The sequence below is a fragment of the Candidatus Tisiphia endosymbiont of Parasteatoda lunata genome, from assembly GCF_964030955.1.
Taxonomy (GTDB): Bacteria; Pseudomonadota; Alphaproteobacteria; order Rickettsiales; family Rickettsiaceae; genus Tisiphia.
In genome coordinates, this window is the sequence record NZ_OZ035003.1 from 57,672 (window position 1) to 173,014 (window position 115,343).

Here is a 115,343-nt window from a genome sequence, read left to right on the forward strand (position 1 = left end):
CGTAAAATTTAGTTCTATAGGAGTTGCTTTACCAAAAATAGATATAGACACACGCAATCTATTTTTGTCATAATCAATTTCTTCTATAACCCCTGTAAAAGTCTCAAACGGACCGTCAGTAACAATTACTGCCTCACCAATTTCATATAATTTCGAAACCCTAGCATCTTTGGTTTCAGCTTCCAGTTTACTAAAAATATTTTGTATTTCTTTTTCGCTAAGGGCTTGTGGTGTACTTTTACCACCTAAAAAACCTGTAACCTTAGTTACACTTTTTACCAAATGCCAAGAATCATCTGTCATATTCATTTTAATCAGAATATAACCAGGCATAAATTTCTTTTCTGTCTTAACGTTCTTACCACGTTTAACTTCAGGTACTTCAATAACCGGAACAACGATATCCTCAAAAAACTCCGACATACCCTGTTTAGCAATTTGATCGAGAATCATTTGCTTTACACGCTTTTCTGAGCCTGATAATGTATGAATAACGTACCACTGCACCACAATTTTTCCCTAAACCTATTCTTTACTTCCCAATATTAAGTAAAACTTGCATTATGCTATGTATACCGTAGTCTAACACCAAACAAATTATACTAAAAATAAATACAGCCACCACTACTATAAGAGTTGAAGTTATCAACTCTTTCTTACCAAGCCAAACAATTTTATAAACTTCTTGCTTTACTTGCTCGTAAAATTTGTAGACTCTATTTTCCTTTAACATATTATACGAACTCATTATAGTTGGCAGGAGCGACAGGAATCGAACCCGCAACCTTCGGTTTTGGAGACCGACGCTCTACCAATTGAGCTACACTCCTATCATATTTTTATCAAAAAGTCAAGTGTTTTAATTTCAGTTAACCACTCTGCACTGCAAGTGCGGGGTTTTTCTCCCAAAGTGGGACAATAAAATTCTTACTTATTCGAATGATGCCATTAGCCAAGGCAATTTAAAAGTCACTTCTCATTTTTGATGTCATATATAATATCATATTATACATGATACACTAAGCTATCTTAATAATTTTCTTTATTTCTTAGCTTTAATAGTTTCGGCCACCTGTAATGGTACTTGCTCATAATGAGAAAAAACCATACTATATTGAGATCTACCTTGTGACAAAGATCTCAAAGTACTAACATACCCAAACATCTCGGCCAATGGCACATTTGCAGTTATAACTTGTGCATTACCTCTTGGATCCATACTTTGCATTTGCCCTCTACGACTGTTTAGATCACCAATAATATCCCCCATATACTCATTAGGAGTAATTACTTCAACTTTCATAATTGGTTCAAGTAATTTTGGATTACCTTTTGGCATACCTTCTCTAAAAGCAGCTTTTGCAGCAATCTCAAATGCAAGTACACTTGAATCTACATCGTGGAACGCTCCATCTATCAAGGTTGCTTTAAAATCAATCATTGGATAGCCAGCAACTACACCTGTATCTTTTATATTATTTAGACCCTTTTCAACACCAGGAATAAATTCTTTGGGTATAGATCCTCCAACAATTTTGCTTTCAAAAGCAAATCCTGTTTCAGCTTCTTGAGGTTCAAATATTATTTTAACCCGTGCAAATTGCCCAGCTCCACCAGATTGCTTTTTATGAGTATAATCAATTTCACAAGGCTTGGTAATTGTTTCTCGATAAGCTACTTGTGGTGCTCCAATGTTAGCCTCAACTTTAAACTCACGTTTCATACGATCAACCATAATCTCTAGATGCAGTTCACCCATACCTTTAATAACAGTTTGACCGCTTTCCTGATCAGTTGATACTCTAAAAGATGGATCTTCAGCAGCTAACCTAGACAATGCCATTCCCATTTTTTCTTGATCGGCAGTTGATTTTGGCTCTACAGCTAATTCAATAACCGGTTCAGGAAATTCCATTCTCTCCAAAATAACCTGCTTATCCAGATCACACAAAGTATCACCAGTAGTGGTATTTTTAAGACCAGCTAGAGCAACAATATCTCCTGCAAAAGCTTCTTTAATATCTTCTCTTTCATTAGCATGCATAAGAAGCATCCTACCTACTCGTTCTTTTTGGTCTTTTACCGTATTAATGACAGTAGCACCTGAACTAATCTTACCAGAGTAAATCCTGATAAATGTAAGAGATCCCACAAATGGATCGGTCATTACCTTAAAAGCTAAAGCAGAGAAAGGTTCAGATGCTGATATTTTAAAATCTTTTTCTTCTCCAAAATTAATATCTATTCCCTTGACTATTCCAATATCGATTGGTGAAGGTAAATAGTCAACAACCGCATCTAGCAAAGGTTGCACACCTTTATTTTTAAAGGCACTACCACATAACACAGGAAAAAAGACTCGGTCAATCGTTCCTTTCCTTATTACTACTTGAATTTCTTCCTCAGTAAATTCTTCACCTGATAAATATTTCTCCATCAAATGATCATCAGCCTCAGCAACCATTTCAATTAGCAAAGCACGATATTCTTCAGCCTTTTCTAACATATCAGCAGGGATTTCTTGGTACGAATATTCAGCTCCAAGAGATTCATCCTTCCAAATTATTGCCTGCATCTTGATTAAATCAATAACTCCTTTGAAATTCTCTTCAATACCAACTGGCAACTGAATTACTAGAGGTTTTGCACCAAGACGATCTTTAATCATTTCTACACATTTGTAGAAATTAGCACCCATTCTGTCCATTTTATTGACAAAGCACATTCTAGGTACTTTATATTTATCAGCTTGTCTCCAAACTATTTCTGACTGAGGTTCAACACCGGCCACACCATCAAATACCGCCACCGCTCCATCTAAAACACGTAAAGACCTTTCTACTTCTATAGTAAAATCTACGTGACCTGGAGTATCAATAATGTTAATCCTTATATTTTTCCAGTAACAGGTAGTAGCAGCAGAAGTAATGGTGATACCACGTTCCTGCTCTTGTGCCATCCAATCCATAGTGGCACCACCTTCATGAACTTCACCAATTTTATGTGATTTTCCTGTATAAAAGAGAATACGCTCGGTTGTAGTAGTTTTACCAGCGTCAATATGAGCACAAATACCTATATTACGAGTATTAGCAAGAGAAAATTCTGTAATCGCCATATGATTTAATTACCTTGGTTGCGATTTTTTGGGACTAAAATGAGCGAAAGCTTTCTTAGCTTCAGCCATTTTATGAGTGTCCTCTCTTTTTTTAATAGCAACCCCTCTATTATTTGATGCTTCAAATAATTCCTCCGCCAACTTATCAATCATCATTTTTTCAGAACGCTTATTTGCTGCATTGATAATCCAACGTGACGCAAGTGCATACCCTCTTCTTTCATCAACAGGGGAAGGGACCTGATAATTTGCACCTCCCACACGCACTGAGGTAACCTCAAGATATGGCTTTACATTATTCATAGCATTATTGAAAGTTTCATAAGGATCTACCCTATGTTTTTTTTCTATTTTACTAAAAGCAGAATATACTATCTTTTCGGCTAGAGCTTTTTTCCCTTCCTTCATGATATTATTAATAAACCTAGCAAGCAGAGGACTATTATATTTCATATCAGGCAAGATAACCCTTTTCTCTGCGGCATGACGACGTGACATCTTATCTCTCTATTTCAAATTATTTTTTTACAGCTTGCTTCGCTGATGTACCATAACGTGAGCGACCTTGCTTACGATTTTTTACACCCTGAGTATCATAAGCACCACGTACTATATGGTACTTAACACCTGGAAGATCAGGAACCCTTCCGCCTCTTACCAACACCGTAGAGTGTTCTTGTAAATTATGCCCTTCACCAGGTATGTAAGCATTCACGTACTGCCCATTACTTAAGCGAACACGTGCCATTTTACGAAGAGCAGAATTAGGTTTCTTAGGAGTAACAGTTTTCACTATTACACAAACACCTTTCAAAAATGGATTAGATTCCAAAGCTGGGGATTTTGTCCTACGAATCTTCGACTGTCTTCCAAAACGTACTAACTGATTGTTTGTTGGCATTCAATACTCCAAATTTTTCCTTTTGATATTTATCTATCAACCCTTAAAGCTATAGGGAAAACTATATACTATACCACTTTCACTATTAAGCGGTAACAAGTGGAACTATAGCTATTTTTTTTATAAAAGCAACGAGTTTTTAACAACATTGACTAGATTAGTTATTTTTATGAACTTAAGGTTGTAATTATCCCCCTTAAAGTTTGTAGTTCTGTACTAGATAATTTATCTATACGAGTAAAAATATTCATAATATTTTGAGTCATGTGTAATTTTTTCTCAGGCACTTTAAAGAAATTCTTTTTGTTTAATTCAGTAAACAAATGTTCAAAGAAATATCCTAATTCTCCTTTTGATGCTACGTCCTGTTCATTATTAACATTTATTCTCAGCTGTTTATTACGAAATAGCTCATAACATATAATAATTACTGACTGTGCAATGTTAAGAGAACTAAAACCCCCTGTATTAATGTTAATAATTTTATGGGCATAAGTAATTTCTCTATTTCGCAAACCACAATTTTCACGACCAAACAGTGATAGCGACTTTAAGACCTGTAGGATAATCCTGACTTAAATTCTCTGATAGAACATAGTTTTTATTGATATTACGTGTTGCTGAACTTGTTGCATATAAATAATCAATATCCTCTATACTTGCTTCCAAACTATCATAAATCTTAGCATTATCTATGATATTTACTGCTGATACCGCCATACTACGTGCCTGTTCATTCGCCCAACCATCTCTAGGTGAAACGATTCTCAACTCTGAAACATCAAAATTTTTCATTGCTCTAGCAGTAGCACCAATATTCTCACCCATTTGAGGTGCTACTAAAATAATAATTGGCATAAACATCTTTGATTAATATATAATTATTTTCTTTTAAATAGCTACTTAATTCCTATTAACTACTCGTATCCAATCACTATACTCTTTTATCTCTGTCAACTATTAGTTTCATAACGAACCAATGATTTTTTCATTTCACCTAATCTTCTTTGATCAAAGAACGTATCAATGCATTAACTGCTTGCTGATGTTCTGAGTTACGAATTTTCATAAAATTCCTTGATACTTCTATACACATACGCTGATGTTGAGTAAGCACAGGCTCGACATTGTCAGCATCTTCTAAACCTTGATAGAAATAATCGATATTTTTATCTAATGCTTTAGCAATAAGAACCAACCTACCTATTGATATTCTATTAATACCCTTCTCATATTTTTGTAACTGCTGATGTGTTACCTCTATTACCTCTGCAAGTTGTTGACGTGACAACCCTTTGGCAAGCCTTAAAGAATAGATTTTCCCACCTATAAATTGATCAACTTTTTGTATGTAGTCATTTCTTCGTACCATAATTAACTCCTTTATGCATGAACTATTAAATTTTAAGAATATAATAGATTATTAACAAATAAAAAGATTACTGTCATATATTATATAACCTAGAAAGCCAACAATTCACATAGGAATACTCACATGTAAACTGTCTACTATCAGTAAATATTGATTATATTTTTTGTTTATGTACAAGTAGTACTTAATATTTTTTAACTATTATATAATTATACTGATCTTATAGATACTTAGCAACCTTGTAAATTATAATTTCATTTTTATCGTATTTTTTTAACCTTTTTTTACTATTCTAGATAGAATAAGACTAAAAAATTAAAATCATAGAATTAACTATGATTTTTAAAGAATTATTGCAGAATGTTAAAACTTCAGTTTTGTATTAAAATTAAAAATTTTAATACAAAACTGGCTAGAATAATTTAGGTTCTATTGAGGTTTAAAAAATATACTTAATATAAATAAGTGATAATGTTGAATTTTATATATATACTTGAATGATTATATAAAACAAAAGAAAGTTACTTGATGCAAAGAATTATAAAATGCCTATATCAGGCAGCCTTTAGAACAATTGAACACGATGGTGTTGAACATTCAGGGTATATGTCATTTATGGTACTCCTAACGATCTTTCCTTTTTTAGTTTTTTTGTTAGCACTAACAAGTTTTGTTGGAGCATCAGAACTTGGAAAGAATTTTATCACTATTCTTCTTGAAAGTATGCCAGAACTGGCTACTGACTCAATAAAAACTAGGATAAATGAACTTGGGAAAACTCCTCCTCAGAGCCTAATGACCTTAGCAATAATGGGAAGTATTTGGACTGCTTCATCTTTTGTTGAATGTTTAAGAACAATTTTAAATAGGGTATATGAGATAAAATCTCCTCCCACTTACATAAGGCGAAGATTACTTAGCATAGCACAGTTTTTAGTAATCAGTATATTCATTACCTTTGCCATGCTTATTCTTATTATAGTACCAATAATATTAACAAAACTACCAATAATTTTACAAATGATAGAAGAACATAAGCACACTTTAACCCTTTTTCGATATGTTATCATTTTCTGCTCATTATTTATTACCTCCTCATCACTATATTATATAATCCCTAATGCAAAATTAAATTTTACAGACGTAGTTCCTGGAGCTTTATTAACGGTAATTTTATGGGTGATAAGTGGATATTTATTATCTACCTATATAATATATTATAACCAACTAAGTATAATATATGGTTCACTTGGTAGTATAATAGTGACTTTAATATTTTTTTATATTATTAACATGATTTTTATATATGGTGCAGAATTTAATTACCTACTAAGAGAATATCCTTGAAAGCAGAAGAGTATACTCTTCCGCTTTCAAGAAAAGCTATCGCAAAACTTTGAGGTGTGCATGCACGAACAATAATTTACTACTATAACCTGAATTCGATGTAACAAGTTACATCGAATTCAGTGTTATATAGTCTGTCCGGCAAAACTCTATAAGTCTTATAGATAATAGGGTTTAATGGCAGAAAATAATAAAGAAATCCATAAGAAAATGTTAAAATATGCTACTCAATAACAACCAGCTGAAGCTGGTGGGTTGATATCTAGACTGGAAGTCGCTATTACTCTAAAGAGATATTACTAATGCCTGTGCTGTCTCTCTGATCCTAATTCTTATAAGTTACCCTGCAATACTTTTGTAGCGATATTTAGTGATCCAAACAACATGAAAGCGATGGTAAAATACAGTGTGGCTAGTCTTGTTATAATCTGTCATATATGATATTTTAATATACATAAGAGCTTGCTCTTATGTATATTAAAATATCATATATTCAAGTTATAGTGAATTGAAATATTAGAACAAGGACTGAAGTCTTTCCCAGCTGAAGCTGGGGGTTTTAACCAAAAAGGTGACTATAAATATCTCCACAAAGGTAGCTGAAATGGATAGGGTGACCAATCTACCGGAAATTTAAGACTTTTAGAAGCAGAGCTAGTAACCTCTTTGCCGGCTTTAGCTTTACTAATAGGTTTCATCACTTTGGTCTTACTGTCCTTTGGCAAGTGCATATTCGAGTCTGTCCTATAGTTTGTGTAAGTTGCAAAGAAAGCAGTAAGAGATTACTGTAAAAAAAGTAACTTAAGCAAGCAAGGAGGAATTATGGCTAAAAAATTAGATACAGATAAAGATACATTAGACATCAGTAATCAGCTAGTAGAAGAATTATTATCAAAAGCAGATCCATCGGAGTTATTTGGTCGAGATGGTTTATTTCAACAGCTAAAGAAGCAAATAGTTGAGAAAATATTAGCAAGTGAGTTGGATCATGAATTAGGATATTCAAAACATAGCAAGATGCCAAAAGTAGATAATAATCGTCGTAATGGTAGCTATGAGAAGACAGTAATTGATGGGGATGGTCGTAAGCTGACAGTAGAAGTACCAAGAGATCGGGAAGGAGAGTATAATCCTCAATTAATACCAAAAGGGCTGAGGAGATTTAATGGATTTGATGAGAAAGTGATATCCCTTTATGGTCGCGGTATGACAGTCAGCGAGATCCGAGGGCATTTAGAAGAAATATATCAAACTGATGTATCTGGTGACTTGATATCCACCATAACAGATGGGGTGATAGAAGAAGTAACTAGGTGGCAAAATCGTTGTTTAGATAGGGTGTATCCAATATTATACTTGGACTGTATCTATGTAAAATCTAGAGACAATCACATAGTAATAAATAAAGCAGTATATTTAGCACTTGCTGTAAATATAGAAGGGAAAAAGGAGTTACTTGGCATTTGGATAGGCAAAAATGAAGGTGCTAAATTTTGGATGCAAGTAGTTACTGAGTTAAAGAATCGAGGAATTGAACAAATTTATGTTGCTTGTGTGGATGGTTTAAAGGGCTTTCCAGAAGCTATAAGCAGTGTATTCCCGAGTACTATAGTACAATTATGTATTGTACATATGGTTCGCAATTCAGTAAAGTATGTGTCATATAAAGATTTAAAAGAGGTCACATCAGATCTAAAACAAATTTATACAGCTAATAATGACGAAATGGCACGTTTAAAACTTCAGCAATTTGGTGTAAAATGGGATAAAAAATATCCGGTAATTTCTGATATTTGGCAACGTAATTGGTCTGGGATAATACCGTTTTTTGCCTTTCCTGAAGAGATCAGAAAGGTAATTTATACTACTAACACTATAGAATCTGTAAATCGTCAAATTAGAAAAATTATCAAAAATAAGGGGGTGTTTCCAGATGATAAGTCAATTCAAAAAATAATATTTTTATCCCTACAAAATGCAGCCAAAAAATGGACCATGCCTATTAAAGATTGGTCTTTAGCTTTAAATCAATTTGAAATACTTTGTGGAGATTTTAAATATGATTTATTGGAAAATAAAAAATGCACTTACACAAATTAAATGATTGACTCGCCATTGTTAATTAAAATTCTCCTGATTCGTCAGAGCCTAAACTATCAAGTTGCTCTTGATTCTTAATGTAGTGTTTGATCTGATTCTCTTCAAATCCTACAGTTGAGACCGCATAACCTCTAGCCCACAACTTTTCTCCATTAAAATTACGTTTTCATCCACCAAACTGCCTAGCAACGGCTATAGCACTTTTCCCCTTGATATAGCCTATTACTTCAGCTACAGAATATTTAGGAGGAATCTTGATGAGCATATGCACATGATCTTGTACCATATGCCCCTCTATGATCTTGCTCCCACGTTGAAAAGCTAACTCATGGAATACGTTCCCAAGATATTTTCTAACCTTCCCGTACAATTCTTTTTTACGACACTTTGGAATAAACACAATATGATATTTGCAATCCCATTTAGAATGATTTAAACTTTCGTATGTTGTCATATATTTTCTCCTTTGACCGTCAAACCAAAGAAGTTATATATGATAACTTTTTATTTTATACTAAATCTAAAGGCCAAGCCTTGATGGTCTCACTAGTCAAACTAGTGGCTTACCTATCATTGAGTTATAATAGATTTGTTGAATTAATGGCACGATTATTCATACCGCTAAATATGTTGATTCATTTGTTGTTTGGTGAGGAAACAGGTATTTATTTTATTGACTCTACAACGATTAAAGCTTGTCACAATAAAAGGCGTTATAGCAATAAAGTTTTTAAAGGATTAGCCAAACATAGTAAATCCTATGGGGTATTTTTATGGTTTTAAATTACATGTAATAATCAATAATAAAGGGGAGTTTATGGCATTAAAAGTGACCAAAGGCAATGTAGATGATAGGGTTCCAGTACCGGAGTTAACAAAAAGATTAACTGGAATTATAGCAGCTGATAAAGGTTATATTAAGCAAAATTTGTTCTTAAATTTATATGAAAGAGGCTTAAAAATGATTCATGGAATTAAGAAGAATATGGAAAATAAATTAATGGATTTGAAAGAAAAAATCTTACTTCAAAAGCGTAACTTAATTGAAACAGTTTTTGATTATCTAAAAAATAAAATGAACCTTGAACATACTAGACATAGATCACCAATAAATGCCTTTGTCCATATATTATCTACTCTTGTTGCTTACTCATTAAAGAAAAATAAACCTTCAACAAAATTTGATTTTAATCTACATGTTCACAATATCCTTATCCCGAATTCACGTAATTCAGGAGGATTGGGTAGCAGGAGCGGTGGAGTGAGTATCACAACTGTTGGAAGTTAAAAAATCGTCTATTAGCGAAGTGCTGTTGTAAGGCTTAAACCGTCATTGCGAGGAGTCGCTGCAAGCGGCGACGTGGCAATCTTGTGAAGAAGGTCTTGACTATCATGAAGATTGCCACAGTGCCTAACGGCGTTTAGACGATTTTTTAACTTCCAACAGTTGTGCCTTCGTGGAACATCGAGAATAGACCTCTTTCGAAACTCGCTTGTGCGCAAGGGTGTGAAGGAGACGCTTCACCTCGAACCGCAGCGTACTCTAATTTCGTTACGGATTCGAGTACCGCATCATTGTCCAAATCACCAGCAGAAGTAGAGTTTCGAAAGAAGTCTAATGTTAAATCCATGTCTCATATCGATACTTAGGTTACTTTAGCATTTTTTGGATATATATTTAGTCTGAAAGTAGGAGTTTATTCTCTTAACTTACCTTGGAATTTCTCATGAACAATTGTAACAATTTCTTGACTTAACAAATTTAGGTCTGCTTCATTTAACGTCCGATCATCTGCTTGAAATTGCACCTTAATTGCCACTGATTTTTTACCGGAAGGTAGTTTATCTCCCGAATAAATATCAAATAGATCAACAGACTTTATCATTTTTTTATTAGAATTCTTGATATAAGCAATTATCTTGCTAACCGGCTGCTCTAGATCAACTACAAAAGCATAGTCTCTAAAGGTTGGCTGGAAGTCAGAAACAATAAACTCGTCTCTTTTAGCAAATTTTGCTTTAGCAAATGGTATATTGGCAATATCTATTTCAAAGGCAAATATCTGACAGTCAATATCAAAATGTTTTAATATAGAGGGATGAATTTGCCCAAAATAGGCTATAATATTTTTACCAAGTTTTATAAGGGCTGATTTTGTCGGATGGTAATAAGGTAACTCAGTTGGACAAAATTGACACTTATCAATCGGTAGACCTACATAATTTAAAACATTTTCTAAGTCAGATTTAATATCAAAAACATCTACTAAGCGAGCTGCAGAATGATAATCTTTTTCATTATATAGCCCACATCTTACTGCAGAAGCAAAAACTAACTCACCATCAGATTTACAAGAGTTAAAGATTGGCCCTATTTCCATCAAGGCAATTTCTCTAATTGATCTTGCTAAGTTTTTTTGAACTAATTTAAGTAAATTTGCAATGATGCTAGGTCGCATATAATTATTATCAACATTAATAGGATTTAGTAGAAATAATTCCTCTTTTATTGGAGCAAATAATTTTGCTATTTCACTATCCATGAATGAGTTTGTTACAACTTCATCATACCCGCAAGTGGCTAAAATTCTTTTAATATCAGAAATTCTTCGTTGCTCTTTAGGTATAATCCTTGTTAGTTGCATTTCTGGTAATTTAATCGGCTCTAATTTGTCATAGCCGTAAATACGAACAATTTCTTCAACAATATCTTCTTTAATTGTGATGTCATGTCGCCAAGATGGTATGGTAAGTTTGAGAGTATCGCCTATATCTACTATAGTTAACCACTCTGCACTGCAAGTGCAGAGCTTAATATTACGGCATGAATGCCTCATGTATGTACTAACTTAAAAGTTAGAAACTATTTGTGTATGGCTCATTTAGAAAGTGTCACAACACAAAAAAATATATCTGTGAAGTGTAAGATTTTGTTAAAAAATATCCTATCTTTTCTTGATAAGATATTTAAAATTTATGTTGAAACGACGCACTGCAAGTGCGGGGTTTTTCTCCCAAAGTGGGACAATAAAGCCAAGATTTTTTAAAATGTTACAAATCTCTGTTTTGCTTAAGTTTAGACCGGTTATTTTAGCTAGGCAATTTATAGGGAAGTCCAAGGATTTTTGCACAAAAGCAAACCCTTCATTATACACTATATCAGAAATTTCACCTCCACAAATAGCTAAAATCATTTTACTTGCAATATTTAAGGCTTTTAAGGTAAATGCCTGATCAATATTGCGTTCAAAACGATAACGCGAATCAGTATCAATCTGTAGAGATCTCCCCGTTTTAGTAATATATTTAGCAGAAAAACACGCCGCTTCTAGCAAAATATTTTGCGTTCCAAGTTCACTTTTACTACTATCACCTCCTATAATACCAGCAAGAGTAAGTACTTGCCTATCATCTTGAATTACCAAAGATTCTTCATCTAAATCATATTCTTTGCCATTTAAAGCTAGAAATTTAGTTTTCTCTTTAAGTAGTGTAATTTGCAGCTTATCTGATAATTTACTTCTATCATAGGCATGCATTGGTTGCCCGAAACTATACGATATATAGTTAGTGACGTCCACTAGGGCTGAAACCGGTTTTAGCCCAATATTTTGCAATAATTGCTTTAACCAATCAGGGCTTGTCTTGTTTTGTAAATTTCTTATTTCCCGAAAGCAGAATAATGGGCATGCTTCTTTATTCTCTACCTGCAAGGTTAATGTAGATTCAAATTCTCCAGCAATTGATGGCACTTCTAATTCTTTAAGCGTACCAATACCCTTGCTAGCTAGGTCTCTAGCTATACCATAGACACCAAGAGCGTCACCACGATTAGGGGTAACATTAATATCAAAGATTGGATCACCATACCCATAATATTGTATAAGTGACTCTCCTATCTTAGCATCGGGCATCAGTTCTATTATACCATCAGAATTAGTGCCCACTAATAGTTCTTCTTCAGAACATAACATTCCGCAACTTTTTTCTCCGCGAATTACTGATTCTTTAATTTTAAATTTACCATTAGCGATTTCACAACCTATTTTTGCCAGTACTACTTTAATATTTTCCCTAGCATTACTTGCTCCACAAACTATTTGTAAAATTTCCTCATTAGTTTGGACTTGACATATCTTAAGTTTATCCGCCGATGGATGGGGTGTAGTAGATAATATGTGAGCTACTTCAAAATCTTTTAGCTCCGTCCTTCTATCTACTATTTCTTCCACTTCTAGACCAAGCATGGTCAAACAGTCAGCAATTTCCTCAACAGAACTCTCGGTATCTAGGAATTTTTTTAACCAAGATAAAGTAAATTTCATCTTGTTAATCCTCCAGCTAGAGTTGGCAAGTCAAAAGCAGAGAAGTTATAGTGTTTTAACCATCTTATATCTCCTTCAAAAAATTGCCTGAGATCCTTGATACCATATTTTAACATAGCAAAACGCTCAACACCTAGACCAAAGGCAAACCCTTGATAGAGATCACTATCTATATTAACATTTTTAAGAACATTTGGATGAACCATACCACAACCAAGCACCTCAAGCCATTTATTGCTACCCTGCATCTTAATATCCACTTCTGCCGATGGCTCGGTAAACGGAAAAAAACTTGGTCTAAAACGTATGTCAATATTTGTTTGTTCAAAAAAATCCTTGATAAATTCAGTGATAACATATTTTAAATGCCCCATATTGATATTTTCATCGATCACTAAACCCTCAATCTGATGGAACATTGGTGTATGTGTCATATCGGAATCAGACCTATAAGTTCTACCAGGAGCAATAAATCTAAAAGGCGGTTTACCATTTTGCATCGTCCTGATTTGTATGGGTGAAGTATGAGTACGTAACAATAGGGGGTATTCTGCCTCTTTTGCCTTTAGATAGAAAGTATCGTGCATCTGCCTTGCTGGGTGATCTTCATAAAAATTTAGGGCAGTGAAATTATACCAATCGTTCTCAATAGTTGGACCATCCTTAATGGTTAGCCCAAATTTTGTAAATACTTGAATTAATTCTTCAGTAGCTTGGGTAATGGGGTGTATGCTCCCCTTCTTATACTGCCGAGCTGGAATTGTTAAATCTGTCTTTTCTTCAGCAAATCGTTTATTTAATTCAATTTCCTCCAAGGCTGCTTGTTTTGCTTCTAGCAAATTACTAATCTGTTCTTTAAGCAGATTAACTGCCTCGCCTAACTTTTTACGATCATTTTGCTCAAGACTACCAAGCTTTCTCATTTCTTGGTTAAGTAAGCTTTGTTTCCCAAGAAACTCCACCCTAATTTGTTGCAACTCTGATAGAGCTTGAGTTAATTCTATTCTGCTTTGTGCAGATTTTAATATTTGGTTTAGATGATTCATAACAAGTTAATAATAATATCGAGCCATAAATATTAGACTATATTTTATTATATCTCTAGATTAATTAGAAGCAAATGTCAATAACATGTTATTGACAATGACTTAGAAAAAAACTTGATTATCGAGTATTATTACTGATATAGTTATTATATTAGTAATAGTGTTTTATAATAGTTTTTATTTCACTTTTGGTTGTAAAATCATCCACTACGGTCACCAATTTTTATTTTAAAATGATTAATTTTAAAACTCTTTCAATTTACCTACTCAGGCTATATTGTAGCTATTTTATCGGTATATTGCTTCTGCTTATCGGGGTTTTAATTCTTTCAAATATCTTTGACCTTTTGCAAAAATTTAAATCTGTATATATCCCAACACATTTTTTTTGGAAACTTGTATTATATAAAATACCTTATTTAGTTAATGAAGTAGCTTCTCTTCTTAGCTTCATTGCGATGTTATTTTTTCTAAAAAGACTAACTAAACATAACGAACTAATAACTATTTTATGCAATGGTATCCATATTTGGAGGGTTATTGCTGTTCCAGTTTTTGCAACGGTGATTTTTGGTATAATACTAATAACTATATGCAACCCTATTGGTACATTTGGTTTACAAAAATATGAATCTTTAGAAGCAAAATTGAGTAAAAAGACATCTAATAATTTGATAATATCAAAATTTGGTTTACTATTTTTTGAGAATTATCAAGGCGATAAAAGAATTATTCAGGCTGGGTCTATTGATGTAGTGAACAATAAGTTAAATAAGATTATTATATTATTTTTAGATGACAAAAATAATTTCTTAAAAAGAATTGATGGGGAATATGCTATTTTAGTTGATAATAATTTAAAACTAACTTCTGTAAAAATTTCGGATAACTATAATGTCAAACAATATGAGCATTTTACCGTTCCAACAAATTTATCAATAAGTAACTTACTAAATAGTTTTATAAATCCTGAGATGATTGCTATTTGGGATTTACCAGATACAATTAAACATTTAATAGAATTTGGTTTGCCAATAACTAACTATCAAATTTATTTCTATAAACAATTATTTAAGCCTATAATTATGGCTACCACAGTGATTTTAGCAGCCTGCTTTTTTAGTCTCAAGCAACGTGATAATTCTCAAGAAAAAATCTTAGTAATTGGCTTATTTCTAGGTTTTATTATTTATTTCCTATTAGAGATTTTGTTTAAAATACTCGCATATAATGCAACCCCCCCTTTCTTAGCTATTTTATTGCCAAATATATGTATATTATTTTTCAGTAATTTTGTTATTATGCATTCTCAAGAAACCTGATGCGTTAAAATGATTTGATTTTGGAGAAATAAAAATGCTAACAAACTTTTTCAGGAAATTTGTATGTGATATGGCCATAGATCTTGGTACGGCTAATACTTTAGTGTATGTCAAAGGCAAAGGAATCGTACTTAACGAACCTTCTGTAGTTGCGTTGATTAAAGTGGACGGAGCATTTAAGCCATACGCATTTGGTCAGGAAGCAAAAAATATGTTAGGACGTACCCCAACAGACATTGAAGCAAAAAGACCACTAAAAGATGGTGTTATAGCCGACTTTAAGGGAGCTGAAGAAATGCTCAATAACAACCAGCTGAAGCTGGTGGGTTGATATCTAGACTGGAAGTCGCTATTACTCTAAAGAGATATTACTAACGCCTGTGCATTATCTCTCTGATCCTAACTCTTAGGTTACCCTGCAGTATTTTATAGCGATATTTAGTGATTCAAACAACATTAAAGCGATGGTAAAATACAGTGTGGCTAGTCTTGTTAAAATATCATATGTTCAAGTTATAGTGAATTGAAATATTAGAACAAGGACTAAAGTCTTTCCCAGCTGAAGCTGGGGGTTTTAACCAAAAAGGTGACTATAAAATATTTCATCAGAACAGTACATAATCGTAGATCATTTACTGGTCCAATGATTATAATTTGTGTACCCTCAGGTTCTACACCAGTTGAGCGTAGGGCTATTCAAGAAGCAGCAGAGAGTGCAGGAGGTAGAGATGTATACCTTATAGAAGAACCTATGGCAGCAGCAATTGGTGCCGGCTTACCAGTAACAGAAGCAACTGGTTCAATGATTGTTGATGTAGGTGGAGGGACAACAGAAGTAGCCGTCCTATCATTAGGTGGTATTGTGTATGCTAGATCAGTACGGGTAGGTGGCGATAAAATGGATGAGTCTATTATTTCTTATATTAGAAGGCATTATAATTTACTAATCGGCGAAGCTACAGCAGAAAAAATCAAAAAGCAGATTGGAGCTGCTTACGTAGATGATAGTTTAGAACCAAGAGTAATGGAAATTAAAGGACGAGATTTAATCCATGGTATCCCTAAAGAAATGCTACTAAACGAAAGACAAATTGCTGACAGTCTAATTGAACCAATTAGTCAAATTGTAGAAGCAGTAAAAGTGCCGTTCGAATGCACTCCTCCAGAGCTTTCATCCGATATTGTAGATACAGGAATTGTTATGACTGGTGGTGGGGCATTACTCCGAAACTTAGATCATGTCCTAAAAGAAGCAACTAAACTGCCGGTAATTATTGCTGATCAAGCACTATCATGCGTAGCTCTTGGTACGGGAAAAGTACTAGAAGATTTTCAAAAATTTAAGCATGTGTTATTTAAACAAGATTAACCAATGGCATTACTTGCAAACAGAATAAAGCGTTCTAGTAAAATGGTAGAGTTTGCTAGATTTATACTTGTTACTTTGAGACGTGTTTTCGTTTTATTTTTTGTTATCGCCTCACTTTACTTATTTCTTGCTGCTCCAAAAAGATTTTCTTCCATTTCTCTTGAAGTCGTTGGACATGTTATTTTTGGTGGATTGCTAATTCATGAAAACATATTTAAGCAAATTAATTTAATAACCCAAAATTTTATTTATTTACGAGACTTAGCAAGAGAAAATATCGAACTACAATTAGAAGTGGCAAGACTAAGAAAGTTACAGAGTAATATATATTTGATCCAATCTGAGAATAAAGAACTAAAAAAACTACTATCAGTTGTAGAAGAAGAACAATATAACTATGTCAGTGCTAAATTACTAAGTGTTTCATTAAACCCCTTCAGTAAAACTGCTTTAGTGTCAGCTGGAGTAAGACATGGTGTGGAAGTTGATCAGATAGTTACCAACAGTGAAGGATTAGTTGGGCGAGTAATACAAGTAAGCAACAATTACTCTAAAATAATTTTAGTTAATGACGTAAACTCTCGAATCCCGATCACTACCGTGTCTTCAAAAGAGAAAGGTATCATGAGTGGTTATGGTAATGGTAGCAAAATACTCTATTTACCAAAAACTCATCTTGTCCAAAAAGGTGAAAAAGTTATAACATCTGGTTATGGTAATATTTACCCTTACGGCATAACGGTAGGTTACGTAAAAAAAGCAAATGCAGAAAAGGTTCTTGTAAAGCCTGTAGTTGACTTATCAAAAACTGAGTTTGTCAGTATATTGCTTCCTCAATGAATCTAATAATTGGCTTTTATACTGCTATGATTTCAAGAGTTGATAGACGAAGAGGTCAATTTCAAGAAGAGCTATGCAGTAGCAAAGTCGAGCAGCTAGGCGTACATGAGTAACTAGGCAGCTGAAATCTTTAGACACAACGACCTTAATTCTTGAAGTTCTACCTGAGTATATTATGTTTGGACAAAATCCTAAAAGACCAGCAATATTTAATGATGGAACTAATCTAGAAATCAAAAGTATTTTTAAGACTATTCAGGGAGAAGGGCCTTTTGTAGGTATGCCTGCTATTTTTATTAGGCTTGGCGGATGCAATCTTGCTTGTAATTTCTGCGATACCGACTTTGAAGATTTTAATATATTAACTATTAACAATATTATCGAAGAAGTTGAAAAACTGGCAATTAATAGACCTCTTGCAGAATTCGCTTCTGCTAGGGAATTTGCAGGAGTCATGGAATCTCAATCCCCAGCGTATTTAGATCTACGTGAGGGGCAGAGTACCGGTAGCACGCACAAATTACCAGCAAAAGTAGAATTATGCAAGATATCTAATATCAAATTAGTGGTTATAACTGGTGGTGAGCCTTTTCGTCAACCTATAGAATTATTGTGCTACAAATTATTAGATTTGGATTATATAGTGCAAATTGAAACTAATGGCACATTATATCGTGATCTTCCAGATAAAGTCCATATAGTTTGCTCACCAAAAGCTGGGAAAAATGGTTATGCACTATTGAGAGATGACTTACTATCTCATATTAATGCCCTAAAATTTTTGGTGGCTAAAAATATACCCAAATACTCTAACATACCAGAAGTAGGACAAAGCAAGTATAATATACCAGTATTTATTCAGCCTATGGATCAAAATAATCTGTTGCTAAATAAAGAAAATGAACGGTTAGCTATTGATTTGACCATTAAGTATGGTCATCGCCTTTCCTTACAAACTCATAAGATTTTGGGTATTGAGTGATTATATATTACGTCAGTTCGGGATAAGATATAGATGAAATAGTAATAGATAAAAGGATTGTCAAAAAGGAGTGCCTGCAGTATTTATATTTTTAAACAAAAAAACAAACTACAGGCATGAAAAAAGATATCACAGAATTATATAGTTTTATAGATGATTTTTGTAAAATTTATTTGGAGTATGAACAGAGAAAGTTATTACCATCAAATAAGCAAAGAAATCGCTGTTGTAGTATGAGTCTAAGTGAAATGTTAACAATAATAATTATGTTTCATACATCCTATGCTAAGAATTTTAAATTTTTCTATAAAAGTTATATAGAGTGCATGCATAAGGATGATTTTCCCAAAGCCTTGAGTTATAATAGATTTGTTGAATTAATGGCACGATTATTCATACCGCTAAATATGTTGATTCATTTGTTGTTTGGTGAGGAAACAGGTATTTATTTTATTGACTCTACAACGATTAAAGCTTGTCACAATAAAAGGCGTTATAGCAATAAAGTTTTTAAAGGATTAGCCAAACATAGTAAATCCTCTATGGGGTATTTTTATGGTTTTAAATTACATGTAATAATCAATAATAAAGGGGAGTTTATGGCATTAAAAGTGACCAAAGGCAATGTAGATGATAGGGTTCCAGTACCGGAGTTAACAAAAAGATTAACTGGAATTATAGCAGCTGATAAAGGTTATATTAAGCAAAATTTGTTCTTAAATTTATATGAAAGAGGCTTAAAAATGATTCATGGAATTAAGAAGAATATGGAAAATAAATTAATGGATTTGAAAGAAAAAATCTTACTTCGAAAGCGTAACTTAATTGAAACAGTTTTTGATTATCTAAAAAATAAAATGAACCTTGAACATACTAGACATAGATCACCAATAAATTCCTTTGTCCATATATTATCTACTCTTGTTGCTTACTCATTAAAGAAAAATAAACCTTCAACAAAATTTGATTTTAATCTACATGTTCACAATATCCTTATCCCGAATTGACGTAATATACCATAGTCATCTCAGAGTTTGCTACTTTTGCTACTCGGTTTTTGGCTTGAGTTATCAGAAGTTTTATATCCTCTATCAAAGAATTATGGTCATTCGTTATTATTTGGTTCATTTGTTTTTCCTATCATTGCATATGGTTATTTTAATTATGATTTCTTATGCTCAGCTATTCTTGCTTGAATCAACTCGTAAACTTCATGGGGATTTTAAGTTGAAAAAATCAATCCCTGCACCTTCTATACTGGCATTAGTAGTCATTGAAATTATTCCAAGTTCAAACCACCTTTGAATAAAATTTTGCTTTAAAGTGATTTCTTTAATATCTTCGTATTTAATGTTCTTTTGTTTATAATTTATAAAACTATTGGTATAAGATATTTTATCTTTGTCAATTATAAATTCATCAAATAAATAAGAAAAACGAAGAGAGCAAATAAAACAAAACACTAGTACACTATAACAGGAGTTTCGCACTTAGCAAAAAATATGTTAATCTAGCAAGAAAGAGTTTTAGTTAAGCATGGCAAGATCAAAATGTAGCAAAGACTTATATAAATCATTTTTACAAGCAAGTAGCGTAAGATATAGTGGTAAAGCATTATCTGAAGTAAGTCCAATAAACCTATCTCATGATAGTGCAAGTCGATGGTTAAATAGTAAGGATTTCCGCCCTAGCGGGATCTACAGAGAAGTGTCAAAATATATTGATAGGGAAGCTTCTTGTTTATTAGTGGGAGATGACACGTTATTGTCAAAGCAATACAGTAAGAAAATTGAGCTTGTACATTATCAATATTCTGGAGCTGTACATGATGTTATACCTGGTATAGGGATGGTCAACTTACTGCATTACAATGCTAAAACTGATCAATCTACCCCTGTAGATTATAGAATATATGATAAAGAAACTGATGGAAAAACAAAGAATGAGCATTTTTGTGATATGCTTACTTTAGCTAAGGAAAGAGGGATCAATCCTGATGCAGTAGTAATGGATGCGTGGTATAGCGGTTTGGAGAATTTGAAACATATACGTAATTTAGGTTGGACATGGGTTAGTAACCTAAGAAAAAATAGAAAAGTTAATCATAATGTTAGCTTAGAAAGTTTAGAGATTCCTGATGAGGGACTAAAAATTCACCTACGTGGATACGGTTGGGTTACGGTATTTAAGTTTGTGGCAAAAAATGGTCGCATTGATTACATAACAACTAACTTAGAAAATCCAACACGTGAACAAATAGAGAAAATTGTTAAGGCACGGTGGTCTATAGAAGTTTATCATCGAGAATTAAAACAAACTTGTGGTATTGAACGCTGTCAGGCACGCACGGGTCGAGCTCAGAGAAATCATATTTGCCTTGCCGTATTTGCTTGGCTCGATATGAACAAAAGGAGGATAAATGAAAAAATTACTTTATATCAACAAACTTGGGAAGTTATAAAAACATCAATTCAGAACAACATTAGATGCCTTTTAGCTGATTCGCAATTTTGCTAACTGCGAAACTCCTGTATAAAAAACAAAAAATAGACTTCTTTTGAAACTAGGCAATGATGTAGAATGGTGTTATAAATATCTGATTTGAAGTAATAATGAAATTCGAACATATTAAAGAGTTAGAGGATGGAAAATTTCGTCGATTAACAGGAGTAAGGAAGGGAACATTCTCAAAGATGGTGGATATTTTGAGGCAAGCTGATGGTCTTAGAATACCTTAGAGAATACCGTACTTATTTCCATATAGGTCAGAACTATGGGATTAGTGAAAGTTCAGCATATAAAGCTGTTAAATGGGTAGAAGAGACCCTAGTTAAACACCCAAACTTTGCTCTTCCAGGTCGTAAAGCTCTAATGAAGAGTAATATGAATTATGAAGTAGTCTTGATTGATGCTACTGAGAGTCCTATAGAAAGACCTAAAAAAACAAAAATTATACCGCTACAACGCTAATAACTCTAGCTTCTGAAGCCTATGAAACCTTCAAAGGTTCTGAAAGCCCTCAAAAACGCAAAATGATAAATTTCGTATTTCAGAACCTTAAACGTCAGGAGCAAAAAACTTGAGACCTCTCTACGTTTCCCTTTCGATATTTTTAAAAAACGATGACTTGTACCACAGTGGCGGATAGGGTGGGATTCGAACCCACGGTACGGTTGCCCGCACGCTAGTTTTCAAGACTAGATCCTTAAACCACTCGGACACCTATCCAAGGTAATACATATCAGATAGATTAAAAAAATTCAAGTATAAATGTTTATAAGAGGGGTCAGGGTAATTTAAATTTTTTAGTAGATCATTAAAAATTAGTGTTACAAACTTCCATGATCTAAAATAATTAATTATAATTAATTATTTTAGTTATTTACTTTTTGATGGTTATACCTTATTATCTAGAAATATTAATTTTATATATAGAATCTTATCTATGGCAAATTTACAAACCAAACTTAGCTCATTAATGGTGCAAAAAAATATAAATGCTGTAGAGATAGAGAAAAAAACTGGATTAAGTAGAAATACTGTTTATAGCATTTTGTATGGTAGTTCAAAAAACCCTAGTGCTAATAATTTACAATTAATTGCAAAAGCCTTAGATATTAGCCTAGAAGCTCTTGTTGTTGATAACGAAATAAGCCATGAAGTGCTAACTATTGATCAAATGAAAATTTTTAGTAAAGCCATTAGTGCAACAATTAATATATTAATTGAAAGAAACTTAAACTTTTCATTTACAAATTTTACAGTTCTAATAAAAGAAGTATATGAATATGCACTGAAAAAACAGTCTGTTGATAATACATTTATAGATTGGATGATTGATAAATATCACAAACCTTAATCTTGCTTTACCCATAAATCCATGTCATATTGTTTACAATATTCAAACATGGCAATAGTATTAGGGTGATTTATTCCAAATTCCTTAATTTGTGGTTTACCAAAGAATTTATAATTATATAGTCTCCCCGTCAAAAGTGCTAAAAATTAAGAAAAATTCAAAATTTAATACCTTAGCCAAAAATTCTTGTATAAAATTTGAGAGTTTAATTTTTTTGATTTAAATTTTTGGTACAAAAAGATGATTTTTAGTCGCTCCGCCAAAACTCTACAAGCCTTATAGACAAAGGGGTTTTAAGGCAAAAAGTAATAGTAAAATCCATAAGAAAATGAAGGGTTTTATATCAAAAGCTTATGGAAATACAAAAAAATGGTAACGAGCAAATTGAGTATGTTTTGGGAAATAGGGTGTTTTTGATACAAAAACTTGAAATTAGCTCTCGAAATCATAATAATTTAGTCTAAAATCATACAATTTTTGGAAATTAGTGCCACAAGTAGTATTTTTTTGAGTTTTGGCGGACGGACTTTTTAGAGAATTTTTGCATGATGATTTATTAACGATTTTGTAATTATTTGATTATTTTTTTACTGACTAATTTCTATGTAGAAAAATTTGTTTTGAGTAAATGATTCGCAATACACCGTAAGTTCAATCCTACAGCGGAAATTAACGGATTAATGACATCTCCTATTACCCCTTTCAGGTAGTCCGTCCGCCAAAAATATTTAAAGCCCCCCATAATCTATGATTGAGTTAACCACTCTGCACTGCAAGTGCAGAGCTTAATATTACGGCATGAATGCCTCATGTATGTACTAACTTAAAAGTTAGAAACTATTTGTATATGGCTCATTTAGAAAGTGTCACAACACAAAAAGAATATATCTGTGAAGTGTAAGATTTTGTTAAAAAATATCTGAGTCAATCATTTAATTTGTGTAAGTTCATTTTTTATTTTCCAATAAATCATATTTAAAATCTCCACAAAGTATTTCAAATTGATTTAAAGCTAAAGACCAATCTTTAATAGGCATGGTCCATTTTTTGGCTGCATTTTGTAGGGATAAAAATATTATTTTTTGAATTGACTTATCATCTGGAAACACCCCCTTATTTTTGATAATTTTTCTAATTTGACGATTTACAGATTCTATAGTGTTAGTAGTATAAATTACCTTTCTGATCTCTTCAGGAAAGGCAAAAAACGGTATTATCCCAGACCAATTACGTTGCCAAATATCAGAAATTACCGGATATTTTTTATCCCATTTTACACCAAATTGCTGAAGTTTTAAACGTGCCATTTCGTCATTATTAGCTGTATAAATTTGTTTTAGATCTGATGTGACCTCTTTTAAATCTTTATATGACACATACTTTACTGAATTGCGAACCATATGTACAATACATAATTGTACTATAGTACTCGGGAATACACTGCTTATAGCTTCTGGAAAGCCCTTTAAACCATCCACACAAGCAACATAAATTTGTTCAATTCCTCGATTCTTTAACTCAGTAACTACTTGCATCCAAAATTTAGCACCTTCATTTTTGCCTATCCAAATGCCAAGTAACTCCTTTTTCCCTTCTATATTTACAGCAAGTGCTAAATATACTGCTTTATTTATTACTATGTGATTGTCTCTAGATTTTACATAGATACAGTCCAAGTATAATATTGGATACACCCTATCTAAACAACGATTTTGCCACCTAGTTACTTCTTCTATCACCCCATCTGTTATGGTGGATATCAAGTCACCAGATACATCAGTTTGATATATTTCTTCTAAATGCCCTCGGATCTCGCTGACTGTCATACCGCGACCATAAAGGGATATCACTTTCTCATCAAATCCATTAAATCTCCTCAGCCCTTTTGGTATTAATTGAGGATTATACTCTCCTTCCCGATCTCTTGGTACTTCTACTGTCAGCTTACGACCATCCCCATCAATTACTGTCTTCTCATAGCTACCATTACGACGATTATTATCTACTTTTGGCATCTTGCTATGTTTTGAATATCCTAATTCATGATCCAACTCACTTGCTAATATTTTCTCAACTATTTGCTTCTTTAGCTGTTGAAATAAACCATCTCGACCAAATAACTCCGATGGATCTGCTTTTGATAATAATTCTTCTACTAGCTGATTACTGATGTCTAATGTATCTTTATCTGTATCTAATTTTTTAGCCATAATTCCTCCTTGCTTGCTTAAGTTACTTTTTTTACAGTAATCTCTTACTGCTTTCTTTGCAACTTACACAAACTATAGGACAGACTCTTTTCAATTGATCATTAATGGTTTCAATAATGTGCCTTTTATTTAAAAACTGCTTTTTAATAGGATCTATTATTCTTTCTTTCATATTACTTTTAATTTTTGTTATTAGTTCTAAACCTTGATTAGCAAGGGATTGAGTGAGTTTTTACTGATATACCCACGATCACCAAAAAGCCAGCCTTGTAATTTATCTACTAAATTTTCCACCACTGCTCTATCATCGACATTTCCAGGAGTTAAAGAAAAACTCATAATCTCTCCGCAACTGTTAATGACAATATGTAGCTTACAGCCAAAGAACCACCCAGTGGAAGTCTTACCTCTTTTTGCTATGTCTTTGAATACTTTATGTCTATTAATTCTTAAATTATGGCAAGCAGGAAGTTTAGTAGAGTCGATATAATATTGACCAGTTTGTTTTCCTGTTAGGCTTTTTAGCAGTAACACCATGGGCATGAAGCTCATTGGCATTAACTGAACAAAACGACTATAGCTCACAAGTTTTGGAAATTCCTTTCTATAACTTTGGCATAGGCAGCATAAATAAAAATCTTTAAAGGTACGGTAGTGACTCAAGTGAAACATTACTATAATAGTAATAATCTCTGAGAGTCCTATACTGCAGCCCACTTTACGCTTACGGTTAGGATTTGATAATATATATTTATTTCGCTCCGTATCAAAATGCTTGCAAAAATCATCAATTAAGCAGAAAATCTCCGTAAGAGGGATCATAATATATTCTCCAATTTTGTCATTATTATTAGAGAACTTTATAATCCCTCCCTTCTTAATTTTCAAATGTTCTTTCTTACGTCAAACTCAGGTTAATTTATAACCAAAAAGTTTTCCTTGTTTTTGTGATTTGATAATATTTTCTATTGGCATATTGACTGAAATCCATAAGGTTTATTAGCATATGTATGGACCTACCCAACAATGCAAGAAAAAAATAATATATAACAGCAAAAAAATCGAATGCAGTCATGTATCCGGCTTATAGACAATAAATCAAGCAATTTATCCTATAGCCCTGATGGAATTCGCTGGCTTACAAACTTATACTTATTATTTTATCGACTTATAAATAGCCCTTAGCTAAATCAGTTTTTTTGTAAGCTAAGGTTCGTCTTATTTACCATCAATATTATCATTCTTCGCATATTCCGGATTGGAATTTGTTAAACTTCTATTACCTATAATGTCATTTCATCAATTATTTGGAGTAGTTTTTTAACTACAAACTTTACTCTCGGTATAATCATCACCTGAACTAAGTAATGCAAATACCACCCTTGCTAGCTTATTAGCTACCGCGACAACTGTTTTATTATGACCGTTTCTCTCAGATAAATTAAACATCCACTCAGTAAACTTGCTATAATCTTTTTTAGATTTTTGTTCTTCCGTGGTAAATCTTATCTTGCTATTCAGAATGGATCTTGCCCCTTGAATTAACAAAGTACGTAAATAGATATCACCTCTTTTACTAATACCAAGCAACTTATTTTTGCCACCACTAGAGTGTTGCCTTGGCACTAATCCCAGCCATGCTGATAATTGCCTACCATTTTCAAAACAACTAGCATTACCTATTGAGGCTATTAAGGCTGTGGCAGTTATTAAACCTATACCTGGTATCATCATTAGTTGTTGGTGATTACTATACTGGCTAGCTATGATTTTTAATCGTTGTTCTAGCTCTTTTATTTTTTTATCATTTTCTACAAATTCTTCTTTTAACTCACTAAATGTTTGGTAGCTTAGCTGACTTAAATCCCCTTCGTCTAAAATCTCAGTTAATTTTGTTATAATCTTATTGATTCCTTGCGGAATAGTAAAACCAAATTCATATAATAGCCCTCTAATCTCATTAGCAAGTGCAGTACGATTTTTTACCAATCTCTGTCTTACCCTATGAATAAATAAAATATCTTGTTGCTCTACAGTTTTAATGGGTACAAACCTCATACTAGGTCTTGCTACTGCCTCACATATTCCTTCTGCATCAGCTTGATCATTTTTATTGGTTTTGACATAAGGCTTAACAAACTGTGGTGCCATTAGTTTTACATTATGACCTAATTTTATTAATTCTCTTGCCCAATAGCTAGCTCCACCGCAAGCTTCCATGCCTACTAGACATTTTGGTACGTTAGCCATAAAAGTTAAAACCTGTTCTCTCATTAATTTCTTCTTTAATATTGTCTTGCCATTTTTATCTACACCGTGAATTTGAAAAATTCTTTTTGCAATATCTATACCAATTGTGGTAACTTCCATATGGACCTCCTTATTGTTGTTTAGGATTCATTTCCTATCCTAGAAGATTAGCATACGCTTCTCATTCTGTATATAGGGTAGGTCCATACCATTATTTTAACATTTTCTTATGGATTTCTTTATTATTTTCTGCCATTAAACCCTATTATCTATAAGACTTATAGAGTTTTGCCGGACAGACTACGTAGCTTATGATGTAGTTCACCATATCCTACATCTACTGCAAAAATCTTTTCAGCATTCCTACGGAGCAACACCTCAGTAAAACCACCAGTACTAGAGCCTATATCTAGACAGACTAGCCCTTGTGGGTCAATATTGAAATGGGTCTAGAGCAGCAATCAACTTTAACGCCCCTCGTGATACATAATCATGTATCGGGCGTTTTATAATAATATCACGAGTATCAGTTGATATGCCAGTACCTGGTTTAGTATTTTGCTGCTGATTAACATATACTTTGCCTTGTATTATTAAGCTTCGTGCAATGTTAATATCATCAACTAATTTGGATTCTACTAGATATTGGTCAAGTCTTATTTTTTTCATAAATCTTCATAGCAACTTAAACCTGAGTTCGATGTAATAGGTTTGATGTCATCCCCGTACAGGCTTTACCCGTGTGGATCACTAGTATACTCGGTGAACTGTAAGAATTGGCGTTCTCGCGACCAAATATCTCCGCTCCTCATGTACTAGTTGTCCAGTAGTGTGACTAGTTGTACGCTCCAGTACTTGACACTCGTACTCCGAGTAGCAATTTAGTCTTGGGAAACTGTTTAGATTATACCCCTACCACCTGTACAATTTCCGTTTAAAAAAATACCAAGAATAATAAAGTACAAAAGTTCCAACAACGCTAAATGTAGAAAATAAAAAACCTTGTTCATCAGAAAGACCATAAGATATATATGAAGATAAAGCTCCAGAATACGCACCAATAGCACACATAGTTAAATATATTACAAGTGCGGTTCTAAAATCTTGTGTCTCGAATTTATTGGATAATATTAATATGTTACAAATAAAAATAGCACATAAACATACGCCAATTGTAGAAAGGAGATAGATATTACCTATTAAAGTTACCCCATAATTCGGTAAAAGAATAAAGCTGACTAAAAGGATAATTATCAATATTAAGTTAGCAAGATATTTATTGATTATTTTTAATAATAGAATAACAGGTGATATCAAGAAAAATATGCTTATAAGTGTAGAATGTGTAATAGATTCTATCTTTGATACAGGAAGATGTTTTTCCAATGCAAATTCTTCATAATACCACAATATATCGAAAGTAATGTAAGATACCATAAAGCCTGTTAGTATCTGTAATTCTATATTTTCTATTAAGAATGAAAACCTAGAAACTAAAGTTGTATTTTTATTAACACTCTCTCTTTGTAAGCAAGTTATAATAATGAAACTATAAAGTAATATGCATAATAATAAACCGTTTATGGCTGATACGAGAAAGTCGGTTAGTGAATTAACTGCAAAATACCCAGCTATCCATAACAAAGAAAAAATGATAAGAGAGAAATATTTGTAATTATTGGTAGATTCTATAATTTTTATGATAGTTATGGTTATATAAGTGTAGTATGCAGAGGCCATTACAATAAAATTGATTCTAAGGAGTGTGTAGTCCTGCATCATAATTATGTTTAATATACCTATTATAAGTATAACTAAACTAATAATGGTAGTTTTGTTATCACTGATTTTGTTAATTAATGGAGTTAAGAATAAACCAGCTATTATATAACCTAACATTTCGATTGATTCGATATGGTTTAGTTCCTCCCCAGATAAGCCTTTACTTAGCAGAAAACTTGGCATTATAATTGCATTGATGTAAGTGATACATGCAAAAAGAAATACGCTAAGAAACAATAGCAGAACTGTTTTTAAATGATTATTTTGGGTCATAAATAATTGTTTGCTAAACTAGATTACATCGTATATAAATTTTGTTAGTTGAGAGGCGTTTCAGAGGTTTTTATATAACCAAAAGTACATTATATCACTCATTATGATTTGTCTAATTAATTTGTTATTTTGACCATTAATAAAATATTATATAACCAAGTAGGTATAATAGTTCTCGATGTCATCCCCGCTTCACTGTAGAATCCAAACAGCCTGAATAACTGTTAGGTATCATGGATTTCCGCTTTTAGCTAGGAATGATCAATGGCATAGTAATGTTATATCGAATTTAGGTTAAGTAGAGTTTTTTAGTTATTTGTTAGGTTAATGTACTTGTTAAATGTTTTCTCATTAAAACTTAATATTAAGTTTTAAATTTGTTATAATATTCTCTAATGTTGCTAAATTTACAGAGCTTAGAGATATATACTCAAATGATTTGAAGAATTGGATTCGAAAATGAATGGTGAGTATGCTAGGAGTTACGCATGCAAATCCATGATATTTTCAAAAAACAATTCGTAGGAGCAGAAGAGTATACCTAGAAATTTACGAGTAAAAAATTAATGAGTAAAAAAATTATAGTTGATGCTAACTTCCCTAATGAAACAAGGGTGGTTTTACTGAATCATAGTAACAATATCGAGGATATTGAATATGAAACAGCCATAAAACAACAAATCAAAGGTAATATATATCTTGCAAAAGTTATAAGAGTTGAAGCAGCGTTGCAGGCTGCCTTTATAGATTATGGTCCGGACAAAAGCGGATTCTTGCCTTTCAATGAAATTCATCCATATTATTATAATGTACCAGTATCTGATCTTAAATCTTTGACTTCTATAAATAAATTACAAGAAATTTCTCTTTTAGATATTACCCAAGATGATTTTGTAGAATCTGAAACAAAGAGGGATTATAATCCAATAATAGATAGTGAAGAAATTGATTTAAATGCTATAGAAAGATTAGTGGACGAAAAAATTCAGGTAGAATTTAATTTGGATGTCTTAGATAATGATATTGAAACAATAAGTGTAGACAAAAGTGATAGAGAGGAAGACAATAAACAAAAGCAATACAAAATTCAAGAAGTAATAAAAAAAGGACAAGTTATGCTTGTTCAAGTTACAAAAGAGGAAAGAGCTAATAAAGGTGCATCATTTACAACCTTTATATCTCTTGCGGGAAAGTATTGCGTTCTGATGGCTAATACTCCATTGCAGAATGGTGTATCGCGGAAGATATCCAATGCTGATGAGCGAAAAAGGCTTAAGAATATAGTCAGTAAAATAACTGCAAATAATAACAGTAGTGGGTCAAGTATCATAATTCGTACAGCTGGTGCTGGCTGTACTACTTTAGACATAAAAAGAGATTATGATTATTTAGCAAGATTATGGAATAAAATTAGGGAGAATACTCTTAAATCTGTAGCTCCCTGTTTTATACATGAAGAAGATGGTCTAATTCAAAAAGTCATAAGAGATATGTGTGATCCTACTGTTAAAGAGTTGATAATACAAGGTAGTGGGGCTTATCAAAATGCTGTGAAATTCATGAAGGATATATTACCTATTGATTTGGTTAAGCTCAAAGAATACAAAAATAAGGTACCAATTTTTACAAAATTTGCTGTTGAGGAACAACTAGCAAAACTATACCAACCGGTTTTTGCTTTACCTTCTGGTGGTTATATAGTGATAAATCCAACAGAAGCACTTATTTCAATTGATGTTAATTCAGGAAAAGCAACTTCTGAAAAAAATATTGAAGAAACGGCATTAAAGAGTAACTTAGAAGCTGCTAGAGAAATTGCTAGGCAAATTAAATTAAGAGATTTATCAGGCTTAGTGGTTATTGATTTTATCGATATGTATGAGGCTAGAAATCGTAGGATTGTCGAGAGGTCTTTTAAGGAATTTTTAAGTAGAGATCGTGCAAGAATTCAAACTGCTCATATTAGTCAATTTGGTTTGCTTGAGATGTCTCGTCAAAGATTAAGCCCCTCATTTTTGGAATCAAATTCATCGATTTGTTCATATTGTAACGGTAAGGGTCTTGTTAGGGCAGATGAGTCAAATGCTATGTTGATTCTACGTACGGTAGAAAATGAAATTTTTAATGAAAATATTGATTTAGTAAATATTTTTGCTAATATTCATTCAGTTATCTATTTACTGAATAATAAACGTTCAGAAATATCTCTAATTGAAGACAAATATAATTTAAAGTTAAAATTCCACGTTGATCCTTCTGCCACTTCTGATAATTATTCAATTGAAAAAATAAAATTGCCGAAGAAATCTAGCCATACAGAAACTGGTAATAAGCCATTAATTCAGAATCAGTCCTCTAATTATCAAGAAGAAAAGAGTATTAAAGAGACTCCTGTTCCTAACAAGAAGAAGCAAAAATGGAAAATACCTAATAAATTAGAAACTAGTAGTGAATCAAATAAGGATATAGAAAAAATTGATAAAGAGGTAATTGATGCTATTAAAGAAACTAATAAGCCAGTAGTGGTAAATGAATCGGATAACGGAGATAATGACCTTGACACCAATAAGTCAAGCCGTAAATATATTGAGAAAAAATCAAATTATTCTCGCCCCTCTAGAGTACGTAACTATAATAAACGTAAGGTAAATAACAATGATAGTGGACAATCTCAGGAGGTAGCTAATAGTTAAAAATGGTAAATATAATATGGTACGTTTAAATTTATTATTAGCTCTTGCTTACTTATTTTTATTTACCTCTTGTAGTTTAAAACCTGTATATAGTAATAAATATAGCACGCAGGAATTAAGCCAATTAAGTAGCATTGCAATTGAACCAATAGCATCTATTGAAGGTGCAGAATTTTGTTACTATTTATCGAGTATTTTACCAAGGTCTACAACAGCCACAACAAAGTATTTATTAAAGGTAAAATTTACCAACAAACGTTTATCACTGATTCTTCAAAAGAATTCTGATGTGTTAAGAGAAGCAATCAGTCAAACTGTTCAATATAGGTTAGTTGATATTGTTACTAATAGAGAAGTGACAACAGGAACATTTAGTCATATAACCTCTTATAGTACAGCTGCTTTACCATATCATAGCTATATAGATGAAGAAGTAGCATTGAAAGACCTTACAAAACAAGGAGCAGATGATATCCTAGCAAGATTAATTTTATATTTTAAGAGAGTGCCTACGAACTGAATAATTTTTGAGGAATTTTTAGGAGAAATGTAGCTGAGTACCGCAACGTACTTAATGTACGTGAGGAACGGAAGCAAATTTTGACGACAAAATTACCAAAAAGAATCAGTTTGTTTTAACAAAATAGAATTAAAGATGAAGCTTTACCTATCACAAATCATTCAGCTACTTGATAAGGTAGAAAATGGACAAATTAAGGCTCTGTTGCTTTATGGTCCAGATAAAGGGTACATTGATAAAGTTTGTAAGACTTTAGTGAAGAAATTTGACTTACTAAAAACCTCTATAGAATATTCTGAAATTAAAAATCGATCTCTCGAGACTTTAGTTAATACCCAAAATTTCTTTATGCAAAAACAATTGATTATAGTAAGGTCAGTTGGTGAGTCTATAGATAAATCTTTAAAACTAGCTCTCAGTAAAGAGTCATTGCATTTCTTAGTTTTTATTGCTGATGAATTATCAGCTGCTTCTAGTATACGTAAGTTTTTTGAAACTGAAACTTATTTAGCTTCTCTAGCTTGCTATCACGATGATGAACACAAAATTACTAAGATAATTTTACAAAAATGTAACAGTGTTGGTAAGGTTATAAGTGAAGATACTGTTAACTATTTAACAGATCGTTTAAAAGGTGACCATCAAACACTAATTAATGAAATCAATAAGTTAATATATTTTACATTTGATAAAGATCAAATCACCTTGGATGACGCACTAGCTGTAGTTAGTGATGATTTTACAGGGAATGGGGATAATTTATGCGTTTATTTTTCCTCAGGAAATCTTGATAATTTTTTACAAGAATTCACCAAACTAAAACAACAAAATATTAATGAAGTGCTAATTATCAGAGCATTAATCAGGTATTATCTAAATCTATACACTGTATTGAATAAATTAGCAATGGGTGTTAATATAGATATGGCTATAAAATCAGTATCTCCACCAATTTTCTATAAATATGTGCCAAATTTTAAGCAAGCTCTAAATAAGGTTAACTTAGAAGATTGCATTAAAACATTAAAATATTTAGAGCAAGCAGAAATTGATTACAAGCTAAATCCAGCTGGCTTTGATATATATCAACAAGTTTATGTTAAAACATATTGATTGGAGATAATTATGCATAAAGCAAATTTTTAAGGAATCTTCTAGTTAAATTGCCAACAAAATAAGTAAAATTATATAATATATTCTCAAAATATAACGATAAATCTATATGAAAACTACCTTACCTAGCCGTTCTATGATAATTCAAGAAAAGCTTGATGAGATTGTAAAAGAAATTTTAGCAGTTGGAAAAGATAAGATAGCGATGATTATTTTATTTGGCTCTTATGCTAGGGGAGATTGGGTACAAGATGAGTATAAAAAAGGTCATATTACCTATAGCTATCAAAGTGATCTCGATATTATGTTAGTCATGAAAAAAGGCAAACATGCCGGTCTTGCCGGGTTAGTAATAGAAGACAAAATAGAAAAAAGGTTGGAAAAAAATCATTAAGAAGTCCTTTTGAGTTATGGGTAACTTTGGTGCTAGAATCAATTAAGACGGTAAATAGTCAGTTAGAGAAGGGGCATTATTTCTTTTCCGATATAAAAAAAGAAGGAATTCTTTTATATGATAGCGGTGAATTTCAGCTGGCAGAAGCTAAAAATTTACCATGGGAAGAAAGAAGACAAATAGCTAAAGAGGATTATGAATACTGGTTTGCAAGAGGCAAAGGTTTTTTTATTGATTGTAAATATCCATTAGAAAGAAAAGATTATGCTTTATCAGCTTTTTACCTTCATCAAACTACCGAAAGTTTTTATAATGCTATCCTGTTAGTTTTTTCCGGTTATAAACCGAAACTGCACGATATACGAAAATTAGGTAGCATAGCTGGAAATTACAATGAAGAACTATGGCAAATATTTCCTCATTCCAGCATTGAACAAAGGCAATGTTTTAGATTACTTGAACAGGCTTATATTGAAGCTCGTTATAACAAAGATTATAAAATAATGGTATGGACCTACCCTATATACAGAATGAGAAGCGTATGCTAATCTTCTAGGATAGGAAATGAATCCTAAACAACAATAAGGAGGTCCATATGGAAGTTACCACAATTGGTATAGATATTGCAAAAAGAATTTTTCAAATTCACGGTGTAGATAAAAATGGCAAGACAATATTAAAGAAGAAATTAATGAGAGAACAGGTTTTAACTTTTATGGCTAACGTACCAAAATGTCTAGTAGGCATGGAAGCTTGCGGTGGAGCTAGCTATTGGGCAAGAGAATTAATAAAATTAGGTCATAATGTAAAACTAATGGCACCACAGTTTGTTAAGCCTTATGTCAAAACCAATAAAAATGATCAAGCTGATGCAGAAGGAATATGTGAGGCAGTAGCAAGACCTAGTATGAGGTTTGTACCCATTAAAACTGTAGAGCAACAAGATATTTTATTTATTCATAGGGTAAGACAGAGATTGGTAAAAAATCGTACTGCACTTGCTAATGAGATTAGAGGGCTATTATATGAATTTGGTTTTACTATTCCGCAAGGAATCAATAAGATTATAACAAAATTAACTGAGATTTTAGACGAAGGGCATTTAAGTCAGCTAAGCTACCAAACATTTAGTGAGTTAAAAGAAGAATTTGTAGAAAATGATAAAAAAATAAAAGAGCTAGAACAACGATTAAAAATCATAGCTAGCCAGTATAGTAATCACCAACAACTAATGATGATACCAGGTATAGGTTTAATAACTGCCACAGCCTTAATAGCCTCAATAGGTAATGCTAGTTGTTTTGAAAATGGTAGGCAACTATCAGCATGGCTGGGATTAGTGCCAAGGCAACACTCTAGTGGTGGCAAAAATAAGTTGCTTGGTATTAGTAAAAGAGGTGATATCTATTTACGTACTTTTTTAATTCAAGGGGCAAGATCCATTCTGAATAGCAAGATAAGATTTACCACGGAAGAACAAAAATCTAAAAAAGATTATAGCAAGTTTACTGAGTGGATGTTTAATTTATCTGAGAGAAACGGTCATAATAAAACAGTTGTCGCGGTAGCTAATAAGCTAGCAAGGGTGGTATTTGCATTACTTAGTTCAGGTGATGATTATACCGAGAGTAAAGTTTGTAATTAAAAAACTACTCCAAATAATTGATGAAATGACATTATAGGTAATAGAAGTTTAACAAATTCCAATCCGGAATATGCGAAGAATGATAATATTGATGGTAACTAAGACGAACCTTAGCTTACAAAAAAACTGATTTAGCTAAGGGCTATTTATAAGTCGATAAAATAATAAGTATAAGTTTGTAAGCCAGCGAATTCCATCAGGGCTATAGGATAAATTGCTTGATTTATTGTCTATAAGCCGGATACATGACTGCATTCGATTTTTTTGCTGTTATATATTATTTTTTTCTTGCATTGTTGGGTAGGTCCATACATAATTAAAGAACAGCTACTTTACCTTATTGATAGAGTTAAAAAATTAAAAACAGTGACGGAAAAAATTTGCTTGGAAAGGATTAATGGAAAAGAAGTACTGTGATTTGGCTTAATCTTACTATAATAAAAACAAAGTAATTAAGAACAGGAGAGTCTTTAAAGACTAAAGATCATTGAATTATCAGGTTAAGTGAAGAAAATGATAATTTTTATCGATTAAATGTTAAATATCGCTTAGTGGGTGCATTAATTGTGATATAAGTAGTAACTAGAAGTTATGAAGTAAACACTAAGACAGGGTAATTAAAAGCCTACTTGCGGCTTTGAATGAAAAATAATAGACTAGTGCTATTAAACAAAAAAACGTGGAAAAGTGATGTACCCAACAATAAGATTAAGAAGAAATAGAAAAACGCGGTGGCTAAGAGAATTAGTAGAGGAGAATAGTCTTGGCGTGGATGATTTAGTGCTAGCATTATTTGTGGTTGAGGGCGAGAACCAGCGTCAAGAGATCAAAACTATGCCTGGCGTATATAGATTATCTATTGATCAAGTAGTGTTGACGGCTAGGCAGGCTTATGAAAATGGCATAAATGCTATAATACTCTTCCCTTGTATAGATGCAAAATTAAAAAGCGATAATGCTGATGAAGCATATAATCTAGATAATTTAATGTGTAGAACTATACGAAGTATAAAAAATGCCAACATCGATATTGGTATAATATGTGATGTTGCCCTAGATCCTTACACTACCCATGCACATGATGGTATTCTACATAATGGGGATGTAGATAATGATAGAACGGTTAAAGCTTTGTGCAACCAAGCTTTAGTTTTAGCAAAAGCTGGGGTAGATATTGTAGCCCCATCTGATATGATGGATGGTAGGATTATGGGCATACGTCAAATACTAGATTCAGAAGGGTTTATTAACGTTAATATACTATCTTATGCGGTAAAATATGCTTCAAGTTTTTATGGTCCATTCAGAGATGCATTGAACAATAATAAGACAGCTTATCTAAATAAAGCGACCTACCAAATGGACGTACGTAATAGCAGAGAAGCTATGTTAGAGATAGAACATGATCTTGCCGAAGGTGCAGATATGATTATGATTAAACCTGGTATGATGTTTTTGGACGTCATAGCACAAGCGGCCAATAACTTTAATACTACTATATTTGCTTATCAGGTAAGTGGTGAATATTCCATGTTAAGATTTGCGGCAGATGCCAATGCCTTAAATTGGCAAGCAAGCATAATAGAATCATTGGTATGTTTTAAGCGTGCTGGAGCAAAGGGCATTGTTAGCTATGCTGCATTAGAAGTAGCACAAATATTGAATAAGCAGTCTGTTATAAAAAAATAGTATCGCAAAGGTGAAGAATACAATGCAAAAAAAATGTAATATTAATTCGAATTGTCAGGCTAATATTGTTATAAAAATTATCTTAGTAGTAGGTTTATTGATAACTATTACGTCATTGTATTTTTGGTTATCTTTTGATATACCGCAAAAACCCCTTGCTGGGAAGGGAGGAGAGGATAATATTGACGTGCAAATTGGTGGAAACTTTGAGCTAACTGATCAAGACGGCAAGACTTTTAATAGTGATAATTTGAAAGGAAAATTAAGTTTAATTTATTTTGGTTTTACTTATTGCCCTGATATTTGTCCTACTTCTTTGCAAAAATTAACAGAGGTCATTAATACTCTTGATAAATATAAAATTGATGTTGAATTTGTTTTTATTACTGTAGATCCTCAGCGTGATACTCCAGCAGTGCTTAAAGAATATTTAAAGCATTTTAATTCTAAATTTATTGGTTTAACAGGTAATGAACAACAAATTAAAGAGGTTGCTGATAAGTTTAAAGTGTATTATGCTAAAGCAAATGATGGTGAAAATTATATGATTGATCATTCTTCTTTTAGTTATTTAATGGATCAACAAGGGAAATATATGAAGCATTTTTACTTAAATAGTTCTGCTCAAGAGATTATAGATTTTATTAGAGTGAAGCAGCAAAATCAAAAAAGATATTAAGATGTTTAATTATCTACTAGTCTCATACCTGTTTGCTTTTGCTGCTCTTGCATTATTGTTAATAACAAGTTGGCTAGATTATAATAAAATTAAAGTTAGATCAAGTAATGCAAAAAAAGGTAAAAAATAGATTAAAGTTTATATTATTTTACCTTTTATGCAGTGCTGGGGGAATATATATGATATTATACAATCTTGAAGATAGTATAGTATTTTTTTATCCTCCGTCAAAAATTAACGAGTTAAAACTTGGCAAAGAATTGAGAGTAGGGGGCTTAGTTAAAGTAGGCTCAATCAGAAAAATTACTGCTGATAAAGTGCATTTTGTCATTACAGATGACATTAAAGACCTAGAAATATCTTACCAAGGAGTTTTACCCGCTTTATTTCGTGAGAATCAAGGGATAGTAGCTGTAGGTAAGTTATCAGGTAATATATTCATAGCTCGTGAGTTATTAACTAAGCATGATGAAAATTATTCTCCAGCCTCACCTAACGTAGTTAAAAGACAAACTGGCTAAAAATATGCTATGAGATAATAATGATTATTCGAATCATCTTAATTTTAACATGTTTTTTTGTAGTTAAAGTACAAGCTTTACCTGTTACTCGTGATACAGGTAGCTTACCGGGGTGGTATAGTTCTAGACTTATCTAATCTTAATAATAGACTTCTTTCGAAACTCTACTTCTGCTGGTGATTTGGACAATGATGCGGTACTCGAATCCGTAACGAAATTATAGGTTATTTGTTATGTAATGATGTAAAAATATGCTTTGCAAGAGTTTTGCTTATACCTTTTACCTTAGATAATTCCTCAATAGTAGCATCACATATTGCTTTATATGAGCCAAAATAATGTAACAAGGCTTTTTTTCGGATAAGGCCAACTGAATTTATGTCATCTAGACTAGAAACTTTAATGGCTTTAGAACGGCGTAGCCTATGATTTTTTATAGCAAAATTATGAGCTTCATCACGCAGAATCTGTAAATATTTCATAATTGGCAGGTTTTTATCGATTGTAAAAGACTCTTTACCGGGCATATGAAATTGTTCGCATCCGGCATTTCTGTCAGATCCTTTTGACATACAAACAAATGGAATTGCAAGATCAAATTCTGCCATTGTTTTTTGTACTACTGATAGATGTCCTTTTCCTCCATCAATAATCATCAAACTAACTATACTCTTTAGAGGTTCTTTTTTTAATCTTGTAAATCTTCTTGTTAGGACTGTTCTTAGCATTTCATAATCATCACCTCTATTGGCATCACCCCCATTGGCATCTGCACTTCCAGTGGGTATATTAAAAATCCTATATTCTTTTTTATCGAATCCGGATTTAGTCGCAACGATCATACTACCTACGGCAAATGTTCCCATAATGTGACTATTATCATAAACTTCTATTCTATCTGGTAGTAGTGGTAGGTTGAATAATTGTTGTATTTGTTGAAAGATCATTTGATTTTTAGCAAATTGTTTTAAATGCTGATCAAGTGCTAGCTGACCATTCAATTCAGCATTTTCTAATAATTTTACTTTATTACTGCGGATAGGGTGTATTATAGACAATTTATTATTAGCACTAAGTTGTTTAATAGCTTTAGTTACTAATTCTAGATCAATGATTGGATGATTTATAATTATCTCATCTGGAATCTGAGCAGTTTGATAAAATTGATTGATAAATTGTGTTAGAATTTCAGCTTTGTTGCTCTCTTCAGTGTGAATTGGGAAATAAGGTATATTCCCGTAAGATTGACCGAATCTATATACAAATAGTTGGATACAGTAATAATTATTTTTTTCAACAATAGCTATAACATCAGCATTTTTTATAGAACTACTGGATAAGGTTGATTTTAGTTGGATATAACTCAGTGCTTTTATTCGGTCTCGTATTTTGGCAGCAGCTTCAAAACGTAATTGTAGACTTAATTGTTCCATTTTGTCAGATAGAGTTTTTTGTAGTTCCTTAGTTCTGCCAATTAAGAAGTCTCTTACTTGGCTAACCAGCTCACTATAATCTTCTTTAGTAATTTTGCCAACGCATGGGGCAGAGCATCTACCAATTTGGTATTGTAAACAAGGACGCTTGCGGTTCTTAAAATAATTATCACTACAAGAACGTAGTTTAAAAATTTTTTGTAATTCTTTTAGGGTAGTATCTACTTGCTCTGAAGAAACAAACGGACCAAAGAATTCACCACTAGATAAATTTTTCCCTCTATATTTAATTAATAGTGGGTAATCAGTATCCAAACGTAATTTGACATAGGGAAAAGATTTGTCATCTTTAAGTAATATGTTAAATTTTGGCTGAAACTTTTTTATTAATTGTGCTTCAAGTAATAAAGCTGCAATTTCGGAGTTAGTAACATTATACTCTAAATAATGTGTTAGAGATACCATGCGTATTGTTTTATTGTCAAGATCAGTTTTAATATAGTTAGTAAGACGTTTTTTTAGATTCTTAGCTTTCCCCACATAGATAACTTGCTGATCAGCACCCAGCATTTTATAAACCCCAGGAAGATTAGGAGCATTCTCAAGATGAGATTTTATTAATTCACTACCTATAAGTTTAGATTTTTGTAACATAATTTACCAAACAACCTGAGTTTGACATAATATTAACTGTACGTACGACTGTACTCCTTATTTATCAAGGCTTATAGCTCAACTTTCAAATTACCTAGCTTTTTGGTAATTAATCCTATGCAGAAGACTAACAAACTGCACATAGTACCAACAAAGACAGGCTTTAGACAAGAATTATGAGTGAAAAAATATGTCCAAATGAGAAAAGATGTGACCCCGCTTAATCCACATAAAACCATCATTTTTTGTATTATAGTAATGTTGAAAAGAGCAAATACTAGAGGGACTAATATTAGTGGTCCCCAAAATCCAGTAATAAACATTACTAAATCAATTACATTATTAAATTTTAAGGCAACAATTATTGCAAAGCTGCCGATTACGACATTAGTAATTCTAGCAATTAACAATAATTTCTTTTGATTTTGTATTTTAAAAATAGGATTTAATAAGTCCTTCACTAAAGCTATTGAGGTAACATTTAAATCAGAATCAGCAGTAGACATAACTGCTGCAAGTAAGCCAACTATCACAAAGCCTTGTAACCCTGAGGGCACTATTTGATCAATTAGATGTGGTAATGCAAGATTAGAGGAGTAATTGGGATAAAGATTATAGGCAATCAAACCATTTAAGGTGATAAATATTAAGAATATAGCATATATAACTGATTTTATATATATAGCGGTACTAGTCTTTTTTGCATTATTATTAATTAGAGCCCTCTGAATAAAATTAGGATATAAATTCATTACACAAAAACCTAGCATGACAGTTATCGTATTAATAAATATCTCACTGGCAAAATTATTATTATAGATAAAATACACTTTTTCATTAGGTAGTTGTTGGATAAATTCACTAATGCCAACTTTATTGAGACCACATATGGCAATAACTGGAATAGCCATTATCATTGCAAAGAATTGTAATAAATTAGTAAACATAATCGATTGTAATCCACCAATAGTTGTGTAGATGATAACAATTCCATAGCTTAATATTACTCCTTCTAAATAATTAATCTTTAAAATATATTGAAAAATATAACCACTAACGCTAATTTGGGCAGCAACAAAGCCTATAGATACCATAACAGATGCAGTGCCAGCAATAAAACGACCTGATATACTATAATATTTTACCATTATATCACCGACACTTTCTGCTCCATAATGTTTAGTTATTTGGGGTACAAGATAAATAGCTATGAGTATATCGATTGGTAGAGTAAGTATTAGTCCGTAGCTATACGATAAATCACCGGAAAAGGCTTTTTCAGCAATACCAAAAGTAGCCCCTCCACCAACAGATGAAGCAAAAATAGTTGCAACCAACAATAGTTTATTATTGCTAGTCTTACCTTGAACGGTAGCATAATCTGTAAAACTTATAAGTCTAGATCTATAGTATGTACCAACAACAAGTATTGATAGCAAATATACCAATACAATAATATTATCAAGGGTCATTTAATTATTTTTATTGAAAGCGACAGAGTATACTCGGTGAACTTCAAGAATTGGCGTTGTCGTGTCTAAAGATCTCCGCTGCTCACGTACTAATGTACGCTCCGCTGCTCGACTTTGACACTCCTAGCTCTTCTTGAAGTTGACCTTCGTCTACCAACTCTTCATTTACGAGCAGAGTATAATATAAAAAAACTTTTTCAATAACTGCAATTATCTTTATATATATCTTTTCTATGTTTTATAGCGACTATAAAAATCGTTTTAATTTTCGGCTCAATTCTATAGACAATACGATAATCGCTAACTCGGGGGCGTCTATGACCTTTCAGGCTATAACGTAAAGGTTTTCCAAAACCAATAGGGTCGATCATCAAACGCTCTTCAATAACTTTTTTAATAAGTGCCTTAGCTTTTGTAGAGAGAGAAGGAATGTGTTTGTTTATTACTTCTTCTAAATAACGTACTTGATATTTTACTTCCATGTATCATCATGGCTATAAGTTTTGACAGCGTCCTTATCAAGTTTCTCTGCTACTTTAGATAGATAGAAGTCCTCACGCATTTCTAAAGCTTCAAGAGCTAATTCACGCACTAAACTCGCAACAGACTTATGCTCCTGATGAGCTAAATGTGAGAGTAAACCAGCAGTTGTTTCTTCAAAAGTTACATTGATTCTTGGGTTTTTTGTTGCCATGATGTATAGCTTTATTAATGTTTAGCATAAGTGCAATGTAACACCTTTACATCACTTTGTCAAAGGATATTAGAAACAAGCAATGCTACAAGATCGTTTGTTACCTTCGAGTATTTGTAAATGAATTTTGGTTATAGGTCTAGGTAATATTTTTTCAATTAGTTCTGGCCATTCAATTAGACAAAGATTACCCTGAAGGGCTTCTTCTATACCTAGTTCATAAATTTCTTCTAAGTAGTTTAAACGATAAAGATCAAAATGATAAATCGTGAATTTTGATGTCGTATAAATTTGTAGCAAATTAAAAGTAGGACTAATAATATGAGTAGCAGAGCCACAAAAATACTTTATGATCTCTCGACATATCAATGTTTTCCCGCAGCCTAAATCACCGGAGAAAGTTATAATTTTACTAGATTCTAAATTTTTAGCAATAGTTTGTGCAAACGATATAGAATCTTGTTCATTATTTAAAATAATAGACTCTTGTTGAAACTTCATTGGATATTCAAATTTGGGAGTGAATCAATAGAAGTTAGGAAACTGCCTGTTTTTCCTCTTCCAAGCGATCAACCTTAGTTAAGAACCAATCTGTATTTTTCGAGATAAGGCTTCTAGAAAACGTCCATTCTTCTTGCATATATTTTATACTACTAGTTATTTTTTCACCTGTGAATAATACTTTTATGAAAATATTATTAGCGAATGTATAAGCTTCAGAAATTCTAGCATCTAGTACGCTGCCATTGACAAATTCTCCATAAGTTTCAGAAAAAATATGGAATTCTTGTATATATCTTTTATCCACCAATGTAAGTAAATCTTCAATATCATCATCATTAGAGGCTTCAATAATCAGTTCCAAGGCTGCTTTTGCACTATTTAGAAATTTTCTTGCTTTAAATGATGGAAGTTTAGCCAATACAGCTTCAAGACCAGCTATTATAGCAGTGGAATTCTCTTCAACTATTAACCCATCAAGCTCCATAGGGTTAATAGTAGGGGTTTTTACCACGCTATGAGGCAAATTATTCTTAAAAATATTACTAGCAGTAGTTTTTGCTGTATAAGTAACGTCTTTGATTCCTGTTTCACCAAAAAAGGAAGATTTGCGTTTAGCTGGATCATCCTCTGATGTAGAGCCAAGAGTAGCAATTAGCCTATTTATAATAATAAAAGCAACTCCAGCAAAAATTAACAACTCTATTATTTGAGCAGACATTAATATAACTCTATTAGTTTGAATTCCTTATATATCCCTGAATTCGATGTAACAAGTTAACACTAGACTCAGTGTCATCTCTGTTAGGGGTGTGATGTTACCCTAGGCTATTAAACCAATGTCTTACATCGAACTTAAGATTATACATATTCTATTGTAAAATTTAAAGATTTGGAAGTTATTTATGCACCAAAATACTTAGTGCAAGTACAAAATATGTTATAAGTGACAATTATTATTTATTTTAGGTGAATATGATAACAAAATATTTAAAAAAAATCTTTAAAGCTAAGTCCTGTAAATCACATACATTTATTGATTTTACTGCTTTAGGGAATTCGGAATTTAGGGATGTAAAAGTTGGTATAGAGGCATATCGTAAAAATGTTATAGTTTATCGATGTGTGAATTTAATAGCACAGTCAGCAAGCCATGTACCTTGGATAGTTAATAAAAATAATCGAGGAGCTTTGGAAAAAATACCAAATCATCCTGTTTATAATTTATTGAAAAGACCTAATCCAGAGAAAGCAGGGGCAGATTTTTTTATAATGGACTGAAAAAATTAGACAAAGAAGCAGGTATTTTTGTTTCTCAATAAGTATAGAATAATAAATAAAATTAAAGAGAAACAAATGGGTAAAAAACAAATTAAAAATTTTAGTGCAGAAGCAAAAACTAAAATAGTATTAGAGATGTTAAAAGAAGAATCAACAATAGGTCAGTTATCGGTCAAATATGAAGTAACGGCTAAAACTATGCAAAACTGGAAACGACAATTTTTAGATAATGCGTCATTGGCATTTGAGCCAGCAAAAGCTGTTAGTGAGTACAAAGGGCAGATTAGTGAACTTAAGAATCAAAACGATGAACTTGCAAAAGCATTAGGTAAGGCTACAGTCGAGAGGGACTGGGCGGTGGGAAAGCTAAACAGCTTGGACTTATCAAATAAGAAAAGTCTTGTCGACCCCAAGCTGAGTACGTTAGCAAAGACAAGGCAATGTGAACTATTAAAGATAAGCAGATCTGGAGTATATTATAAAGCTAAAGTAATGAGCTTATATAATCTTGATATTTTAAATAGAATAGATGAAATATATACGGATAACCCTGAGTATGGTTATCGTTATATATACAAACAATTATTGGAAGACGGCTTTAATGTGGGCAGAGATAGGGTGCTTAAATATATGGGAATAATGGGTATAGAAGCTATTCATCCTCATAAAAAGCAATCTACTTCTGTGAAGGATGGTCAACATAAAATTTATAGCTATTTGCTTGAGCCGTACTGGCACAAATCAGGAACGAATAGAACTATTCATGTACCTTATGTTAATCAAGTGTGGAGTGGTGACATTACTTATATTAGAACTAACGGAGGATTTATGTATCTTGTGGCGATTATAGATTGGCATAGTAAGGCAATACTAAGTTATAAAGTATCTAATTCTATGGATGCATCACTTGTAACCGATGTATTAAAAGATGCACTGAATAAATACCCTGCACCACAAATATTCAATAGTGATCAGGGTAGTCAATATACTGGACATGAGCATACGGGAATTCTAAAAGAGAATAATATACAAATCTCAATGAACGGTAAGGGTAGAAGCATTGATAATATTGTGATTGAAAGATTTTTTAGAACTTTAAAATATAATTGTATATTTATAAATGATTTTAAAAATATCGCAGAACTTAAAGATGGTATTGATAAATACATGGATAAATATAACAATCAAAGATTCCATTCAAGTATTGGTTATAAAAAACCGATGAACGTGTATCTTGATTACTTACAAAATGCAGCTTAAAAATTATGTAAAATGGGAAACAAAATTAGTGAAAAATTTGTCTTGAAAAATCAGTCCAGTTTCTTTCGGTGAAGTGATAGCAAGTAAGCTGTTATATGGTAATGCCTATATTTTAGCTACGTTAATGAATAATCGCCCCCGGGAAATGTACTTACTGCCTAGCAATGCAACTGAGTTAGTATTAGATAAGAACTATCCAGTAGCGTATAGATATATGAGTAGTAGTGGAGAGAAAATTTATCCTATCTCAGCAATTAATCGAATGAGTAAGGTGTTACATTTAAAAAATTATCATCCTACTAATTCGTATTATGGATTATCTTGCCTTGATGCTGCTTCTTTACCAATTGATTTACATTCACAAGCTACTAGTTGGAATAGTTCTTTACTGAGGAATGGGGCTCGTCCAAGTGGAGCGTTGATAGTCAAAGAAACGAATGGTTATCTTAGTGACGAACAGTTTGACAGGTTACATGAACAGCTTACCGAAAAATTTACCAGTAGTAATAATTCTGGTAAACCTCTTCTTTTGGAAGGCGGGCTTGATTGGCAGGAAATGAGTATTAATCCAAAAGATATGGATTTTATTGAAGCAAAAAATTCTGCTGCCAGGGAAATAGCTTTAGCTTTCGGCATTCCACCTCAATTGCTAGGTATTAATGGTGATAACACTTATAGTAATATGCAAGAAGCTAGGTTAGCTCTGTGGGAAGAGACGTTAACAGGAGTTTCGCACTTAGCAAAAAATATGTTAATCTAGCAAGAAAGAGTTTTAGTTAAGCATGGCAAGATCAAAATGTAGCAAAGACTTATATAAATCATTTTTACAAGCAAGTAGCGTAAGATATAGTGGTAAAGCATTATCTGAAGTAAGTCCAATAAACCTATCTCATGATAGTGCAAGTCGATGGTTAAATAGTAAGGATTTCCGCCCTAGCGGGATCTACAGAGAAGTGTCAAAATATATTGATAGGGAAGCTTCTTGTTTATTAGTGGGAGATGACACGTTATTGTCAAAGCAATACAGTAAGAAAATTGAGCTTGTACATTATCAATATTCTGGAGCTGTACATGATGTTATACCTGGTATAGGGATGGTCAACTTACTGCATTACAATGCTAAAACTGATCAATCTACCCCTGTAGATTATAGAATATATGATAAAGAAACTGATGGAAAAACAAAGAATGAGCATTTTTGTGATATGCTTACTTTAGCTAAGGAAAGAGGGATCAATCCTGATGCAGTAGTAATGGATGCGTGGTATAGCGGTTTGGAGAATTTGAAACATATACGTAATTTAGGTTGGACATGGGTTAGTAACCTAAGAAAAAATAGAAAAGTTAATCATAATGTTAGCTTAGAAAGTTTAGAGATTCCTGATGAGGGACTAAAAATTCACCTACGTGGATACGGTTGGGTTACGGTATTTAAGTTTGTGGCAAAAAATGGTCGCATTGATTACATAACAACTAACTTAGAAAATCCAACACGTGAACAAATAGAGAAAATTGTTAAGGCACGGTGGTCTATAGAAGTTTATCATCGAGAATTAAAACAAACTTGTGGTATTGAACGCTGTCAGGCACGCACGGGTCGAGCTCAGAGAAATCATATTTGCCTTGCCGTATTTGCTTGGCTCGATATGAACAAAAGGAGGATAAATGAAAAAATTACTTTATATCAACAAACTTGGGAAGTTATAAAAACATCAATTCAGAACAACATTAGATGCCTTTTAGCTGATTCGCAATTTTGCTAACTGCGAAACTCCTGGTTAATTCCGTTGCTTGATAAATTATCAGATGCTTTAGGTAATTGGTTATCACATTGGTATCAGGAGGAGATTATTATTGATTTTGATCGGGATAGTATTTCAGCATTGACCGAAAAACGTGAGAATTTATGGGCTAAAATATCCAATGCTAGTTTTATGACTTTGAACGAGAAAAGGTCTCTTGTTGGGCTTAAGCCTATAGATGGTGGAGATAGATTATGACAAACGACACAATTACCATATTACATAGTTTCGTTACTAAGATAATTTCTCTACTTGAAAATGAACTAGACGAGCTAGAATCAAGAAAATCCAAGGGGGAGATAATAATTAAAAAGAATATTACTGAAACACTGAATAAATTAGTTAATTTAATTATCCAGCTAAATAAGCTCAGTAAAGATGAGTATTTAAATGAAAACACCATAATGAAAGAAGAGGATAAAGAGATTATAGCTGAATTTTTGAGTAAATATCAATGACTTATCCAAAGAAATTATTACATGCAATATTGAGGTAAGATTTTAATAGTTTTATCAATAAAGTATTTAATACCATTAATCCTGGCACAGAATATCAAGCCAATTGGCATATTGAGCTAATTGCTGAATATTTGCAGGCTGTACAGAATGGAGATATTAAGAGGTTAATCATCAATATGCCGCCTAGGTCTCTAAAATCGGTGTGTATTGGGGTAGCATGGCCAGCTTGGATATTAGGACATGATCCGTCAAAAAGGATTATGTCTGCCAGCTATTCCCAAGGGTTCTGTCGCATATGTTGGACAATAGAAAAAAGATTGATATAATGATCTAAAAAAGATGTTAAGATGTTTCGTATTACTGCAAGATTATTATCATATTTCAAAGGATTTTGTTCTTCACCAGAAATAATAATGTTATTTGTCTATATGAAATGCCGATTTTCTTTAAGTTATCGAGATTTGGAAGAAATGATGAGTATAAGGGGAGCAAAAATTGATCACTCTACATTACAAAGATGGGTTATAAAATTTGTACCATTGATAGATCAGGTGGTTAGAAAAAGAAAGAAGCCAGTTGGTAGTAGTTGGAGAATGGATGAGACTTATATTAAATTAAACGGTAAATGGGTTTATTTATATAGAGCACTAGATAGTCTTGGTAATACTGTAGACTTTCTGCTACGTAAGCATAGAGACAAGCCTGCAGCACTTGCATTTTTTCGTAAAGCCTTTAGAGAGAATAATTTTCCTGAGAAAGTAGTAATTGATAAAAGCGGTAGTAATACGGCTGCTCTTAATGATTTGAATACAGAAGTTCCTAAAGATTATAAAATTAAGGTTATTCAGACCAAATACCTGAATAATCTTGTAGAACAAGATCATAGGTTTATCAAAAAACGTACAAAGCCAATGCTTGGTTTTAAGAGTTTTCATTCTGCAGAAATGACTATTACCGGTATAGAAAATATTCGTATGATGCAAAAAAGGAGCCTTTCTAATTAAGTGTGTAAATTTTTCATAGGGCTTAAATTCTACCTTCAAATTTTATCAAAAAGTGAGCCATAGCTGCGTTCCAGTTTGGAATCGGCATAACCCATTTCTTGGTCATATAATCAATTGCCAAATACAAGGTCTTAAAAACGGCATTATCATTTGGAAAAACCCGTTTATTCTTAGTAACCTTACGTAATTGGCTATTGACAGATTCTACACTATTAGTTGTGTATATTACTTTCCTTATCGCCTCAGGGTATCCTAGAAAAACCATTAAATTTTCCCAATGAACATACCAAGATTTAGCAATTTGTAGATACTGTTTACTCCATTTAGCTTCAAAAGATTCTAAAGCAAGATGTGCTTCTTCCTCTGTGCTAGCAGTATATATAGGCTTTAAATCAGCCGCTAATTCTTTTCGGTCTTTATATGATACATATTTTAAACTATTTCTAATCTGATGTACAATACATAATTGATGTTCGATTTTCGGAAAAACTGCTTCTATTGCCTCAGACATACCGGTTAAATTATCACTGCAAGCAATAAGCATGTCTTGCATACCTCTGTTCTTCATCTCAGTAAAATTACCAAGCCAAAATTTCGCTCCTTCATTTTCACTGATCCACAATCCTAAAATATCCTTCCTTCCAGATAAATCAATACCTAATGCTACATATACAGACTTATTGATAATTCGTTTATCTTGACGTACTTTTACTACTAAACAGTCAAAAAATACTATAGCATATACTCAATACTATAGCATATACTCGATCCAATGGTCGGCTTTGCCATATCTTGACATCCTCAATTACATCATCAGTAATTTGACTTATCAAACTTTCGCTAACGTCAGCTCCATACAATTCTTGCATTTGAATCTTAATATCAGATAAGCTCATTCCTTTAGCGTATAATGATATTATTTTATCATCAAATCCTTCAATACGTCTTTGACGCTTCGGAATTAATGCAGGTTCAAATGTACCACTTCTATCCCTTGGAACCTCAATCTCTACAACTCCATTATTTGTTACTAGATTCTTTACATTCCTACCATTACGAACATTATCACTATCAGTATGACAATATTTATCATATCCTAAATGATTATTCATCTCTGACTGCAATGCCTTCTCTACAAGCCGTTTGGTTAATTGTTTTAATAAACCATCCTCTTTAAGTAATGTTGATATATCTGTATCATTATTTATTAATAAATCTATCGCTTGATTCATTGCTTCATTTTGTTTTTGGTGCATTATAATTTCTCCTTTTGTTATATTATATTTTTATATAACCTTTGAAAAATTTACACACTTATTTGTACAGAGCCCAAAAAAGACAAATAATTGGAGCTAATGATAATCTTTCTACTTTTGAGAATTTTGCTATGTTAATGGCATCATAATGTCCAAAACCTTAGTTTTAACAATCTTGATGTAGTATGATTTATAGATGCGACAAAACCTACTATTACACCTACTTTACCTGATTCTATCTTTAACTCTTTAGCTAATACTACCAACAGACTTAACATTGGCACATATTCTACTGATATTTCTTTATATTCTAATTTTACTTCTGCCGCTTACTTACCTAATCTAGAAAATAAAATAGCTTATCTTAATAGAACTAAAATGTGAAACTGGACTGATTTTTCAAGACAAATTTTTCACTAATTTTGTTTCCCATTTTACATAATTTTTAAGCTGCATTTTGTAAGTAATCAAGATACACGTTCATCGGTTTTTTATAACCAATACTTGAATGGAATCTTTGATTGTTATATTTATCCATGTATTTATCAATACCATCTTTAAGTTCTGCGATATTTTTAAAATCATTTATAAATATACAATTATATTTTAAAGTTCTAAAAAATCTTTCAATCACAATATTATCAATGCTTCTACCCTTACCGTTCATTGAGATTTGTATATTATTCTCTTTTAGAATTCCCGTATGCTCATGTCCAGTATATTGACTACCCTGATCACTATTGAATATTTGTGGTGCAGGGTATTTATTCAGTGCATCTTTTAATACATCGGTTACAAGTGATGCATCCATAGAATTAGATACTTTATAACTTAGTATTGCCTTACTATGCCAATCTATAATCGCCACAAGATACATAAATCCTCCGTTAGTTCTAATATAAGTAATGTCACCACTCCACACTTGATTAACATAAGGTACATGAATAGTTCTATTCGTTCCTGATTTGTGCCAGTACGGCTCAAGCAAATAGCTATAAATTTTATGTTGACCATCCTTCACAGAAGTAGATTGCTTTTTATGAGGATGAATAGCTTCTATACCCATTATTCCCATATATTTAAGCACCCTATCTCTGCCCACATTAAAGCCGTCTTCCAATAATTGTTTGTATATATAACGATAACCATACTCAGGGTTATCCGTATATATTTCATCTATTCTATTTAAAATATCAAGATTATATAAGCTCATTACTTTAGCTTTATAATATACTCCAGATCTGCTTATCTTTAATAGTTCACATTGCCTTGTCTTTGCTAACGTACTCAGCTTGGGGTCGACAAGACTTTTCTTATTTGATAAGTCCAAGCTGTTTAGCTTTCCCACCGCCCAGTCCCTCTCGACTGTAGCCTTACCTAATGCTTTTGCAAGTTCATCGTTTTGATTCTTAAGTTCACTAATCTGCCCTTTGTACTCACTAACAGCTTTTGCTGGCTCAAATGCCAATGACGCATTATCTAAAAATTGTCGTTTCCAGTTTTGCATAGTTTTAGCCGTTACTTCATATTTGACCGATAACTGACCTATTGTTGATTCTTCTTTTAACATCTCTAATACTATTTTAGTTTTTGCTTCTGCACTAAAATTTTTAATTTGTTTTTTACCCATTTGTTTCTCTTTAATTTTATTTATTATTCTATACTTATTGAGAAACAAAAATACCTGCTTCTTTGTCTAATTTTTTCAGTCCATTATACTCTGTTCATACTCCAAATAAATTTTACAAAAATCATCTATAAAACTATATAATTCTGTGATATCTTTTCTCATGCCTGTAGTTTGTTTTTTTGTTTAAAAATATAAATACTGCAGGCACTCCTTTTTGACAATCCTTTTATCTATTACTATTTCATCTATATCTTATCCCGAACTGACGTAATTAGTTTCGCAAAACTGTAGGAGATTCACGTATACAGGAGTTTCGCACTTAGCAAAAAATATGTTAATCTAGCAAGAAAGAGTTTTAGTTAAGCATGGCAAGATCAAAATGTAGCAAAGACTTATATAAATCATTTTTACAAGCAAGTAGCGTAAGATATAGTGGTAAAGCATTATCTGAAGTAAGTCCAATAAACCTATCTCATGATAGTGCAAGTCGATGGTTAAATAGTAAGGATTTCCGCCCTAGCGGGATCTACAGAGAAGTGTCAAAATATATTGATAGGGAAGCTTCTTGTTTATTAGTGGGAGATGACACGTTATTGTCAAAGCAATACAGTAAGAAAATTGAGCTTGTACATTATCAATATTCTGGAGCTGTACATGATGTTATACCTGGTATAGGGATGGTCAACTTACTGCATTACAATGCTAAAACTGATCAATCTACCCCTGTAGATTATAGAATATATGATAAAGAAACTGATGGAAAAACAAAGAATGAGCATTTTTGTGATATGCTTACTTTAGCTAAGGAAAGAGGGATCAATCCTGATGCAGTAGTAATGGATGCGTGGTATAGCGGTTTGGAGAATTTGAAACATATACGTAATTTAGGTTGGACATGGGTTAGTAACCTAAGAAAAAATAGAAAAGTTAATCATAATGTTAGCTTAGAAAGTTTAGAGATTCCTGATGAGGGACTAAAAATTCACCTACGTGGATACGGTTGGGTTACGGTATTTAAGTTTGTGGCAAAAAATGGTCGCATTGATTACATAACAACTAACTTAGAAAATCCAACACGTGAACAAATAGAGAAAATTGTTAAGGCACGGTGGTCTATAGAAGTTTATCATCGAGAATTAAAACAAACTTGTGGTATTGAACGCTGTCAGGCACGCACGGGTCGAGCTCAGAGAAATCATATTTGCCTTGCTGTATTTGCTTGGCTCGATATGAACAAAAGGAGGATAAATGAAAAAATTACTTTATATCAACAAACTTGGGAAGTTATAAAAACATCAATTCAGAACAACATTAGATGCCTTTTAGCTGATTCGCAATTTTGCTAACTGCGAAACTCCTGGTATATACTCAAATGATTTGAAGAATTGGATTTGAAAATGACAGGAGTTTCGCACTTAGCAAAAAATATGTTAATCTAGCAAGAAAGAGTTTTAGTTAAGCATGGCAAGATCAAAATGTAGCAAAGACTTATATAAATCATTTTTACAAGCAAGTAGCGTAAGATATAGTGGTAAAGCATTATCTGAAGTAAGTCCAATAAACCTATCTCATGATAGTGCAAGTCGATGGTTAAATAGTAAGGATTTCCGCCCTAGCGGGATCTACAGAGAAGTGTCAAAATATATTGATAGGGAAGCTTCTTGTTTATTAGTGGGAGATGACACGTTATTGTCAAAGCAATACAGTAAGAAAATTGAGCTTGTACATTATCAATATTCTGGAGCTGTACATGATGTTATACCTGGTATAGGGATGGTCAACTTACTGCATTACAATGCTAAAACTGATCAATCTACCCCTGTAGATTATAGAATATATGATAAAGAAACTGATGGAAAAACAAAGAATGAGCATTTTTGTGATATGCTTACTTTAGCTAAGGAAAGAGGGATCAATCCTGATGCAGTAGTAATGGATGCGTGGTATAGCGGTTTGGAGAATTTGAAACATATACGTAATTTAGGTTGGACATGGGTTAGTAACCTAAGAAAAAATAGAAAAGTTAATCATAATGTTAGCTTAGAAAGTTTAGAGATTCCTGATGAGGGACTAAAAATTCACCTACGTGGATACGGTTGGGTTACGGTATTTAAGTTTGTGGCAAAAAATGGTCGCATTGATTACATAACAACTAACTTAGAAAATCCAACACGTGAACAAATAGAGAAAATTGTTAAGGCACGGTGGTCTATAGAAGTTTATCATCGAGAATTAAAACAAACTTGTGGTATTGAACGCTGTCAGGCACGCACGGGTCGAGCTCAGAGAAATCATATTTGCCTTGCTGTATTTGCTTGGCTCGATATGAACAAAAGGAGGATAAATGAAAAAATTACTTTATATCAACAAACTTGGGAAGTTATAAAAACATCAATTCAGAACAACATTAGATGCCTTTTAGCTGATTCGCAATTTTGCTAACTGCGAAACTCCTGAATGAATGATGAGCATGCGAATCCATGATATTTTAAAAAAACAATTCGTAGGAGCAAAAGAGTATACTCGGATGATCTAAAGAATGGGAACAACAAACAAGGAAAGCTTTGCCAGCATAGGATGACATCTAGACTACCGATACTAGAGTTAACAATAGCTGGCATATAAGGCAAATATCCATTCATTAGACATCCTTCGAAACTCTACTTCTGCTGGTGATTTGAACAATGATGCGGTACTCGAATCCGTAACGGAATTAGAGTACGCTGCGGTTCGAGGTGAAGCGTCTCCTTCAAATCCCTCAGCATAAGCGAGTTTCGAAAGAGGTCTATCATAAGAACGACTAACTACTTTGTTTTTACTTCTACTTGAACAACTTTCTGAAGACCATTATCGAAATATAAGGATAAATCAAAATTATCACCAACTTTTAATATAGTTCTTAGATCCAAGAGCATAATATGCATACCACCCGGTTGTAAAATAGCACTACTTTTAGCTGGGATGACTAGCTTATCAAGTCTTACCATTTTACTAACCCCTTTTTCATCAACAAAACTTTTATGTAATTCAACCTTGTTAGCTATATCTGAAGAAACATTTACCAAATTGTAATCGAGGTCAGAGTCATTAAAAATCTCAAAATATATTGCAGAATTATTATTTTTGCTAACAGTAGCAGAAGGTCTTGCCCAAGCATTTAGTATTGTAACAGATGCAGTTAATGCAGTAGGAGCTGATGCTTCTAATGGTGCTGCTGGATTGTTATTACTTGGCATAGTAGTTGCAAAACATATTGATAGACTAAAATATAAAGTAACAGCAATGAAGGTTATTATGTTCTTAAGTAGCATATTATTACCATAAATTAATTACACAATCGATTCACTTAATTATATAACATATTATACATACACTAAGTATATTTTGCAAAAAAATAATATATTTATAGTGTATAATGCTAACTTTGGCTTACTTTAACAAATTTTTGTTTAAAAGAATCCCAATGATAGTGAACATTTACTGTTTTAATTTCTGTAACTGTAATATCTCCATTAGGTAACTGTGCAACATCAAAGCCTTTTTGTATAGATTCAGTAATTAGAGTCGTTGATTGACAAATATACCTAACATTAAAAAAGGGATTATTATCAGTATCTAATGAGTTTGTAGTTTTCTTAGTTGGGGTATTCAAAATAGGTGCGTTTTTTTCTTTCATTCTAAACAACTTCAGATATTCTGTACGTTTTTATAACAGTTTAGTAATACCAATTGCAATAATTAACGCAGTGTTATAAAATGGTTTTTTAACTGATAAAAGGTAATCAAATAGCTAGGTTAATATTACCGCAAGGTTTTGAAGGTCATGATTTTATAAAAATGATGAAACATGAGCCGCATGGTCGAAATCGTATACGTTTATTGGCAATGTATCACCTTCAATTAGGCAAATCTTTTAAAGCCATATCTGAAATAGTGAAGTCACACTGGAAAACTGTGCAATCATGGCTCAGAAGATTTAGGAATCATGGTTTTGAAGGATTATTTGAATCACAAAGAAGCGGTGCCCCTAGGAAGATTAACACTATACAAGAGTCTGCTCTTTTTGATAAAATCAATACGCTCAGTGAAAGTAAAACTGGTGGGTATATAACTGGAAAGGAGTTACATATCATGTTACTTGAGGAATATGGTGCTAAATGTGCTTTAAAAACAGTCTACAATACTATGCACCGCCTTGGTTTTAGCTGGATTACTTCTCGTTCAATGCATCCAAAGTCAAATCAAGAGACTCAAAATACATATAAAAAAACTTTCCAGATATGTTAACAGAATTATTACCAAAAAATATCGATAGATGTAAAGTTGATATATGGTCTCAAGATGAAACTCGAGTTGGGCAACAAGGTAGCTTAACTCGTATATGGGCTAAGCGTGGCACTAGACCCCGTAAAGTTCGGCAACAGCAATTCATTTCAACATATATTTATGGAGCTGCTTGCCATGATACAGGAGAAGCTTTTGCATTAATTTTACCATATGCAAACACACAGGCAATGAATAAATTCTTAGAAGACCTTTCTCGCAGTATTCAAGGCAACCGACATATAGCTTTACTAACGGATAATGCAGGTTGGCACACAGCCAAAAAACTAACTGTGCCAAGCAATATCACTTTGATACCGCTTCCGCCCTATGCACCGGAACTTAATGCAATGGAACAAGTTTGGGAATGGATCAAGAATCATTACTTGTCTAACCAATGTTATGGTGTATATGAAGATATCGTCACTATGGCTTGTTACGCTTGGAATCAACTTGCTCATAATGTAGATTTAGTAAAATCAATTATGTATAGAGACTGGATAAATACACCGTGTTAATTATTGCAATTGGTATAATAAGGTGGCAAGAGTTTGTTGTTAGATTAATTTAGGTTATTTAGTCTAATTAGTTTTTTTTGTAATGAGGTGTGTGCTGTGTTAGAAGGTTTTGATTTTTCAAAGTCTGCAATAAGGTTATTTTTCTATTTTTTAAAGAAAAGAAGAATTAAACTAACTATTTTAGGGGTGTTATGCATAATACGGGGAATGGTACCAGCTATTGATAGTGTGTTGCTACAAAAAGTTATAAATTTGATTGAGTCTTTTTCTAATGAAACAGTTAAAGACCTACCTTCCTCCATGTTGTTTTGGGCAATAATATATGCATTTTGGTGGGTATGTGTAAATACTATGTGGCGAATTTATGATTATATTTATCTAAAAACCATGCCATATATCAAAGCTCAGATATTAGACGAAATGTATAATTACACTCAGTACCATAATCATAGATTTTTTCAAGAAAACCTTGCTGGTCATATTACCAATCGTATTACTGAAGGGGCTAGATCTTTTGAAATGGTTTTGTCTTTATTTGGAGAGAAAATTCTATACAAACTAGCTATAATTGTTTTTGCTCTTGGAACAATGTACTGGATACATCAAATATTTGCTACTATATTCCTTATACATATTTGTGTTTTTGTAGGGACTAGTGTTATCTGTTCAAGTACAATAAACAAATATTCAGTAAATTATGCACGAAGCAAATCAATAGTTGCCGGCAGTATTGTTGATGCAATTGCAAATATTGGTGCAATACGGATGTTTACTTCTCATAAATTTGAACGTCAGAATCTAGAAGTAAGGATAGATGATGCTGTAGTTAATGAACAAATTATGCAACTCTTTATGTTTAAGCTACGTATTGTACTAGGCATAGCTTGTTCTATAATGATTTTTATAATGGTTTATTATCTAGCTCAACTTCGTAGTCAAATGCAAATAACTATAGGAGATTGCGTGTTGATACTTACTTTATCTATAACGGTTAGTAGTGAAATTTGGGATCTAACGCAGGAAGTAGGAGATATGTTCGAAGAGTTTGGTTCTTTTAATCAAAGTGTATCATTAATGAAACCTCATATTATAGAAGATATTGAGAATGCCCATCTTCTAAAGGTTACAAAAGGTGAGATAATATTTAAAAATGTTAGTTTTAAATATTACCATAATAATAATTTATTTGAGAATAAATCCGTTACAATTTTGAGTCAACAAAGGGTCGGATTAGTAGGATTTTCTGGTTCAGGAAAAACAACTTTTATTAATCTTATTACACGGTTGCACGATATAGACCAAGGAGAAATTCTAATTGATGGGCAAAATATTAGATATGTAACTCAAGATTCTTTACGAGAAAATATTATTATAATACCGCAAGAACCAATCCTATTTCATAGGACAGTCATGGATAATATTAGATATGGAAAAAAAGATGCTAGCTTAGAAGAGATAATAGAGGCAGCAAAACTAGCTCATATACATGAATTTATTGAGAGCCTAACAGAAGGATACCAAAGCTTATGTGGTGAAAGGGGTAATAACTTGTCAGGTGGTCAGAGGCAGAGAATAATAATAGCACGGGCAATATTAAAGAATGCTCCAATATTAATTCTTGATGAAGCAACAAGTAGTCTAGATAGTAAGACTGAGGAGTTGATACAAGATTCTCTATATTACTTAATGCAAAATAAAACTGTATTAGTTATAGCTCATAGATTATCAACTTTGTTGAATATGGATAGAATTTTGGTTTTTAATGAAGGTAGCATAGTTGAAGATGGACAACATGAGGAATTACTAAAAAACAGTAAATTGTACAAAAAACTATGGAAATCACAAGTAAAAGGCTTAATAATTTAAAGAAATTGCTGATTATTTCACCTTATATACTCAGGTAGAACTTCAAGAATTGGCGTTCCCGCGACCAAAGATCGAAGCTGCCTAGTTACTCATGTACGCTACGCCGCTCGACTTTGCTACTGCCTAGCTCTTCTTGAAGTTATACTATCGTCTACCAACTTTTCATTTACGAGCAATATACGTAAGGTGAGAGATTATTTATTACATGACTTATAGTTCTCGTACCATTTCCGATTATGACATACACTCAACTATTGATCGCAATTTTTAAATTACTCTGCTAATTCATTTAAGATTTGGTATTGTAATACATTATTATTTTGTGTATCATAACTTGAGTTCGATGTAAGACATCGGTTTAATAGCCTAGGGTGACATCACCCCTAATGAGGATAATTACTTGAGCCTAGTATTAATTTGCTACATCGATACTTAAGGTTATCATAAGAAATATTTTTAATCACTTGAAACTGAAGGAATTTAAAATGCAAGTATTCGTTGGAAAAGCTGCACCGGATTTTACAGCTAAAGCTATTATGCCTGATAATAGTATAGAATCTGAATTTAATCTTAAAAATTATGCTAAGGGTCATAAAGTTGTATTGTTTTTTTATCCCCTAGATTTTACTTTTGTTTGTCCATCAGAAATTATAGCCTTTAATAATAGATTAGGAGAATTTACTGAAAGAAATACAAAGTTAATAGCAATAAGCGTTGACTCGCATTTTTCTCATTTGGCTTGGAAGAATACTCCTTACAATAAAGGTGGTGTTGGCAATATCCAAATTCCTATGGTGGCAGATCTTAATAAAAATGCCTCACATAGTTATAATGTACTTCATGATGATGGAATATCACTGCGTGGTACTTTTGTTATTGATGAAGAATTCATAGTACGCCATTTGTCAGTTAATGATTTGCCAATTGGTAGAAATATTGATGAAGTAATAAGACTGATAGATGCCCTAGACTATAATGCCAAGCATGGTGAAGTATGTCCAGCTGGGTGGCATAAAGGTGATGAAGGTATTACCCCATCACATAAAGGAGTAGCAGATTACTTAGCTTCCAATGCAGAAAAATTATAGTATATAGAGTAGGTTTGCCGGATCAGTAGATGTCATTGCTAGCTACGAATACCAATGTACCGTATACCGTAGCTAGAGATGACATCGAGATTACCATATATGACACGCATAGGTTTATGCAGGTTTCTACCGCTAGTTGTAGCTTTTAAACTTCTCTAGTTAGAAATTAATTGTTTTTTTATTTAGTGGGGGAAAATTTTGTTATATACTGCAAATATCATCTAAGAGACTCCAATTTGGGATAAGAATTGACAAATTCTTATCTCGAATTCGCGTAAGGGATAATTTATGTCAAAGTAAGCTTAAAGCCAAAGAAAGAGATTTGATGCTTAAGGAGCTATTTTTGGATACTAACCGAGTATCTTATACAAAAGAAACAATTGATATTCTAAGACTAATTAGGAGTGAAAATGTTGGTCCAAGGACTTTTTGGAGTTTAATAAAGATATTTGGTAGTAGTAGTACTGCAATTGAAAATATACAAGAATTCTCACTGCGAGGTGGACGCTCTAAACCAGTAAAGGTATTTTCACAAAGTGAGGCAAGTAAAGAACTTGAGCTTTTGGAAAAGAATAACGCCAAAATTATTACCTATAAGTCTTTAGAATATTCAAGGTTATTGTTAGAGATTTTTGATTGCCCGCCTATACTAAGTTATAAGGGCAATATCGGGTTATTATCACACGAAAGATGTTTAGCAATTGTTGGAGCAAGAAATGCTTCAGTAAATGGTTGTGCCTTTGCAGCTAGAATCGCTAAGGAATTGACAGACGCAGATTATATAATGGTTTCTGGACTTGCAAGAGGTATTGATACGGCAGTGCATCAAGTTAATATCTCTAAAACAATAGGAGTTATCGCTGGAGGAATTGATCATGTCTATCCCCTAGAAAATGTTAAATTATTCGAACAAATTCAGCAAGAGGGGTTAATAATTGCTGAATTACCAATAGGTTCAAAACCTCTTGGACAACATTTCCCACAACGTAATCGATTGATTTCTGGTATATCTCTTGGAACGGTAGTAATTGAGGCAAGCCTAAAATCTGGATCATTAATAACAGCAAGGTTTGCTTTAGAACAGAATAGAGAAGTATTCGCAGTGCCGGGATTTCCGTTAGATCCTAGGTGTCAGGGTACTAATAAACTTATCAAGGAAGGAGCATATATGGTGGAATCTACCCAAGATATAGTAACTAATCTACCGCATTTTTCTAAGGTTGTCAGCAAATCTAAGGATGTGGCGAATGATTCAGCTGAGAATAACCAGTTTAAAGCGTTAGATATAAAATATGCTAATCCAATTACCAACGATATGCGTATGAAAGTTAAGGAGCTTTTATCTTCAACTCCTATAAATTTTGATTGTTTGCATCAAACGCAGCTACCTTTGCAGGTTATATATATGATAATACTGGAGCTAGAACTGGCTGGAAAAATAACTAGATATCCTGGCAACAAGATATCTTTAATTTATAAATAAATATGAAATTAGTAATAGTAGAATCGCCAGCAAAGGCGAAAACGATAAATAAATATCTAGATAATGGTTTTAAAGTTATTGCTTCGTTTGGGCATATTAGAGATTTACCATCAAAAAATGGTTCAGTTCTGCCAGATGAAGATTTTGCTATGAAATATATTATATCAGATAAAGCAGAAAAATATGTTGAAGCAATAACTAAAGATGCTGCCAAGGCTGAAATGGTTTATCTAGCAACAGATCGAGACCGAGAAGGAGAATCAATTGCTTGGCATGTTGCAGAAATAATAAAAGAAAGAAACTTGGTTAAATCTAGTGATTTCTTTAAAAGAGTAGCATTTGATGAAGTTACAAAAAAAGCTATTTTACATGCAATTGAAAACCCAAGAAAGATTGATATTGATTTGGTTAATGCTCAGCAAGCAAGGAGGGCTTTAGACTATTTGGTAGGATTTACTTTATCGCCGATATTATGGCGTAAATTGCCAGGATGTAGATCAGCCGGAAGAGTCCAGTCTGTAGCACTGAGACTTATTTGCGAACGAGAAGACGAAATTGAACGTTTTAAATCGCAAGAATATTGGGATATTAGTCTTAATATTCTTAATAGTAATAATGAACCCTTTTTAGCAAGATTAACTCATGTTAATGGTAAAAAATTAGAGAAATTCTCAATTACTAATGAACTAGCTGCCAATGATCTAGTCGAGAAAATAAAACTAAAGAATTTTCATGTTGCCTCTATAGAAAAAAAACAGCAAAAACGTCAACCGCAACCACCTTTTATTACCTCTTCGCTGCAGCAAGAAGCTGCAAGAAAATTAGGGTTTACTGCTAAGAAGACTATGCAAATTGCCCAAAAACTTTACGAAGGTATGGATATAGGTAATGAAACTATAGGTTTGATCACTTATATGAGAACGGACGGGACAACTCTTGCTAGTGAAGCTGTTGAGCAAATACGTCAGTTGATAGATAAGAATTTTGGGGATAAATATCTGCCAGCTAGCCAGCGAGTTTATAAATCTAAAGCTAAAAATGCCCAAGAAGCTCACGAAGCGATTAGACCAACTGATATTACCCTGCTACCAGAAAAGTTAAAGGATAAACTAGATAAAGATTTTTACAAGCTTTATGACCTAATTTGGAAGAGGACGGTAGCTTGCCAAATGGAAAATGTTATTATTGATTTGGTAGTAGCTCAGCTTGATACAGTCAATTCAGGAGGATTTGATGCTAGGCACGATGGAGCGAAGCCTATAGATAATAGGCGAGCGACGAGTGACGACGTCACCAAATTCTCATCAATTGACTGTACAGAAGATAAAGAATTTACATGCAAAGCAAATGGCTCAATTATTGCGTTTGATGGTTTTTATAAAATTTATCAAGAAGGTCTAGATGATGAAACAGAAGAAGAAAATAGGCTTCTACCACCGCTAAAAGAAGGCGAGAAATTAATTACAGATTCAGTGAATCCAGCACAACATTTCACTGATCCGCCACCAAGATATTCTGAAGCTAGTTTAGTAAAGAGGCTTGAGGAACTTGGTATTGGTCGCCCGTCTACTTATGCTTCGATTATATCAGTGTTGCAAGATAGAAAATATGTAGTTGTTGAGAAAAAACGATTCTTTCCAGAGGAATTAGGGCGTTTAGTTACAACATTTTTAACAGGTTTTTTTAAGAAATATGTGGAATATGATTTCACAGCTGATCTTGAAAATGATTTAGATGAGGTGGCAGAAGGTAAAATAGAATGGAAGTCTTTACTAAAAAAATTCTGGGATGGGTTTAATAACAATGTAGAAGTAGTTAGTGGAAAGAAAATATCTGATATAATTATTTATGTTGAAGAAGCCTTAGATTATCACTTATTTGGAGAAAAGTCAGAAAGTAACAAGTCAAGAATTTGCCCATCCTGCTCTACAGGTCAATTAGATCTAAAGCTTGGTAAGTTTGGAGCATTCTTAGCTTGTAGTAATTACCCAGAATGTACTTTCAAAAAACAAATTACCTCTAAAAATAGTGATGATGTTACTACTACTATGGAAGAGAACAAACTATTAGGAGTAAATAAGGATGGTTTTGATGTTTTTCTAAAGAAAGGTCCATATGGTTTATATGTACAGACTAGTGAGCAAGTTGCCAAGGGTGAAAAGCCAAAGCGTGCATCATTGCCACCTTCTATTGCCCAAAATGATGTCACTCTTGCTTTAGCTATGAGGTTGCTTGAGTTACCGGCTAAATTATGTTTGCATCCTGAATCTCAACAAGAGATTATACTTGGTATAGGTAGATATGGCCCGTATCTTAAATATCTTGATAGGTTTATTTCAATACCAAAAAGATACGATCCTTTTACCATAACAACAGAGATCGCTGTAGAAATAATTGAAGCTAGTAATAATAAGTTAAAGAATAAACAAGAGAAAGATAATGGCAAGCAGGTAATAGTTGCAAAAAAAACTTCTAAAAAGAATGCTACAACAAAAAAGAAAAAAGTACAATAAGCGGTTAAGATAAAATTATGGGAAGGGTTATCACAAGATTCGCACCATCACCAACAGGTATGCTGCATATAGGTAATAGTAGAACAGCTCTTATAAATTGGTTATATACTAGAAAGCATAATGGCATATTCATTTTAAGGTTTGATGACACCGATCTTGAACGTAGCAAGCAACAATATAAAAACGCTATTGAACAGGATTTGAAATTTCTAGGACTTAACTGGGATCAAACTTTTTGTCAATCTAATAGGCTTGATAGGTATGAGGCGATAAAAACATTATTATTACAAAAAAATAAATTATATCCTTGTTTTGAGACTCAGGAAGAGCTTGAATTAAAGCGTAAATTACAATTATCTAGAGGACTCCCTCCTATATATGATCGTGCAGCTTTGAATTTAACTCAACAACAAATAAACGATTACATTAGTCAAGGAAGAAAGGCACATTATCGATTCTTGGTATCGCATACTCCAATTATATGGCAAGATATGATTAAGGGTGAAGTTAAATATGATGGGAAAAATCTTGGTGATCCGATAGTTATCAGAGAAGATAATAGTATGACTTATATGCTTTGTTCAGTTATTGATGATATTGATTATTCGATTACCCATATTATTAGGGGCGAGGATCATGTAACTAATACGGCAATTCAGCTACAAATGTTTGAAGCCCTACAGGAAGAACTATACTCAAATCAAAAGAGTATACCGAATTTTGCTCATCTTGGTCTAATTATTAGCCGAGATGACAAAATATCTAAAAGAATAGGAGGATTTGAGATCGCTGCTCTAAGGGATGAAATTGGATTAGAACCAATGGCAATTAACAGTTTTTTTAGTTTAATTGGTTCGTCATCAAGTATTGTATCGTTTAAGAATTTAGATCAGCTAATAAAAGAGTTTGACATTAATAATTTTTCTAAAAGTCCAACAACTTATTTGCCGGAAGAATTAGAACGTCTGAATCATAAATTACTAATTATCCTTAGTTTTGATGAAGTAAAAGATCGCTTAAGAGAGATTAAGGCTGAGCAAGTAACTGAACAGTTTTGGTTGGCAGTGAGAGCTAATTTGCAAAAATTATATGAAATAAAAGATTGGTGGAATATTTGTTACTCACCATCCAAAGTTGAAGGATTAGATAAAGATTTTTTAAAACAGGCAGCTATATTGTTACCAGACGAACCAATAACCCTTGATAGCTGGAGCATATGGACTAAAAAAATTATGGTCGTTACTGATAAAAAAGGCAAGGAGGTATTTCTGCCTTTAAGACTTGCTATAACGGGAATGGCATCCGGACCAGAAATGTCGGTCATATTACCCTTACTTTGCAGAGAGGAAATTATAAAAAGATTAAGTTGATTTTTTTGTTGATCTAAAAAAATGGTTCTGTCGCATCTATTGCCAAGTATGATGATATGTGGTATATGGAGCTAAAAAATAGCATTATGGTATTCCAAATATCGCCAAAACTTTTGAAGTATTTTAAAGGATTTTGCTCTGGTTCTGTCGCATATGTTGGACAATAGAAAAAAGATTGATATAATGATCTAAAAAAGATGTTAAGATGTTTCGTATTACTGCAAGATTATTATCATATTTCAAAGGATTTTGTTCTTCACCAGAAATAATAATGTTATTTGTCTATATGAAATGCCGATTTTCTTTAAGTTATCAAGATTTGGAAGAAATGATGAGTATAAGGGGAGCAAAAATTGATCACTCTACATTACAAAGATGGGTTATAAAATTTGTACCATTGATAGATCAGGTGGTTAGAAAAAGAAAGAAGCCAGTTGGTAGTAGTTGGAGAATGGATGAGACTTATATTAAATTAAACGGTAAATGGGTTTATTTATATAGAGCACTAGATAGTCTTGGTAATACTGTAGACTTTCTGCTACGTAAGCATAGAGACAAGCCTGCAGCACTTGCATTTTTTCGTAAAGCCTTTAGAGAGAATAATTTTCCTGAGAAAGTAGTAATTGATAAAAGCGGTAGTAATACGGCTGCTCTTAATGATTTGAATACAGAAGTTCCTAAAGATTATAAAATTAAGGTTATTCAGACCAAATACCTGAATAATCTTGTAGAACAAGATCATAGGTTTATCAAAAAACGTACAAAGCCAATGCTTGGTTTTAAGAGTTTTCATTCTGCAGAAATGACTATTACCGGTATAGAAAATATTCGTATGATGCAAAAAAGACAAATAATTGGAGCTAATGATAATCTTTCTACTTTTGAGAATTTTGCTATGTTAATGGCATCATAATGTCCAAAACCTTAGTTTTAACAATCTTGATGTAGTATGATTTATAGATGCGACAAAACCATTAAGAATATCAAGCACCCACATGATGTTTATTTAATGGATAAAGCTAGGCTTAGTATTGTGAAGCTTTGCCAAAGTTTGGGTATAAGTTTAAACGAAACCTACGCTAGAACCTATAAGCGAGATATAATAAAGCTCTGGAAGTATAAAGAGCATAGCAAAGCCAAGAAGCGTTGGAAAATAATGAAGCATTTAAAAACGTTACTTGGTCGTTTGGTTAGAATATGTGAGCGTGAGATAAAAAATCAGAAATTAAACTTATCTATCAGAGATCAAGAAGTATTGAAAAAAGTAAAACAAATACATAGCCAATCTGTTTTAAAAAGAGAAGAGAAAAAGCAATACAAAGAACAGAATAAAATATTGTATAGTTTTCATGCCCCTGAGGTAGAGTGTATAGGGAAGGGAAAACGAAACAAGCCATATGAGTTTGGCAATAAAGTTGCGGTAGTAGTCAGTGGTCGTAGAAATTTTGTACTGTCAGCAAAATCGTTTCATAATAATCCTTATGATGGTCATACATTGCAGCAGAGTTTTGAAGCGGTAGAAAATGTAACTGGAATAAAGATAAAAAAATCGTTTGTTGATCTTGGTTATACTGGCAGCAATGTTAAAGAGAAGAGTAAGGTATATACCCCAAAAACTCGGAAAAAGTTATTGAAAGAAGACAAGTGTATGATCAGGAGACGCAGTGCTATAGAACCAATAATAGGGCATTTGAAACAATATGGTAGGATGGGCAGAAACTTCTTGAAGGGTGTGATAGGAGATGTGATCAATCCAATAATCTCTGCTATAGGTTTGAATTTACGATGTATTGCCAATCATTTACACATCATGCCTAACTCTACATAAAAAAATTATCATTAAAAAACTTGCTAAACGATTAAAAAAAATCGTTAACAATAAGCTCATGTAAAAATTTTACTAAAACAGAAATTTTTCAATAAAATTGAAAACAATTTTTAATTTTAGTGCAAATATTAGAATTTTTTTTGTAAAAATTTTATTCAATCATAGATTATGGGGGGCTTTAAATATTTTTGGCGGACGGACTAGATATAGAAACAATCAGGTTTGAAGGGGCTGCCCACCTGATTGTTAAAATATAATACTCCATTCAATATGTGATTTTAATAATTAAAATCACATATTGAATGATGAAAAAAGTTAAAATGCACTTGCGTCAGCCGCTTCAAGAGTGCATTTTTCCTTATAACAAAGCAAGTATCGACATAAGAATTAATAATTCTTATATCGAACTGAGGTTGAGGTTACTATAGTCAACTGATGAGAAGTAGGTAGCATCGTCTTCGCTCGCCTATTACAATAGGCGTCGCTCCATTTAATAATTTCACTTCTTCAATTATATCATCAACATTCCACCATTAACATGGATAGTTTGACCGGTGATGTAGGAAGCTTTGTCGCTTGCTAGGAAAGCTACTACGTTTGCAACATCTTCGGCTTCTCCGAAAGTTCTAAGAGGAATTTTTTGCATTATAGCCTCTTTTTGAGCTTCGTTTAATTTATCGGTCATGTTTGATTTAATAAAACCAGGAGAAACTGCATTAATTGTGATACCCCTACTTGCTACCTCAATTGCTAGAGACTTTGTCATACCGATCAAAGCAGCTTTGGAAGCACAATAATTTGCCTGTCCTGGATTGCCGGAAGCTGCAACCACAGATGATATGTTAATTATTCTACCATAACGAGTTTTCATCATTTTCTTTATCGCTTCACGATTTAGAATAAAGCTAGCTTTTAAGTTTATATCTATAACTTGATCAAACATTTCATTGGACATTTTTATTGCCAGCATATCTTTAGTGATTCCGGCATTACAAACTAAAATGTCGATTTGCTCAAGACTAGACACCAAGTTAGTACATTCATCAATATTTGCTAGATTACATGGTACTATCGTATAATTATCTTTTAAGTTATTTGCAAGTTCTTGTAGTTTCTCTTGGTTACTACCACTAATTATCACATGACTACCAAGAGAGTGGAATAGCTTAGCAATGCTACCACCAATTGTCCCAGATGCTCCAGTAATTAGAGATTTTTTAGCAGTTAAATCTATCATTTCTATTCTTCCTCTTCTATAGTTATCGTTTTGCTATCAAAAGTAACACTAGTATTATGAGAAGATTTTTGACGAATTAGTTGTTCTATTTCAGAGCAGATAGCAGGGTGTTCTCTTAGGTAATGTTTAACATTTTCTCTACCTTAACCTATACGAGTGTCATTATATGAAAACCAAGACCCCGATTTTTCTATTATTTCAAATTTAACAGCAAGATCAATTATCTCGCTTTCTCTAGAAATACCACTACCATACGTTATATCAAATTCTGCCGTTTTAAACGGTGGAGAGACTTTGTTTTTAACAACTTTAATCTTAGTTTGGCTTCCTACTATATCTTCTTTATCCTTGATTGTTGAAACTCTTCTAATATCTAGCCTTACTGAGGCATAAAATTTTAAAGCATTACCACCTGTGGTAGTTTCTGGACTACCAAACATGACACCTATTTTCATTCTAATTTGGTTAGTTAACCACTCTGCACTGCAAGTGCAGAGCTTAATATTACGGCATGAATGCCTCATGTATGTACTAACTTAAAAGTTAGAAACTATTTGTGTATGGCTCATTTAGAAAGTGTCACAACACAAAAAAATATATCTGTGAAGTGTAAGATTTTGTTAAAAAATATCTGTATGATTCATTCTTATCTTTTCTTGATAAGATATTTAAAATTTATGTTGAAACGACGCACTGCAAGTGCGGGGTTTTTCTCCCAAAGTGGGACAATAAAAATAATTATACAATTAGTTCTTGAAATTGATGCAGTGAGTTTTCTAAGTGCTTGGCTCATTAATCTAGCTTGTAACCCCATATGAGAGTCACCCATTTCCCCTTCAATCTCTGCTTTAGGCACAAGAGCAGCGACACTATCTATAACGACCATATCAATAGCTCCAGAGCGTACTAGAGTATCAGTTATTTCAAGTGCCTGCTCTCCAGTATCTGGTTGAGAAATAATAAGCTCGTCAATATTTATGCCAAGTTTTCTAGCATATGCTGGGTCTAAAGCATGTTCTGCATCAATAAAAGCACAAGTACCACCTTTCTTCTGTGCTTCAGCAATCATATGTAGAGTTAAAGTGGTCTTTCCCGAACTTTCCGGTCCAAAAATTTCAATAATTCTTCCCTTGGGTAACCCACCTATACCGAGTGCCAAGTCAAGCCCTAGCGATCCTGTTGGTATTGCCTCAACATCTACAGCAGGACGTTGACCGAGTTTCATGACAGAACCTTTGCCGTAACTTTTTTCAATTTGGCTAACTGCAGCAAGCAATGCTCTTTCTTTGTCTATAACGTTCATTTCTAGAATCAGCTTAATAAAATCAAATTAAATTTATAAAGTAACATACGAGGAAAATCCAGTAAAATAATTACAAATATTAATATCATAGTGATTTAAAAATTACAACTAAAAATTAAAAATCTATTCTTTAACCTAAAGATGATCTGTCAACAGCAACCTTAATGTTTAATTGTTCTTGCTCCACAAATCCATGTTATATTGTTTGCAATATTCAAACATATCAACTGTATTATGGTGATGTATGCCAAATTCTTTAACTTGCGGTTTACCAAAGAATTTATAATTATATAAATCTTTGATTTTACAAGCTGCTTTTGCTGCATGATTATATAAATCACTTACTTGAGCAATATTTTTACTTCTATCTCTATATAAATAATGGTATATAACAAATGCTTTTTTATAAGATTCTATAGCCTGCTTTAGCTTATGTATGGACCTACCCAACAATGCAAGAAAAAAATAATATATAACAGCAAAAAAATCGAATGCAGTCATGTATCCGGCTTATAGACAATAAATCAAGCAATTTATCCTATAGCCCTGATGGAATTCGCTGGCTTACAAACTTATACTTATTATTTTATCGACTTATAAATAGCCCTTAGCTAAATCAGTTTTTTTGTAAGCTAAGGTTCGTCTTATTTACCATCAATATTATCATTCTTCGCATATTCCGGATTGGAATTTGTTAAACTTCTATTACCTATAATGTCATTTCATCAATTATTTGGAGTAGTTTTTTAACTACAAACTTTACTCTCGGTATAATCATCACCTGAACTAAGTAATGCAAATACCACCCTTGCTAGCTTATTAGCTACCGCGACAACTGTTTTATTATGACCGTTTCTCTCAGATAAATTAAACATCCACTCAGTAAACTTGCTATAATCTTTTTTAGATTTTTGTTCTTCCGTGGTAAATCTTATCTTGCTATTCAGAATGGATCTTGCCCCTTGAATTAACAAAGTACGTAAATAGATATCACCTCTTTTACTAATACCAAGCAACTTATTTTTGCCACCACTAGAGTGTTGCCTTGGCACTAATCCCAGCCATGCTGATAATTGCCTACCATTTTCAAAACAACTAGCATTACCTATTGAGGCTATTAAGGCTGTGGCAGTTATTAAACCTATACCTGGTATCATCATTAGTTGTTGGTGATTACTATACTGGCTAGCTATGATTTTTAATCGTTGTTCTAGCTCTTTTATTTTTTTATCATTTTCTACAAATTCTTCTTTTAACTCACTAAATGTTTGGTAGCTTAGCTGACTTAAATCCCCTTCGTCTAAAATCTCAGTTAATTTTGTTATAATCTTATTGATTCCTTGCGGAATAGTAAAACCAAATTCATATAATAGCCCTCTAATCTCATTAGCAAGTGCAGTACGATTTTTTACCAATCTCTGTCTTACCCTATGAATAAATAAAATATCTTGTTGCTCTACAGTTTTAATGGGTACAAACCTCATACTAGGTCTTGCTACTGCCTCACATATTCCTTCTGCATCAGCTTGATCATTTTTATTGGTTTTGACATAAGGCTTAACAAACTGTGGTGCCATTAGTTTTACATTATGACCTAATTTTATTAATTCTCTTGCCCAATAGCTAGCTCCACCGCAAGCTTCCATGCCTACTAGACATTTTGGTACGTTAGCCATAAAAGTTAAAACCTGTTCTCTCATTAATTTCTTCTTTAATATTGTCTTGCCATTTTTATCTACACCGTGAATTTGAAAAATTCTTTTTGCAATATCTATACCAATTGTGGTAACTTCCATATGGACCTCCTTATTGTTGTTTAGGATTCATTTCCTATCCTAGAAGATTAGCATACGCTTCTCATTCTGTATATAGGGTAGGTCCATACCATTATTTTGGGTAAATAGAATATCACCTTAGTACTATATAACTAGATGCCAAGCTGAAATTATTAGAATAATTTGTTTGCTTCGAATTGCTATTTTCACTTGCTAAAAATATGGAAATAGCTTTTTTAATATATTCATAAGCTTGATCTACTTTATTTAAACCTAACATACTTCTAGCCATTTCTGTATAAATATTTGCAAATATTTCATTATCTTCATTCTTTATGGGTTTATGTATATAATATAACTGTTGAGCTTGAGCATAAGCTTCTTGATATCTACCAAGGGAATTCAATATCTTTGCTCTAGGCATGTAAACCCCAGTAAAGTATGGGTCATTAATATGCGATCCATTTTTTATAAACAGCTCAATAATTTTATCTACATATTCTAAAGCCTCCTGATATTTTCCTTGCATATTAAATAATGTACTTTTTAAAGAATATATTATAGATATATCAGCTTCTTGTATTATTCTTTGTTTTACTAATTTTTCTATCTTTTTAAGAAATTCTTCAGCAAGTTTTATCTCTCCTAAAAACATATAAGATCTAGATATATGAGATATACAATTAAATTTGAGAGAATAACTAGATTCATCATCATCAAGTTTACCTAAAATCTTTAATGATTTAGTAAAATAAGAAATCGCTGTTTCAAAATTTCTTAATATTATTTTATTATACACTCCTATTGCTCCCAAATATCTAGCGTAATAAAATTTTTGATATTCAGACATTTGCCACAATTTAAATTTTTTGTTTTTATCTTTCCAATTAAACCAATTAACCATTTGTTGTGCTTTATTATTATTATAAACATTTATATATAGAGACAATAATTCACTTCTTAAGGTAAGCATTGCATATATGTTAACATTATATTTCTCAGAATTTATAAGAATAATTTCTAAGTTTTTAATACAGTTTGAGCACTCCTCCACAAATATCCTGAGTGAGTTCCTTTCGGCTTAGGTATCTTAGCAATAACATTTTCTAAATATATTTTATTATTATCACCATTTAGTTCCATTATTTTATTACTAACTATATCATGCATTTCAAAAATAGAGTTATCTTCGCTAGAACTAATATTACTGATTAGCATAAATTTAGATAATTGATATATATCATCATCTAAAGTATCTTTATGATCAGTAATGGTGCTAAGAAACTGCTTCGAGAAGCTTTGGTTATTTAGCAAAGCTATTTTATTAAGCAACTTTACTGCACTAGGATTTAATTGTTGAATAGCCATGCTAATATTTGTTGCTATTTTATCAGTCGATTGATAAATTTTCTTTTTATATTCCTCTTTATCCAAACCTTGAACTCTGTTAAGTAATTGAGCTCCTTGTACTATCAACATTGGATAACCACTAAAAGATTGCGTTAAAAATTCGATACTATTATTATCCTTATTGTTCAATAAGTTATTAGCTAAAGCTATAATAGTAGGCTTATCAAATATGGGCATTGCTATAATATTAGGTAACTTTTCATTATCTTGCGAACAAAACACCACATTACCATTATGTTCCCATTCAACTAAATCTTGTACTTTTTTATTTTCATTAACCTTTAAATTATCAAACAATAATAACCATTTATTAGTAGAAGTTAAATATGACATTACTTCTTTTTTTGCTAAAGCAACTTCTTCAGATATATTAGTTTGCTTAACCTTATTAAGTTGTTTGGCTAATTTAACAAATTGTTCATCAAAATCAAGGTTACAATCAAAAAACCAAATTACGTCAGTTCGGGATAAGATATAGATGAAATAGTAATAGATAAAAGGATTGTCAAAAAGGAGTGCCTGCAGTATTTATATTTTTAAACAAAAAAACAAACTACAGGCATGAGAAAAGATATCACAGAATTATATAGTTTTATAGATGATTTTTGTAAAATTTATTTGGAGTATGAACAGAGAAAGTTATTACCATCAAATAAGCAAAGAAATCGCTGTTGTAGCATGAGTCTAAGTGAAATGTTAACAATAATAATTATGTTGCATACATCCTATGCTAAGAATTTTAAATTTTTCTATAAAAGTTATATAGAGTGCATGCATAAGGATGATTTTCCCAAAGCCTTGAGTTATAATAGATTTGTTGAATTAATGGCACGATTATTCATACCGCTAAATATGTTGATTCATTTGTTGTTTGGTGAGGAAACAGGTATTTATTTTATTGACTCTACAACGATTAAAGCTTGTCACAATAAAAGGCGTTATAGCAATAAAGTTTTTAAAGGATTAGCCAAACATAGTAAATCCTCTATGGGGTATTTTTATGGTTTTAAATTACATGTAATAATCAATAATAAAGGGGAGTTTATGGCATTAAAAGTGACCAAAGGCAATGTAGATGATAGGATTCCAGTACCGGAGTTAACAAAAAGATTAACTGGAATTATAGCAGCTGATAAAGGTTATATTAAGCAAAATTTGTTCTTAAATTTATATGAAAGAGGCTTAAAAATGATTCATGGAATTAAGAAGAATATGGAAACTCAATAACAACCAGCTGAAGCTGGTGGGTTGATATCTAGACTGGAAGTCGCTATTACTCTAAAGAGATATTACTAATGCCTGTGCTATCTCTCTGATCCTAATTCTTATAAGTTACCCTGCAATACTTTGTAGCGATATTTAGTGATCCAAACAACATGAAAGCGATGGTAAAATACAGTGTGGCTAGTCTTGTTATAATCTGTCATATATGATATTTTAATATACATGAAGAGCTTGCTCTTATGTATATTAAAATATCATATATTCAAGTTATAGTGAATTGAAATATTAGAACAAGGACTGAAGTCTTTCCCAGCTGAAGCTGGGGGTTTTAACCAAAAAGGTGACTATAAACCTTCAACAAAATTTGATTTTAATCTACATGTTCACAATATCCTTATCCCAAATTGACGTAAATTAGATCATACTTATTTTTTTTCTCATAACTATACATCCTAATCAGTTGAGTTTTACCTATACCACTAGTACCGACTATACTTGCTTGTCTATATTTACTTAAATATTCATCAAGGATTTTAAGTTGTTGCTCATGATTGACAAAATAACTAACTGGGGTGATTAAATTAGACACTTGTTCTTGAGCAAAAGTTCTAGTATTAATGATTAATAATATGATTGATAGTAGAAAATTTTTCATATAATGAAACTGTTAAAAAGTTAACCACTCTGCACTGCAAGTGCAGAGCTTAATATTACGGCATGAATGCCTCATGTATGTACTAACTTAAAAGTTAGAAACTATTTGTGTATGGCTCATTTAGAAAGTGTCACAACACAAAAAGAATATATCTGTGAAGTGTAAGATTTTGTTAAAAAATATCTTATCTTATCTTATCTTATCTTATCTTGATAAGATATTTAAAATTTATGTTGAAACGACGCACTGCAAGTGCGGGGTTTTTCTCCCAAAGTGGGACAATAAATTATGCCCTAACGGTACGTATAAAACATATTATACGCATAACTATAAAGTATAAGCAAAAATAACTCAACTTAAGTGTGAATATTAATAATAATCATCATTAAAAATATGAATAGAGAATTTTTATGAGAAAAACTTTAATAATTCTAATTTTGCAATTTATCGTAATAGAAGCATTTGCAAGTATTGAAAGAATAAAGCTACATTCTTTTGATAATTTAGTTGATCAAATTAAAAATAACCCAATAAAAGCTAAAGATACGCTAATTGTATTTGATATTGATGGAGTTATTCTTTGTCCTAAAGACAGCTATTTAAGCCATAATAATCGTGAGGTGCGTCATAAATTTCTTGATGACATTGAAAAATCACAAGGTCTAGCTCAGAGAAAAAATATATATGCACTTATAGCTGCTCAGATGGAATATAAGCTAATTGAACCAAGCTTAATGAAACACTTTTGGTTTCTAAAGTTCAATGGTTACGACGTTATTGCCTTAACATCAATGGGATCAAATAATCCATATTTTGATCAGGAACAAGATCGTGTTGATATGCTTAAAGATAAAGGATTATTGTTTGATAAAAGATATCACGGTCAAATAAAAATTGATAAACAAAAAAGACCCCAGCCAAAAGCCATTGAGGGAGTTATTTTTGCAAGAGGATATAAAAAGGGATTAGTTCTCAAAGCATACCTTGATCAACAACATACTGCCTATAGCAAGATAGTGGGGTTTTGTCGCATCTATAAATCATACTACATCAAGATTGTTAAAACTAAGGTTTTGGACATTATGATGCCATTAACATAGCAAAATTCTCAAAAGTAGAAAGATTATCATTAGCTCCAATTATTTGTCTTTTTTGCATCATACGAATATTTTCTATACCGGTAATAGTCATTTCTGCAGAATGAAAACTCTTAAAACCAAGCATTGGCTTTGTACGTTTTTTGATAAACCTATGATCTTGTTCTACAAGATTATTCAGGTATTTGGTCTGAATAACCTTAATTTTATAATCTTTAGGAACTTCTGTATTCAAATCATTAAGAGCAGCCGTATTACTACCGCTTTTATCAATTACTACTTTCTCAGGAAAATTATTCTCTCTAAAGGCTTTACGAAAAAATGCAAGTGCTGCAGGCTTGTCTCTATGCTTACGTAGCAGAAAGTCTACAGTATTACCAAGACTATCTAGTGCTCTATATAAATAAACCCATTTACCGTTTAATTTAATATAAGTCTCATCCATTCTCCAACTACTACCAACTGGCTTCTTTCTTTTTCTAACCACCTGATCTATCAATGGTACAAATTTTATAACCCATCTTTGTCAGGAGTTTCGCAGTTAGCAAAATTGCGAATCAGCTAAAAGGCATCTAATGTTGTTCTGAATTGATGTTTTTATAACTTCCCAAGTTTGTTGATATAAAGTAATTTTTTCATTTATCCTCCTTTTGTTCATATCGAGCCAAGCAAATACAGCAAGGCAAATATGATTTCTCTGAGCTCGACCCGTGCGTGCCTGACAGCGTTCAATACCACAAGTTTGTTTTAATTCTCGATGATAAACTTCTATAGACCACCGTGCCTTAACAATTTTCTCTATTTGTTCACGTGTTGGATTTTCTAAGTTAGTTGTTATGTAATCAATGCGACCATTTTTTGCCACAAACTTAAATACCGTAACCCAACCGTATCCACGTAGGTGAATTTTTAGTCCCTCATCAGGAATCTCTAAACTTTCTAAGCTAACATTATGATTAACTTTTCTATTTTTTCTTAGGTTACTAACCCATGTCCAACCTAAATTACGTATATGTTTCAAATTCTCCAAACCGCTATACCACGCATCCATTACTACTGCATCAGGATTGATCCCTCTTTCCTTAGCTAAAGTAAGCATATCACAAAAATGCTCATTCTTTGTTTTTCCATCAGTTTCTTTATCATATATTCTATAATCTACAGGGGTAGATTGATCAGTTTTAGCATTGTAATGCAGTAAGTTGACCATCCCTATACCAGGTATAACATCATGTACAGCTCCAGAATATTGATAATGTACAAGCTCAATTTTCTTACTGTATTGCTTTGACAATAACGTGTCATCTCCCACTAATAAACAAGAAGCTTCCCTATCAATATATTTTGACACTTCTCTGTAGATCCCGCTAGGGCGGAAATCCTTACTATTTAACCATCGACTTGCACTATCATGAGATAGGTTTATTGGACTTACTTCAGATAATGCTTTACCACTATATCTTACGCTACTTGCTTGTAAAAATGATTTATATAAGTCTTTGCTACATTTTGATCTTGCCATGCTTAACTAAAACTCTTTCTTGCTAGATTAACATATTTTTTGCTAAGTGCGAAACTCCTGTTTGTAATGTAGAGTGATCAATTTTTGCTCCCCTTATACTCATCATTTCTTCCAAATCTCGATAACTTAAAGAAAATCGGCATTTCATATAGACAAATAACATTATTATTTCTGGTGAAGAACAAAATCCTTTGAAATATGATAATAATCTTGCAGTAATACGAAACATCTTAACATCTTTTTTAGATCATTATATCAATCTTTTTTCTATTGTCCAACATATGCGACAGAACCATATTGATTGGGTCAGTATTGATAAACCATTAATGCCCTTACGCATGTCAGTATAACCGGTACAAAGATAGATTTTGCTATCATGTCCTATATCTAGCATGATCTATCCAATATTTTGACTATCTCCAACAACTTGCTACTACTAACACTACCTTCAATTGATAAAGAAAAATCATTAAATTTTAATTCTGCTTTTTTTAATATTGTGCATTTTGTTTCTTGTACCGTTGTTTTCTGTATTGATAATTCTATAAATTTGTTGCCTGAATTATTTGCCTTTGCCTCTTCCCTTCTTTTCCTCCTTTCCCTACTACGCCATCCATATAATGTCTCTTTCGAAATTCCATAAAACTGAGCAACTTGTGATATAACACACCTAGACACATATGACTCTGAAATTATTTGCTTCCTTTGTTCAGCTGTAATATCTCTCCTACTCTTATTCATACTATTATTCCCTTGTAGTTTCTACTACAGAATAATACTTATATCTTCTTGCTTTTATAGACCACCTTCACTAGACGGTTACCAATCATAGATTATGGGGGGCTTTAAATATTTTTGGCGGACGGACTACATAATGTTTATGCTGCTAATACTAACCTTACTCATGCAAAGTCTGTACTTAATCTTGCGATGAATAAGACAATCAACTCCCAATTCTGTATAATCACAAAGCTGTAGTTGTTTTTCTCCTAATATAGTGTTATACCAATTGCAATAATTAACACGGTGTATTTATCCAGTCTCTATACATAATTGATTTTACTAAATCTACATTATGAGCAAGTTGATTCCAAGCGTAACAAGCCATAGTGACGATATCTTCATATACACCATAACATTGGTTAAACAAGTAATGATTCTTGATCCATTCCCAAACTTGTTCCATTGCATTAAGTTCCGGTGCATAGGGCGGAAGCGGTATCAAAGTGATATTGCTTGGCACAGTTAGTTTTTTGGCTGTGTGCCAACCTGCATTATCCGTTAGTAAAGCTATATGTCGGTTGCCTTGAATACTGCGAGAAAGGTCTTCTAAGAATTTATTCATTGCCTGTGTGTTTGCATATGGTAAAATTAATGCAAAAGCTTCTCCTGTATCATGGCAAGCAGCTCCATAAATATATGTTGAAATGAATTGCTGTTGCCGAACTTTACGGAGTCTAGTGCCACGCTTAGCCCATATACGAGTTAAGCTACCTTGTTGCCCAACTCGAGTTTCATCCTGAGACCATATATCAACTTTACATCTATCGATATTTTTTAGTAATAATTCTGTTAACATATCTGGAAAGTTTTTTTATATGTATTTTGAGTCTCTTGATTTGACTTTGGATGCATTGAACGAGAAGTAATCCAGCTAAAACCAAGGCGGTGCATAGTATTGTAGACTGTTTTTAAAGCACATTTAGCACCATATTCCTCAAGTAACATGATATGTAGCTCCTTTCCAGTTATATACCCACCAATTTTACTTTCACTGAGCGTATTGATTTTATCAAAAAGAGCAGACTCTTGTATAGTGTTAATCTTCCTAGGGGCACCGCTTCTTTGTGATTCAAATAATCCTTCAAAACCATGATTCCTAAATCTTCTGAGCCATGATTGCACAGTTTTCCAGTGTGACTTCACTATTTCAGATATGGCTTTAAAAGATTTGCCTAATTGAAGGTGATACATCGCCAATAAACGTATACGATTTCGACCATGCGGCTCATGTTTCATCATTTTTATAAAATCATGACCTTCAAAACCTTGCGGTAATATTAACCTAGCTATTTGATTACCTTTTATCAGTTAAAAACCCATTTTATAACACTGCGTTAATTATTGCAATTGGTATTAAACCACAGACAAACTACCAGTCAGTTTTTTGTCGTGGATATCTAGAGCTTTAATTAACAACTCTCCTATTTCGTTACTAATCATTCTTTCTGCAAAATCTATTGTTATTTCGCTGACAACTTTATTAGACTCTAGAATTTTTATTAATTCCATTGCCCTATCATTACTCATATCCACGTAACCAAAATCTATCTCTTTGATGGTTCTGTTAATTTCTAGAGCTTTAACAAGTTGAACAATACCAAAATCACCGATATTATTACCCTCAAGATCTATGTACTTGATAGTGCTATTATTTGCTAGAAACCATGCTAGTGTAACTGCTCCATAATAATCAATATCGTTATATTCAAGCTTTATATAATCCAATGTGCTATTAGCTTCTAACCCTTTGATAAGTAGACTTACTCCCTCAGAACCAATATTGTTGTTGTTAAGATTTATTTCACTTAGAACTTTATTATGTCGTAAAGCTTTGTTAAGTAGCTCTATTCCTTCTATCCCAATGCCATTATATGCAAGATTTATGGAGGTTAGAGTTTCGTTATGCTCGAGAAGATTGCTTAACAATTGTACTCCTTCTACACCAATATTATTACACGCAAGATCCAGTATCTCCATAGACTTATTATACTTTAGTGCCTTGGGAAGTAGTCCGGCTCCTTTTACTCCTATATTATTTTCAGTAAGACATAGCCAATATATACTATTATTATTCTCTAGAAACATAGCTAAGCCTTCTACCCCACCATCTTCAATATTATTCCCATTAAGATTTAGTACAGTTATATTATGGTTTTTTAAAGCTTCTGCAAGTCTACTAGCTCCCGTGTCACCAATATTGTTATTGCTAAGATATATTGTGGTTATAGTGTTATTGTTTTTCATCGCTTCTGCAAGTCTATATATACCACTATTGCCAATATTATTATCGCTAAGATCTATTTGGGTTACAGTGTTATTATTTTGTAAAAGTTCTGCAATTATCTCTGTTCCAGCATCGCCAAGCATGTTATTGCAAAGATTTATGTCATTTACTGTGTTATTGCTCTTCAAAGCTTGGCTAAGTAGCTTGATCCCAATACTACCAATATTATAGTTTTCAAGATTTATATCGGACACATTTTCACCAACTTGTAGTTTTTCAAGAAGTTCATAAAATTTATTAAGTTCAACAAGTTTAGTCATAATATTTGTACCTCCAAATTTATTAGATATTTTTAACGACATTCTGGCATTTGCTGCTAATTAATTAGCTAACAATTTCACCGGTACTTGACAGGTAATAGTTGTACTCTTACCCTCTTTGCTGGTTATTGTAATCTTACCGTCCATTTCATTGATAAGTTGTTTGACAAATGTTAGTCCTAAGCCTAATCCTTTGTTATATTTAGCAATTGTATTTGCATCATCTAATTCTTTATGCATATCTTGCTGTATTCCTTCAGCAATACCAATCCCTGTATCATGCACAGTTAACCACTCTGCACTGCAAGTGCAGAGCTTAATATTACGGCATGAATGCCTCATGTATGTACTAACTTAAAAGTTAGAAACTATTTGTGTATGGCTCATTTAGAAAGTGTCACAACACAAAAAGAATATATCTGTGAAGTGTAAGATTTTGTTAAAAAATATCTTATCTTATCTTTTCTTGATAAGATATTTAAAATTTATGTTGAAACGACGCACTGCAAGTGCGGGGTTTTTCTCCCAAAGTGGGACAATAAATTGTAATATCTTATTTCTTGTATTTTTTGTTTCAGTTAAAAGTGGAAATAACCCAACTGTTACAATAACATTACCTTCTTTAGTAAATTTAATAGCATTACCCACTAATTGATCTAAGACTGCTTGCAATCTAGAATGATCACCAATGATATGCTCTGCTATATCATATTGAAAATTACAAGAAAGATTTAACCCTTTACTTATAGATGCTGGTTTAGCTTTAGTAATTGTTTTATTGACTAATTCCTTTATGTTAAATTTTTCTAGAGTTATAGCAGTTAATGCAGCATTTTTTCTTAAAAACTCAAGAACATGATGAGAATAATCAAGTAATCTTTCAGCACAATTTACTATAGTTTTTAGGTAATGCTTTCTCTCTGTATCTTGCTCTACTTCATACAGAACGGTTATTAAAGCAAAAATTCCACTGCAAGGTATTTCTATACTATGACCAATATTACGAATTAAATCTATTCTTATTAATTCATCTATTTTTAGTTTATTTTTAGTTTATTTTGTGTTTCTTGCAATTCTAGTTGTATTTCTCTATATCTAATAATATCAGCATAATTTCCTTGTGGAGCTATTTGACCAGCTTGATCTGATGGTATTAATGTGATAGTTGTGGGAGCTAGCTGTAAAATCCAGTTTTTTTCTATAGAATTTTCTATTTTCTTGTTATCTTGTTGTTGATTTTCATTATTAATTGTCATAGCATACCTCTTACCGTTTTCGGTTGTGAAAATAGGTGTCACAGAGGTTAAAGGATTAAAATTTTGTCTTTTTAATTTAACCTCTGTGTTTGACACTACACCACGTAGCATCATTCACACAGATATCACCACGATTCCTAGAAGTACAGAGGATTTTTCAAGCTTTTTGACAGATTTTTGCACAATATAATAAACAGCTGCATAAATGAGACAGCTAGGATTTAATGAATATAGTATTTTTATATTAAATATAGAAAAAAGCCTTAAAATTAGCAATTTTTCTAGCATTTAACCTTATTTTTTACTATAATCTATAGTAGAATATTTAGTAAATAACTTCATGTCAGTAACTAGTCCGTCCGCCAAAACTCAAAAAAATACTACTTGTGGCACTAATTTCCAAAAATTGTATGATTTTAGACTAAATTATTATGATTTCGAGAGCTAATTTCAAGTTTTTGTATCAAAAACACCCTATTTCCCAAAACATACTCAATTTGCTCGTTACCATTTTTTTGTATTTCCATAAGCTTTTGATATAAAACCCTTCATTTTCTTATGGATTTTACTATTACTTTTTGCCTTAAAACCCCTTTGTCTATAAGGCTTGTAGAGTTTTGGCGGAGCGACTAACTATAGAAAAAACACCACCATTCATCCAATGGGTTGGTGGTAAAAGAAAAATTGTTGATAAATTAATTAAATATATTCCTTCAGGAGTAAATAATTATTACGAGCCCTTCCTTGGAGGTGGGGCTTTGTTCTTTCAAGTAAAATATATGTTTAATAAATGCTATCTATCTGATATTAATCTTGACTTAGTAACGTCTTATAATGCGGTTAAAAAGAATCCAGAAGAAATAAGTAAGTTACTTGATTTACATCAAGCAAACCATTGCAAAGAATATTATTATCAAGTCAGAAGTGATAATAATAGTAACAATCCTAATGAAATTACTGCAAGATTTATCTATCTTAATAGATATTCCTTTAAAGGAATATATCGTATCAATATCAATGCTGATCCAGTTCAAAGCTTCTCTGGTAGAAACTACCATAAATTTGATATTACTAGTAGATTGCAACAATGTAGTAGTTTATTATCTAGTACATCTATTTGTGCTATAGATTTTTCTTTTATTGAGCCGCAGAAAAATGACTTTGTCTATTTCGATCCACCTTATCACAAATCTGGTGAGACATTTTATAGTCCGTCCGCCAAAAATATTTAAAGCCCCCCATAATCTATGATTGAATAAAATTTTTACAAAAAAAATTCTAATATTTGCACTAAAATTAAAAATTGTTTTCAATTTTATTGAAAAATTTCTGTTTTAGTAAAATTTTTACATGAGCTTATTGTTAACGATTTTTTTTAATCGTTTAGCAAGTTTTTTAATGATAATTTTTTTATGTAGAGTTAGGCATGATGTGTAAATGATTGGCAATACATCGTAAATTCAAACCTATAGCAGAGATTATTGGATTGATCACATCTCCTATCACACCCTTCAAGAAGTTTCTGCCCATCCTGCCATATTGTTTCAAATGCCCTATTATTGGTTCTATAGCACTGCGTCTCCTGATCATACACTTGTCTTCTTTCAATAACTTTTTCCGAGTTTTTGGGGTATATACCTTACTCTTCTCTTTAACATTGCTGCCAGTATAACCAAGATCAACAAACGATTTTTTTATCTTTATTCCAGTTACATTTTCTACCGCTTCAAAACTCTGCTGCAATGTATGACCATCATAAGGATTATTATGAAACGATTTTGCTGACAGTACAAAATTTCTACGACCACTGACTACTACCGCAACTTTATTGCCAAACTCATATGGCTTGTTTCGTTTTCCCTTCCCTATACACTCTACCTCAGGGGCATGAAAACTATACAATATTTTATTCTGTTCTTTGTATTGCTTTTTCTCTTCTCTTTTTAAAACAGATTGGCTATGTATTTGTTTTACTTTTTTCAATACTTCTTGATCTCTGATAGATAAGTTTAATTTCTGATTTTTTATCTCACGCTCACATATTCTAACCAAACGACCAAGTAACGTTTTTAAATGCTTCATTATTTTCCAACGCTTCTTGGCTTTGCTATGCTCTTTATACTTCCAGAGCTTTATTATATCTCGCTTATAGGTTCTAGCGTAGGTTTCGTTTAAATTTATACCCAAACTTTGGCAAAGCTTCACAATACTAAGCCTAGCTTTATCCATTAAATAAACATCATGTGGGTGCTTGATATTCTTAATTTGTACCGTTGTATCAGCAATTATCAATTCCAAATCTTTTTTTTTAATTGTGTTAGTTCTTATTCCAACTCTTATCAACTCTGCTAATATCTCGTTATATCCAGATTCACCTAATAAATTACGAAATCTTCTTATGCTAGTTTCCGACATCGCTATATCTGTTTCTATATATTCCCACCCACAGAAATATTGCCAATACATGTTTTCTTTTAGTTCTTCCTCTGCTAATGAATCTGAAAAATTATACATTGCTTGTAGCATCGTTACACCAAGCATCACTCTATGACATTTTCTATTTCTACCAAATCTCTTAATAGAAACATTTTTTGATAACCATTCTTCTAGACCAGACCAATTTATTAATTCTCTTAATTTATATAGCTTATTATTTGAGTTTAATTCTTCTTTTAATTTATAACCAAAAAGTTTTCCTTGTTTTTGTGATTTGATAATATTTTCTATTGGCATATTGACTGAAATCCATAAGGTTTATTAGCATATTTTAACATTTTCTTATGGATTTCTTTATTATTTTCTGCCATTAAACCCTATTATCTATAAGACTTATAGAGTTTTGCCGGACAGACTTTATACTAGATTGCCATTTGATGAACAAGAACAAATGAGACTAAGAGATTTTGCTAAGGAACTAGATAATAAAGCTGTTAAGTTTATGATTTCTAATAGTGATACTCCTTTTATTAGAAGTTTGTACAAAGATTTTAATATTAATACTATCAAGGTTACTTACTCTATGCCCCAAACAAGAAAAACTTCTAATGAGGTAATTGTTACAAATTATGTATGACAAGGTCGTGTTTAACATTTATAAGATGATTAAATCTATTGTTTTACTAACAGTACTGATACAAGTATTGTAGTAATTCTTTGTTTGAAGCTATCAGGACAATGTATTTGGCTCGTAAGAGAATCTAAGTTGTGTTTGATCATATCAAAACTACTTTTTATCAATATACAACAGCTGTAACTCAATTAATAGATACCTTATTACTACCTCCTACAAAAGAGCTTTTCCCATTCTACACTTTTCCTTACAAAAATTGTGGTACTATGCTGTAAGCCCTACTCAACTTTATTGCAGTGAGGCTTTAATAGTTTTCTCTTTATTGTTAATATTATTTAGTGCATCGTTAAGATGCAATCTTTCTGCTTGTTGTTTAGCCTTACCACAATACTCCAAAGCTTTATTGAAATCACCTTTACTAAAATAAGCATCTGAATAAGTTATATAAAAAAACATTTTAGTTCTGTTATCAGCTACTTGCTCAATTAAGTTATTATATTTATTAAACTCTATTATTACTTTATCAGCTTGGTTGGCTAAAATAAATAATTTTCCATATAATATTATGGATCGTAAAAAGTTTCTAGTGTTATGAGTTCCCTTGAATAAAAATATTGCTTCTTGAATTGATTTTATAGCAGTCTCTATTTCTAGTATATTTATATTGATTTTATCCTTTGCTTTATTTATGACTAAGATAAGACTAGCTTTATTCGACAATAAATTTGCCTTTAAATTTGTTATATCATTATCTTTTTCTGACTTACTTATTTTTATATTATTATACTCATAAAATGCTTCATTTATTTTTTCTTCAGCCTTGTGATAATTACCAATTTTACGAAAATATAGTGAGTATAAACCTAGAATTTTACACTTTAATATTTCTAAACCATCAGTTTTTTGCAAATATGTATTAACCTGATCAAGTATCTTTAGAAAATCTTCATATTTCTCTTGCTCAAAGTAGACCAAAGAAATTATTAAGTCCATTGCTGCAAGATTTTCATTATATTTATCCTTAAATTTAGTTTTAAATTGCTGACCAGTTTCAATAAGTTGTTGAAAAGAATTAGTTAGTTTAAATTCGTATTCATTATTTATAAAAAATTGTAATAGTGATTCAAACCATCTTAAATTTAAGGTAGAATAAATATTATTTTTGCTCTCTGACACTTGACTTATCTGGTGATATAAAACTGCTTGTACTAGGCGATGAATAGCAATATTATCATTATCATCATAATTGATCATAGAATATTGCTATAATAGAGCAATATGTTTATTTAATGTTAATTGTGGAGACAATAAATGTGGATAAGCTGTTTGTAGCCATGTCAGTAATAGTTTACGAGAGATTTTGTCTGGAGCTAGATATCCACATACCGCTAAAAGTTCAATAGCTATAGGGGGTTCATTATTAATTTTAGTATCTCTAACAATTGCCTCTAAGCTAATATTCCAGGTTATTGCCACTGGATAGTTATAGCCTTTTGTTTCTTCTAAAAAAGAATTATCCGCTAATAGTTCTGATTCATACCTCTTATAAAGACCTAAATATTCTGGAATAGTGATATGTTTTTGCTTAATATAAGAACCAGCTTGTACTAGTGCTAAGGGTAAATATCCTAAAACTTCTACTAATTCTTTTATAGCATCTTGTTCTTCTGCTGATATATCTCGCTCTATTAAACAGGAGTTTCGCAGTTAGCAAAATTGCGAATCAGCTAAAAGGCATCTAATGTTGTTCTGAATTGATGTTTTTATAACTTCCCAAGTTTGTTGATATAAAGTAATTTTTTCATTTATCCTCCTTTTGTTCATATCGAGCCAAGCAAATACGGCAAGGCAAATATGATTTCTCTGAGCTCGACCCGTGCGTGCCTGACAGCGTTCAATACCACAAGTTTGTTTTAATTCTCGATGATAAACTTCTATAGACCACCGTGCCTTAACAATTTTCTCTATTTGTTCACGTGTTGGATTTTCTAAGTTAGTTGTTATGTAATCAATGCGACCATTTTTTGCCACAAACTTAAATACCGTAACCCAACCGTATCCACGTAGGTGAATTTTTAGTCCCTCATCAGGAATCTCTAAACTTTCTAAGCTAACATTATGATTAACTTTTCTATTTTTTCTTAGGTTACTAACCCATGTCCAACCTAAATTACGTATATGTTTCAAATTCTCCAAACCGCTATACCACGCATCCATTACTACTGCATCAGGATTGATCCCTCTTTCCTTAGCTAAAGTAAGCATATCACAAAAATGCTCATTCTTTGTTTTTCCATCAGTTTCTTTATCATATATTCTATAATCTACAGGGGTAGATTGATCAGTTTTAGCATTGTAATGCAGTAAGTTGACCATCCCTATACCAGGTATAACATCATGTACAGCTCCAGAATATTGATAATGTACAAGCTCAATTTTCTTACTGTATTGCTTTGACAATAACGTGTCATCTCCCACTAATAAACAAGAAGCTTCCCTATCAATATATTTTGACACTTCTCTGTAGATCCCGCTAGGGCGGAAATCCTTACTATTTAACCATCGACTTGCACTATCATGAGATAGGTTTATTGGACTTACTTCAGATAATGCTTTACCACTATATCTTACGCTACTTGCTTGTAAAAATGATTTATATAAGTCTTTGCTACATTTTGATCTTGCCATGCTTAACTAAAACTCTTTCTTGCTAGATTAACATATTTTTTGCTAAGTGCGAAACTCCTGTTAAAGTCTTTATTGTTTTGATAGCTTCCTCTTCTGTCATGATATTAACCGGTAATATTGAAAACTTTGTTGACCAATAACGCTGACGAGTTGTTAAAATCACATGTCCACCAGCTTCTGGTAGAAATGGTTCAATTTCACGATAGTTGTTTACGTTGTCATAAACTAAAAGCCATCCTGGATTGTCAATTAGCCATTGTTTAATATAACCTGAGTTTGACGTAAGAAAGAACATTTGAAAATTAAGAAGGGAGGGATTATAAAGTTCTCTAATAATAATGACAAAATTGGAGAATATATTATGATCCCTCTTACGGAGATTTTCTGCTTAATTGATGATTTTTGCAAGCATTTTGATACGGAGCGAAATAAATATATATTACCAAATCCTAACCGTAAGCGTAAAGTGGGCTGCAGTATAGGACTCTCAGAGATTATTACTATTATAGTAATGTTTCACTTGAGTCACTACCGTACCTTTAAAGATTTTTATTTATGCTGCCTATGCCAAAGTTATAGAAAGGAATTTCCAAAACTTGTGAGCTATAGTCGTTTTGTTCAGTTAATGCCAATGAGCTTCATGCCCATGGTGTTACTGCTAAAAAGCCTAACAGGAAAACAAACTGGTCAATATTATATCGACTCTACTAAACTTCCTGCTTGCCATAATTTAAGAATTAATAGACATAAAGTATTCAAAGACATAGCAAAAAGAGGTAAGACTTCCACTGGGTGGTTCTTTGGCTGTAAGCTACATATTGTCATTAACAGTTGCGGAGAGATTATGAGTTTTTCTTTAACTCCTGGAAATGTCGATGATAGAGCAGTGGTGGAAAATTTAGTAGATAAATTACAAGGCTGGCTTTTTGGTGATCGTGGGTATATCAGTAAAAAACTCACTCAATCCCTTGCTAATCAAGGTTTAGAACTAATAACAAAAATTAAAAGTAATATGAAAGAAAGAATAATAGATCCTATTAAAAAGCAGTTTTTAAATAAAAGGCACATTATTGAAACCATTAATGATCAATTGAAAAACCTTTTTCATATAGACCATACAAGGCATAGATCTGTTATGAATTTTCAAACTAATGTATTAGCTGGGCTACTTGCCTATGTTTTCAAACCTAATAAAATTTCTGTAGCTTTTGGAAAATTAAACAATCTCAACCTTCATCTTGCATCAAACTGAGGTTAATATAAGCAATAATGTTTTCTTTTGTATAGACGGCTTCTGTGTATCCTAATAACTTAGCAAATTCAACATATTTATTGTCCCACTTTGGGAGAAAAACCCCGCACTTGCAGTGCGTCGTTTCAACATAAATTTTAAATATCTTATCAAGAAAAGATAAGAATGAATCATACAGATATTTTTTAACAAAATCTTACACTTCACAGATATATTCTTTTTGTGTTGTGACACTTTCTAAATGAGCCATATACAAATAGTTTCTAACTTTTAAGTTAGTACATACATTAGGCATTCATGCCGTAATATTAAGCTCTGCACTTGCAGTGCAGAGTGGTTAACTATACAAATCATCAATGTTCTCTGCAGAAAACCAAGCTTTAAGTGTATAAGGATGTTTTGTATGATTTATATATTGCAAGGCTAATTGTGTTTTACCAATTCCCCCAAGTCCAGCACATGCACTAATTGCTAAATTGCTTATTCCTTTTGGTGTATGATTCTTATGCAATTTATTGTATAAATCACTCAATAGTTTTTCTCTTCCAACAAAAACATTATCTTGTCTAGGTATATTCCAACTAGTCAAGTTCTTAGGAAGTATTACTGATTCTTGTGTTTTAAGATATGACACTTCTGCTTCTTGACTTTTAACCGTTTTTTTAATAGTTGGGCTAAATATTAAAAAATAAGTACTACAAATAATCAAAATCAATACACCAACTATTAGTAGATAAATATTTCTAGCTTTACCTTGAACACTTTTATTTGTCAAATAAGATTGAGGAGAAAGTGAAGCAGAATTATTTGATATAATATTATTATACCTTTCCTTGAACTTAATAATAATGTTGTTTACATTCATATTAGGAAAAATCTTTGTAATAATTTCTAAAAAAACAAAATAATATTGTTTGGACAAAGAGAGATTAATATATTCAAAATTAGTTTGTTTAGATGAAAATTTTATACATTCCTGCGGTATAAGAAAAAATACTTTAGATATATCCTGCTCATTAGACATAATAACAGAATTATCACCTTGCTGTTGTTTAGATATATTAGCTTCATTTACAGGTAAAATATAGACAGTACATTGCCTTAATTGCTTTCTGCCTTCATCATGTGTCTCCTTGTGCCTTAAAACTATAGGAGTGTTATCAAAATTTTCCCGTAGTTCTATAAAAACTGTTATGCCTATAAGTTGTAAATCACTACGTATCTTATTAATTATCAAGTTTAAATCATTGTTTTCTAGCATCTGTAAAACAATAAAAAATGATATATTATCAGACTTTGTTAATATTAAAATTTCCTTTAAGATTTTTTTAAATTCTTGTTGAATTAACAAACTTAAATAATAATTTTGTATTAGCTTGTATTTATCAGATGTTTCTATAAAGTTTATAATTCCCTCTCGGGTATTTGTTCGTATTTTCCGTTTGATATTAGAGATATGACTTTCAATAGTTCTTATCTCGATCTGTTTATCCTCATTTGATAGGAAATTAGCTATTCCTTTTGTGTTTTTCCCATGCATAATGCATGCTATCACGTCTATTTCTCTTGATGTAAAGCTGATATTGTTAATTATTATCAAGTGCTTTTCATAAATATCTTGTGGACATAGTATCTCTTTATCTTCCATAAAATCTAATTTATTTAAACTATTATTATTCTATCAGGTTATAGAACCATTTGGTAAATACAAACATAAATAATAGAAAGAGTCTCTACATTATATTTAAGTATTTTACTTACGTATAATACTTAATGTTTTTTTAAGAGTTGGAATAATTCTAATTTAGGTTTTAATAAATTCTTCTAGCTTAGTAGGTAAGGAAGTTAAACTACACTTAAATTATTGTAAAATAATAAATATTTTTAAATAAATTTACTACAACTAATAGCAGAGTATTAATTATGCAAAATACTAACGATTTACGTAATATCATAGGTGCTATTAGTACTAAACTGTATAAAAATGATATAGTAGCTGAAATACATTACAGATTAAAAGATCCTTGTTCTGCTTTAAAGAAGATATTAAGCAAGAGTATTGCTTTGAAAGAATTAACTGACCTAATTGCTTTTAGAGTTATAGTTGATAAAAAAGAAGATTGTTATAAAGTATTGGCTATTATTCACAACATCTATTCTGTTAATATAGAAAAGTCTAAAAACTATATTGATAATCCTAAGAATAATGGCTACCGTTCTCTGCATGTCATAGTTGTAGCTAATATCTATGAACGTAACATAGAAATACAAATACGGACTAGAGAAATGCATAATTTCGCAGAATTTGGTACAGCAAACCATTATGACTATAAAAAAATGCAGGAAAGAAAGTTAAGAAGATTATTATCTAATACAAGACTTAACATAACTAGTATTAATACTAAGATCAATAATGCATATAATATTTTTAGCCAGTTTAATTGGACTATATCAGAACTAATCACTTATGAGCAAGCGATTGAGAATCTTTGTCATAATTTGTATGATGTACAATTAAATAAAGTTATCAAGGAACTTATCTTTTCGTCTAAAAGTTAAAACAAGGCTTTACTAGACTAAAATCCTTTTACATCAAGCATTTCAATTACCTAAACTACCTAATATTTTAGGGAAAGATCATCAAGCTGACTAATTTTTAAGTAATAATATTGTAATTATCATTCCAGCTAATTAATTCAAAGCTACAATTTTGAGCTTGAAAAGCGGCTTCTAAATCTTGCATATGACGATCTCTAATATAATAATCGTAAAAGGCTGAAGTCGGTTTAAGAGTTACTTTTTTATTAATGTTATCTTCTTGCAGTACTATTAATACCAATTGCAATAATTAACGCAGTGTTATAAAATGGTTTTTTAACTGATAAAAGGTAATCAAATAGCTAGGTTAATATTACCGCAAGGTTTTGAAGGTCATGATTTTATAAAAATGATGAAACATGAGCCGCATGGTCGAAATCGTATACGTTTATTGGCGATGTATCACCTTCAATTAGGCAAATCTTTTAAAGCCATATCTGAAATAGTGAAGTCACACTGGAAAACTGTGCAATCATGGCTCAGAAGATTTAGGAATCATGGTTTTGAAGGATTATTTGAATCACAAAGAAGCGGTGCCCCTAGGAAGATTAACACTATACAAGAGTCTGCTCTTTTTGATAAAATCAATACGCTCAGTGAAAGTAAAACTGGTGGGTATATAACTGGAAAGGAGTTACATATCATGTTACTTGAGGAATATGGTGCTAAATGTGCTTTAAAAACAGTCTACAATACTATGCACCGCCTTGGTTTTAGCTGGATTACTTCTCGTTCAATGCATCCAAAGTCAAATCAAGAGACTCAAAATACATATAAAAAAACTTTCCAGATATGTTAACAGAATGGTTTTGTCGCATCTATAAATCATACTACATCAAGATTGTTAAAACTAAGGTTTTGGACATTATGATGCCATTAACATAGCAAAATTCTCAAAAGTAGAAAGATTATCATTAGCTCCAATTATTTGTCTTTTTTGCATCATACGAATATTTTCTATACCGGTAATAGTCATTTCTGCAGAATGAAAACTCTTAAAACCAAGCATTGGCTTTGTACGTTTTTTGATAAACCTATGATCTTGTTCTACAAGATTATTCAGGTATTTGGTCTGAATAACCTTAATTTTATAATCTTTAGGAACTTCTGTATTCAAATCATTAAGAGCAGCCGTATTACTACCGCTTTTATCAATTACTACTTTCTCAGGAAAATTATTCTCTCTAAAGGCTTTACGAAAAAATGCAAGTGCTGCAGGCTTGTCTCTATGCTTACGTAGCAGAAAGTCTACAGTATTACCAAGACTATCTAGTGCTCTATATAAATAAACCCATTTACCGTTTAATTTAATATAAGTCTCATCCATTCTCCAACTACTACCAACTGGCTTCTTTCTTTTTCTAACCACCTGATCTATCAATGGTACAAATTTTATAACCCATCTTTGTAATGTAGAGTGATCAATTTTTGCTCCCCTTATACTCATCATTTCTTCCAAATCTCGATAACTTAAAGAAAATCGGCATTTCATATAGACAAATAACATTATTATTTCTGGTGAAGAACAAAATCCTTTGAAATATGATAATAATCTTGCAGTAATACGAAACATCTTAACATCTTTTTTAGATCATTATATCAATCTTTTTTCTATTGTCCAACATATGCGACAGAACCTCGTAATGTCCCTTGTATTAAACTGGCAAGAAATTTCCAACCTCATTCTCAATCACTTTCTACTGAAAATGAAAAAATTTTACACTCAACCCAAAAAACTTTTGGGGCTAACCCCAAAGAATTTTTGCCTCAACCCCAAAAAAGTTTGGACCACTCTATATATATAGATAATAATAAAAATATATCTAGTTAACCACTCTGCACTGCAAGTGCAGAGCTTAATATTACGGCATGAATGCCTCATGTATGTACTAACTTAAAAGTTAGAAACTATTTGTGTATGGCTCATTTAGAAAGTGTCACAACACAAAAAAATATATCTGTGAAGTGTAAGATTTTGTTAAAAAATATCCTATCTTTTCTTGATAAGATATTTAAAATTTATGTTGAAACGACGCACTGCAAGTGCGGGGTTTTTCTCCCAAAGTGGGACAATAAATCTAGATCTACCAAATCTGAAATTTTTCAAAATGAAAAAAATCAAGTTGATGCGAATGAAATTGATAATAACCAGCAATTACCACAGCAAAAGATTGAGCAAATTTTACAATTTGAACAAGAATTATCAGATGAAGCACAAGTTGATAATACTAATACATCTACTGAAAACCCTATGAGAGATGCCTTGCCACTCAGTACGACATTACAAAAAGTTGTTCAGCAAGTCTCACAGAAATGTCAGCCAGTAGTAGAGTCAAATTGCTCCAATAGTTCAGGCATTCCAGTTGTAAACCATAAAAATAGCTGGTTCAGAAGAAAAAGATTAGCTGATTTTTATCCTCTAACTCAAGAAGATGCTGATTTATTGCAGATTAAATCAAATCGAGAATTTAACTTAGACTTTATCAATAAGTTGTTATTAAAGTTAGCTGGGGAATATTCAAATCATCATTTTGGTCATAAGAAAGTGCTGTTGAACTATATGGCTAAAGCTTTAAGCAATGAACTACAAGAAACTACTAAAGCTAATTCTAGCAATTTCCAGTTTAAATCTAGTGATGAGAATAAAGCGAAAGAGCAGTACTTACAAAAGATAGAATATAGTACTGATACTAGCCGGCAGGCTCAGTTAAAACGTAAAATTTCTGGTGCTTTTACTGATACAGCTTATCAGTTGTTAACTTCTTGTACATTTGGTAAAGTTTTAGGGGATCAATTTCAGCTCAAATTATTAAAAGATATTTCCTTATCAGAACATGTTAAAACTAAAATATTACAGCAAGTACAAATGGTGTATGGTAGTTAACCACTCTGCACTGCAAGTGCAGAGCTTAATATTACGGCATGAATGCCTCATGTATGTACTAACTTAAAAGTTAGAAACTATTTGTGTATGGCTCATTTAGAAAGTGTCACAACACAAAAAGAATATATCTGTGAAGTGTAAGATTTTGTTAAAAAATATCTGTATGATTCATTCTTATCTTTTCTTGATAAGATATTTAAAATTTATGTTGAAACGACGCACTGCAAGTGCGGGGTTTTTCTCCCAAAGTGGGACAATAAAATAACAAAGTTACAAATTATGCCATACAAGCAATCTATACCAACGATACAAGAAAATAATACTAAAGATGAAAATCATGCTTATTTGCTTGAGCTAAGTAAGCAATTAAATCCTGATTCATTATGGTATAAAGCTAGAAAATTTTTAATTGAACGATACAATAAATATGTTGATATCGCTACCTTTAGTAAATTATACCAATTGCAATAATTAACACGGTGTATTTATCCAGTCTCTATACATAATTGATTTTACTAAATCTACATTATGAGCAAGTTGATTCCAAGCGTAACAAGCCATAGTGACGATATCTTCATATACACCATAACATTGGTTAGACAAGTAATGATTCTTGATCCATTCCCAAACTTGTTCCATTGCATTAAGTTCCGGTGCATAGGGCGGAAGCGGTATCAAAGTGATATTGCTTGGCACAGTTAGTTTTTTGGCTGTGTGCCAACCTGCATTATCCGTTAGTAAAGCTATACGTCGGTTGCCTTGAATACTGCGAGAAAGGTCTTCTAAGAATTTATTCATTGCCTGTGTGTTTGCATATGGTAAAATTAATGCAAAAGCTTCTCCTGTATCATGGCAAGCAGCTCCATAAAGGTTCTGTCGCATATGTTGGACAATAGAAAAAAGATTGATATAATGATCTAAAAAAGATGTTAAGATGTTTCGTATTACTGCAAGATTATTATCATATTTCAAAGGATTTTGTTCTTCACCAGAAATAATAATGTTATTTGTCTATATGAAATGCCGATTTTCTTTAAGTTATCGAGATTTGGAAGAAATGATGAGTATAAGGGGAGCAAAAATTGATCACTCTACATTACAAAGATGGGTTATAAAATTTGTACCATTGATAGATCAGGTGGTTAGAAAAAGAAAGAAGCCAGTTGGTAGTAGTTGGAGAATGGATGAGACTTATATTAAATTAAACGGTAAATGGGTTTATTTATATAGAGCACTAGATAGTCTTGGTAATACTGTAGACTTTCTGCTACGTAAGCATAGAGACAAGCCTGCAGCACTTGCATTTTTTCGTAAAGCCTTTAGAGAGAATAATTTTCCTGAGAAAGTAGTAATTGATAAAAGCGGTAGTAATACGGCTGCTCTTAATGATTTGAATACAGAAGTTCCTAAAGATTATAAAATTAAGGTTATTCAGACCAAATACCTGAATAATCTTGTAGAACAAGATCATAGGTTTATCAAAAAACGTACAAAGCCAATGCTTGGTTTTAAGAGTTTTCATTCTGCAGAAATGACTATTACCGGTATAGAAAATATTCGTATGATGCAAAAAAGACAAATAATTGGAGCTAATGATAATCTTTCTACTTTTGAGAATTTTGCTATGTTAATGGCATCATAATGTCCAAAACCTTAGTTTTAACAATCTTGATGTAGTATGATTTATAGATGCGACAAAACCGTTGCAGTTTGCTATTTTTATAGCCCTGATCGGAAAGGGACAAGACCGCTTGAGCATCTCAAAGATTTTACAGGAGTGCTGCATGCTGACGCTTATGCTGGTTATAACCAATTATATATATCGATGATGAAAAATCAGCTACTAAGATAGAGGAAGCAGCATGTTGGGCTCATGTACGCCGTAAGTTTTACGAAGTAACAATAGCAAATGATAAAGCCAATATTGCTATCGCCATATTGGAGCAGATTGGTGAAATTTATGGCATCGAAGCTAACATAAGAGGATTAGAACCTGATAAGAGGCTAGAGGAACGCACGAAAAAATCTAAAGTACTGGTGGAAAAATTGTTTACAGGTTTTAGGAAAGCATATGATCAACTGCCTAAAAAAAGCAGTACGGCAAAAGCTATTTCTATAGAAATTGACAATAACGCTGCAGAGCGTGCAATGAGATCAATTGCCATAGGGCGAAAAAATTGGCTTTTTGCTGGATCAGACAATGGTGGTCATACTGCTGCTATTATCTATTCCATTATCGAAACTGCTAAATTAAATAATGTCAATCCTTGGAAATATTTGCAAAAAGTACTTGCAACAATTCAGGATTATAAAGCCAATAAAATTGTAGACCTCCTCCCTTGGAATATTATACTAGAGTTAACCACTCTGCACTGCAAGTGCAGAGCTTAATATTACGGCATGAATGCCTCATGTATGTACTAACTTAAAAGTTAGAAACTATTTGTGTATGGCTCATTTAGAAAGTGTCACAACACAAAAAGAATATATCTGTGAAGTGTAAGATTTTGTTAAAAAATATCCTATCTTTTCTTGATAAGATATTTAAAATTTATGTTGAAACGACGCACTGCAAGTGCGGGGTTTTTCTCCCAAAGTGGGACAATAAAATTTTTACGAGTCAATCATTTAATTTGTGTAAGTTCATTTTTTATTTTCCAATAAATCATATTTAAAATCTCCACAAAGTATTTCAAATTGATTTAAAGCTAAAGACTATAATGGACTGAAAAAATTAGACAAAGAAGCAGGTATTTTTGTTTCTCAATAAGTATAGAATAATAAATAAAATTAAAGAGAAACAAATGGGTAAAAAACAAATTAAAAATTTTAGTGCAGAAGCAAAAACTAAAATAGTATTAGAGATGTTAAAAGAAGAATCAACAATAGGTCAGTTATCGGTCAAATATGAAGTAACGGCTAAAACTATGCAAAACTGGAAACGACAATTTTTAGATAATGCGTCATTGGCATTTGAGCCAGCAAAAGCTGTTAGTGAGTACAAAGGGCAGATTAGTGAACTTAAGAATCAAAACGATGAACTTGCAAAAGCATTAGGTAAGGCTACAGTCGAGAGGGACTGGGCGGTGGGAAAGCTAAACAGCTTGGACTTATCAAATAAGAAAAGTCTTGTCGACCCCAAGCTGAGTACGTTAGCAAAGACAAGGCAATGTGAACTATTAAAGATAAGCAGATCTGGAGTATATTATAAAGCTAAAGTAATGAGCTTATATAATCTTGATATTTTAAATAGAATAGATGAAATATATACGGATAACCCTGAGTATGGTTATCGTTATATATACAAACAATTATTGGAAGACGGCTTTAATGTGGGCAGAGATAGGGTGCTTAAATATATGGGAATAATGGGTATAGAAGCTATTCATCCTCATAAAAAGCAATCTACTTCTGTGAAGGATGGTCAACATAAAATTTATAGCTATTTGCTTGAGCCGTACTGGCACAAATCAGGAACGAATAGAACTATTCATGTACCTTATGTTAATCAAGTGTGGAGTGGTGACATTACTTATATTAGAACTAACGGAGGATTTATGTATCTTGTGGCGATTATAGATTGGCATAGTAAGGCAATACTAAGTTATAAAGTATCTAATTCTATGGATGCATCACTTGTAACCGATGTATTAAAAGATGCACTGAATAAATACCCTGCACCACAAATATTCAATAGTGATCAGGGTAGTCAATATACTGGACATGAGCATACGGGAATTCTAAAAGAGAATAATATACAAATCTCAATGAACGGTAAGGGTAGAAGCATTGATAATATTGTGATTGAAAGATTTTTTAGAACTTTAAAATATAATTGTATATTTATAAATGATTTTAAAAATATCGCAGAACTTAAAGATGGTATTGATAAATACATGGATAAATATAACAATCAAAGATTCCATTCAAGTATTGGTTATAAAAAACCGATGAACGTGTATCTTGATTACTTACAAAATGCAGCTTAAAAATTATGTAAAATGGGAAACAAAATTAGTGAAAAATTTGTCTTGAAAAATCAGTCCAGTTTCGACCAATCTTTAATAGGCATGGTCCATTTTTTGGCTGCATTTTGTAGGGATAAAAATATTATTTTTTGAATTGACTTATCATCTGGAAACACCCCCTTATTTTTGATAATTTTTCTAATTTGACGATTTACAGATTCTATAGTGTTAGTAGTATAAATTACCTTTCTGATCTCTTCAGGAAAGGCAAAAAACGGTATTATCCCAGACCAATTACGTTGCCAAATATCAGAAATTACCGGATATTTTTTATCCCATTTTACACCAAATTGCTGAAGTTTTAAACGTGCCATTTCGTCATTATTAGCTGTATAAATTTGTTTTAGATCTGATGTGACCTCTTTTAAATCTTTATATGACACATACTTTACTGAATTGCGAACCATATGTACAATACATAATTGTACTATAGTACTCGGGAATACACTGCTTATAGCTTCTGGAAAGCCCTTTAAACCATCCACACAAGCAACATAAATTTGTTCAATTCCTCGATTCTTTAACTCAGTAACTACTTGCATCCAAAATTTAGCACCTTCATTTTTGCCTATCCAAATGCCAAGTAACTCGAGTCTGTCCTATAGTTTGTGTAAGTTGCAAAGAAAGCAGTAAGAGATTACTGTAAAAAAAGTAACTTAAGCAAGCAAGGAGGAATTATGGCTAAAAAATTAGATACAGATAAAGATACATTAGACATCAGTAATCAGCTAGTAGAAGAATTATTATCAAAAGCAGATCCATCGGAGTTATTTGGTCGAGATGGTTTATTTCAACAGCTAAAGAAGCAAATGGTTGAGAAAATATTAGCAAGTGAGTTGGATCATGAATTAGGATATTCAAAACATAGCAAGATGCCAAAAGTAGATAATAATCGTCGTAATGGTAGCTATGAGAAGACAGTAATTGATGGGGATGGTCGTAAGCTGACAGTAGAAGTACCAAGAGATCGGGAAGGAGAGTATAATCCTCAATTAATACCAAAAGGGCTGAGGAGATTTAATGGATTTGATGAGAAAGTGATATCCCTTTATGGTCGCGGTATGACAGTCAGCGAGATCCGAGGGCATTTAGAAGAAATATATCAAACTGATGTATCTGGTGACTTGATATCCACCATAACAGATGGGGTGATAGAAGAAGTAACTAGGTGGCAAAATCGTTGTTTAGATAGGGTGTATCCAATATTATACTTGGACTGTATCTATGTAAAATCTAGAGACAATCACATAGTAATAAATAAAGCAGTATATTTAGCACTTGCTGTAAATATAGAAGGGAAAAAGGAGTTACTTGGCATTTGGATAGGCAAAAATGAAGGTGCTAAATTTTGGATGCAAGTAGTTACTGAGTTAAAGAATCGAGGAATTGAACAAATTTATGTTGCTTGTGTGGATGGTTTAAAGGGCTTTCCAGAAGCTATAAGCAGTGTATTCCCGAGTACTATAGTACAATTATGTATTGTACATATGGTTCGCAATTCAGTAAAGTATGTGTCATATAAAGATTTAAAAGAGGTCACATCAGATCTAAAACAAATTTATACAGCTAATAATGACGAAATGGCACGTTTAAAACTTCAGCAATTTGGTGTAAAATGGGATAAAAAATATCCGGTAATTTCTGATATTTGGCAACGTAATTGGTCTGGGATAATACCGTTTTTTGCCTTTCCTGAAGAGATCAGAAAGGTAATTTATACTACTAACACTATAGAATCTGTAAATCGTCAAATTAGAAAAATTATCAAAAATAAGGGGGTGTTTCCAGATGATAAGTCAATTCAAAAAATAATATTTTTATCCCTACAAAATGCAGCCAAAAAATGGACCATGCCTATTAAAGATTGGTCTTTAGCTTTAAATCAATTTGAAATACTTTGTGGAGATTTTAAATATGATTTATTGGAAAATAAAAAATGAACTTACACAAATTAAATGATTGACTCAGTAACTCCTTTTTCCCTTCTATATTTACAGCAAGTGCTAAATATACTGCTTTATTTATTACTATGTGATTGTCTCTAGATTTTACATAGATACAGTCCAAGTATAATATTGGATACACCCTATCTAAACAACGATTTTGCCACCTAGTTACTTCTTCTATCACCCCATCTGTTATGGTGGATATCAAGTCACCAGATACATCAGTTTGATATATTTCTTCTAAATGCCCTCGGATCTCGCTGACTGTCATACCGCGACCATAAAGGGATATCACTTTCTCATCAAATCCATTAAATCTCCTCAGCCCTTTTGGTATTAATTGAGGATTATACTCTCCTTCCCGATCTCTTGGTACTTCTACTGTCAGCTTACGACCATCCCCATCAATTACTGTCTTCTCATAGCTACCATTACGACGATTATTATCTACTTTTGGCATCTTGCTATGTTTTGAATATCCTAATTCATGATCCAACTCACTTGCTAATATTTTCTCAACTATTTGCTTCTTTAGCTGTTGAAGTTAACCACTCTGCACTGCAAGTGCAGAGCTTAATATTACGGCATGAATGCCTCATGTATGTACTAACTTAAAAGTTAGAAACTATTTGTGTATGGCTCATTTAGAAAGTGTCACAACACAAAAAGAATATATCTGTGAAGTGTAAGATTTTGTTAAAAAATATCTTATCTTTTCTTGATAAGATATTTAAAATTTATGTTGAAACGACGCACTGCAAGTGCGGGGGAAACTGGACTGATTTTTCAAGACAAATTTTTCACTAATTTTGTTTCCCATTTTACATAATTTTTAAGCTGCATTTTGTAAGTAATCAAGATACACGTTCATCGGTTTTTTATAACCAATACTTGAATGGAATCTTTGATTGTTATATTTATCCATGTATTTATCAATACCATCTTTAAGTTCTGCGATATTTTTAAAATCATTTATAAATATACAATTATATTTTAAAGTTCTAAAAAATCTTTCAATCACAATATTATCAATGCTTCTACCCTTACCGTTCATTGAGATTTGTATATTATTCTCTTTTAGAATTCCCGTATGCTCATGTCCAGTATATTGACTACCCTGATCACTATTGAATATTTGTGGTGCAGGGTATTTATTCAGTGCATCTTTTAATACATCGGTTACAAGTGATGCATCCATAGAATTAGATACTTTATAACTTAGTATTGCCTTACTATGCCAATCTATAATCGCCACAAGATACATAAATCCTCCGTTAGTTCTAATATAAGTAATGTCACCACTCCACACTTGATTAACATAAGGTACATGAATAGTTCTATTCGTTCCTGATTTGTGCCAGTACGGCTCAAGCAAATAGCTATAAATTTTATGTTGACCATCCTTCACAGAAGTAGATTGCTTTTTATGAGGATGAATAGCTTCTATACCCATTATTCCCATATATTTAAGCACCCTATCTCTGCCCACATTAAAGCCGTCTTCCAATAATTGTTTGTATATATAACGATAACCATACTCAGGGTTATCCGTATATATTTCATCTATTCTATTTAAAATATCAAGATTATATAAGCTCATTACTTTAGCTTTATAATATACTCCAGATCTGCTTATCTTTAATAGTTCACATTGCCTTGTCTTTGCTAACGTACTCAGCTTGGGGTCGACAAGACTTTTCTTATTTGATAAGTCCAAGCTGTTTAGCTTTCCCACCGCCCAGTCCCTCTCGACTGTAGCCTTACCTAATGCTTTTGCAAGTTCATCGTTTTGATTCTTAAGTTCACTAATCTGCCCTTTGTACTCACTAACAGCTTTTGCTGGCTCAAATGCCAATGACGCATTATCTAAAAATTGTCGTTTCCAGTTTTGCATAGTTTTAGCCGTTACTTCATATTTGACCGATAACTGACCTATTGTTGATTCTTCTTTTAACATCTCTAATACTATTTTAGTTTTTGCTTCTGCACTAAAATTTTTAATTTGTTTTTTACCCATTTGTTTCTCTTTAATTTTATTTATTATTCTATACTTATTGAGAAACAAAAATACCTGCTTCTTTGTCTAATTTTTTCAGTCCATTATAGGGTTTTTCTCCCAAAGTGGGACAGTTAACCACTCTGCACTGCAAGTGCAGAGCTTAATATTACGGCATGAATGCCTCATGTATGTACTAACTTAAAAGTTAGAAACTATTTGTGTATGGCTCATTTAGAAAGTGTCACAACACAAAAAAATATATCTGTGAAGTGTAAGATTTTGTTAAAAAATATCCTATCTTTTCTTGATAAGATATTTAAAATTTATGTTGAAACGACGCACTGCAAGTGCGGGGTTTTTCTCCCAAAGTGGGACAATAAACCATCTCGACCAAATAACTCCGATGGATCTGCTTTTGATAATAATTCTTCTACTAGCTGATTACTGATGTCTAATGTATCTTTATCTGTATCTAATTTTTTAGCCATAATTCCTCCTTGCTTGCTTAAGTTACTTTTTTTACAGTAATCTCTTACTGCTTTCTTTGCAACTTACACAAACTATAGGACAGACTCCTTATAAGAATTAGGATCAGAGAGATAGCACAGGCATTAGTAATATCTCTTTAGAGTAATAGCGACTTCCAGTCTAGATATCAACCCACCAGCTTCAGCTGGTTGTTATTGAGTTTTTAGATAATCAAAAACTGTTTCAATTAAGTTACGCTTTCGAAGTAAGATTTTTTCTTTCAAAGCCATTAATTTATTTTCCATATTCTTCTTAATTCCATGAATCATTTTTAAGCCTCTTTCATATAAATTTAAGAACAAATTTTGCTTAATATAACCTTTATCAGCTGCTATAATTCCAGTTAATCTTTTTGTTAACTCCGGTACTGGAACCCTATCATCTACATTGCCTTTGGTCACTTTTAATGCCATAAACTCCCCTTTATTATTGATTATTACATGTAATTTAAAACCATAAAAATACCCCATAGAGGATTTACTATGTTTGGCTAATCCTTTAAAAACTTTATTGCTATAACGCCTTTTATTGTGACAAGCTTTAATCGTTGTAGAGTCAATAAAGTTAACCACTCTGCACTGCAAGTGCAGAGCTTAATATTACGGCATGAATGCCTCATGTATGTACTAACTTAAAAGTTAGAAACTATTTGTGTATGGCTCATTTAGAAAGTGTCACAACACAAAAAGAATATATCTGTGAAGTGTAAGATTTTGTTAAAAAATATCTTATCTTATCTTTTCTTGATAAGATATTTAAAATTTATGTTGAAACGACGCACTGCAAGTGCGGGGTTTTTCTCCCAAAGTGGGACAATAAATACCTGTTTCCTCACCAAACAACAAATGAATCAACATATTTAGCGGTATGAATAATCGTGCCATTAATTCAACAAATCTATTATAACTCAAGGCTTTGGGAAAATCATCCTTATGCATGCACTCTATATAACTTTTATAGAAAAATTTAAAATTCTTAGCATAGGATGTATGAAACATAATTATTATTGTTAACATTTCACTTAGACTCATGCTACAACAGCGATTTCTTTGCTTATTTGATGGTAATAACTTTCTCTGTTCATACTCCAAATAAATTTTACAAAAATCATCTATAAAACTATATAATTCTGTGATATCTTTTCTCATGCCTGTAGTTTGTTTTTTTGTTTAAAAATCTCAATAACAACCAGCTGAAGCTGGTGGGTTGATATCTAGACTGGAAGTCGCTATTACTCTAAAGAGATATTACTAACGCCTGTGCATTATCTCTCTGATCCTAACTCTTAGGTTACCCTGCAGTATTTTATAGCGATATTTAGTGATTCAAACAACATTAAAGCGATGGTAAAATACAGTGTGGCTAGTCTTGTTAAAATATCATATGTTCAAGTTATAGTGAATTGAAATATTAGAACAAGGACTAAAGTCTTTCCCAGCTGAAGCTGGGGGTTTTAACCAAAAAGGTGACTATAAATACTGCAGGCACTCCTTTTTGACAATCCTTTTATCTATTACTATTTCATCTATATCTTATCCGGAACTGACGTATATCTTAGTTTTTTGCTTCTGCACTAAAATTTCTACTTTGTTTCTTTGTCATTCGTTTATCCTAAGTATAATTTTTTATTGTCCCACTTTGGGAGAAAAACCCCGCACTTGCAGTGCGTCGTTTCAACATAAATTTTAAATATCTTATCAAGAAAAGATAAGATAAGATATTTTTTAACAAAATCTTACACTTCACAGATATATTCTTTTTGTGTTGTGACACTTTCTAAATGAGCCATACACAAATAGTTTCTAACTTTTAAGTTAGTACATACATGAGGCATTCATGCCGTAATATTAAGCTCTGCACTTGCAGTGCAGAGTGGTTAACTCTATCTTATTACGAAACAAAACTACATGCTTTTTTGTCTAAATTTTTTAGCCCATTATACAAGAAGAGAAAGCAAATTCTGACGACAAACTTATCAGGAAGAATCAATTCGTAAGCACTCTTATTAAACAAAAAGGGCTTTCTTTTTTAAAAGAAAACCCTTTTGTTTGAAGTAATAGATAAGTAAACTTAAAAGATTAGTTTAGAAGTTTACACGAACTTTTAAAGTACCTTGGTGACCAACATATTTACTAGCTAAATATGCATCGTAACCAGCTCCATACTCCATATTACCAGCTTTAGCAGTAACGCCTAAACCAAGGTTAAATAATGTTTTTGCCTCTTTGTCAGATCTAGTAGCAAACGAACTAGTCATACCATCTAATTTAGCACTAACTTTCCCTGAATCACCAAATAACTTTTGAGAAACAAAAGCATGGGCTTCAGGCATCACTGTAATACCGCTAGTATCTACAGAAACTGCAAATCTAGTACCAAGCACAGCTTCAACTTTATTGTTAGTCTTCTTAGCAACGACCTTATTTACGTTGTCTGTACCAGTTTCTTTATAACCTTCATCGCTAGATCCTGTATAACGAATTCCAGCCATCGGTATTAATGACATTGTGTCAGACATTTTAGCATTGTAACCAAATAATACTTGACCACCGTAAGACAGAGAATCATAACTAGCTTTAGCAATTTGCTGACCACTAGCATTACGAGAAGTAGGCACTTTTCTAGGATCGCTATTCTTAATTTTATTTGAACCAAGAGAAAACAAACCTTGTACAAAGAAATTTTTATCAAGTTGTTGTGATCCATAAATAGAGAGCATCACAGTATTAATATTTGTTTTCTCTCCAATTTTATAATCTTTGTATTTCATATCAGTTCTAACAATACTAACAGCAGCACCGATCATTAGATTTTCGTTTGCTAAAGCATCGAAACCAAGGATTCCACCAGCAGATTTCGTTTTATAGCCAACAACACTACCTTCACCCTTCTGAACAGCTTGATTATAGTATGGCATAGCCCATGCACCCATTGATTCACCAGCTACATCATCAGAACCACTACCTACAGGTTTTTGTTGTTCATCAACTTGAGCAAGTCTTGCTCCCACTAAACTAGCAATCCCAGCATTAGTATGTTCGACAGCATCAGTCACTAGTGAATTCTCAGCGTTTACAATTCCTTTTAGTGCTTTACCACGTTCTTTTGGGTCTAACGTACCAACATCAGTCATATAACGTGGTGCCTCACGACCAAACAAAGCAGCATTTTCCTGATCTATCTTATCACCACCAGCATCTTTCACATCAAGTGGAGCTATAGTTGCAGCATCATTTGAACGCAACAAGTAAACATCTTTATCATCTTTAGTAGAAACAGTCCACTTTACATATGCTTGATTTGTTGATTTTGCTACTGTTAGAGGACCAAATCGTGCATCATTACCTAGAATTAGATTTTTACCATTGCTAATCAACTTGTACTCTTGATCCGCCCCTAATTGAGCTTCATCCTTCACGACTATAAGATTAACTGGTACACTAGCAGCCACCTCTATAGGAGTATTAACTTCTATAGAACCAAGTTTTCCATCTGCAGTTAAGGTAGTTGAAATAGAAGTCTTAGGACCCCATGTAGAATTTACGTCATTTTTGTTATCTTGGAAGATTAACTTACCAGAGTTCAAATTAATATTGGCATTAACATGTGAAGTACCACTAATTATGTTGTTATCAGTAATTACGATCCTTTCAGTACCGAAGTTAACTACTTCTGCATACATAGCAGCATTCTTCAAGCTTACTTTTTTATTGCCATTAAATATTATAGCCTTAAAACGATCATTCTCTGTACCAAGCTTAGTACCAATAATAGTAGCATTATCTGTGAAGTTAATCTTATTATCTGCTCCCTTACTGGTTATAGCAGCTGTCAAAACAACCTTATCTTTAAACTCAGCTACAGAACCACCATCAACACTACCAACTTGTAGTCCACCAGCTACTTTTCCACCAGCTGTGTACTTCAATTTGTCATTAATAATAGCATTACTGACATAAGTATCACCAAAGTTTTCGGTATTTACTTCAAAAGTTGCAGCTTTTAAGTTGAGTCCGCTAGAACCTAAACCATAAACCTTATCAGAACCAGCCTTAAAGTTAACAGCACCTTGATTATCAGTTGTAGTTGTTGCACCAGCAAAGAAGTCTGTAGTAGTAACATTTAAGGTATTATCTCCAGCAAATTGTAGATTAACCAAATGATCCTTATCACCAATATGGTTAGGTTTACTAATAGTGTGATCAATAGCTGATAATATAACTGTAGGTCTAGCACCTTTAGAACTCGCACTATCAAAAGTACTATCAACATTTATCCCATCAAGTCTCATATTTGAAGCTAAAGTTAAGCTTGCAGCAGTTGCAAACTTAATATTGCTAAATTTTAGACCGTTATCACCTACTAATTCCACATTACCACCATGCAATTCTAAGGTAGATATACCGTTAATAGCACCAGCATTAGCAGCTGCTGTAGTAGTGAATTTTATATCAGTACCAACACCAGCATCATTAACAAATTTCAGTGTTCCACCACCAGGAACATTACCAACAACTGCTTTAGTAGTATAATTACCATCTACAACTAATGTAGATTCGCCATCTGCTAATTCTATATTTTCGCTGAAAAAGCCTTGACCCGATGTAATTGCCTTAACACCAGCATTTACTTTGAGACCTTTAAATTGCCTGGTTGATGTTCCTATGTCACCTTTTAGAGCAACATCCCCAGCAAAAACTAGATTACTTCCACCAGAAGCAGTTATACTATTAGCAGTAATATCATTACCTTTATGAAGAGTAAGAGTCTTATCGTTTGCTGTAAACTTGATTTCCTTTACTCCCCCATCCTTAGAGGTTGTTGTATTATATAAGTCAACATTCTCACTAACTTCAAATGTAGCTTCCTCTGCATTTGTCAAAGCTCCAAAGGCATATTTAGCAGCATCAACATCCATCTTAACTGTTGAAACTCCACCACCAAAATCAATTCCAGCAATATTAACCCATTTATTGGCAGCTGCAACTATGTCAAAGTTAAGTTTTTGTCCGTTCAGTAATAATTTCTTTAAAGCCTTAGGATCATTACCAGCAGGATCCGTACCAATAGTGCCAGTAATATTTAAAGTATTATCCTTTTTCATTTCAGTTGCATCAATAGTACCGCCACTATTAGCACTCATTGTAGATGTAATGGTTACATCACCTGCTTTATTAGTTAATTTCAATGTTCCACTCTCAGCATTATCAAAGATACTAGCAGCATTAATCGTATCACCAGCAACTTTTACTGTGCTATCCTTAGGGATGATAATATTACGAACTGCTCCAGCACCAGCAGCACCAATATTACCAGTAATTTCAGCATCACCCTCAAACGTTAAATCTGAAGCAGCAGCAGCAGCAGGAGCAGTGTTATTAATATTACCGGTCAATTTATAATCCTTAGCAAATTTAAAATGTGTACCAGCCACAGTTCCTCGTAGTTCAGTGACAGTATGCTGTCCTGACAATTCCAAAAGACCAGGTTGTATATTTTCAATTGCAACTAATTTGTTTATTACATCAGCTTTTAATACACCATCACCTTTAAAAGTTATCGTTCCAACTGCACCAGCTGCACCACCATTTAAGTTAGCATGAAAGTTTCCTTCAAGTTTTTTACCAGCTGCCACAGTAATTGTACTATTAGCTACATTATAAAAATCTGTTGTACCAAGATTACTATTCTGGGATAGAACTACAGCTGTAACTGCTTTTATGTTTGTTTTACCCTGATCTCCTACATCAACTTCACCTTGTAAATTGATAGTCCCACCGCGTAATTCAATATCTTTAGCATATACTTTTCCTGTAATTGTTGCAGCATTAGCAGCAATAGCAGTAACTATGAATTCTTTAGCTCTATTCTCCTTATTTATACCAACTACGGCATTACCTGCAACTGCAGGACTAAGAACTGCTCCAGCGTTCCCAGTACTATTGAAGTGAATTATACCATCTCCATCTTTATTATTACCACCAAGAGATCCATTCATAACTCTAAAACTATGAGCATCAGCATTAGAAGTAAGCAACAATGTACCATCACCATTAGTACCAAAGTTGATTCTACTATTTGCTCCTTGTTGTTGTAAGTCCAACGTATTACCAATACCACCAACAGTTACAGTAGAGTTGAATTCAACAACACTACCATCAGAGATGTTAATTATTTTGTATTCGGCAACTTCTGATTTACGGAATATTGTCCTAAAGGCAACGCCAGCAGCATTGCCAGCATTGTCAATATTCAATGTTGCATTTTGAGCGTTAGCAGCTGTAAGTTTAGTAAAATCGAGATCTGCAGGAGCAATAGCAAAATTAGCACCAACACCAGTAATAATATTAAGGCTACCATTACCACCAGCAAAGTTAACTCCACTTACAAACTCAGCACCAAGAGCAGCAAGTGCAAGACTATTAGGAGCAGTCCTACCACCTAAAGTTAAACTTTGACCAGCTCCAACTGCAAAAGGAACCACATTATTAGGACCCCCAGCAACACCCTGGCTATTAATTATAGAATTGATAACTGTGTCTGTATTAACTGTAAACAAACCTTGAGCACCATTAGCCGCAGCTCTATTTAGATCAAGCGTACTAATAGTTTGACCACCAGCAACGTCAGCAGTAACAGTACAAGCATCAGCATGATCATCATATGCCAAACTAGAGCCTGAGATAAATCGTAGATCAGCAGGAGCAGCACTCTGATTTAGTCCAGCACCTGTACTAAGCACATGGTCAGCAACAGCTCTCATAGTCCTAGCCTCTACACCTCCAACAGCAGCACCAAATGCCGTATTACTTCCACCGACTATAACTGAAGCAATAGAAGCAGTCGCTAGCAAGTTTTTCAAAAAACTGCTTTTTTTACTTTTATTATTCATAATTTTTTCCTATTTAAGTTAATTCATTTTCTAAATACAGTTTCTTAGAGCAATTAGTTTCAAAAATTATTTCTGCTCGATGTCATTCCCGTGCAGGTAGAGAAATCTAAAAAAACAGCCTAGCAGACTATATTAAACTTTTCTAGACCCATACTTTCGCAAGGGTAACCATCGGATGCACAGGGATGACCCTACGCAATCATAATACCTTAAAACCTTTTTAGAAATATCTAAACACGCAGCTACTATATATGTAAAAATAATTAATTACAAGCTACTTGACTATTTTTTTGATAATTTTCTATCAACTGTGTTATATTTGAAACAGCTATAGAAATTTGTTATACATGACTGAATTCGATGTAACAAGTTACATCGAATTCAGGTTAAATTACCCTAGTTTTAGATATCCGCGTTATCGTCAACTATTACACCTGTTAAAGATGATGTCTCTTCATTATTGTCTAAACGATCGTCTGATTCTGCTAAGTCAGCTAATGCTAATGCGTTATGACCCAAACGGCTTACTCCACCACAAAACTTCTTGATAGTAGCTACAACAGCAACTACAGCGACTCCACCAGCAGCTATCAGACCTAAGCCATCTTTTATGTCACGTCAGTTCGGGATAAGATATAGATGAAATAGTAATAGATAAAAGGATTGTCAAAAAGGAGTGCCTGCAGTATTTATATTTTTAAACAAAAAAACAAACTACAGGCATGAGAAAAGATATCACAGAATTATATAGTTTTATAGATGATTTTTGTAAAATTTATTTGGAGTATGAACAGAGAAAGTTATTACCATCAAATAAGCAAAGAAATCGCTGTTGTAGCATGAGTCTAAGTGAAATGTTAACAATAATAATTATGTTTCATACATCCTATGCTAAGAATTTTAAATTTTTCTCTCAATAACAACCAGCTGAAGCTGGTGGGTTGATATCTAGACTGGAAGTCGCTATTACTCTAAAGAGATATTACTAATGCCTGTGCTATCTCTCTGATCCTAATTCTTATAAGTTACCCTGCAATACTTTTGTAGCGATATTTAGTGATCCAAACAACATGAAAGCGATGGTAAAATACAGTGTGGCTAGTCTTGTTATAATCTGTCATATATGATATTTTAATATACATGAAGAGCTTGCTCTTATGTATATTAAAATATCATATATTCAAGTTATAGTGAATTGAAATATTAGAACAAGGACTGAAGTCTTTCCCAGCTGAAGCTGGGGGTTTTAACCAAAAAGGTGACTATAAAGTTTTTAAAGGATTAGCCAAACATAGTAAATCCTCTATGGGGTATTTTTATGGTTTTAAATTACATGTAATAATCAATAGTTAACCACTCTGCACTGCAAGTGCAGAGCTTAATATTACGGCATGAATGCCTAATGTATGTACTAACTTAAAAGTTAGAAACTATTTGTATATGGCTCATTTAGAAAGTGTCACAACACAAAAAGAATATATCTGTGAAGTGTAAGATTTTGTTAAAAAATATCTGTATGATTCATTCTTATCTTTTCTTGATAATACCAATTGCAATAATTAACGCAGTGTTATAAAATGGTTTTTTAACTGATAAAAGGTAATCAAATAGCTAGGTTAATATTACCGCAAGGTTTTGAAGGTCATGATTTTATAAAAATGATGAAACATGAGCCGCATGGTCGAAATCGTATACGTTTATTGGCGATGTATCACCTTCAATTAGGCAAATCTTTTAAAGCCATATCTGCAATAGTGAAGTCACACTGGAAAACTGTGCAATCATGGCTCAGAAGATTTAGGAATCATGGTTTTGAAGGATTATTTGAATCACAAAGAAGCGGTGCCCCTAGGAAGATTAACACTATACAAGAGTCTGCTCTTTTTGATAAAATCAATACGCTCAGTGAAAGTAAAACTGGTGGGTATATAACTGGAAAGGAGTTACATATCATGTTACTTGAGGAATATGGTGCTAAATGTGCTTTAAAAACAGTCTACAATACTATGCACCGCCTTGGTTTTAGCTGGATTACTTCTCGTTCAATGCATCCAAAGTCAAATCAAGAGACTCAAAATACATATAAAAAAACTTTCCAGATATGTTAACAGAATTATTACCAAAAAATATCGATAGATGTAAAGTTGATATATGGTCTCAGGATGAAACTCGAGTTGGGCAACAAGGTAGCTTAACTCGTATATGGGCTAAGCGTGGCACTAGACCCCGTAAAGTTCGGCAACAGCAATTCATTTCAACATATATTTATGGAGCTGCTTGCCATGATACAGGAGAAGCTTTTGCATTAATTTTACCATATGCAAACACACAGGCAATGAGTTAACCACTCTGCACTGCAAGTGCAGAGCTTAATATTACGGCATGAATGCCTCATGTATGTACTAACTTAAAAGTTAGAAACTATTTGTGTATGGCTCATTTAGAAAGTGTCACAACACAAAAAAATATATCTGTGAAGTGTAAGATTTTGTTAAAAAATATCCTATCTTTTCTTGATAAGATATTTAAAATTTATGTTGAAACGACGCACTGCAAGTGCGGGGTTTTTCTCCCAAAGTGGGACAATAAAGCAACAATCAGTTCAATTAAAAAAGCCCATGAGCCTACCCTCAAAACTTCTCCTGTCTCAACTTCAAATCAAGCTCTACAACAAAATATTAATTTTCTCCCATTTCAACTATTAAATTCTATAGATACCGATCCTGTAGCTGCCCCCAAACAAAATCACTATACTTGTCACATTATTAAACCAAATGGTACCAAACTTATTATCCAAACACTAGAACCAAAAACCATAATTCAGACATTTTTATGCTGCAACTAACCCCGGCGTCAGTTATTTTTGTTGCCACTATTGCCATCGATTTTCGCAAGGGTATCGATGGCTTAATCGCTGTTTGTAGACAAAAACTTTCTTCTGACCCTCTTAATGGTTCCTTGTTTTTATTCTATAATAAAAACAGAACTGCCATTAAAATTTTGTCCTTTGACGGTCAAGGCTTTTGGCTATGCTCTAAACGCCTATCCAAAGGTAAATTTACCGCAAAACTTTTCCCATCTGATAATTCATCTTATCAAATTTGTTATAGAACCTTACACATTCTTATTCATAATGGTGATCCTAGTTCTGCCAAATTCTCTAATGATTGGCTTCCTGTCGTTTAAGCTGCTGTCTCGATTAATTCCGTATTATTCATATATCTTGCATAGGCAAAAGGCGTATAATTCGCAGGACGCTTCTTTGCTTTGCTACTCTGCTCTTGTAGCCAATTTAAATATTTAAAGGCATTGATCTCGTTCTCACTACAAGTCTTTACTATACTATACAGACCACTATGTATCTCAGCACTATTGATTGTTTTAAAGAATAATGAATTCTTCCTTTGTAAAATAATGGTACGCAGTGATCTCTCAGCCCAATTATTATCAAGATTGCTAACTGGGATTTTTAAAAATTGGGTCAAACCTTCTTTATTATTTATCCAATATTTCATAGCTTGTCCAAGCCTACTATTAGGCTCAACTTTCTTGTCATTAAATAATTCGTCTATTTTGTTATATATGTTTTCTATATATTTACTGCTATGTTCCTGATGATACCCAAGTTTTTCTTCAGGACTCATCTCTTTACATTGATGTTCATTGTGGTAAATCCCTCGTGTTTGTTTGAGAAAATATCCGCATTCTTCAGGGTAATATAGTTCATTCTCTGTAAATTTTCTCTGACCATGTGACAAACAATTGATCATCACTATTATTGCCAGTAATTCTTGATCTGCTTCTGATAATACCGGGTTATTATTGTTACTTGCGTCAGTCATTAATTGGATAGAATCTGTTCTATTCTTACGATTCTTTAGTACGTTACCTATATTTTCTCCACCATGCCTATTACCGGTAAAATATAAAACTATCACCTCATTATTTGCAGTCTTAGCACATATTGTAGTAGTATAACAGCTGCGTCCTTTCTTATTTTGAGTACGTAATTTCTTATTGGCTATAGTAATTTCTAAAATCCTAGCTCTAGTATCATCAAGGTTCAGTGAACTACATTCGGCAGCCATTTCCAATAATACCCCGTAAATTTCAGCTCCACCACCTTCTTGCCAAACATCTAAATATTGTTGCCAGAGCGAGCTATATGCCACAGGAACACCACTTAAACTTTGCAGCCTAGATAAACGGTAGAAAGGAGTACCATAGGTCTTTTGTAACACTATTGCACTTCTGCTACTATTTGTCCATTTGTTGATATTTTTATTGTTCATAACTATATAATCACAAGCATTACAACGTAGCGTTTTCTTTACATATCTGTTGACTGTAATTGGAGCATTACCTGTAAATTGTAGCAATTTTCTAGCTTCACTATTATATAGTTTGCCATTACAACAGTGAGGACAGCTATCACCACTACAAAAATTCTCAGGAGTTAAATAGCTGGTATTCGCATCCTTATAATCATCAAACCCATATTTACCTTGCCAATTACTACGATCTATCTTTTTGGGCTTATCGCACTCTTCTTCATTACCACCATTCCCGTTATCAGATTCACTTGGCGGTTCTTTTAATGAATCTGAACTATCTTTTTTTTGTTATCTGCCTTAAAACCAATCAGCATTTCCTTAAGCTTATTTATACTGATATTTGATGATGCTAGCTTGTCTATTAGCTCATTACAAAATTTCACAAGTTCTACTATCGTTTGCTGTTCATCTCCCGTTAATGAACTTTCCTTGACATGTTGTATTAGTTCTTCTCGTTCTTCAGCACTTAAGGTCGCTACTTTTGGTTTTTTCATTTGATTAATTATCATTATTATTAATATTTCAAATGTTATAATATAATTGGTACTTTTTCAACTAGTTTTTATTACAAAACTTACGCTATGTTATCTCAAGTATGACTAAAAACCTTGGCTGAAAGCCATTTTTTCATAGTAAAGAATTTTAATAATATCTCAGTACAAAGCCACTTATCATAAAACATAGCGTAAGTTTTGATTAATCGGTGATATTTGCATAGTAGAAACCCAAATTTATACAATAAATTCATACTAGCAAAAAAATTAGATAGTGTTACGCAGTTTTGCTGCAAGTATACGGTAGTAGTCAGTGGTCGTAGAAATTTTGTACTGTCAGCAAAATCGTTTCATAATAATCCTTATGATGGTCATACATTGCAGCAGAGTTTTGAAGCGGTAGAAAATGTAACTGGAATAAAGATAAAAAAATCGTTTGTTGATCTTGGTTATACTGGCAGCAATGTTAAAGAGAAGAGTAAGGTATATACCCCAAAAACTCGGAAAAAGTTATTGAAAGAAGACAAGTGTATGATCAGGAGACGCAGTGCTATAGAACCAATAATAGGGCATTTGAAACAATATGGCAGGATGGGCAGAAACTTCTTGAAGGGTGTGATAGGAGATGTGATCAATCCAATAATCTCTGCTATAGGTTTGAATTTACGATGTATTGCCAATCATTTACACATCATGCCTAACTCTACATAAAAAAATTATCATTAAAAAACTTGCTAAACGATTAAAAAAAATCGTTAACAATAAGCTCATGTAAAAATTTTACTAAAACAGAAATTTTTCAATAAAATTGAAAACAATTTTTAATTTTAGTGCAAATATTAGAATTTTTTTTGTAAAAATTTTATTCAATCATAGATTATGGGGGGCTTTAAATATTTTTGGCGGACGGACTTGATAGTTTAGGCTCTGACGAATCAGGAGAATTTTAATTAACAATGGCAGCCCTTTGGGCTGCTCATAACCATCAAGCCCCTCGCTTTGCGAGGGCGTTCTGACTAAATAATTTGTAGAAGTCAAGA

The 115,343-nt window shown here is 32.5% G+C and carries 112 protein-coding genes, 2 tRNA genes and 22 pseudogenes (1 of these 136 only partly in view); 71 read left to right on the plus strand and 65 right to left on the minus strand.

All coding sequences use genetic code 11. The features are described 5' to 3' along the window. The 8 genes and pseudogenes from nusG to AAHN00_RS00345 all read right to left on the minus strand — a co-directional run. A protein-coding gene (nusG, locus tag AAHN00_RS00310; protein WP_342272709.1) for a transcription termination/antitermination protein NusG crosses the window boundary here: on the minus strand, positions 1–513 show its 5' portion. 24 nt of this gene lie to the left of the window's left edge; 513 of the gene's 537 nt are visible here — the first part of the coding sequence; it begins with the start codon at positions 511–513; its stop codon lies off the left edge, out of view. 19 nt (positions 514–532) lie between these two features. Beyond that, entirely contained in the window at positions 533–733 is a 201-nt protein-coding gene (secE, locus tag AAHN00_RS00315) for a preprotein translocase subunit SecE (protein ID WP_341748453.1), read from the minus strand. A gap of 21 nt (positions 734–754) precedes the next feature. Beyond that, a tRNA-Trp gene (locus AAHN00_RS00320) sits at positions 755–830 on the minus strand. Positions 831–1,042: 212 nt separating this feature from the next. Continuing rightward, positions 1,043–3,118: an elongation factor G gene (gene fusA / locus AAHN00_RS00325; RefSeq protein WP_410521398.1), complete on the minus strand. Its 2,076-nt coding sequence runs from the start codon at positions 3,116–3,118 to the stop codon at positions 1,043–1,045. 9 nt (positions 3,119–3,127) lie between these two features. Next, positions 3,128–3,616 carry a 30S ribosomal protein S7 gene (gene rpsG / locus AAHN00_RS00330; protein ID WP_342271773.1) on the minus strand — a complete coding sequence of 163 codons (489 nt, stop codon included), beginning with the start codon at positions 3,614–3,616 and terminating at the stop codon, positions 3,128–3,130. Between the two features lie 19 nt (positions 3,617–3,635). Then, the gene (rpsL, locus tag AAHN00_RS00335; RefSeq protein WP_341747241.1) at positions 3,636–4,019 is read right to left on the minus strand and encodes a 30S ribosomal protein S12; all 384 of its coding nucleotides are present in this window, start codon (positions 4,017–4,019) and stop codon (positions 3,636–3,638) included. A 167-nt stretch (positions 4,020–4,186) separates the two neighbouring features. After that, a pseudogene (locus AAHN00_RS00340) lies at positions 4,187–4,877 on the minus strand (RNA methyltransferase). Positions 4,878–5,016: 139 nt separating this feature from the next. Next, positions 5,017–5,391, minus strand: a complete 375-nt coding sequence (locus tag AAHN00_RS00345) for a helix-turn-helix domain-containing protein (RefSeq protein ID WP_341747243.1) — start codon at positions 5,389–5,391, stop codon at positions 5,017–5,019. Between the two features lie 528 nt (positions 5,392–5,919). Between AAHN00_RS00345 and AAHN00_RS00350 the strand changes: the two genes are divergently transcribed. Both AAHN00_RS00350 and AAHN00_RS00355 read left to right on the plus strand, forming a co-directional pair. Then, a complete protein-coding gene (locus AAHN00_RS00350; protein ID WP_341747244.1) occupies positions 5,920–6,738 on the plus strand; it encodes a YihY/virulence factor BrkB family protein in 819 nt (272 codons plus the stop codon). Positions 6,739–7,560: 822 nt separating this feature from the next. Next, positions 7,561–8,838 (plus strand): IS256 family transposase, encoded by a 1,278-nt coding sequence (locus tag AAHN00_RS00355; protein WP_342271774.1) that lies wholly within the window; start codon positions 7,561–7,563, stop codon positions 8,836–8,838. A gap of 22 nt (positions 8,839–8,860) precedes the next feature. Here AAHN00_RS00355 and tnpA read toward each other — a convergent pair. Continuing rightward, positions 8,861–9,292: pseudogene (gene tnpA, locus AAHN00_RS00360) on the minus strand (IS200/IS605 family transposase). A gap of 104 nt (positions 9,293–9,396) precedes the next feature. On the opposite strand from tnpA, the gene AAHN00_RS00365 reads away from it, so the two are divergent. Both AAHN00_RS00365 and AAHN00_RS00370 read left to right on the plus strand, forming a co-directional pair. Beyond that, a complete protein-coding gene (locus AAHN00_RS00365) occupies positions 9,397–9,621 on the plus strand; it encodes a transposase (protein WP_342271775.1) in 225 nt (74 codons plus the stop codon). Next, entirely contained in the window at positions 9,599–10,126 is a 528-nt protein-coding gene (locus AAHN00_RS00370) for an IS982 family transposase (protein WP_342271776.1), read from the plus strand. The genes AAHN00_RS00365 and AAHN00_RS00370 overlap by 23 nt, the downstream gene beginning before the upstream one ends. A 409-nt stretch (positions 10,127–10,535) precedes the next feature. On the opposite strand, the pseudogene AAHN00_RS00375 reads toward AAHN00_RS00370, so the two are convergent. Beyond that, a pseudogene (locus AAHN00_RS00375) lies at positions 10,536–11,618 on the minus strand (phenylalanine--tRNA ligase subunit beta); the annotation flags it as partial. Between the two features lie 93 nt (positions 11,619–11,711). On the opposite strand from AAHN00_RS00375, the gene AAHN00_RS00380 reads away from it, so the two are divergent. Next, the gene (locus AAHN00_RS00380; RefSeq protein WP_342271777.1) at positions 11,712–11,885 is read left to right on the plus strand and encodes a hypothetical protein; all 174 of its coding nucleotides are present in this window, start codon (positions 11,712–11,714) and stop codon (positions 11,883–11,885) included. A 21-nt stretch (positions 11,886–11,906) separates the two neighbouring features. On the opposite strand, the pseudogene pheT reads toward AAHN00_RS00380, so the two are convergent. Both pheT and pheS read right to left on the minus strand, forming a co-directional pair. Continuing rightward, a pseudogene (gene pheT, locus AAHN00_RS00385) lies at positions 11,907–13,163 on the minus strand (phenylalanine--tRNA ligase subunit beta); the annotation flags it as partial. Continuing rightward, on the minus strand, positions 13,160–14,209 hold the full coding sequence (pheS, locus tag AAHN00_RS00390) for a phenylalanine--tRNA ligase subunit alpha (protein WP_342271778.1): 1,050 nt from the start codon (positions 14,207–14,209) through the stop codon (positions 13,160–13,162). The gene pheS and the pseudogene pheT, both read right to left, overlap by 4 nt. Before the next feature lie 233 nt (positions 14,210–14,442). On the opposite strand from pheS, the gene AAHN00_RS00395 reads away from it, so the two are divergent. The 6 genes and pseudogenes from AAHN00_RS00395 (at position 14,443) to AAHN00_RS00420 (ending at position 19,729) form a co-directional block, all read left to right on the plus strand. Further along, positions 14,443–15,531: an LptF/LptG family permease gene (locus tag AAHN00_RS00395; protein ID WP_342271779.1), complete on the plus strand. Its 1,089-nt coding sequence runs from the start codon at positions 14,443–14,445 to the stop codon at positions 15,529–15,531. Between the two features lie 34 nt (positions 15,532–15,565). Continuing rightward, the gene (locus AAHN00_RS00400; RefSeq protein WP_410521399.1) at positions 15,566–15,862 is read left to right on the plus strand and encodes a rod shape-determining protein; all 297 of its coding nucleotides are present in this window, start codon (positions 15,566–15,568) and stop codon (positions 15,860–15,862) included. A gap of 261 nt (positions 15,863–16,123) precedes the next feature. Next, positions 16,124–16,900 (plus strand): annotated as a pseudogene (locus AAHN00_RS00405) (rod shape-determining protein); the annotation flags it as partial. Positions 16,901–16,903: 3 nt separating this feature from the next. Beyond that, complete coding sequence (gene mreC / locus AAHN00_RS00410) at positions 16,904–17,740, plus strand: rod shape-determining protein MreC (RefSeq protein ID WP_341751643.1); 837 nt, start codon at positions 16,904–16,906, stop codon at positions 17,738–17,740. Between the two features lie 175 nt (positions 17,741–17,915). After that, complete coding sequence (locus AAHN00_RS00415) at positions 17,916–18,722, plus strand: palindromic element RPE1 domain-containing protein (RefSeq protein ID WP_342271780.1); 807 nt, start codon at positions 17,916–17,918, stop codon at positions 18,720–18,722. Positions 18,723–18,838: 116 nt separating this feature from the next. After that, on the plus strand, positions 18,839–19,729 hold the full coding sequence (locus AAHN00_RS00420; RefSeq protein ID WP_342271500.1) for an IS982 family transposase: 891 nt from the start codon (positions 18,839–18,841) through the stop codon (positions 19,727–19,729). Positions 19,730–19,933: 204 nt separating this feature from the next. Here AAHN00_RS00420 and AAHN00_RS00425 read toward each other — a convergent pair whose 3' ends face one another. After that, positions 19,934–20,185: a PH domain-containing protein gene (locus AAHN00_RS00425; RefSeq protein WP_342271781.1), complete on the minus strand. Its 252-nt coding sequence runs from the start codon at positions 20,183–20,185 to the stop codon at positions 19,934–19,936. A 73-nt stretch (positions 20,186–20,258) separates the two neighbouring features. On the opposite strand from AAHN00_RS00425, the gene AAHN00_RS00430 reads away from it, so the two are divergent. Further along, positions 20,259–21,239 (plus strand): transposase, encoded by a 981-nt coding sequence (locus AAHN00_RS00430; RefSeq protein ID WP_342271025.1) that lies wholly within the window; start codon positions 20,259–20,261, stop codon positions 21,237–21,239. Positions 21,240–21,334: 95 nt separating this feature from the next. Then, positions 21,335–21,665 (plus strand): annotated as a pseudogene (locus AAHN00_RS00435) (helix-turn-helix domain-containing protein); the annotation flags it as partial. A gap of 195 nt (positions 21,666–21,860) precedes the next feature. On the opposite strand, the gene AAHN00_RS00440 reads toward AAHN00_RS00435, so the two are convergent. Next, positions 21,861–21,950 (minus strand) — tRNA-Ser (locus tag AAHN00_RS00440). Between the two features lie 217 nt (positions 21,951–22,167). On the opposite strand from AAHN00_RS00440, the gene AAHN00_RS00445 reads away from it, so the two are divergent. Further along, the gene (locus AAHN00_RS00445; protein WP_342271782.1) at positions 22,168–22,581 is read left to right on the plus strand and encodes a helix-turn-helix transcriptional regulator; all 414 of its coding nucleotides are present in this window, start codon (positions 22,168–22,170) and stop codon (positions 22,579–22,581) included. Between the two features lie 601 nt (positions 22,582–23,182). Here the strand turns inward: AAHN00_RS00445 and AAHN00_RS00450 are convergent. From AAHN00_RS00450 to AAHN00_RS00475, 6 genes and pseudogenes are all read right to left on the minus strand, one after another. Next, the gene (locus tag AAHN00_RS00450) at positions 23,183–23,323 is read right to left on the minus strand and encodes a hypothetical protein (RefSeq protein ID WP_342271783.1); all 141 of its coding nucleotides are present in this window, start codon (positions 23,321–23,323) and stop codon (positions 23,183–23,185) included. Positions 23,324–23,528: 205 nt separating this feature from the next. Further along, positions 23,529–24,791 carry an IS256 family transposase gene (locus tag AAHN00_RS00455; RefSeq protein WP_342270914.1) on the minus strand — a complete coding sequence of 421 codons (1,263 nt, stop codon included), beginning with the start codon at positions 24,789–24,791 and terminating at the stop codon, positions 23,529–23,531. A gap of 31 nt (positions 24,792–24,822) precedes the next feature. Continuing rightward, positions 24,823–25,613 (minus strand): annotated as a pseudogene (locus AAHN00_RS00460) (IS982 family transposase). A gap of 498 nt (positions 25,614–26,111) precedes the next feature. Further along, positions 26,112–27,161 (minus strand): IS110 family transposase, encoded by a 1,050-nt coding sequence (locus tag AAHN00_RS00465; RefSeq protein ID WP_342271079.1) that lies wholly within the window; start codon positions 27,159–27,161, stop codon positions 26,112–26,114. A gap of 182 nt (positions 27,162–27,343) precedes the next feature. Next, positions 27,344–27,710, minus strand: a pseudogene (locus tag AAHN00_RS00470) (SAM-dependent methyltransferase); the annotation flags it as partial. A gap of 243 nt (positions 27,711–27,953) precedes the next feature. After that, positions 27,954–29,096 carry an MFS transporter gene (locus tag AAHN00_RS00475; RefSeq protein ID WP_342271785.1) on the minus strand — a complete coding sequence of 381 codons (1,143 nt, stop codon included), beginning with the start codon at positions 29,094–29,096 and terminating at the stop codon, positions 27,954–27,956. A 566-nt stretch (positions 29,097–29,662) separates the two neighbouring features. Between AAHN00_RS00475 and AAHN00_RS00480 the strand changes: the two genes are divergently transcribed. The 9 genes from AAHN00_RS00480 to ccmE all read left to right on the plus strand — a co-directional run bounded on the left by AAHN00_RS00480 (position 29,663) and on the right by ccmE (position 38,350). After that, on the plus strand, positions 29,663–31,789 hold the full coding sequence (locus AAHN00_RS00480; RefSeq protein WP_342271786.1) for an Rne/Rng family ribonuclease: 2,127 nt from the start codon (positions 29,663–29,665) through the stop codon (positions 31,787–31,789). A gap of 16 nt (positions 31,790–31,805) precedes the next feature. Beyond that, positions 31,806–32,309, plus strand: a complete 504-nt coding sequence (locus AAHN00_RS00485) for a hypothetical protein (RefSeq protein ID WP_342271787.1) — start codon at positions 31,806–31,808, stop codon at positions 32,307–32,309. Between the two features lie 135 nt (positions 32,310–32,444). Then, the gene (holA, locus tag AAHN00_RS00490) at positions 32,445–33,422 is read left to right on the plus strand and encodes a DNA polymerase III subunit delta (RefSeq protein WP_342271788.1); all 978 of its coding nucleotides are present in this window, start codon (positions 32,445–32,447) and stop codon (positions 33,420–33,422) included. A gap of 109 nt (positions 33,423–33,531) precedes the next feature. Further along, complete coding sequence (locus tag AAHN00_RS00495) at positions 33,532–33,816, plus strand: nucleotidyltransferase domain-containing protein (RefSeq protein ID WP_342271789.1); 285 nt, start codon at positions 33,532–33,534, stop codon at positions 33,814–33,816. Positions 33,817–33,845: 29 nt separating this feature from the next. Then, a complete protein-coding gene (locus AAHN00_RS00500; RefSeq protein ID WP_342272711.1) occupies positions 33,846–34,364 on the plus strand; it encodes a HEPN domain-containing protein in 519 nt (172 codons plus the stop codon). Between the two features lie 47 nt (positions 34,365–34,411). Next, on the plus strand, positions 34,412–35,461 hold the full coding sequence (locus AAHN00_RS00505) for an IS110 family transposase (protein ID WP_342271790.1): 1,050 nt from the start codon (positions 34,412–34,414) through the stop codon (positions 35,459–35,461). Positions 35,462–36,151: 690 nt separating this feature from the next. Continuing rightward, complete coding sequence (gene hemB / locus AAHN00_RS00510; protein ID WP_341751806.1) at positions 36,152–37,150, plus strand: porphobilinogen synthase; 999 nt, start codon at positions 36,152–36,154, stop codon at positions 37,148–37,150. 22 nt (positions 37,151–37,172) lie between these two features. Beyond that, on the plus strand, positions 37,173–37,829 hold the full coding sequence (locus AAHN00_RS00515; RefSeq protein WP_341755841.1) for an SCO family protein: 657 nt from the start codon (positions 37,173–37,175) through the stop codon (positions 37,827–37,829). 107 nt (positions 37,830–37,936) lie between these two features. Beyond that, positions 37,937–38,350 carry a cytochrome c maturation protein CcmE gene (ccmE, locus tag AAHN00_RS00520; RefSeq protein ID WP_341751809.1) on the plus strand — a complete coding sequence of 138 codons (414 nt, stop codon included), beginning with the start codon at positions 37,937–37,939 and terminating at the stop codon, positions 38,348–38,350. A gap of 224 nt (positions 38,351–38,574) precedes the next feature. On the opposite strand, the gene uvrC is transcribed toward ccmE, so the two are convergent. The 6 genes from uvrC to AAHN00_RS00550 form a co-directional block, all read right to left on the minus strand. Next, a complete protein-coding gene (uvrC, locus tag AAHN00_RS00525) occupies positions 38,575–40,437 on the minus strand; it encodes an excinuclease ABC subunit UvrC (RefSeq protein WP_342271791.1) in 1,863 nt (620 codons plus the stop codon). A 71-nt stretch (positions 40,438–40,508) separates the two neighbouring features. Next, positions 40,509–41,909 (minus strand): sodium:solute symporter family protein, encoded by a 1,401-nt coding sequence (locus AAHN00_RS00530; RefSeq protein WP_342271792.1) that lies wholly within the window; start codon positions 41,907–41,909, stop codon positions 40,509–40,511. Between the two features lie 197 nt (positions 41,910–42,106). Then, positions 42,107–42,391 (minus strand): type II toxin-antitoxin system RelE/ParE family toxin, encoded by a 285-nt coding sequence (locus AAHN00_RS00535; protein WP_342271793.1) that lies wholly within the window; start codon positions 42,389–42,391, stop codon positions 42,107–42,109. Next, on the minus strand, positions 42,382–42,603 hold the full coding sequence (locus AAHN00_RS00540) for a DUF6290 family protein (protein WP_341751813.1): 222 nt from the start codon (positions 42,601–42,603) through the stop codon (positions 42,382–42,384). The genes AAHN00_RS00535 and AAHN00_RS00540 overlap by 10 nt, the downstream gene beginning before the upstream one ends. Before the next feature lie 69 nt (positions 42,604–42,672). After that, positions 42,673–43,104 (minus strand): tRNA (adenosine(37)-N6)-threonylcarbamoyltransferase complex ATPase subunit type 1 TsaE, encoded by a 432-nt coding sequence (gene tsaE, locus AAHN00_RS00545; RefSeq protein ID WP_342271794.1) that lies wholly within the window; start codon positions 43,102–43,104, stop codon positions 42,673–42,675. Between the two features lie 34 nt (positions 43,105–43,138). Further along, a complete protein-coding gene (locus AAHN00_RS00550; protein ID WP_342271795.1) occupies positions 43,139–43,825 on the minus strand; it encodes a hypothetical protein in 687 nt (228 codons plus the stop codon). A gap of 254 nt (positions 43,826–44,079) precedes the next feature. On the opposite strand from AAHN00_RS00550, the gene AAHN00_RS00555 reads away from it, so the two are divergent. From AAHN00_RS00555 to AAHN00_RS00585, 7 genes and pseudogenes are all read left to right on the plus strand, one after another. Further along, complete coding sequence (locus AAHN00_RS00555) at positions 44,080–44,385, plus strand: phage portal protein (RefSeq protein WP_410521400.1); 306 nt, start codon at positions 44,080–44,082, stop codon at positions 44,383–44,385. 75 nt (positions 44,386–44,460) lie between these two features. Continuing rightward, the gene (locus tag AAHN00_RS00560; protein ID WP_342270912.1) at positions 44,461–45,645 is read left to right on the plus strand and encodes an IS3 family transposase; all 1,185 of its coding nucleotides are present in this window, start codon (positions 44,461–44,463) and stop codon (positions 45,643–45,645) included. A 64-nt stretch (positions 45,646–45,709) separates the two neighbouring features. Then, positions 45,710–46,366 (plus strand): annotated as a pseudogene (locus tag AAHN00_RS00565) (phage portal protein); the annotation flags it as partial. A 61-nt stretch (positions 46,367–46,427) separates the two neighbouring features. Further along, entirely contained in the window at positions 46,428–47,408 is a 981-nt protein-coding gene (locus tag AAHN00_RS00570) for a transposase (protein ID WP_342271025.1), read from the plus strand. A gap of 15 nt (positions 47,409–47,423) precedes the next feature. Beyond that, positions 47,424–47,645: pseudogene (locus AAHN00_RS00575) on the plus strand (phage portal protein); the annotation flags it as partial. Continuing rightward, the gene (locus AAHN00_RS00580) at positions 47,642–47,905 is read left to right on the plus strand and encodes a hypothetical protein (RefSeq protein ID WP_342271796.1); all 264 of its coding nucleotides are present in this window, start codon (positions 47,642–47,644) and stop codon (positions 47,903–47,905) included. The pseudogene AAHN00_RS00575 and the gene AAHN00_RS00580, both read left to right, overlap by 4 nt. 347 nt (positions 47,906–48,252) lie before the next feature. Then, complete coding sequence (locus AAHN00_RS00585; RefSeq protein ID WP_342271797.1) at positions 48,253–48,909, plus strand: IS6 family transposase; 657 nt, start codon at positions 48,253–48,255, stop codon at positions 48,907–48,909. A gap of 22 nt (positions 48,910–48,931) precedes the next feature. On the opposite strand, the pseudogene AAHN00_RS00590 reads toward AAHN00_RS00585, so the two are convergent. Continuing rightward, positions 48,932–50,165, minus strand: a pseudogene (locus AAHN00_RS00590) (IS256 family transposase). Between the two features lie 445 nt (positions 50,166–50,610). Next, positions 50,611–51,795, minus strand: coding sequence for an IS3 family transposase (locus AAHN00_RS00595; protein WP_342270912.1), 1,185 nt, complete (start codon positions 51,793–51,795; stop codon positions 50,611–50,613). Between the two features lie 365 nt (positions 51,796–52,160). Here AAHN00_RS00595 and AAHN00_RS00600 point away from each other — a divergent pair, with 365 nt between their 5' ends. Together AAHN00_RS00600 and AAHN00_RS00605 are read left to right on the plus strand one after the other, a co-directional pair. Next, positions 52,161–53,141 (plus strand): transposase, encoded by a 981-nt coding sequence (locus AAHN00_RS00600; protein WP_342271025.1) that lies wholly within the window; start codon positions 52,161–52,163, stop codon positions 53,139–53,141. A gap of 115 nt (positions 53,142–53,256) precedes the next feature. After that, a complete protein-coding gene (locus AAHN00_RS00605; protein WP_342271025.1) occupies positions 53,257–54,237 on the plus strand; it encodes a transposase in 981 nt (326 codons plus the stop codon). Between the two features lie 362 nt (positions 54,238–54,599). Here the strand turns inward: AAHN00_RS00605 and AAHN00_RS00615 are convergent, their stop codons facing one another. Further along, entirely contained in the window at positions 54,600–55,031 is a 432-nt protein-coding gene (locus AAHN00_RS00615) for a copper chaperone PCu(A)C (RefSeq protein ID WP_342271798.1), read from the minus strand. 182 nt (positions 55,032–55,213) lie between these two features. Next, the gene (locus AAHN00_RS00620) at positions 55,214–55,471 is read right to left on the minus strand and encodes a DUF2671 domain-containing protein (protein ID WP_341755938.1); all 258 of its coding nucleotides are present in this window, start codon (positions 55,469–55,471) and stop codon (positions 55,214–55,216) included. Between the two features lie 161 nt (positions 55,472–55,632). Between AAHN00_RS00620 and AAHN00_RS00625 the strand changes: the two genes are divergently transcribed. The 10 genes and pseudogenes from AAHN00_RS00625 to AAHN00_RS00665 all read left to right on the plus strand — a co-directional run bounded on the left by AAHN00_RS00625 (position 55,633) and on the right by AAHN00_RS00665 (position 66,784). Continuing rightward, positions 55,633–56,082: a helix-turn-helix domain-containing protein gene (locus AAHN00_RS00625; protein WP_342271056.1), complete on the plus strand. Its 450-nt coding sequence runs from the start codon at positions 55,633–55,635 to the stop codon at positions 56,080–56,082. Continuing rightward, the gene (locus tag AAHN00_RS00630; protein ID WP_342270961.1) at positions 56,076–56,636 is read left to right on the plus strand and encodes an IS630 family transposase; all 561 of its coding nucleotides are present in this window, start codon (positions 56,076–56,078) and stop codon (positions 56,634–56,636) included. The genes AAHN00_RS00625 and AAHN00_RS00630 overlap by 7 nt, the downstream gene beginning before the upstream one ends. A gap of 96 nt (positions 56,637–56,732) precedes the next feature. Beyond that, positions 56,733–58,502, plus strand: a complete 1,770-nt coding sequence (locus tag AAHN00_RS00635) for an ABC transporter ATP-binding protein (RefSeq protein WP_342271799.1) — start codon at positions 56,733–56,735, stop codon at positions 58,500–58,502. A gap of 485 nt (positions 58,503–58,987) precedes the next feature. Further along, entirely contained in the window at positions 58,988–59,590 is a 603-nt protein-coding gene (locus tag AAHN00_RS00640; RefSeq protein ID WP_341747226.1) for a peroxiredoxin, read from the plus strand. Between the two features lie 325 nt (positions 59,591–59,915). Beyond that, positions 59,916–61,073, plus strand: coding sequence for a DNA-processing protein DprA (gene dprA / locus AAHN00_RS00645; RefSeq protein WP_342272712.1), 1,158 nt, complete (start codon positions 59,916–59,918; stop codon positions 61,071–61,073). A gap of 2 nt (positions 61,074–61,075) precedes the next feature. Next, positions 61,076–63,079 (plus strand): annotated as a pseudogene (gene topA / locus AAHN00_RS00650) (type I DNA topoisomerase); the annotation flags it as partial. 6 nt (positions 63,080–63,085) lie between these two features. Next, positions 63,086–63,586 (plus strand): topoisomerase C-terminal repeat-containing protein, encoded by a 501-nt coding sequence (locus AAHN00_RS14905; RefSeq protein ID WP_410521462.1) that lies wholly within the window; start codon positions 63,086–63,088, stop codon positions 63,584–63,586. Positions 63,587–63,603: 17 nt separating this feature from the next. After that, a complete protein-coding gene (gltX, locus tag AAHN00_RS00655) occupies positions 63,604–64,956 on the plus strand; it encodes a glutamate--tRNA ligase (protein WP_342271801.1) in 1,353 nt (450 codons plus the stop codon). A gap of 205 nt (positions 64,957–65,161) precedes the next feature. After that, positions 65,162–65,869: an IS6 family transposase gene (locus AAHN00_RS00660; protein ID WP_342271802.1), complete on the plus strand. Its 708-nt coding sequence runs from the start codon at positions 65,162–65,164 to the stop codon at positions 65,867–65,869. Positions 65,870–65,905: 36 nt separating this feature from the next. After that, positions 65,906–66,784: a transposase gene (locus AAHN00_RS00665; RefSeq protein WP_342271803.1), complete on the plus strand. Its 879-nt coding sequence runs from the start codon at positions 65,906–65,908 to the stop codon at positions 66,782–66,784. 511 nt (positions 66,785–67,295) lie between these two features. Here AAHN00_RS00665 and fabG read toward each other — a convergent pair. Continuing rightward, a complete protein-coding gene (gene fabG, locus AAHN00_RS00670) occupies positions 67,296–68,021 on the minus strand; it encodes a 3-oxoacyl-ACP reductase FabG (RefSeq protein ID WP_342271804.1) in 726 nt (241 codons plus the stop codon). 2 nt (positions 68,022–68,023) lie between these two features. Beyond that, a pseudogene (locus AAHN00_RS00675) lies at positions 68,024–68,488 on the minus strand (DNA recombination/repair protein RecA); the annotation flags it as partial. A 93-nt stretch (positions 68,489–68,581) separates the two neighbouring features. On the opposite strand from AAHN00_RS00675, the gene AAHN00_RS00680 reads away from it, so the two are divergent. Beyond that, on the plus strand, positions 68,582–68,839 hold the full coding sequence (locus AAHN00_RS00680) for a hypothetical protein (RefSeq protein WP_342271805.1): 258 nt from the start codon (positions 68,582–68,584) through the stop codon (positions 68,837–68,839). Here the strand turns inward: AAHN00_RS00680 and recA are convergent. From recA to AAHN00_RS00705, 5 genes and pseudogenes are all read right to left on the minus strand, one after another. Continuing rightward, positions 68,749–69,324 (minus strand): annotated as a pseudogene (recA, locus tag AAHN00_RS00685) (recombinase RecA); the annotation flags it as partial. The gene AAHN00_RS00680 and the pseudogene recA sit on opposite strands and share 91 nt — an antisense overlap. A gap of 168 nt (positions 69,325–69,492) precedes the next feature. Next, positions 69,493–69,825, minus strand: coding sequence for a hypothetical protein (locus AAHN00_RS00690; RefSeq protein ID WP_342271806.1), 333 nt, complete (start codon positions 69,823–69,825; stop codon positions 69,493–69,495). A 245-nt stretch (positions 69,826–70,070) separates the two neighbouring features. Then, positions 70,071–71,120 (minus strand): IS110 family transposase, encoded by a 1,050-nt coding sequence (locus AAHN00_RS00695; protein WP_342271079.1) that lies wholly within the window; start codon positions 71,118–71,120, stop codon positions 70,071–70,073. 112 nt (positions 71,121–71,232) lie between these two features. Further along, on the minus strand, positions 71,233–72,153 hold the full coding sequence (locus AAHN00_RS00700; protein WP_342271807.1) for a hypothetical protein: 921 nt from the start codon (positions 72,151–72,153) through the stop codon (positions 71,233–71,235). Further along, positions 72,120–72,842: a hypothetical protein gene (locus AAHN00_RS00705; RefSeq protein WP_342271808.1), complete on the minus strand. Its 723-nt coding sequence runs from the start codon at positions 72,840–72,842 to the stop codon at positions 72,120–72,122. Before AAHN00_RS00705 ends, AAHN00_RS00700 begins: the two co-directional genes overlap by 34 nt. A 228-nt stretch (positions 72,843–73,070) precedes the next feature. Here AAHN00_RS00705 and AAHN00_RS00710 point away from each other — a divergent pair, with 228 nt between their 5' ends. Then, a complete protein-coding gene (locus AAHN00_RS00710; protein ID WP_342271809.1) occupies positions 73,071–73,736 on the plus strand; it encodes an IS982 family transposase in 666 nt (221 codons plus the stop codon). A 391-nt stretch (positions 73,737–74,127) separates the two neighbouring features. On the opposite strand, the gene AAHN00_RS00715 is transcribed toward AAHN00_RS00710, so the two are convergent. Continuing rightward, entirely contained in the window at positions 74,128–74,388 is a 261-nt protein-coding gene (locus AAHN00_RS00715; RefSeq protein ID WP_342271810.1) for a hypothetical protein, read from the minus strand. Between the two features lie 127 nt (positions 74,389–74,515). Here AAHN00_RS00715 and AAHN00_RS00720 point away from each other — a divergent pair, with 127 nt between their 5' ends. Together AAHN00_RS00720 and AAHN00_RS00725 are read left to right on the plus strand one after the other, a co-directional pair. Beyond that, complete coding sequence (locus AAHN00_RS00720; RefSeq protein ID WP_342271811.1) at positions 74,516–74,728, plus strand: hypothetical protein; 213 nt, start codon at positions 74,516–74,518, stop codon at positions 74,726–74,728. Between the two features lie 70 nt (positions 74,729–74,798). Then, positions 74,799–75,488, plus strand: a complete 690-nt coding sequence (locus AAHN00_RS00725; protein ID WP_342271812.1) for a DUF2608 domain-containing protein — start codon at positions 74,799–74,801, stop codon at positions 75,486–75,488. Here AAHN00_RS00725 and AAHN00_RS00730 read toward each other — a convergent pair. From AAHN00_RS00730 to AAHN00_RS14910, 8 genes and pseudogenes are all read right to left on the minus strand, one after another. Continuing rightward, positions 75,469–76,011: pseudogene (locus AAHN00_RS00730) on the minus strand (IS6 family transposase); the annotation flags it as partial. The gene AAHN00_RS00725 and the pseudogene AAHN00_RS00730 overlap by 20 nt on opposite strands. A 15-nt stretch (positions 76,012–76,026) precedes the next feature. Next, positions 76,027–77,007, minus strand: coding sequence for a transposase (locus AAHN00_RS00735; RefSeq protein ID WP_342271025.1), 981 nt, complete (start codon positions 77,005–77,007; stop codon positions 76,027–76,029). 52 nt (positions 77,008–77,059) lie between these two features. Then, a pseudogene (locus tag AAHN00_RS00740) lies at positions 77,060–77,236 on the minus strand (IS6 family transposase); the annotation flags it as partial. A 158-nt stretch (positions 77,237–77,394) separates the two neighbouring features. Next, positions 77,395–77,748: a transposase gene (locus AAHN00_RS00745; RefSeq protein WP_342271813.1), complete on the minus strand. Its 354-nt coding sequence runs from the start codon at positions 77,746–77,748 to the stop codon at positions 77,395–77,397. Positions 77,749–78,025: 277 nt separating this feature from the next. Next, positions 78,026–78,586, minus strand: a complete 561-nt coding sequence (locus tag AAHN00_RS00750) for an IS630 family transposase (RefSeq protein ID WP_342271814.1) — start codon at positions 78,584–78,586, stop codon at positions 78,026–78,028. Next, complete coding sequence (locus AAHN00_RS00755; RefSeq protein ID WP_342271815.1) at positions 78,580–79,029, minus strand: helix-turn-helix domain-containing protein; 450 nt, start codon at positions 79,027–79,029, stop codon at positions 78,580–78,582. Before AAHN00_RS00755 ends, AAHN00_RS00750 begins: the two co-directional genes overlap by 7 nt. 114 nt (positions 79,030–79,143) lie before the next feature. Continuing rightward, entirely contained in the window at positions 79,144–80,334 is a 1,191-nt protein-coding gene (locus AAHN00_RS00760) for a hypothetical protein (RefSeq protein WP_342271816.1), read from the minus strand. Positions 80,335–80,394: 60 nt separating this feature from the next. Next, entirely contained in the window at positions 80,395–80,574 is a 180-nt protein-coding gene (locus AAHN00_RS14910) for an ATP-binding protein (protein ID WP_410521463.1), read from the minus strand. Between AAHN00_RS14910 and AAHN00_RS00765 the strand changes: the two genes are divergently transcribed. After that, a complete protein-coding gene (locus AAHN00_RS00765; protein ID WP_342271817.1) occupies positions 80,528–80,692 on the plus strand; it encodes a hypothetical protein in 165 nt (54 codons plus the stop codon). The genes AAHN00_RS14910 and AAHN00_RS00765 overlap by 47 nt on opposite strands. Positions 80,693–80,728: 36 nt before the next feature. Next, positions 80,729–80,989, plus strand: coding sequence for a hypothetical protein (locus tag AAHN00_RS00770; protein ID WP_342271818.1), 261 nt, complete (start codon positions 80,729–80,731; stop codon positions 80,987–80,989). Positions 80,990–81,371: 382 nt separating this feature from the next. Here AAHN00_RS00770 and AAHN00_RS00775 read toward each other — a convergent pair whose 3' ends face one another. Further along, positions 81,372–81,704, minus strand: coding sequence for a hypothetical protein (locus tag AAHN00_RS00775; RefSeq protein WP_342271819.1), 333 nt, complete (start codon positions 81,702–81,704; stop codon positions 81,372–81,374). A gap of 521 nt (positions 81,705–82,225) precedes the next feature. On the opposite strand from AAHN00_RS00775, the pseudogene AAHN00_RS00780 reads away from it, so the two are divergent. Then, positions 82,226–82,801 (plus strand): annotated as a pseudogene (locus AAHN00_RS00780) (DNA adenine methylase); the annotation flags it as partial. 199 nt (positions 82,802–83,000) lie between these two features. Here the strand turns inward: AAHN00_RS00780 and AAHN00_RS00785 are convergent. After that, complete coding sequence (locus tag AAHN00_RS00785; RefSeq protein ID WP_342271465.1) at positions 83,001–84,323, minus strand: IS5 family transposase; 1,323 nt, start codon at positions 84,321–84,323, stop codon at positions 83,001–83,003. Positions 84,324–84,441: 118 nt separating this feature from the next. On the opposite strand from AAHN00_RS00785, the pseudogene AAHN00_RS00790 reads away from it, so the two are divergent. Further along, a pseudogene (locus AAHN00_RS00790) lies at positions 84,442–84,663 on the plus strand (DNA adenine methylase); the annotation flags it as partial. Between the two features lie 285 nt (positions 84,664–84,948). Here AAHN00_RS00790 and AAHN00_RS00795 read toward each other — a convergent pair. The 3 genes from AAHN00_RS00795 to AAHN00_RS00805 all read right to left on the minus strand — a co-directional run bounded on the left by AAHN00_RS00795 (position 84,949) and on the right by AAHN00_RS00805 (position 87,643). Further along, complete coding sequence (locus tag AAHN00_RS00795) at positions 84,949–85,914, minus strand: hypothetical protein (protein ID WP_342271820.1); 966 nt, start codon at positions 85,912–85,914, stop codon at positions 84,949–84,951. Between the two features lie 453 nt (positions 85,915–86,367). Then, positions 86,368–87,348, minus strand: coding sequence for a transposase (locus AAHN00_RS00800; RefSeq protein WP_342271025.1), 981 nt, complete (start codon positions 87,346–87,348; stop codon positions 86,368–86,370). A gap of 22 nt (positions 87,349–87,370) precedes the next feature. After that, positions 87,371–87,643, minus strand: coding sequence for a hypothetical protein (locus AAHN00_RS00805; RefSeq protein ID WP_342271821.1), 273 nt, complete (start codon positions 87,641–87,643; stop codon positions 87,371–87,373). A 66-nt stretch (positions 87,644–87,709) separates the two neighbouring features. On the opposite strand from AAHN00_RS00805, the gene AAHN00_RS00810 reads away from it, so the two are divergent. Then, positions 87,710–88,600, plus strand: coding sequence for an IS982 family transposase (locus AAHN00_RS00810; protein ID WP_342270939.1), 891 nt, complete (start codon positions 87,710–87,712; stop codon positions 88,598–88,600). Between the two features lie 51 nt (positions 88,601–88,651). Here the strand turns inward: AAHN00_RS00810 and AAHN00_RS00815 are convergent, their stop codons facing one another. After that, positions 88,652–88,834: a hypothetical protein gene (locus AAHN00_RS00815; RefSeq protein WP_342271822.1), complete on the minus strand. Its 183-nt coding sequence runs from the start codon at positions 88,832–88,834 to the stop codon at positions 88,652–88,654. 103 nt (positions 88,835–88,937) lie between these two features. Further along, positions 88,938–90,248 (minus strand): helix-turn-helix transcriptional regulator, encoded by a 1,311-nt coding sequence (locus AAHN00_RS00820; RefSeq protein WP_342271823.1) that lies wholly within the window; start codon positions 90,246–90,248, stop codon positions 88,938–88,940. A 275-nt stretch (positions 90,249–90,523) separates the two neighbouring features. Between AAHN00_RS00820 and AAHN00_RS00825 the strand changes: the two genes are divergently transcribed. Next, entirely contained in the window at positions 90,524–91,159 is a 636-nt protein-coding gene (locus AAHN00_RS00825; protein WP_342271824.1) for a bifunctional (p)ppGpp synthetase/guanosine-3',5'-bis(diphosphate) 3'-pyrophosphohydrolase, read from the plus strand. A gap of 97 nt (positions 91,160–91,256) precedes the next feature. Here AAHN00_RS00825 and AAHN00_RS00830 read toward each other — a convergent pair whose 3' ends face one another. Further along, positions 91,257–91,445 (minus strand): hypothetical protein, encoded by a 189-nt coding sequence (locus AAHN00_RS00830; RefSeq protein WP_342271825.1) that lies wholly within the window; start codon positions 91,443–91,445, stop codon positions 91,257–91,259. 102 nt (positions 91,446–91,547) lie between these two features. Between AAHN00_RS00830 and AAHN00_RS00835 the strand changes: the two genes are divergently transcribed. After that, a complete protein-coding gene (locus tag AAHN00_RS00835) occupies positions 91,548–91,997 on the plus strand; it encodes a helix-turn-helix domain-containing protein (protein WP_342271056.1) in 450 nt (149 codons plus the stop codon). 66 nt (positions 91,998–92,063) lie between these two features. Here the strand turns inward: AAHN00_RS00835 and AAHN00_RS00840 are convergent, their stop codons facing one another. Further along, entirely contained in the window at positions 92,064–92,771 is a 708-nt protein-coding gene (locus tag AAHN00_RS00840; RefSeq protein WP_342270905.1) for an IS6 family transposase, read from the minus strand. 498 nt (positions 92,772–93,269) lie between these two features. On the opposite strand from AAHN00_RS00840, the pseudogene AAHN00_RS00845 reads away from it, so the two are divergent. The 3 genes and pseudogenes from AAHN00_RS00845 to AAHN00_RS00855 all read left to right on the plus strand — a co-directional run. Next, positions 93,270–94,079, plus strand: a pseudogene (locus tag AAHN00_RS00845) (hypothetical protein); the annotation flags it as partial. A 106-nt stretch (positions 94,080–94,185) separates the two neighbouring features. Next, positions 94,186–94,347, plus strand: a complete 162-nt coding sequence (locus AAHN00_RS00850; RefSeq protein WP_342271320.1) for a hypothetical protein — start codon at positions 94,186–94,188, stop codon at positions 94,345–94,347. 14 nt (positions 94,348–94,361) lie between these two features. After that, positions 94,362–94,553, plus strand: a complete 192-nt coding sequence (locus AAHN00_RS00855; protein ID WP_342271827.1) for a hypothetical protein — start codon at positions 94,362–94,364, stop codon at positions 94,551–94,553. Here AAHN00_RS00855 and AAHN00_RS00860 read toward each other — a convergent pair whose 3' ends face one another. Beyond that, entirely contained in the window at positions 94,554–94,964 is a 411-nt protein-coding gene (locus AAHN00_RS00860; RefSeq protein WP_342271828.1) for a transposase, read from the minus strand. A gap of 52 nt (positions 94,965–95,016) precedes the next feature. On the opposite strand from AAHN00_RS00860, the gene AAHN00_RS00865 reads away from it, so the two are divergent. From AAHN00_RS00865 to AAHN00_RS00885, 5 genes and pseudogenes are all read left to right on the plus strand, one after another. Further along, a complete protein-coding gene (locus AAHN00_RS00865; protein WP_342270905.1) occupies positions 95,017–95,724 on the plus strand; it encodes an IS6 family transposase in 708 nt (235 codons plus the stop codon). Between the two features lie 36 nt (positions 95,725–95,760). Continuing rightward, on the plus strand, positions 95,761–95,934 hold the full coding sequence (locus AAHN00_RS00870) for an IS66 family transposase (protein ID WP_342271829.1): 174 nt from the start codon (positions 95,761–95,763) through the stop codon (positions 95,932–95,934). Then, positions 95,931–96,371: pseudogene (locus AAHN00_RS00875) on the plus strand (IS66 family transposase); the annotation flags it as partial. The gene AAHN00_RS00870 and the pseudogene AAHN00_RS00875, both read left to right, overlap by 4 nt. 176 nt (positions 96,372–96,547) lie before the next feature. Further along, complete coding sequence (locus AAHN00_RS00880; RefSeq protein WP_342271830.1) at positions 96,548–96,757, plus strand: hypothetical protein; 210 nt, start codon at positions 96,548–96,550, stop codon at positions 96,755–96,757. Between the two features lie 129 nt (positions 96,758–96,886). Further along, positions 96,887–98,071 (plus strand): IS3 family transposase, encoded by a 1,185-nt coding sequence (locus AAHN00_RS00885; protein WP_342270912.1) that lies wholly within the window; start codon positions 96,887–96,889, stop codon positions 98,069–98,071. Positions 98,072–98,121: 50 nt separating this feature from the next. Here AAHN00_RS00885 and AAHN00_RS00890 read toward each other — a convergent pair. After that, positions 98,122–98,700, minus strand: a pseudogene (locus AAHN00_RS00890) (IS256 family transposase); the annotation flags it as partial. Between the two features lie 87 nt (positions 98,701–98,787). Between AAHN00_RS00890 and AAHN00_RS00895 the strand changes: the two are divergent. Then, positions 98,788–100,050 (plus strand): IS256 family transposase, encoded by a 1,263-nt coding sequence (locus AAHN00_RS00895; RefSeq protein ID WP_342271831.1) that lies wholly within the window; start codon positions 98,788–98,790, stop codon positions 100,048–100,050. On the opposite strand, the gene AAHN00_RS00900 is transcribed toward AAHN00_RS00895, so the two are convergent. Beyond that, positions 100,019–100,552 carry a transposase gene (locus tag AAHN00_RS00900; protein ID WP_342271832.1) on the minus strand — a complete coding sequence of 178 codons (534 nt, stop codon included), beginning with the start codon at positions 100,550–100,552 and terminating at the stop codon, positions 100,019–100,021. The genes AAHN00_RS00895 and AAHN00_RS00900 overlap by 32 nt on opposite strands. Before the next feature lie 155 nt (positions 100,553–100,707). Here AAHN00_RS00900 and AAHN00_RS00905 point away from each other — a divergent pair, with 155 nt between their 5' ends. Beyond that, positions 100,708–100,863: a hypothetical protein gene (locus AAHN00_RS00905; protein WP_342271833.1), complete on the plus strand. Its 156-nt coding sequence runs from the start codon at positions 100,708–100,710 to the stop codon at positions 100,861–100,863. 25 nt (positions 100,864–100,888) lie between these two features. On the opposite strand, the gene AAHN00_RS00910 is transcribed toward AAHN00_RS00905, so the two are convergent. Next, positions 100,889–102,073 carry an IS3 family transposase gene (locus AAHN00_RS00910; RefSeq protein ID WP_342270912.1) on the minus strand — a complete coding sequence of 395 codons (1,185 nt, stop codon included), beginning with the start codon at positions 102,071–102,073 and terminating at the stop codon, positions 100,889–100,891. A 204-nt stretch (positions 102,074–102,277) separates the two neighbouring features. Here AAHN00_RS00910 and AAHN00_RS00915 point away from each other — a divergent pair, with 204 nt between their 5' ends. Beyond that, on the plus strand, positions 102,278–102,496 hold the full coding sequence (locus AAHN00_RS00915; protein WP_342271834.1) for a hypothetical protein: 219 nt from the start codon (positions 102,278–102,280) through the stop codon (positions 102,494–102,496). 239 nt (positions 102,497–102,735) lie between these two features. Here AAHN00_RS00915 and AAHN00_RS00920 read toward each other — a convergent pair. From AAHN00_RS00920 to AAHN00_RS00935, 4 genes and pseudogenes are all read right to left on the minus strand, one after another. Continuing rightward, positions 102,736–103,152 (minus strand): annotated as a pseudogene (locus tag AAHN00_RS00920) (IS982 family transposase); the annotation flags it as partial. Positions 103,153–103,338: 186 nt separating this feature from the next. Continuing rightward, positions 103,339–103,731 (minus strand): transposase, encoded by a 393-nt coding sequence (locus tag AAHN00_RS00925; RefSeq protein ID WP_342271663.1) that lies wholly within the window; start codon positions 103,729–103,731, stop codon positions 103,339–103,341. Between the two features lie 463 nt (positions 103,732–104,194). Further along, positions 104,195–104,356 (minus strand): hypothetical protein, encoded by a 162-nt coding sequence (locus AAHN00_RS00930; RefSeq protein WP_342271835.1) that lies wholly within the window; start codon positions 104,354–104,356, stop codon positions 104,195–104,197. A gap of 310 nt (positions 104,357–104,666) precedes the next feature. After that, positions 104,667–109,475, minus strand: coding sequence for an autotransporter outer membrane beta-barrel domain-containing protein (locus AAHN00_RS00935; RefSeq protein WP_342271836.1), 4,809 nt, complete (start codon positions 109,473–109,475; stop codon positions 104,667–104,669). Between the two features lie 722 nt (positions 109,476–110,197). Here AAHN00_RS00935 and AAHN00_RS00940 point away from each other — a divergent pair. The 6 genes from AAHN00_RS00940 (at position 110,198) to tnpB (ending at position 112,661) form a co-directional block, all read left to right on the plus strand. After that, complete coding sequence (locus tag AAHN00_RS00940; protein WP_342271837.1) at positions 110,198–110,395, plus strand: hypothetical protein; 198 nt, start codon at positions 110,198–110,200, stop codon at positions 110,393–110,395. A 295-nt stretch (positions 110,396–110,690) separates the two neighbouring features. Beyond that, positions 110,691–110,828 carry a transposase gene (locus AAHN00_RS14915; protein ID WP_410521464.1) on the plus strand — a complete coding sequence of 46 codons (138 nt, stop codon included), beginning with the start codon at positions 110,691–110,693 and terminating at the stop codon, positions 110,826–110,828. 305 nt (positions 110,829–111,133) lie between these two features. Then, the gene (locus AAHN00_RS00945) at positions 111,134–111,583 is read left to right on the plus strand and encodes a helix-turn-helix domain-containing protein (RefSeq protein ID WP_342270962.1); all 450 of its coding nucleotides are present in this window, start codon (positions 111,134–111,136) and stop codon (positions 111,581–111,583) included. Further along, positions 111,577–111,819, plus strand: coding sequence for a transposase (locus AAHN00_RS00950; protein ID WP_342271051.1), 243 nt, complete (start codon positions 111,577–111,579; stop codon positions 111,817–111,819). The genes AAHN00_RS00945 and AAHN00_RS00950 overlap by 7 nt, the downstream gene beginning before the upstream one ends. 87 nt (positions 111,820–111,906) lie before the next feature. Then, positions 111,907–112,320, plus strand: coding sequence for a hypothetical protein (locus AAHN00_RS00955; RefSeq protein ID WP_342271838.1), 414 nt, complete (start codon positions 111,907–111,909; stop codon positions 112,318–112,320). Continuing rightward, complete coding sequence (gene tnpB / locus AAHN00_RS00960) at positions 112,308–112,661, plus strand: IS66 family insertion sequence element accessory protein TnpB (RefSeq protein ID WP_341752109.1); 354 nt, start codon at positions 112,308–112,310, stop codon at positions 112,659–112,661. The genes AAHN00_RS00955 and tnpB overlap by 13 nt, the downstream gene beginning before the upstream one ends. Here tnpB and AAHN00_RS00965 read toward each other — a convergent pair. Both AAHN00_RS00965 and AAHN00_RS00970 read right to left on the minus strand, forming a co-directional pair. Next, complete coding sequence (locus AAHN00_RS00965; RefSeq protein WP_342270935.1) at positions 112,658–113,854, minus strand: IS66 family transposase; 1,197 nt, start codon at positions 113,852–113,854, stop codon at positions 112,658–112,660. The two genes, tnpB and AAHN00_RS00965, sit on opposite strands and share 4 nt — an antisense overlap. Positions 113,855–114,069: 215 nt before the next feature. Further along, positions 114,070–114,303 (minus strand): hypothetical protein, encoded by a 234-nt coding sequence (locus tag AAHN00_RS00970; protein WP_250310741.1) that lies wholly within the window; start codon positions 114,301–114,303, stop codon positions 114,070–114,072. 216 nt (positions 114,304–114,519) lie between these two features. Between AAHN00_RS00970 and AAHN00_RS00975 the strand changes: the two genes are divergently transcribed. Further along, entirely contained in the window at positions 114,520–115,014 is a 495-nt protein-coding gene (locus AAHN00_RS00975) for a hypothetical protein (protein ID WP_342271839.1), read from the plus strand. The last annotated feature ends 329 nt before the right edge of the window (positions 115,015–115,343 follow it).

Coding starts and splice junctions, on each gene's coding strand:
- AAHN00_RS00710 (WP_342271809.1), top strand. CDS start 73,071: ATGAGAAAAGATATCACAGAATTATATAGTTTTATAGATGATTTTTGT.
- AAHN00_RS00915 (WP_342271834.1), top strand. CDS start 102,278: ATGGCTCATTTAGAAAGTGTCACAACACAAAAAAATATATCTGTGAAG.
- AAHN00_RS00600 (WP_342271025.1), top strand. CDS start 52,161: ATGGCAAGATCAAAATGTAGCAAAGACTTATATAAATCATTTTTACAA.
- secE (WP_341748453.1), bottom strand. CDS start 733: ATGTTAAAGGAAAATAGAGTCTACAAATTTTACGAGCAAGTAAAGCAA.
- hemB (WP_341751806.1), top strand. CDS start 36,152: ATGTACCCAACAATAAGATTAAGAAGAAATAGAAAAACGCGGTGGCTA.
- rpsG (WP_342271773.1), bottom strand. CDS start 3,616: ATGTCACGTCGTCATGCCGCAGAGAAAAGGGTTATCTTGCCTGATATG.
- AAHN00_RS00620 (WP_341755938.1), bottom strand. CDS start 55,471: ATGAAAGAAAAAAACGCACCTATTTTGAATACCCCAACTAAGAAAACT.
- AAHN00_RS00355 (WP_342271774.1), top strand. CDS start 7,561: ATGGCTAAAAAATTAGATACAGATAAAGATACATTAGACATCAGTAAT.
- AAHN00_RS14910 (WP_410521463.1), bottom strand. CDS start 80,574: ATGCATAAAGAATTAGATGATGCAAATACAATTGCTAAATATAACAAA.
- AAHN00_RS00630 (WP_342270961.1), top strand. CDS start 56,076: ATGTTAACAGAATTATTACCAAAAAATATCGATAGATGTAAAGTTGAT.
- AAHN00_RS00665 (WP_342271803.1), top strand. CDS start 65,906: ATGATTTATAGATGCGACAAAACCATTAAGAATATCAAGCACCCACAT.
- AAHN00_RS00370 (WP_342271776.1), top strand. CDS start 9,599: ATGGGGTATTTTTATGGTTTTAAATTACATGTAATAATCAATAATAAA.
- AAHN00_RS00775 (WP_342271819.1), bottom strand. CDS start 81,704: ATGATGCTACGTGGTGTAGTGTCAAACACAGAGGTTAAATTAAAAAGA.
- AAHN00_RS00910 (WP_342270912.1), bottom strand. CDS start 102,073: ATGGGTAAAAAACAAATTAAAAATTTTAGTGCAGAAGCAAAAACTAAA.
- AAHN00_RS00735 (WP_342271025.1), bottom strand. CDS start 77,007: ATGGCAAGATCAAAATGTAGCAAAGACTTATATAAATCATTTTTACAA.
- AAHN00_RS00680 (WP_342271805.1), top strand. CDS start 68,582: ATGGCTCATTTAGAAAGTGTCACAACACAAAAAAATATATCTGTGAAG.
- AAHN00_RS00690 (WP_342271806.1), bottom strand. CDS start 69,825: ATGACTGCATTCGATTTTTTTGCTGTTATATATTATTTTTTTCTTGCA.
- AAHN00_RS00625 (WP_342271056.1), top strand. CDS start 55,633: ATGATGAAACATGAGCCGCATGGTCGAAATCGTATACGTTTATTGGCA.
- AAHN00_RS00415 (WP_342271780.1), top strand. CDS start 17,916: ATGTTTGGACAAAATCCTAAAAGACCAGCAATATTTAATGATGGAACT.
- AAHN00_RS00705 (WP_342271808.1), bottom strand. CDS start 72,842: ATGTCATATTTAACTTCTACTAATAAATGGTTATTATTGTTTGATAAT.
- AAHN00_RS00540 (WP_341751813.1), bottom strand. CDS start 42,603: ATGGCAACAAAAAACCCAAGAATCAATGTAACTTTTGAAGAAACAACT.
- AAHN00_RS00380 (WP_342271777.1), top strand. CDS start 11,712: ATGGCTCATTTAGAAAGTGTCACAACACAAAAAAATATATCTGTGAAG.
- AAHN00_RS00465 (WP_342271079.1), bottom strand. CDS start 27,161: ATGGAAGTTACCACAATTGGTATAGATATTGCAAAAAGAATTTTTCAA.
- AAHN00_RS00535 (WP_342271793.1), bottom strand. CDS start 42,391: ATGGAAGTAAAATATCAAGTACGTTATTTAGAAGAAGTAATAAACAAA.
- AAHN00_RS00640 (WP_341747226.1), top strand. CDS start 58,988: ATGCAAGTATTCGTTGGAAAAGCTGCACCGGATTTTACAGCTAAAGCT.
- tnpB (WP_341752109.1), top strand. CDS start 112,308: ATGCTGCAACTAACCCCGGCGTCAGTTATTTTTGTTGCCACTATTGCC.
- holA (WP_342271788.1), top strand. CDS start 32,445: ATGAAGCTTTACCTATCACAAATCATTCAGCTACTTGATAAGGTAGAA.
- AAHN00_RS00785 (WP_342271465.1), bottom strand. CDS start 84,323: ATGCCAATAGAAAATATTATCAAATCACAAAAACAAGGAAAACTTTTT.
- AAHN00_RS00835 (WP_342271056.1), top strand. CDS start 91,548: ATGATGAAACATGAGCCGCATGGTCGAAATCGTATACGTTTATTGGCG.
- rpsL (WP_341747241.1), bottom strand. CDS start 4,019: ATGCCAACAAACAATCAGTTAGTACGTTTTGGAAGACAGTCGAAGATT.
- AAHN00_RS00395 (WP_342271779.1), top strand. CDS start 14,443: ATGATTAATTTTAAAACTCTTTCAATTTACCTACTCAGGCTATATTGT.
- AAHN00_RS00855 (WP_342271827.1), top strand. CDS start 94,362: ATGCCATACAAGCAATCTATACCAACGATACAAGAAAATAATACTAAA.
- AAHN00_RS00805 (WP_342271821.1), bottom strand. CDS start 87,643: ATGTTCTTTCTTACGTCAAACTCAGGTTATATTAAACAATGGCTAATT.
- AAHN00_RS00795 (WP_342271820.1), bottom strand. CDS start 85,914: ATGATCAATTATGATGATAATGATAATATTGCTATTCATCGCCTAGTA.
- AAHN00_RS00860 (WP_342271828.1), bottom strand. CDS start 94,964: ATGCGACAGAACCTTTATGGAGCTGCTTGCCATGATACAGGAGAAGCT.
- AAHN00_RS00550 (WP_342271795.1), bottom strand. CDS start 43,825: ATGTCTGCTCAAATAATAGAGTTGTTAATTTTTGCTGGAGTTGCTTTT.
- AAHN00_RS00925 (WP_342271663.1), bottom strand. CDS start 103,731: ATGAGAAAAGATATCACAGAATTATATAGTTTTATAGATGATTTTTGT.
- AAHN00_RS00450 (WP_342271783.1), bottom strand. CDS start 23,323: ATGGGGGGCTTTAAATATTTTTGGCGGACGGACTACCTGAAAGGGGTA.
- AAHN00_RS00955 (WP_342271838.1), top strand. CDS start 111,907: ATGGCTCATTTAGAAAGTGTCACAACACAAAAAAATATATCTGTGAAG.
- dprA (WP_342272712.1), top strand. CDS start 59,916: ATGCTTAAGGAGCTATTTTTGGATACTAACCGAGTATCTTATACAAAA.
- AAHN00_RS00475 (WP_342271785.1), bottom strand. CDS start 29,096: ATGACCCAAAATAATCATTTAAAAACAGTTCTGCTATTGTTTCTTAGC.
- AAHN00_RS00585 (WP_342271797.1), top strand. CDS start 48,253: ATGTTTCGTATTACTGCAAGATTATTATCATATTTCAAAGGATTTTGT.
- AAHN00_RS00810 (WP_342270939.1), top strand. CDS start 87,710: ATGATCCCTCTTACGGAGATTTTCTGCTTAATTGATGATTTTTGCAAG.
- AAHN00_RS00430 (WP_342271025.1), top strand. CDS start 20,259: ATGGCAAGATCAAAATGTAGCAAAGACTTATATAAATCATTTTTACAA.
- AAHN00_RS00515 (WP_341755841.1), top strand. CDS start 37,173: ATGCAAAAAAAATGTAATATTAATTCGAATTGTCAGGCTAATATTGTT.
- AAHN00_RS00480 (WP_342271786.1), top strand. CDS start 29,663: ATGAGTAAAAAAATTATAGTTGATGCTAACTTCCCTAATGAAACAAGG.
- AAHN00_RS00350 (WP_341747244.1), top strand. CDS start 5,920: ATGCAAAGAATTATAAAATGCCTATATCAGGCAGCCTTTAGAACAATT.
- AAHN00_RS00970 (WP_250310741.1), bottom strand. CDS start 114,303: ATGAAAAAACCAAAAGTAGCGACCTTAAGTGCTGAAGAACGAGAAGAA.
- AAHN00_RS00755 (WP_342271815.1), bottom strand. CDS start 79,029: ATGATGAAACATGAGCCGCATGGTCGAAATCGTATACGTTTATTGGCG.
- gltX (WP_342271801.1), top strand. CDS start 63,604: ATGGGAAGGGTTATCACAAGATTCGCACCATCACCAACAGGTATGCTG.
- AAHN00_RS00950 (WP_342271051.1), top strand. CDS start 111,577: ATGTTAACAGAATTATTACCAAAAAATATCGATAGATGTAAAGTTGAT.
- AAHN00_RS00420 (WP_342271500.1), top strand. CDS start 18,839: ATGAAAAAAGATATCACAGAATTATATAGTTTTATAGATGATTTTTGT.
- AAHN00_RS00725 (WP_342271812.1), top strand. CDS start 74,799: ATGAGAAAAACTTTAATAATTCTAATTTTGCAATTTATCGTAATAGAA.
- AAHN00_RS00935 (WP_342271836.1), bottom strand. CDS start 109,475: ATGAATAATAAAAGTAAAAAAAGCAGTTTTTTGAAAAACTTGCTAGCG.
- AAHN00_RS00400 (WP_410521399.1), top strand. CDS start 15,566: ATGCTAACAAACTTTTTCAGGAAATTTGTATGTGATATGGCCATAGAT.
- AAHN00_RS00695 (WP_342271079.1), bottom strand. CDS start 71,120: ATGGAAGTTACCACAATTGGTATAGATATTGCAAAAAGAATTTTTCAA.
- AAHN00_RS00605 (WP_342271025.1), top strand. CDS start 53,257: ATGGCAAGATCAAAATGTAGCAAAGACTTATATAAATCATTTTTACAA.
- AAHN00_RS00870 (WP_342271829.1), top strand. CDS start 95,761: ATGATTTATAGATGCGACAAAACCGTTGCAGTTTGCTATTTTTATAGC.
- AAHN00_RS00940 (WP_342271837.1), top strand. CDS start 110,198: ATGAGAAAAGATATCACAGAATTATATAGTTTTATAGATGATTTTTGT.
- AAHN00_RS00505 (WP_342271790.1), top strand. CDS start 34,412: ATGGAAGTTACCACAATTGGTATAGATATTGCAAAAAGAATTTTTCAA.
- AAHN00_RS00865 (WP_342270905.1), top strand. CDS start 95,017: ATGTTTCGTATTACTGCAAGATTATTATCATATTTCAAAGGATTTTGT.
- AAHN00_RS00485 (WP_342271787.1), top strand. CDS start 31,806: ATGGTACGTTTAAATTTATTATTAGCTCTTGCTTACTTATTTTTATTT.
- AAHN00_RS00345 (WP_341747243.1), bottom strand. CDS start 5,391: ATGGTACGAAGAAATGACTACATACAAAAAGTTGATCAATTTATAGGT.
- AAHN00_RS00760 (WP_342271816.1), bottom strand. CDS start 80,334: ATGACTAAACTTGTTGAACTTAATAAATTTTATGAACTTCTTGAAAAA.
- fusA (WP_410521398.1), bottom strand. CDS start 3,118: ATGGCGATTACAGAATTTTCTCTTGCTAATACTCGTAATATAGGTATT.
- AAHN00_RS00455 (WP_342270914.1), bottom strand. CDS start 24,791: ATGGCTAAAAAATTAGATACAGATAAAGATACATTAGACATCAGTAAT.
- AAHN00_RS00580 (WP_342271796.1), top strand. CDS start 47,642: ATGACAAACGACACAATTACCATATTACATAGTTTCGTTACTAAGATA.
- AAHN00_RS00660 (WP_342271802.1), top strand. CDS start 65,162: ATGTTTCGTATTACTGCAAGATTATTATCATATTTCAAAGGATTTTGT.
- AAHN00_RS00615 (WP_342271798.1), bottom strand. CDS start 55,031: ATGCCAAGTAATAACAATCCAGCAGCACCATTAGAAGCATCAGCTCCT.
- uvrC (WP_342271791.1), bottom strand. CDS start 40,437: ATGTTACAAAAATCTAAACTTATAGGTAGTGAATTAATAAAATCTCAT.
- AAHN00_RS00825 (WP_342271824.1), top strand. CDS start 90,524: ATGCAAAATACTAACGATTTACGTAATATCATAGGTGCTATTAGTACT.
- tsaE (WP_342271794.1), bottom strand. CDS start 43,104: ATGAAGTTTCAACAAGAGTCTATTATTTTAAATAATGAACAAGATTCT.
- AAHN00_RS00895 (WP_342271831.1), top strand. CDS start 98,788: ATGGCTAAAAAATTAGATACAGATAAAGATACATTAGACATCAGTAAT.
- AAHN00_RS00715 (WP_342271810.1), bottom strand. CDS start 74,388: ATGAAAAATTTTCTACTATCAATCATATTATTAATCATTAATACTAGA.
- mreC (WP_341751643.1), top strand. CDS start 16,904: ATGGCATTACTTGCAAACAGAATAAAGCGTTCTAGTAAAATGGTAGAG.
- AAHN00_RS00530 (WP_342271792.1), bottom strand. CDS start 41,909: ATGACCCTTGATAATATTATTGTATTGGTATATTTGCTATCAATACTT.
- AAHN00_RS00750 (WP_342271814.1), bottom strand. CDS start 78,586: ATGTTAACAGAATTATTACTAAAAAATATCGATAGATGTAAAGTTGAT.
- AAHN00_RS00945 (WP_342270962.1), top strand. CDS start 111,134: ATGATGAAACATGAGCCGCATGGTCGAAATCGTATACGTTTATTGGCG.
- AAHN00_RS00840 (WP_342270905.1), bottom strand. CDS start 92,771: ATGTTTCGTATTACTGCAAGATTATTATCATATTTCAAAGGATTTTGT.
- AAHN00_RS00745 (WP_342271813.1), bottom strand. CDS start 77,748: ATGAATAAGAGTAGGAGAGATATTACAGCTGAACAAAGGAAGCAAATA.
- AAHN00_RS00560 (WP_342270912.1), top strand. CDS start 44,461: ATGGGTAAAAAACAAATTAAAAATTTTAGTGCAGAAGCAAAAACTAAA.
- AAHN00_RS00495 (WP_342271789.1), top strand. CDS start 33,532: ATGAAAACTACCTTACCTAGCCGTTCTATGATAATTCAAGAAAAGCTT.
- AAHN00_RS00555 (WP_410521400.1), top strand. CDS start 44,080: ATGATAACAAAATATTTAAAAAAAATCTTTAAAGCTAAGTCCTGTAAA.
- AAHN00_RS00570 (WP_342271025.1), top strand. CDS start 46,428: ATGGCAAGATCAAAATGTAGCAAAGACTTATATAAATCATTTTTACAA.
- ccmE (WP_341751809.1), top strand. CDS start 37,937: ATGCAAAAAAAGGTAAAAAATAGATTAAAGTTTATATTATTTTACCTT.
- AAHN00_RS00595 (WP_342270912.1), bottom strand. CDS start 51,795: ATGGGTAAAAAACAAATTAAAAATTTTAGTGCAGAAGCAAAAACTAAA.
- AAHN00_RS00800 (WP_342271025.1), bottom strand. CDS start 87,348: ATGGCAAGATCAAAATGTAGCAAAGACTTATATAAATCATTTTTACAA.
- AAHN00_RS00445 (WP_342271782.1), top strand. CDS start 22,168: ATGGCAAATTTACAAACCAAACTTAGCTCATTAATGGTGCAAAAAAAT.
- pheS (WP_342271778.1), bottom strand. CDS start 14,209: ATGAATCATCTAAACCAAATATTAAAATCTGCACAAAGCAGAATAGAA.
- fabG (WP_342271804.1), bottom strand. CDS start 68,021: ATGATAGATTTAACTGCTAAAAAATCTCTAATTACTGGAGCATCTGGG.
- AAHN00_RS00820 (WP_342271823.1), bottom strand. CDS start 90,248: ATGGAAGATAAAGAGATACTATGTCCACAAGATATTTATGAAAAGCAC.
- AAHN00_RS00885 (WP_342270912.1), top strand. CDS start 96,887: ATGGGTAAAAAACAAATTAAAAATTTTAGTGCAGAAGCAAAAACTAAA.